This window comes from Streptacidiphilus melanogenes (assembly GCF_000787835.1).
Taxonomy (GTDB): Bacteria; Actinomycetota; Actinomycetes; order Streptomycetales; family Streptomycetaceae; genus Streptacidiphilus; species Streptacidiphilus melanogenes.
This window is the reverse complement of record NZ_BBPP01000015.1, coordinates 1-93,239: the sequence shown is the minus strand read 5'-3', so window position 1 is coordinate 93,239 and position 93,239 is coordinate 1. Positions and strand designations below refer to the sequence as shown.

Annotated in this window: 83 protein-coding genes and 1 pseudogene; 38 read left to right on the top strand and 46 right to left on the bottom strand. The window is 72.3% G+C overall.

All coding sequences use genetic code 11. The annotated features are described in order from the left end of the window. From TR49_RS18270 to TR49_RS18255, 4 genes are all read left to right on the top strand, one after another. Positions 1 to 818, top strand: an 818-nt coding sequence (locus TR49_RS18270) for an amino acid ABC transporter permease (protein WP_063770118.1), incomplete at its 5' end; no start/stop codon positions are given. Further along, on the top strand, positions 815 to 1,564 hold the full coding sequence (locus TR49_RS18265) for an amino acid ABC transporter ATP-binding protein (RefSeq protein ID WP_042382969.1): 750 nt from the start codon (positions 815 to 817) through the stop codon (positions 1,562 to 1,564). The genes TR49_RS18270 and TR49_RS18265, both read left to right, overlap by 4 nt. A 34-nt stretch (positions 1,565 to 1,598) precedes the next feature. Then, the gene (locus TR49_RS18260) at positions 1,599 to 2,591 is read left to right on the top strand and encodes a hypothetical protein (RefSeq protein ID WP_152627331.1); all 993 of its coding nucleotides are present in this window, start codon (positions 1,599 to 1,601) and stop codon (positions 2,589 to 2,591) included. An 18-nt stretch (positions 2,592 to 2,609) separates the two neighbouring features. Next, positions 2,610 to 3,221: a 3'-5' exonuclease gene (locus tag TR49_RS18255; protein WP_042382967.1), complete on the top strand. Its 612-nt coding sequence runs from the start codon at positions 2,610 to 2,612 to the stop codon at positions 3,219 to 3,221. 67 nt (positions 3,222 to 3,288) lie between these two features. On the opposite strand, the gene TR49_RS18250 is transcribed toward TR49_RS18255, so the two are convergent. Both TR49_RS18250 and TR49_RS18245 read right to left on the bottom strand, forming a co-directional pair. Beyond that, positions 3,289 to 4,014 (bottom strand): polysaccharide deacetylase family protein, encoded by a 726-nt coding sequence (locus tag TR49_RS18250; protein ID WP_042382966.1) that lies wholly within the window; start codon positions 4,012 to 4,014, stop codon positions 3,289 to 3,291. Continuing rightward, on the bottom strand, positions 4,011 to 5,204 hold the full coding sequence (locus TR49_RS18245) for an MGDG synthase family glycosyltransferase (protein WP_052434399.1): 1,194 nt from the start codon (positions 5,202 to 5,204) through the stop codon (positions 4,011 to 4,013). The genes TR49_RS18250 and TR49_RS18245 overlap by 4 nt, the downstream gene beginning before the upstream one ends. Positions 5,205 to 5,575: 371 nt before the next feature. On the opposite strand from TR49_RS18245, the gene TR49_RS18240 reads away from it, so the two are divergent. The 4 genes from TR49_RS18240 (at position 5,576) to TR49_RS18225 (ending at position 9,220) form a co-directional block, all read left to right on the top strand. After that, the gene (locus TR49_RS18240) at positions 5,576 to 6,154 is read left to right on the top strand and encodes a DUF5134 domain-containing protein (protein WP_042382965.1); all 579 of its coding nucleotides are present in this window, start codon (positions 5,576 to 5,578) and stop codon (positions 6,152 to 6,154) included. A 142-nt stretch (positions 6,155 to 6,296) separates the two neighbouring features. After that, complete coding sequence (locus tag TR49_RS18235; protein WP_174501584.1) at positions 6,297 to 7,235, top strand: M56 family metallopeptidase; 939 nt, start codon at positions 6,297 to 6,299, stop codon at positions 7,233 to 7,235. A 95-nt stretch (positions 7,236 to 7,330) separates the two neighbouring features. Continuing rightward, entirely contained in the window at positions 7,331 to 8,158 is an 828-nt protein-coding gene (locus TR49_RS18230) for an oxidoreductase (RefSeq protein WP_042382964.1), read from the top strand. Between the two features lie 156 nt (positions 8,159 to 8,314). Further along, a complete protein-coding gene (locus TR49_RS18225; protein WP_042382963.1) occupies positions 8,315 to 9,220 on the top strand; it encodes a DMT family transporter in 906 nt (301 codons plus the stop codon). Positions 9,221 to 9,379: 159 nt separating this feature from the next. On the opposite strand, the gene TR49_RS18220 is transcribed toward TR49_RS18225, so the two are convergent. Then, positions 9,380 to 9,856 carry an SAM-dependent methyltransferase gene (locus TR49_RS18220; protein ID WP_042382962.1) on the bottom strand — a complete coding sequence of 159 codons (477 nt, stop codon included), beginning with the start codon at positions 9,854 to 9,856 and terminating at the stop codon, positions 9,380 to 9,382. Positions 9,857 to 9,969: 113 nt separating this feature from the next. Between TR49_RS18220 and TR49_RS18215 the strand changes: the two genes are divergently transcribed. Further along, positions 9,970 to 10,605: a TetR/AcrR family transcriptional regulator gene (locus TR49_RS18215; RefSeq protein WP_042382961.1), complete on the top strand. Its 636-nt coding sequence runs from the start codon at positions 9,970 to 9,972 to the stop codon at positions 10,603 to 10,605. A 13-nt stretch (positions 10,606 to 10,618) separates the two neighbouring features. Here TR49_RS18215 and TR49_RS18210 read toward each other — a convergent pair whose 3' ends face one another. Next, the gene (locus TR49_RS18210; RefSeq protein ID WP_042382960.1) at positions 10,619 to 11,482 is read right to left on the bottom strand and encodes a Sco1979 family transcriptional regulator; all 864 of its coding nucleotides are present in this window, start codon (positions 11,480 to 11,482) and stop codon (positions 10,619 to 10,621) included. A 344-nt stretch (positions 11,483 to 11,826) separates the two neighbouring features. On the opposite strand from TR49_RS18210, the gene TR49_RS18205 reads away from it, so the two are divergent. Next, a complete protein-coding gene (locus TR49_RS18205; RefSeq protein WP_042382959.1) occupies positions 11,827 to 12,351 on the top strand; it encodes an ATP-binding protein in 525 nt (174 codons plus the stop codon). Between the two features lie 130 nt (positions 12,352 to 12,481). On the opposite strand, the gene TR49_RS18200 is transcribed toward TR49_RS18205, so the two are convergent. After that, on the bottom strand, positions 12,482 to 12,718 hold the full coding sequence (locus TR49_RS18200) for a DUF397 domain-containing protein (RefSeq protein WP_042382958.1): 237 nt from the start codon (positions 12,716 to 12,718) through the stop codon (positions 12,482 to 12,484). A 385-nt stretch (positions 12,719 to 13,103) separates the two neighbouring features. On the opposite strand from TR49_RS18200, the gene TR49_RS18195 reads away from it, so the two are divergent. Further along, positions 13,104 to 13,949 carry a sirohydrochlorin chelatase gene (locus TR49_RS18195; protein ID WP_042382957.1) on the top strand — a complete coding sequence of 282 codons (846 nt, stop codon included), beginning with the start codon at positions 13,104 to 13,106 and terminating at the stop codon, positions 13,947 to 13,949. On the opposite strand, the gene TR49_RS40065 is transcribed toward TR49_RS18195, so the two are convergent. The 10 genes from TR49_RS40065 to TR49_RS18145 form a co-directional block, all read right to left on the bottom strand. Further along, complete coding sequence (locus tag TR49_RS40065) at positions 13,910 to 14,638, bottom strand: hypothetical protein (protein WP_052434397.1); 729 nt, start codon at positions 14,636 to 14,638, stop codon at positions 13,910 to 13,912. The two genes, TR49_RS18195 and TR49_RS40065, sit on opposite strands and share 40 nt — an antisense overlap. Beyond that, a complete protein-coding gene (locus tag TR49_RS18185) occupies positions 14,635 to 15,660 on the bottom strand; it encodes a LacI family DNA-binding transcriptional regulator (RefSeq protein WP_152627330.1) in 1,026 nt (341 codons plus the stop codon). The genes TR49_RS40065 and TR49_RS18185 overlap by 4 nt, the downstream gene beginning before the upstream one ends. Positions 15,661 to 15,671: 11 nt before the next feature. Beyond that, positions 15,672 to 16,889, bottom strand: a complete 1,218-nt coding sequence (locus tag TR49_RS18180) for an MFS transporter (protein ID WP_052434395.1) — start codon at positions 16,887 to 16,889, stop codon at positions 15,672 to 15,674. Continuing rightward, complete coding sequence (locus tag TR49_RS18175; RefSeq protein WP_084724989.1) at positions 16,889 to 17,977, bottom strand: LacI family DNA-binding transcriptional regulator; 1,089 nt, start codon at positions 17,975 to 17,977, stop codon at positions 16,889 to 16,891. Before TR49_RS18175 ends, TR49_RS18180 begins: the two co-directional genes overlap by 1 nt. 1 nt (position 17,978) lies before the next feature. Further along, positions 17,979 to 19,694, bottom strand: coding sequence for a glycoside hydrolase family 13 protein (locus TR49_RS18170; protein ID WP_042382956.1), 1,716 nt, complete (start codon positions 19,692 to 19,694; stop codon positions 17,979 to 17,981). Positions 19,695 to 19,771: 77 nt separating this feature from the next. Next, complete coding sequence (locus TR49_RS18165; protein ID WP_042382955.1) at positions 19,772 to 20,722, bottom strand: sugar ABC transporter permease; 951 nt, start codon at positions 20,720 to 20,722, stop codon at positions 19,772 to 19,774. Next, a complete protein-coding gene (locus TR49_RS18160) occupies positions 20,719 to 21,723 on the bottom strand; it encodes a carbohydrate ABC transporter permease (RefSeq protein ID WP_042382954.1) in 1,005 nt (334 codons plus the stop codon). Before TR49_RS18160 ends, TR49_RS18165 begins: the two co-directional genes overlap by 4 nt. A gap of 121 nt (positions 21,724 to 21,844) precedes the next feature. Next, positions 21,845 to 23,134 (bottom strand): extracellular solute-binding protein, encoded by a 1,290-nt coding sequence (locus TR49_RS18155; RefSeq protein WP_042382953.1) that lies wholly within the window; start codon positions 23,132 to 23,134, stop codon positions 21,845 to 21,847. 226 nt (positions 23,135 to 23,360) lie between these two features. After that, entirely contained in the window at positions 23,361 to 26,198 is a 2,838-nt protein-coding gene (locus TR49_RS18150; protein ID WP_042382952.1) for an FAD-binding and (Fe-S)-binding domain-containing protein, read from the bottom strand. 530 nt (positions 26,199 to 26,728) lie between these two features. Then, positions 26,729 to 27,415 (bottom strand): hypothetical protein, encoded by a 687-nt coding sequence (locus TR49_RS18145; RefSeq protein WP_042382951.1) that lies wholly within the window; start codon positions 27,413 to 27,415, stop codon positions 26,729 to 26,731. A gap of 265 nt (positions 27,416 to 27,680) precedes the next feature. On the opposite strand from TR49_RS18145, the gene TR49_RS18140 reads away from it, so the two are divergent. Then, complete coding sequence (locus tag TR49_RS18140) at positions 27,681 to 29,441, top strand: hypothetical protein (protein ID WP_052434394.1); 1,761 nt, start codon at positions 27,681 to 27,683, stop codon at positions 29,439 to 29,441. A 63-nt stretch (positions 29,442 to 29,504) separates the two neighbouring features. Here the strand turns inward: TR49_RS18140 and TR49_RS18135 are convergent, their stop codons facing one another. The 6 genes from TR49_RS18135 to TR49_RS18110 form a co-directional block, all read right to left on the bottom strand. Beyond that, on the bottom strand, positions 29,505 to 30,083 hold the full coding sequence (locus tag TR49_RS18135; RefSeq protein ID WP_042382950.1) for a GTP-binding protein: 579 nt from the start codon (positions 30,081 to 30,083) through the stop codon (positions 29,505 to 29,507). Positions 30,084 to 30,153: 70 nt separating this feature from the next. Further along, a complete protein-coding gene (locus TR49_RS18130; protein WP_042382949.1) occupies positions 30,154 to 30,891 on the bottom strand; it encodes a bestrophin-like domain in 738 nt (245 codons plus the stop codon). Next, positions 30,892 to 31,203, bottom strand: a complete 312-nt coding sequence (locus TR49_RS18125; protein WP_042382948.1) for a hypothetical protein — start codon at positions 31,201 to 31,203, stop codon at positions 30,892 to 30,894. Positions 31,204 to 31,385: 182 nt separating this feature from the next. Further along, entirely contained in the window at positions 31,386 to 31,829 is a 444-nt protein-coding gene (locus TR49_RS18120; RefSeq protein ID WP_042382947.1) for a DUF742 domain-containing protein, read from the bottom strand. Between the two features lie 5 nt (positions 31,830 to 31,834). Then, positions 31,835 to 32,242 carry a roadblock/LC7 domain-containing protein gene (locus TR49_RS18115; RefSeq protein ID WP_042368463.1) on the bottom strand — a complete coding sequence of 136 codons (408 nt, stop codon included), beginning with the start codon at positions 32,240 to 32,242 and terminating at the stop codon, positions 31,835 to 31,837. Then, entirely contained in the window at positions 32,239 to 34,917 is a 2,679-nt protein-coding gene (locus TR49_RS18110; protein WP_052434393.1) for a sensor histidine kinase, read from the bottom strand. Before TR49_RS18110 ends, TR49_RS18115 begins: the two co-directional genes overlap by 4 nt. Before the next feature lie 325 nt (positions 34,918 to 35,242). On the opposite strand from TR49_RS18110, the gene TR49_RS18105 reads away from it, so the two are divergent. Next, on the top strand, positions 35,243 to 37,099 hold the full coding sequence (locus tag TR49_RS18105; RefSeq protein WP_042382946.1) for an AMP-dependent synthetase/ligase: 1,857 nt from the start codon (positions 35,243 to 35,245) through the stop codon (positions 37,097 to 37,099). Here TR49_RS18105 and TR49_RS18100 read toward each other — a convergent pair. Beyond that, the gene (locus TR49_RS18100; protein WP_052434392.1) at positions 37,089 to 37,514 is read right to left on the bottom strand and encodes a VOC family protein; all 426 of its coding nucleotides are present in this window, start codon (positions 37,512 to 37,514) and stop codon (positions 37,089 to 37,091) included. The genes TR49_RS18105 and TR49_RS18100 overlap by 11 nt on opposite strands. A gap of 10 nt (positions 37,515 to 37,524) precedes the next feature. After that, on the bottom strand, positions 37,525 to 38,331 hold the full coding sequence (locus tag TR49_RS18095) for an SGNH/GDSL hydrolase family protein (RefSeq protein WP_042382945.1): 807 nt from the start codon (positions 38,329 to 38,331) through the stop codon (positions 37,525 to 37,527). Positions 38,332 to 38,711: 380 nt separating this feature from the next. Between TR49_RS18095 and TR49_RS18090 the strand changes: the two genes are divergently transcribed. Beyond that, entirely contained in the window at positions 38,712 to 39,896 is a 1,185-nt protein-coding gene (locus tag TR49_RS18090) for a beta-ketoacyl-[acyl-carrier-protein] synthase family protein (protein ID WP_042382944.1), read from the top strand. 46 nt (positions 39,897 to 39,942) lie between these two features. On the opposite strand, the gene TR49_RS18085 is transcribed toward TR49_RS18090, so the two are convergent. The 3 genes from TR49_RS18085 to TR49_RS18075 form a co-directional block, all read right to left on the bottom strand. Beyond that, a complete protein-coding gene (locus TR49_RS18085) occupies positions 39,943 to 42,054 on the bottom strand; it encodes an ATP-binding SpoIIE family protein phosphatase (protein ID WP_042382942.1) in 2,112 nt (703 codons plus the stop codon). A gap of 133 nt (positions 42,055 to 42,187) precedes the next feature. Beyond that, positions 42,188 to 42,604, bottom strand: a complete 417-nt coding sequence (locus tag TR49_RS18080; RefSeq protein WP_042382941.1) for a secondary thiamine-phosphate synthase enzyme YjbQ — start codon at positions 42,602 to 42,604, stop codon at positions 42,188 to 42,190. Positions 42,605 to 42,639: 35 nt separating this feature from the next. Further along, the gene (locus TR49_RS18075) at positions 42,640 to 43,008 is read right to left on the bottom strand and encodes a BlaI/MecI/CopY family transcriptional regulator (protein WP_042382939.1); all 369 of its coding nucleotides are present in this window, start codon (positions 43,006 to 43,008) and stop codon (positions 42,640 to 42,642) included. 123 nt (positions 43,009 to 43,131) lie between these two features. Here TR49_RS18075 and TR49_RS18070 point away from each other — a divergent pair, with 123 nt between their 5' ends. Beyond that, the gene (locus TR49_RS18070) at positions 43,132 to 43,788 is read left to right on the top strand and encodes a DedA family protein (protein ID WP_042382938.1); all 657 of its coding nucleotides are present in this window, start codon (positions 43,132 to 43,134) and stop codon (positions 43,786 to 43,788) included. Positions 43,789 to 43,805: 17 nt separating this feature from the next. Further along, positions 43,806 to 44,423: a phosphatase PAP2 family protein gene (locus TR49_RS18065; RefSeq protein WP_042383021.1), complete on the top strand. Its 618-nt coding sequence runs from the start codon at positions 43,806 to 43,808 to the stop codon at positions 44,421 to 44,423. Positions 44,424 to 44,442: 19 nt separating this feature from the next. Here the strand turns inward: TR49_RS18065 and TR49_RS18060 are convergent, their stop codons facing one another. Further along, on the bottom strand, positions 44,443 to 45,075 hold the full coding sequence (locus TR49_RS18060) for an MBL fold metallo-hydrolase (protein ID WP_042382937.1): 633 nt from the start codon (positions 45,073 to 45,075) through the stop codon (positions 44,443 to 44,445). 59 nt (positions 45,076 to 45,134) lie between these two features. On the opposite strand from TR49_RS18060, the gene TR49_RS18055 reads away from it, so the two are divergent. Next, the gene (locus TR49_RS18055; RefSeq protein WP_084724986.1) at positions 45,135 to 45,626 is read left to right on the top strand and encodes a GNAT family N-acetyltransferase; all 492 of its coding nucleotides are present in this window, start codon (positions 45,135 to 45,137) and stop codon (positions 45,624 to 45,626) included. Positions 45,627 to 45,641: 15 nt separating this feature from the next. Here TR49_RS18055 and TR49_RS18050 read toward each other — a convergent pair whose 3' ends face one another. From TR49_RS18050 to TR49_RS18035, 4 genes are all read right to left on the bottom strand, one after another. Further along, entirely contained in the window at positions 45,642 to 46,256 is a 615-nt protein-coding gene (locus tag TR49_RS18050) for a DUF1707 SHOCT-like domain-containing protein (RefSeq protein ID WP_236653419.1), read from the bottom strand. Between the two features lie 193 nt (positions 46,257 to 46,449). Continuing rightward, positions 46,450 to 47,550 carry an ROK family glucokinase gene (locus TR49_RS18045; protein WP_236653418.1) on the bottom strand — a complete coding sequence of 367 codons (1,101 nt, stop codon included), beginning with the start codon at positions 47,548 to 47,550 and terminating at the stop codon, positions 46,450 to 46,452. Between the two features lie 95 nt (positions 47,551 to 47,645). Further along, entirely contained in the window at positions 47,646 to 49,211 is a 1,566-nt protein-coding gene (locus tag TR49_RS18040) for a PucR family transcriptional regulator (protein WP_042382935.1), read from the bottom strand. A gap of 238 nt (positions 49,212 to 49,449) precedes the next feature. After that, positions 49,450 to 51,477 (bottom strand): M3 family metallopeptidase, encoded by a 2,028-nt coding sequence (locus TR49_RS18035; RefSeq protein ID WP_042382933.1) that lies wholly within the window; start codon positions 51,475 to 51,477, stop codon positions 49,450 to 49,452. 257 nt (positions 51,478 to 51,734) lie between these two features. Here TR49_RS18035 and TR49_RS18030 point away from each other — a divergent pair, with 257 nt between their 5' ends. The 6 genes from TR49_RS18030 (at position 51,735) to TR49_RS18005 (ending at position 59,974) form a co-directional block, all read left to right on the top strand. Next, positions 51,735 to 52,640: an FAD binding domain-containing protein gene (locus TR49_RS18030; RefSeq protein WP_042382932.1), complete on the top strand. Its 906-nt coding sequence runs from the start codon at positions 51,735 to 51,737 to the stop codon at positions 52,638 to 52,640. Next, positions 52,637 to 53,125: a (2Fe-2S)-binding protein gene (locus TR49_RS18025; RefSeq protein ID WP_042382931.1), complete on the top strand. Its 489-nt coding sequence runs from the start codon at positions 52,637 to 52,639 to the stop codon at positions 53,123 to 53,125. The genes TR49_RS18030 and TR49_RS18025 overlap by 4 nt, the downstream gene beginning before the upstream one ends. After that, complete coding sequence (gene pucD / locus TR49_RS18020) at positions 53,122 to 55,479, top strand: xanthine dehydrogenase subunit D (RefSeq protein WP_439654109.1); 2,358 nt, start codon at positions 53,122 to 53,124, stop codon at positions 55,477 to 55,479. Before TR49_RS18025 ends, pucD begins: the two co-directional genes overlap by 4 nt. Positions 55,480 to 55,746: 267 nt before the next feature. Then, positions 55,747 to 57,222 carry an NCS2 family permease gene (locus TR49_RS18015; RefSeq protein ID WP_042382930.1) on the top strand — a complete coding sequence of 492 codons (1,476 nt, stop codon included), beginning with the start codon at positions 55,747 to 55,749 and terminating at the stop codon, positions 57,220 to 57,222. A 75-nt stretch (positions 57,223 to 57,297) separates the two neighbouring features. Continuing rightward, positions 57,298 to 58,458 carry an XdhC family protein gene (locus TR49_RS18010; RefSeq protein ID WP_042382928.1) on the top strand — a complete coding sequence of 387 codons (1,161 nt, stop codon included), beginning with the start codon at positions 57,298 to 57,300 and terminating at the stop codon, positions 58,456 to 58,458. A 112-nt stretch (positions 58,459 to 58,570) separates the two neighbouring features. After that, positions 58,571 to 59,974 carry a sugar porter family MFS transporter gene (locus TR49_RS18005; protein ID WP_042382927.1) on the top strand — a complete coding sequence of 468 codons (1,404 nt, stop codon included), beginning with the start codon at positions 58,571 to 58,573 and terminating at the stop codon, positions 59,972 to 59,974. 7 nt (positions 59,975 to 59,981) lie between these two features. Here TR49_RS18005 and TR49_RS18000 read toward each other — a convergent pair whose 3' ends face one another. Next, positions 59,982 to 60,686: a DUF4232 domain-containing protein gene (locus TR49_RS18000; protein ID WP_042382925.1), complete on the bottom strand. Its 705-nt coding sequence runs from the start codon at positions 60,684 to 60,686 to the stop codon at positions 59,982 to 59,984. A gap of 183 nt (positions 60,687 to 60,869) precedes the next feature. Between TR49_RS18000 and TR49_RS17995 the strand changes: the two genes are divergently transcribed. Beyond that, a complete protein-coding gene (locus tag TR49_RS17995; protein ID WP_052434391.1) occupies positions 60,870 to 62,546 on the top strand; it encodes a peptide-N4-asparagine amidase in 1,677 nt (558 codons plus the stop codon). Positions 62,547 to 62,718: 172 nt separating this feature from the next. On the opposite strand, the gene TR49_RS17990 is transcribed toward TR49_RS17995, so the two are convergent. The 10 genes and pseudogenes from TR49_RS17990 to TR49_RS17945 form a co-directional block, all read right to left on the bottom strand. Beyond that, positions 62,719 to 64,245, bottom strand: a complete 1,527-nt coding sequence (locus tag TR49_RS17990) for a glycoside hydrolase family 3 protein (protein ID WP_042382924.1) — start codon at positions 64,243 to 64,245, stop codon at positions 62,719 to 62,721. 123 nt (positions 64,246 to 64,368) lie between these two features. Then, positions 64,369 to 65,118, bottom strand: a complete 750-nt coding sequence (locus TR49_RS17985; protein WP_042382923.1) for an IclR family transcriptional regulator — start codon at positions 65,116 to 65,118, stop codon at positions 64,369 to 64,371. Between the two features lie 85 nt (positions 65,119 to 65,203). Then, on the bottom strand, positions 65,204 to 65,992 hold the full coding sequence (locus TR49_RS17980; RefSeq protein ID WP_042382921.1) for a VOC family protein: 789 nt from the start codon (positions 65,990 to 65,992) through the stop codon (positions 65,204 to 65,206). A gap of 234 nt (positions 65,993 to 66,226) precedes the next feature. Further along, complete coding sequence (locus TR49_RS17975) at positions 66,227 to 67,684, bottom strand: catalase (protein WP_042382920.1); 1,458 nt, start codon at positions 67,682 to 67,684, stop codon at positions 66,227 to 66,229. A 418-nt stretch (positions 67,685 to 68,102) separates the two neighbouring features. After that, positions 68,103 to 69,128 (bottom strand): annotated as a pseudogene (alc, locus tag TR49_RS17970) (allantoicase); the annotation flags it as partial. Further along, positions 69,125 to 70,459, bottom strand: a complete 1,335-nt coding sequence (gene allB, locus TR49_RS17965; RefSeq protein ID WP_236653417.1) for an allantoinase AllB — start codon at positions 70,457 to 70,459, stop codon at positions 69,125 to 69,127. The pseudogene alc and the gene allB, both read right to left, overlap by 4 nt. Positions 70,460 to 70,584: 125 nt before the next feature. Continuing rightward, entirely contained in the window at positions 70,585 to 71,754 is a 1,170-nt protein-coding gene (locus tag TR49_RS17960) for a glycerate kinase (RefSeq protein ID WP_152627329.1), read from the bottom strand. A gap of 85 nt (positions 71,755 to 71,839) precedes the next feature. Next, positions 71,840 to 73,618, bottom strand: a complete 1,779-nt coding sequence (gcl, locus tag TR49_RS17955; protein WP_042382917.1) for a glyoxylate carboligase — start codon at positions 73,616 to 73,618, stop codon at positions 71,840 to 71,842. Positions 73,619 to 73,620: 2 nt separating this feature from the next. Next, positions 73,621 to 74,514, bottom strand: a complete 894-nt coding sequence (locus TR49_RS17950) for a 2-hydroxy-3-oxopropionate reductase (protein ID WP_042382916.1) — start codon at positions 74,512 to 74,514, stop codon at positions 73,621 to 73,623. 44 nt (positions 74,515 to 74,558) lie between these two features. After that, entirely contained in the window at positions 74,559 to 75,410 is an 852-nt protein-coding gene (locus TR49_RS17945; RefSeq protein WP_042382915.1) for a TIM barrel protein, read from the bottom strand. Between the two features lie 120 nt (positions 75,411 to 75,530). Here TR49_RS17945 and TR49_RS17940 point away from each other — a divergent pair, with 120 nt between their 5' ends. From TR49_RS17940 to TR49_RS17910, 7 genes are all read left to right on the top strand, one after another. Beyond that, on the top strand, positions 75,531 to 75,797 hold the full coding sequence (locus TR49_RS17940; protein ID WP_084724983.1) for a thiamine-binding protein: 267 nt from the start codon (positions 75,531 to 75,533) through the stop codon (positions 75,795 to 75,797). Beyond that, complete coding sequence (locus TR49_RS17935; protein WP_042382913.1) at positions 75,794 to 76,174, top strand: helix-turn-helix domain-containing protein; 381 nt, start codon at positions 75,794 to 75,796, stop codon at positions 76,172 to 76,174. The genes TR49_RS17940 and TR49_RS17935 overlap by 4 nt, the downstream gene beginning before the upstream one ends. Before the next feature lie 80 nt (positions 76,175 to 76,254). Beyond that, complete coding sequence (gene uraD, locus TR49_RS17930; RefSeq protein ID WP_042382912.1) at positions 76,255 to 76,770, top strand: 2-oxo-4-hydroxy-4-carboxy-5-ureidoimidazoline decarboxylase; 516 nt, start codon at positions 76,255 to 76,257, stop codon at positions 76,768 to 76,770. Between the two features lie 54 nt (positions 76,771 to 76,824). Next, positions 76,825 to 77,139 (top strand): hydroxyisourate hydrolase, encoded by a 315-nt coding sequence (gene uraH / locus TR49_RS17925; protein WP_236653416.1) that lies wholly within the window; start codon positions 76,825 to 76,827, stop codon positions 77,137 to 77,139. Between the two features lie 3 nt (positions 77,140 to 77,142). After that, complete coding sequence (gene pucL, locus TR49_RS17920) at positions 77,143 to 78,057, top strand: factor-independent urate hydroxylase (RefSeq protein WP_042382909.1); 915 nt, start codon at positions 77,143 to 77,145, stop codon at positions 78,055 to 78,057. 105 nt (positions 78,058 to 78,162) lie between these two features. Then, complete coding sequence (locus tag TR49_RS17915; RefSeq protein WP_042382908.1) at positions 78,163 to 79,542, top strand: 8-oxoguanine deaminase; 1,380 nt, start codon at positions 78,163 to 78,165, stop codon at positions 79,540 to 79,542. Between the two features lie 198 nt (positions 79,543 to 79,740). After that, the gene (locus TR49_RS17910) at positions 79,741 to 80,694 is read left to right on the top strand and encodes a quinone oxidoreductase family protein (protein ID WP_042382906.1); all 954 of its coding nucleotides are present in this window, start codon (positions 79,741 to 79,743) and stop codon (positions 80,692 to 80,694) included. A 211-nt stretch (positions 80,695 to 80,905) separates the two neighbouring features. On the opposite strand, the gene TR49_RS17905 is transcribed toward TR49_RS17910, so the two are convergent. After that, the gene (locus TR49_RS17905; protein ID WP_052434389.1) at positions 80,906 to 81,883 is read right to left on the bottom strand and encodes a hypothetical protein; all 978 of its coding nucleotides are present in this window, start codon (positions 81,881 to 81,883) and stop codon (positions 80,906 to 80,908) included. A gap of 242 nt (positions 81,884 to 82,125) precedes the next feature. Further along, a complete protein-coding gene (gene aceB, locus TR49_RS17900; RefSeq protein ID WP_042382905.1) occupies positions 82,126 to 83,748 on the bottom strand; it encodes a malate synthase A in 1,623 nt (540 codons plus the stop codon). Positions 83,749 to 83,894: 146 nt separating this feature from the next. Here aceB and TR49_RS17895 point away from each other — a divergent pair, with 146 nt between their 5' ends. Beyond that, positions 83,895 to 84,713 carry an IclR family transcriptional regulator gene (locus TR49_RS17895; protein ID WP_042382904.1) on the top strand — a complete coding sequence of 273 codons (819 nt, stop codon included), beginning with the start codon at positions 83,895 to 83,897 and terminating at the stop codon, positions 84,711 to 84,713. Positions 84,714 to 84,786: 73 nt separating this feature from the next. Here the strand turns inward: TR49_RS17895 and TR49_RS17890 are convergent, their stop codons facing one another. After that, entirely contained in the window at positions 84,787 to 85,362 is a 576-nt protein-coding gene (locus TR49_RS17890) for a nucleotidyltransferase family protein (protein ID WP_042382903.1), read from the bottom strand. Positions 85,363 to 85,492: 130 nt separating this feature from the next. Between TR49_RS17890 and moaA the strand changes: the two genes are divergently transcribed. The 4 genes from moaA (at position 85,493) to TR49_RS17870 (ending at position 89,486) form a co-directional block, all read left to right on the top strand. After that, on the top strand, positions 85,493 to 86,503 hold the full coding sequence (gene moaA / locus TR49_RS17885; protein WP_042382902.1) for a GTP 3',8-cyclase MoaA: 1,011 nt from the start codon (positions 85,493 to 85,495) through the stop codon (positions 86,501 to 86,503). A gap of 177 nt (positions 86,504 to 86,680) precedes the next feature. After that, positions 86,681 to 87,481 (top strand): hypothetical protein, encoded by an 801-nt coding sequence (locus tag TR49_RS43915; RefSeq protein ID WP_042382901.1) that lies wholly within the window; start codon positions 86,681 to 86,683, stop codon positions 87,479 to 87,481. A 90-nt stretch (positions 87,482 to 87,571) separates the two neighbouring features. Further along, positions 87,572 to 88,345, top strand: a complete 774-nt coding sequence (locus TR49_RS17875) for a hypothetical protein (RefSeq protein WP_439654108.1) — start codon at positions 87,572 to 87,574, stop codon at positions 88,343 to 88,345. 145 nt (positions 88,346 to 88,490) lie between these two features. After that, the gene (locus TR49_RS17870; protein WP_042382900.1) at positions 88,491 to 89,486 is read left to right on the top strand and encodes a DUF2637 domain-containing protein; all 996 of its coding nucleotides are present in this window, start codon (positions 88,491 to 88,493) and stop codon (positions 89,484 to 89,486) included. A 25-nt stretch (positions 89,487 to 89,511) separates the two neighbouring features. Here TR49_RS17870 and TR49_RS17865 read toward each other — a convergent pair whose 3' ends face one another. Continuing rightward, complete coding sequence (locus TR49_RS17865) at positions 89,512 to 91,707, bottom strand: SpoIIE family protein phosphatase (protein ID WP_052434388.1); 2,196 nt, start codon at positions 91,705 to 91,707, stop codon at positions 89,512 to 89,514. Positions 91,708 to 92,001: 294 nt separating this feature from the next. Between TR49_RS17865 and galE the strand changes: the two genes are divergently transcribed. Both galE and TR49_RS42890 read left to right on the top strand, forming a co-directional pair. Further along, positions 92,002 to 93,003: a UDP-glucose 4-epimerase GalE gene (galE, locus tag TR49_RS17860; RefSeq protein WP_042382899.1), complete on the top strand. Its 1,002-nt coding sequence runs from the start codon at positions 92,002 to 92,004 to the stop codon at positions 93,001 to 93,003. Between the two features lie 164 nt (positions 93,004 to 93,167). Then, positions 93,168 to 93,239: urease subunit gamma (locus TR49_RS42890; RefSeq protein WP_174501585.1), on the top strand; the 72-nt coding region annotated here is incomplete at its 3' end.

Genomic DNA, 93,239 nt, shown 5'->3' with positions numbered 1-93,239 from the left:
CCCGGGGAGCCTACCGCCGTTCCCGGACCCGGCGCTCGGCGCTGATCGCCACGGCGAGCACGGCCGCCGTGGCGGCGGTGCTGTTCTTCGTCGTCACCGGCTCCCCCGGCTGGCCGGTCACCCGGAAGACGTTCTTCAGCGCGCACTACGCCGGGGAGATCGTCGGCCCGGCCCTGCGGGGTCTCGAGCTGAACCTGGAGCTGCTGCTGGTCTGCGGGGTCTCGGCCCTGGCGCTGGCTCTGCTGCTGGCCTGGCTCCGCACCCTGCGCGGACCGGTGTTCCTGCCGGTGCGGATGCTGACGGCGGCCTATGTGGACTTCTTCCGCGGCATGCCGTTGATCGTGCTGCTGCTGATCATCGTGTTCGGGGTACCCGGCCTCCAGCTGACGGGCGTCACCAACGACCCGATCATCCTGGGTGGCGCCGCCCTGACGATCAACTACTCCGCCTACATGGCCGAGGACTTCCGGGTCGGCATCGAGTCCGTGCACCCGAGTCAGCGGGCCGCCGCCCGCGCGATCGGCCTCACCCACGGTCAGACCATGCGGTTCGTGGTGCTGCCCCAGGCGATCCGCCGCGTGGTGCCCGCCCTGATCAACGATCTCGTCTCGCTCCAGAAGGACACGGGCCTCGTCTACATCGGCGGTGCCATCGACGCGGTCGCCGCCGCCCACATCCAGGCCGCAGCGAGCTTCAACTACACCTCGTACGTGGTCGTCGGCCTGATGTTCGTCCTGCTCACCGTGCCGGTCACCCGGTACGCCGACTGGCTGACCCGGCGGATGGACCGTCAGCGCACCCAGGGAGGGACCGTATGACCGCGCCCGTCCTCCGCTTCGAGTCGGTCCGCAAGGCCTTCGGCGAGCAGGTCATCCTCGACGACGTGAGCCTTTCGGTGCCCGAACACTCCGTCACCGTGCTGATCGGCGCCTCCGGTTCGGGCAAGTCCACGCTGCTGCGCTGCGCCAACCTGCTCGAGGAGATCGACGACGGCGCGATCTGGCTCGACGGCGAGGACGTCACCGACCCCCGCGTCGACGCGGACTCCGTCCGGCGCCGGATCGGCGTCGTCTTCCAGGCGTACAACCTCTTCCCGCACCTGAACGTGCTGGACAACATCACCCTCGGCCCGCGTCGGGTCCACGGCGTCCCGCGCGCCGAGGCCGAGCGGCGGGCGATGGAGCTGCTGGACCGGCTCGGGCTCGCCGCCAAGGCGAAGGAGTACCCCGACCGGCTCTCCGGCGGCCAGCAGCAGCGCGTCGCGCTGGTCCGCGCGATCGTCTCCGAGCCGCGCGTGCTGCTGCTCGACGAGATCACCGCGGCGCTGGACCCGGAGCTGGTGACCGAGGTCCTCGCCGTCGTCCGCGACCTCAAGGAGCAGGGCCGCACCATGGTGCTCGCCACCCACGAGATGGCGTTCGCGCGCGACGTCGCCGACCAGGTCTGCTTCCTGGCCGACGGTGTCATCCTTGAGCGGGGCACCTCGGCGCAGGTCTTCGGCGATCCGCAGCACGAGCGCACGCGGCGGTTCCTGAGCCGGCTCAGCGAGGCCGGTCGACTCTGACCTGTTCGGATCCGTTGGGGGGACAGTGGTCACGGTGGGGGACGTGTGGGCGCGCGGGCGCGCCTCCATGGAGCAGCGGTACCCGAAGCTGCCACGACGGCTGCCGCCGACGCTGCTGACCGTGCTGGGGGCCGTCGCCCTCGCCTGGGGCGCCGGGCGGGAGACGCCGGCCGGGGTCGTCGTCGGGATGTCCTTCCTCCCGTTGTGGGTGCTCGCCGCCGGCTGGCGCGTCTGGCGCGCGCCCGAGGACGGGCTCCCGCAGCTGATGTGCTGGCGGAGCCGACAGCGCCGGGTCTTCGGGCGCCTCGCCGTGTCGATGCTCATGGGTGCGGGCGTCTGCATGATGCTGCTCGGCTACGCGTACGAGAAGGACTGGCCCGGCGTCCAGCACACGTGGGCGCAGACAGCCTTCTGGCTGGCGGTTCTCTCCCCGGTGCCGGTGCTGCTCGACCCGCTGGTGTGGCGCGCGTGGACCCGCCCCTTCCGCGGCGCGGTGCGCTCGGCACGGGCCCTGATGCTCCTTCAGGAGCCGAACCGGTTCAGCAAGGTCTCCTCCCGCCGCCGCCCGGAGTGGGGCTTCGACCCCGACCGGGGGTTCTGCGGCCGCCCGGTCCCGGTCAGCCACGGCGAGGCGCCGCAGCGGCTGAGCAGGCCGCGCACCTGCTGGGGCAAGCGCCGGGACGGGACGCCGGTCGCCCTCTCCTGGGACGGCGGGGCGGCGCTGGTCATCGGGGCCGAGGGCGCGCCGACCACCGTGTCGATCCCCATCGACGAGGTCGCCGAGCTGGTGTGCGTGTCCGAGTCCGGCCCGCGCCAGAGCATCGACGAGGTCCTGGTCCTCGACCGCACCGGTCGCCGCCTGGCCAGCCTGCGTCGCGGCACCCTCGGCATCACGGACCTCTCGCGTCTCGCCGCGGACGCGGGCGTGCCCTTCGCCGACTACGAGCTGGGCTACGCCGAGGGCGCGAGCATCCTCACCTGGCGCCTGTTCCCGCGGGCGAAAAACCATCAGCGCATCGCCGGCTGAGCGGCTACCGTCCCCCGCATGGACGAGGGCCCGAAGCTGCTGAACGTCGTCGACGTCGAGGCGACCTGCTGGGACGGCGAGCCGCCGCCCGGCGAGGTCAACGAGATCATCGAGATCGGCCTCACCGTCGTCGACCTCGTCCGCGGCGAGCGGCTGGCCAAGCACCGCCTGCTGGTGCGACCGGAGCGGTCGCGGGTGAGCGCGTTCTGCACGGAGCTCACCGGGCTGACGCAGGAGGAGGTCGACGGCGGGCTCTCCTTCGCGGAGGCGTGCCGGTGGCTGGCCAAGGAGCAGGCGGCCGGTGCGCGGCCGTGGGCGAGCTGGGGCGACTACGACCGTCACCAGTTCACCCGCCAGTGCGGGGCGACGGGCGTCGCCTGTCCGTTCGGCTCACGCCACACCAACGCGAAGGCGGTCTTCACCGAGGCCAACGGACTGCGCAAACGCCCGGGCATGGCCCAGGCCCTGACCCTCGCCGGGCTCCCCCTGGAAGGTCGCCACCACTCCGGCGCGGACGACTCCTGGAACATCGCCGCGCTGATCCTCACGGACGGGATGCTTCACCGAGTCCGCTCCGTTGCACCCCCTCCGGGGCGCGAGGAACTGCGCGACAAGCCACCCACCGGGTAGAGCTCCGAACGCCCAGGGCCCTCCGCACAGGGTGGTTGCTCGCGCCCACGCGGCGGAGCCGCACAGGTCAGATCCCGTGCTCGCCGACCGGGCCGACGGACCAGCCCTGCTCCTCGCAGTGGTCCAGCAGGCGCGGCAGCGCCGCGAGGGTGGCGGTCCAGGAGGCGGGGGCCGAGGTGCAGTCCGAGTCGTGGAGGAGGATCGTGCCGCCACCGCGCAGGTTGCGGGTCACCGTCTGGTAGACGGACGTGCCCGTCGCGCCCGCGCGCCAGTCCGCGCCCCAGGAGGTCCACAGGATCGGCGTCATGCCGAGGCTGCGGGCGCTGGTCAGCGCGGCCGTGGTGGCGATGCCGTACGGGGGGCGGTACCAGCGGGGGGCGACGCCCGTCGCCTCCACCACGAGATCGCGGGCGCGGGTGAGGTCGTCGCGGGTGGCGCGCGGCGTGCGGACCACCATCGGACGGTGCAGGTAGCCGTGGACGGCGATCTCGTGGCCGGCGGCGACGATCTCCTTGCCCAGGCCAGGGTCGCGCTCCAGCATGAAACCGAGCAGGAAGAAGGTGGCCTTGACCTCGCGCTTCTCCAGCAGCCGCAGGAAGCGCGGGGTGGAGATCGGGTCGGGGCCGTCGTCGAAGCTCAGCGCGATGTGGTTCTCGGCGCCCTGGCCGCCGTACTGCGGGAAGAGCTTGGTGCGCAGCGGCTCCAACGGCTGGATCGAGGTGAGCGCCGGGGCGGCGTGGGCCAGGGCCAGGCCGCCCGCGATCCCAGCGGCCGTCTTGACGACGCGGTTCATCGCGCGTTCTCCATCTCCATCGAGTCCATCGCCGGGCCCAGCGGGAGCACCACGGCGGGCGCCGACTCGACCATGTGGCCGAGACCCGCGCTCTCCAGCAGCAGGGCCACCGGGTCGACGCCCCAGGGGGCGGGGACCGCGGACGCGGAGCGCACGGCCCGGTCCAGCAGCGGGGCCAGCTCGGCGTGGCTGCGCGCCCAGGGGGCGACGCCGGCCTTGTCGAGCGCGGCCGCGTTGGTCAGGCCGTGGCCGGGGATGGAGCGGTAGGTGACCACGGGGATGCCGGAGGCGACGGCCTCCAGCACGGTGATGCCACCCGCATTCTGGACCAGCACGTCGGCCGCGTGCATCAGGCTCGGCATGTCGTCCACCCAGCCGAGCGCGGTGACCCCTGCGGCCTCCAGGCGCTTGCGCAGCGCCTCGTTGCGGCCGCAGACGACGACGCAGGTGAAGCGGGGGTCCGCCGCCTCGACGTCGGCGACGGTGTGCTCCAGCTCGCCCGCGCCCCAGGAGCCGCCGACGAGCAGGGCGATCTTCGCGTCGTGCGGCAGGCCCCAGCGCTGCCGCGCGGCGGCGCGGGACGCCTTGCTGACCGGGCGGAACCGGCGGTCGACCAGCGGCGTGACCACGTGCACGTCGTGGCAGTCGGCCGCCTCGGCCTGCTCGGCGGGGACGGTGTGCACGGCCACGTGCGAGTCCACGTGCGGGGAGGCCCACAGACGGTGCACCGAGAAGTCGGTCAGGTAGGTGTGCACCCGCTGGCTCACCTTGCCGCTCTTGCGCAGCCGGCCGAGGACCTGGCTGGCGAGCGGGTAGGTGGAGACGACGATCGCGGTGTCGTCCTTCACGGCCCGCCGCATGGCCCGGCCGGCGAGCCAGGTGAACAGGGCAGCCTGGCCGCTCATCATCCGGGGGTTGTCGAGGCCGCCGTAGAGCAGCTTCCAGGTCCACGGGGCCCGCTCGAGCATGGTGTGGTAGGTGCCCACGAAGATCTTGCCGCTGCCGCCGGGCAGCAGGTCGAGGAAGTCGTGCCGGTCGACGTCGAGCCCGGCCTCCAGGAGGCGGACCTCCAGCTCCTTGGCCACCGCGTCGTGCCCCGCTCCGACGCTCGCCGAGACGATCACGGCACGCGGGGTGCCGCGCCCGGGTGCGGTGCGGCGCTGCAGCGGAAGTCGGATCAGTCGGCCCATGGTGTCGGCGGTCCCCGTCGTTTCGGTGGCGCGTCGACGCGGCGTCGGCCCCGATGGTGGCGGCGGCGCTGCGGCGACACAAGCGGACGGTTCCACGCTATTGACCGCAACCGCGCCGGGAGAGCGCCCGCAGGATGAACTACCGACCCCTCATCCGTAGTCGCGTCGGGTACGCGCAAGCCTCACGTACTCCAAATGGAGTATGCGGCGTCTCGGGGTCGGTCCTGGGAAGGAGGCGAGCCGCACCGAACGTCCGCTTCTGCGCCTTTGCGCCCCCGGAGCGCCCTGTCCCGCGCCGGTGACACGGCGTCACAGTGACGGGCGTCGGTACTGCCGCGAGCTGGAGCGCGACGGAGAGAGCGGGGGCGCGGATGGGCGGTGCTCAGGTGATCGCGTGGCTGCTGGTGCTGCTCTGCGGAGGCGCCGGGTCCTACTGCGCCGTCCGGCTCTGCGTACGGCACGCCGCACCGCCCGCGCACCGCGCGGCGGACGCCACCGAGGCCGTGATGGGCCTGGGCATGGCGGTGATGGCGGCCGGTCTGACGACCCCTACGGGTGTGGGGGTGGCCGTCTACGGGTCGGCGGCGCTCGCCTCGCTCGTGCTCGGCGCGCTCGCGACGGGGCACCGCGCGCACCACCTCTACCACCTGGTCGGGCACGGCGCGATGGTCTACATGACGGTCGTGACGGCCGCAGCGCCGCACGGGATGGCGCGCATGGGCGGCATGGACGGGATGGGCGGGACGCCCGTACGCGGCATCCCGCTGCTGACCGGAGTGCTGCTGCTGGCGTGCGTCGCCGTGTCCGTGACGGCCGGGTTGCGGCTGATCGCGCCGGCGGCCGGACCGGCTCTCGGAGCCACGCGGCCGCTCTGGCGCGCGCCGGCGCTGCCGGACGCCTGCCGGATCGTCATGGGCCTCTCGATGGCCGTCATGCTGGCTCTGATGTGACCTGGTCGGCGGGCCTTTCGGCCGTCGAATCGTGTCCTGCGTCACTGCTGCCGCAAAGCGATTCCGCTGTGCCCGGCAAGGGCATAGGTTGAGGCCGCACGCACTCTGCGTGCGTCCCGTCCTGCCTTGAGGAGCCGCAGCGGTGGGAGCCTTGCCCGGACTCGTCGCGCTCGGCGCGGTGCTGGCCCTGCTCGGCCCGCGCGCACTGGCGCGCGCCCGATGGACGGTCCGGGAGCCCGTGGTCGCCCTGTGGGCGTGGCAGTGCACAGTCGTCGCCGTCCTGCTGTGCTGCGGCTGCGCGCTGGTCCTCGCGGTCGCGGCCGCCTGGCCCGACGTCAGGTCGCTGGTCTTCGCGGGCGCTCCGGCAGGTGTCGAGGCGGCGTACGGCTTCCCCTCGGCCCGCCCGTGGGCGGTCGCGGCGGCGTTCGTCTTCGCCCTCGGCGCCGTCCGTACGGTGCTGGCGCTGGCCTACGAACTCGCCGGCGCCCGCGCGGTCCGCCGCCGCCAGCGCCGACAGCTGGCCCGGCAGGCGCCGGACCTCCATCCCGAGCTGCGGCCGAGGACCGGCACCGAGCCGTCCGAGCAGCTGGTGGTGCTGGAGAGCGCGGAGCCGCGCGCCTGGGCGCTGCCCGGCCCGGTGCCGCGCATGGTCGTCACGACGGGTGCGCTGCAGCGTCTCAGCGACCGCGAGCTCGCCGCGCTGCTCGCGCACGAGCGCGGGCACGTCCGCGCCCGCCACCACTGGCTGCTGAGCGCGGCGGAGGCGCTGGCCGCGGGCTTCCCCGCGGTGCGGCTCTTCGCCCAGTTCCTCGACGAGGTGGGCCGGCTGGTCGAGCTCGCGGCGGACGACTCCGCGGCACGTCGGCACGGCCGGCTGGCGACGGCGATCGCCCTGGTCGAGCTGAACCCGGAGAGCACCTGCACGCACCCGCTGGCGCAGATACCCACCCGCGTCGACCGGCTGCTGGCGAGCGCGCCCCGGCTGGCCGTCTGGCAGCGGCTCGCGCTGACCCTGGCCGCGCTGGCGCTGCCGCTGGCCCCCGTCCTGCTGTCGCTGACCCCGGGCCTGACGGCCCTGTAGGCACGCGGTCGGCCTCGTTCCCCGTGTTCCCGTCACGCCCACGCTCTCGTTCGGGCACGATCGACGACGAGTCGTCGGATGCGTGAGGAGTCGGGATGGACAGGGTGTGGCTGATCACCGGGGCCAACAGCGGGTTCGGGCGTGCCTTCACCGAGGCGGCGGTCGGCGCGGGTGACACCGTCGTGGCCACGGCGCGGCGTCCGGAGGCGCTGGCGGACCTGGTCGCCGCGCACCCCGACCGGGTGGAGGCGCTGCGGTTGGACGTCACCGAGCGTGGCGCCGGGGCGTCCGTCGTGGACGAGGTGGCGGCCCGTCACGGCCGGATCGACGTGCTGGTCAACAATGCCGGCCGCACCCATGTGGGCGCGGCCGAGGAGACCACGGACGAGGAGCTGCGCGATCTGTTCGACCTGCACTTCTTCGGCCCGGCTGAGCTGGTCCGAGCCGTGCTCCCGCACATGCGCGCCCGGCGCTCCGGCGCGATCGTCCAGCTGAGCAGCATGGGCGGCCAGATCTCCTTCGCCGGATTCTCCGCGTACAGCGCGACCAAGTTCGCCCTGGAGGGCTTCTCCGAGGCGCTGGCGGCCGAGGTGGGGCCGCTGGGCATCAAGGTCCTCGTCGTCGAGCCGGGCGCGTTCCGCACGGGCCTGCTGGGCAACGCGAGCATGAGCGCCGAGCTCGACGACTACCGCGCGACGGCGGGCGCCACTCGGGCCATGGTCGACGGCGGCTCCGGCACCCAGCCGGGTGATCCCGCGAAGGCAGCTGCCGCCGTCCTCGCCGCCCTGGCCGCTGCGCGGACACCCCTGCACCTCCCCCTCGGTGACGACGCGGTGGACGCCGTCACGGCCCACCTGGACTCCGTCCGCGCGGAGCTCGCCGCCTGGGAGAAGACCGCGCGGGCGACGGCCTTCGAGGGCTAGCGACAGCCGGGACGCAAGGGGAGGACGCGGCGCGCCCGCGCGCTGCACCCTCCCCGTTCGCCTTCGGCGTCTCCGAGGCCATTCCCAGCAACGCGCGCTACGCTTCGAGCGAGGGGCCACTGCTGACGGCTCGTGACTCTCTGTGGGGGCTTCCCCGTGACGGTGTTTCTTCTCGGCGTAGGCGCGGCCTGTCTGCTCGGGCTGGGGTTCGTCCTGCAGCAGCATGCGGCCCAGCGCGCGCCGCGCGAGCAGCTGCTGTCGTACCGGCTGCTGCTCGGGCTGATGCGGTCACGCGAATGGCTGCTCGGGATCGCCCTGATGATCTGCGGCCAGGTACTCAGCGCGCTGGCGCTCAACGCCGGTCGGATCTCCCTGGTCGAGCCGCTGCTGGCGACGAACCTGCTGTTCGCGATGGCCCTCGCCCGGCGGATCACCCGGCAGACCCTCGGCGCATCGGGCTGGGGCGGCGTGCTGCTGCTCGCGGCGGGGGTGACGGTGTTCATCCTCAGCGGCGCGCCCACCGGCGGCGGGACGGAGAAGGGCGCGCTGAGACACTGGCTGGTCTTCGGGATCGTCGCGGGGCTGGCCCTGCTCCTGGTGTCCCTCGCCAAGCGCCTGCCCCTGGTCCGGGAGGCGACCCTGCTCGCCCTCGCCGCCGGCCTGCTCTACGGCCTCCAGGACGCGCTGACGCGCACCGCGGGCCTGCGCCTGGACAACGGCGGCGTCGTGTTCCTGCTGCGCAGCTGGCAGCCGTACGCGGTGCTGCTGATCGGCGTCGTCGGGTTGATCCTCGTGCAGAGCGCGTTCGAGTCCGCCCCGCTGAAGATGTCCCTGCCGGCGCTGACGGCCGCCCAGCCGCTGGCGGGCATCGCCTGTGGCGTCGGCTTCCTGGGCGACCGCCTCGTCCTCACCCCGGCAGCGCTGGCGGGCGAGGCCTTCGGCCTGGCCTGCATCGTCCTCGGGGTCGTCGTCATCGGCCGCCATCCCGCCCTCCCGGACGCCTGCCTGGAGGCGATGCGCCGACAGGCGGCCGAGGAGCGGGAGATGACCGGCACGAGGTGACGGGCACGGCCTGACCGGCCAGGTGCGACCCCGGCCGAGCGGCGGGCCGCCCGACGGAGCGGCCGCCGGGGCACCGTGGGCCGAGGCAGCGCGGGAGGAGCTCCCCGAGCCCCCGCGGGCTGCCTCGGCAAGTGAGCCCGAGTCAGCCGCCTGCCCTGCCTACAGGTAGTACTCCCCCATCAGCTCGGTCGCCCACGCGGGCTGGCGGGTGCCGCCGCGCGGGCCGAACTCGTCCATCCAGGGCTTGAGGTCGAGCACGGGGGTGCCGTCGATCGCGTCGAGGCCGCGGACGGTCAGGTCGAGGCCGTCGACCTTGACGATTTCGCAGCGGGAGACGCCGAGGCGGTTGGGGCGGTTCTTGCCGCGCTGGGCGAAGATGCCGACCAGGGGCCAGTCCTCGCGGCCGCGTGGGTGGCGGGCGCCGGTCTCGGTCTTCGAGTCCGGGACGAGGTGGAACAGGAAGACGACCTCCAGGTGCGAGAAGTCGGCGAGACCCGCGAGCGCCTCCGGGCCGTACTGGGCGGCGTCGAGGCGGATCACCGCCTCGACCGAGCCCCAGTGGTCGTCGCGGACCTCGTCCCGGCCCCCGACGACATGGCCGATCGGGGTCAGCGGAAGGGTCGGTTCGCTGCTCATACGCACTGCTCCGAACGGGGGTGGAAAGGAGCGGCCGCACAGGCCCCCCGTGCCCGCGAACCGCATGTGACCCGCGCGTATATTGACGCCAGGCCAATGAGCGCGGGAGCACCATGTCACCACGGCGTGCGGCAGTCAACGAAGTCATGCGGGCCCGGTCCCGCGAGCGCATCATGCAGGCGGCCGTGGAGCTCGTGGACCGGCGCGGCTTCACCAAGGTGACCCTCGGTGACATCGCGGAGCGTGCCGGTGTGGCGCGCGGTCTGGTGTCCTACTACTTCCCCGGCAAGCGGTTCCTGCTGCAGACGGCGATGCACCGGCACATGCACCTGACCCTGGCCGCCGCCCTGCGGCCGCTGGACGATCCGGCGAACCCGCACTACTCCCAGGACCCGGACCTCTGGCTGGCCACCGCGATCGACGCGGTCACCGGTCTGGCCGTGGACCGGCCGACGCTGATGCGCACGCACCTGGCGCTGATCCTGGCGCCGCTGGACGGCGTCTTCGTCCAGGACGAGGAGCAGCAGGAGCTCGGCCGACTGCTGCAGGAGGTGCTGCGGCGGCGCGGCTCCGCCGATCCCGGAGCCGAGCACGCAGTGCTGCGCAGCGCGTTGATGGGCGCGTGCATCGGCATGCTGCTGCCGGGCGCGGAGGCGCCCCCGGAGCTGATCCGCGCGGATCTCTTCGCCCGCTACGGACTCGACACCGCGCTGGGCCCCCGCGCGCCCCACGTACCCGCCGAGGGCTGACGTTGAGGCCGGCTCAGGCCTCCTTGAGCAGACCCGACAGCAGGTCGACCGTCTGCTCGGGGGTGAGGCTGTCGACGCTGAGCCGCTCCATCACCTGGATGTAGGCGTCGACGTCGTCGCGCTTGTCGAGGTACAGCGCACTGGTGAGCTGCTCCAGGTAGACGACGTCGGGCAGGTCCTGCTCGGGGAAGCGCAGGATCGAGAAGGCGCCCGTCTCGGCGGCGTGGCCGCCGAAGCGGAACGGCATCACCTGAAGCACGATGTTGGGCAGCTCGGAGACCTCGATCAGGTGCTGGACCTGAGCGCGCATCACGTCCCGGCCGCCGATGGGGCGGCGCAGCGCCGCCTCGTCGATGACGGCCCACAGGCGTGGGCCGGTGCCCTCGGTGATCATGCGCTGACGGCGCATCCGGAGGTCGACGCGGTGCTCGATCTCCTCGCTCGCCATGTGAGGGCGGTTCAGGCCCATGATGGAGCGGGCGTAGTCGGCGGTCTGCAGCAGGCCGGGGATGAACTGCACCTCGTAGGTGCGGATCAGGGCCGCGGACTCCTCCAGGCCGACGTAGGTCTGGAACCAGTTGGGCATGGCGTCGCTGAAGCTGTGCCACCAGCCGTTCTGGTTCGCCTCGCGTACCAGCGTGAGGAGTTGGCCGCGCTCGGACTCGTCGACTCCGTACAGACTGAGCAGATCCACGACGTCCCGCTCCTTGAAGCTGACGCGCCCCAACTCCATGCGGCTGATCTTCGACTCGGAAGCCCTGATCGTGTAGCCGGCGTCCTCTCGGGAGATGCCCTTCGCCTCTCGCAGGCGGCGAAGCTGGGAGCCGAGGAGGATGCGGCGGACCATCGAACCGCCCCCCGGCTGAACCGTGGTCATTCCGTCGAACCTCCACCCGCTGGCTACAGGGGCCAGTCTGCCACTGTCCGGCACTGTCCGGGCGCGCATCGTGCCCGGTTGTTCACACGTCGGTCAAGATTGGCGCGAGGACATCCCCCGTCCATCGCGCTGTGCAATCACATGATGACACTCTGCACGGGAATCTGCACGTGCATCTGCAAGCAATGCGAATGCACGTGAATCCACTCTTGCATCTGACGTATGCGAAGAGGACCATGGTGCACGTGCACCTGCACGCCCCGAGGCAATCCGCCGAGAACGCCGAGATTCCGCCCCGAACGCCGACAGCGCACGGGGCCGCGCCCGCATGGGAGGAGCTCTTCATGGGCCTGAGCCCGGCGGTGGCAGCGGACCGTGAGTCGATCGTGAGCTGTGCACTGGCACCGCGTCACGAGTCGGTCCGCACGGCACGCGAGTTCACCCGGCTGACGCTCAACCGCTGGGAGCTCGGCGAGCTCTTCGACGACGTCGCCCTGGTGGCAAGCGAGTTGGTGACGAACGCACTGCGTTACGGCCTGCCCTCGGTGGTACCCGAGCAGCGCGGCTCCTGGCCGCGGCGCGGCGCGACGAGCCCGATCGGCGACCGGATGGACGCCGCGGCCGACGTCGCCGTCGCCGAACTCCCGGCGCCGCTGATCCGGTTGAGCCTGGTCCGCAGCGAGCCGCAGGTGGTCTGCGCGGTGAGCGACCCAAGCGAGCGCGGCCCCGTCCCGCGCGAGGCCGACTGGATAGCGGAGTCCGGGCGCGGACTGCATCTGGTCGAGTCCTTCAGCCAGTCCTGGGGCTGGCACCCGATCGCGGTGGGCAAGGTCGTCTGGGCGGTCTTCGAACTCCGCACCCGCGCCTGACCGCGCATGCGGGACGAGAGCGACGAAAGGCGGCAGCCATGAAGAGTTCGATGACCATGAAGAGATAGCGGACGAGGAAAAGGCCCAGGAGCGCGCTCCCGGGCCTTCCTCACAGGTGCACCACAGCAGCTCACTCGGCCAGGTGATCGAACTCCCCGGCCTTGACCCCGTGGAGCAGGGCCACGATCTCCGCCTTGGTGTAGATCAGCGCTGGACCATCGGGGAAGCGGGAGTTGCGCACCGCGACGTCCCCGTCGGCCAGCCGCGCCATCTCGACGCAGTTGCCCTGCGAGTTGCTCATACGAGCCTTCTGCCAGACCACTCCCTCAAGTTCCGTGGCGGCGATGCCGTTGTGGATGCGACGCATAGGTATCTCCCCGGATCGTGCGAGCGGTGCACCATGCAGCGGTCTCACTGCCGGTGATGATATCGCCAGTGCACGTGCACGTGCAGGTGCTTATGCGTGTGCACATGCGTTTACATGAGGTGACAGATTCCTTTACAGCGCAGGGAGTTGACCGCCCGAAACGGGCAAATCCGGGCGGACTGTTGTCGCTCTCGGCAACCGGTGCGCTTCGGCGTGCCAAAAACAGCGCCCATGATCGACAGCATGGAACTCCCCCGTGACGCACAGTCAGTAATCATGTGCTGCTTCCATCTATGTGACGCTGCTCACGCCCATACGGTTCAAACGGCCTGTATAAGGCCACCCGCCTCCCTTCAGGCGAACGGATGACCTACGATCGTCCCCCATGAGCACTGCCGCGACTCCCAGCACGCCGCTGCCCGTCCGTACGCCCAGCGCCCCCGCCAAGGGACGCCACCGCCGCCCCGAGCGCCCTGAGCTGCCCGAGGGCGCGCCCGCGCTGCTGCTTGCGGTCCCCGCACAGCCCTCCACCGAGGCCCGGCAGCTGGCCGAGGAGATCGCCACGCTGATCCGGCTCGAGCAGCCGGGCATCGAGGTCTCCCCCGCGTACCTGACGGCGGGCGAAGAGGACGGCCCCTACACCTGTGTCGGCCTCACAGACGCGCTGACGGCCGCGGTGGAGGCCGGAACGTCCCCGGTGGTCGTTCCCCTCTCCCCCGGCCCCTCCACGGAGCTGGACGCGGTGCTGGCGGCCTTCGAGACCGTGAAGCCGACGGACACCCTCGGCCCGCACCCGCTGCTCGCCGAGGCCGTCCACGTGCGGCTCAGCGAGGCCGGCCTCGCGCGCGCGGACCGCGCGCGCCTGTTCGCCATCAACACCTCCGCCGACGGCATCGTCCTGGCCGGCACCGGCGGCCCCGAGGCGCTGGAGCTGGCCGAGGTCACCGCGGTCCTCCTCGCCGCCCGCCTCGCCGTCCCGGTCGTCGCGGCCTCCCTGGACTCCGCGGAGTCCGTCGCCGCGGCGGTCGCCCACCTCCGCGACACCGGCTGCACCCAGCCCGCGCTGGCGCCCTACCTGCTGGGCCCCGAGGTCTCCGGCGACGCCCTCAAGGCCGTCGCCGAGGCCATCGACTGCGCGTCGGCGGAGCCGATCGGCGCGTACGCGTCCGTCGCGCGCCTCGCCCTCGGCCTCTACCTCCGCGCCCTCGGCATCGACGCCGAAGGCCTGTAAGGCCTCGCAGCACTGACGCAGGGAGTTGCAGACCGGTCTCCGACCACCGGCAACTCCCTGTCGTTCAGCACGAGTTCCGCCATCCATCCGAGACGGCGAAAGCACGCGTAGGCCTCGGAGCGCCGCGACTCCCGGCCCAACCGCGCCACCGTCTCACGAAGCCGCGGCAGAGCGCCCCACAGCAGGACCGCCCGTCCGGCGTCCAGGACGCCGCACGCGCCGAGGTAGCCGGAAACGCAGCCTGCGACCGTTGCGTCCAGGTGGACCAGATCCGCCTTCTCCGCCGCCGGCATGGAAGGGAACGGGCCCGCGTGGGCCGCCCACAGTCTCCGCACCTCGCCGAGCATCGCCTCGTGGCCCTCCGGCCCGGGCCAGCGGTACCCGCGATGCCGGAGCCACTGCACCGCCGTGGGCGAGCGCCGATGCCGCCCGCGCTTCTCCTCACGCCGTAGGACAGCGAACACCGCGTCCTCGGCGATCCACGCCGCCCTGCTGAGCTCCAGCCGCTCCAGCGCCCGCAGCAGCGCGCCCTCGTCCCTGCGGAGGTCTCCCGCGGTCTCCAGGAAGGCCCAGGTCGCCCGGTAGCCCATGGGGCGGTAGCAGGTCACCGCGCAACGCAGGGCCGTGTGACGCCACGCCAGGGGCAACCCGGGGTCGCGGACGCGGCGGGCTTCGGCGGAGAAGCTCACTGGTTGGGGTTGAGCGCGCCCGTCGAGCCGCGGACGACGAGTTCGGGTTGGAAGACGAACTCGCCCCGTTGGGCCGGGTTGCCGCCGATCTCCTCCAGGAGGACGTTGACCGCGGCGGCGCCCATCGCCTCGACGGGCTGGCGGATGGTGGTGAGCGGCGGGTCGGCGAAGGCGATGAGCGGGGAGTCGTCGAAGCCCACCACCGAGATGTCCCGGGGAACGGAGAGGCCACGTGCACGCGCCCCGCGGATCGCACCGAAGGCCATCAGGTCGCTGCCGCACACGATCGCCGTGCAGCCCTTGTCCAGCAGCACGTTCGCCGCGGCCTGGCCGCCCTCCACGGTGAACAGGGAGTGCTGGATGAGATCCCGGCTCTGCGCCTCCGAGAGGCCGAGGACCTCGCCCAGCGCGGTCACGAAGCCCTCCTCCTTCCGCAGCACCGGGACGAAGCGGGAGGGGCCGACGGCGAGGCCGATGCGCTCGTGGCCGAGCCCGGCCAGGTGCCGTACCGCCATCCACATCGCGGCACGGTCGTCGGGGCTGATGAACGGCGCGGCGACCTTCTCGCTGTAGCCGTTGATCATCACGAAGGGGACGCCCTGGCCCTGCAGCCTGTCGTAGCGGGCCGTGTCGGCCGTGGTGTCGGCGTGCAGGCCGGAGACGAAGACGATGCCGGTGACGCCGCGTTCGACGAGCATCTCGACGAGCTCGTCCTCGGTCGAGCCGCCGGGCGTCTGCGTGCAGAGCACGGGCGTGTACCCGTAGCGGGTCAGCACCTGCTCGATGACCTGGGCCAGCGCCGGGAAGATGGGGTTGCTGAGCTCGGGCGTGATCAGCCCGATCAGCCCGGCGCTGCGCTGGCGCAGACGCGTGGGGCGCTCGTAGCCGAGCACGTCGAGGGCGGCGAGGACCGACTGCCGGGTCGCCGCCGCCACTCCGGGCTTTCCGTTCAGCACACGGGAGACGGTGGCCTCACTGACCCCTGCCTGCGCCGCGATGTCCGCCAACCGCGCTGTGTTCACGGCACCGAAGCCTATTGCACGGACAACCGTTCGCCTGCTGTTTCGTCGACCGAGAAGGGGACGGATCGGCGCGGGAGCCGCGCCGAGAGCGCCAGCGCGACGAGCGCGGCCACGGCCGGGACGTGGTAGCCGGTGCCGGCGGGGGCGTGGTCGACCAGCCAGCCGCCCGCCGCGGTGCCGCCCGAGATGCCGACCAGCAGGCCGGTGGTGGTCCAGGTGAAGCCCTCCGTGAGGCGCTCGGCGGGGACGAGTTCGGCGACCAGGCCCATGCTGGTGGACATGGTGGGGGCCGTCGCGAAGCCCGCGACCAGCAGCGTCGCGGCGACCTGCCACAGCCCGTCGGCGAGCGGCAGCGGGGCGAGCGTCACCGCCATCGCGGCGAGCGCCCAGCGCAGCCGGAAGACCGCCGGTCCGCGCGGCTTCCACAGACCGAGCAGGACCCCGGAGAGCGCCGAGCCGAGCGCGTAGCAGGCCAGCACCGCACCTGCCGCGGCCTTGTGGCCGTGGGCCTGGGCGAAGCCGATGGTGGTGATCTCCATGGTGCCGAAGACCGCGCCGGTCGCCGTCAGCATCAGCACGAGCGCCGCGACGCCCGGCGAGCGCAGCGCGCTGCGTCCCAAGGACGTGGCGGCGTGCCCGGCCGGGGGCGGCTCGGTGCGGCGCTGGGTGGCCAGGGCGAGGACGCCCACCAGGGAGACCAGACCGGCCGTCAGGTAGCCGGCCAGGGCGGAGACGCCCGTCGCGAGCGCCGTCGCGGCCAGCGGGCCGAGCACGAAACAGAGTTCGTCGACGACGCCCTCGTAGGCGTAGGCGGTGTGCAGCACCGCCTCGTCACCGCGGTGCAGGAACGCCCAGCGGGCGCGTGCCAGCGAGCCGGTGTTGGGGCCGAGGCCGCTGACCGCGCAGGCGAGCAGGTAGACCCAGGTGAGCGCGTGCAGCTCCAGCGCCGCGAGGACGCCGAGTGCGCCCAGCGTGGCCAGCAGGACCGCCGGGACGGCGACGCGGGTCTGGCCGTGGCGGTCCACCATCCGGGCCTGCCAGGGCCCGGCGAGGGCGACGGTGACCAGCGCCGCCGCGCCGCCCAGACCCGCCAGGCTGTAGGAGCCGTGCAGCGAGGTGACCAGCAGGGTCGCGGCCAGCGAGGCCATCCCGGAGGGGAACCGCGCCACGAGCACGGCCAGCGTGAAGCCGGCCGCGCCGCGCGGCGCGAACAGGGCACGGTAGGACATCAACGGCCGCCGGACGAGGGACCGGCCCCCGTCGAGCCGCGCACGACCAGTTCGGGCTGGAAGACGAACTCCGCGCGGTGCGCGGGCGTTCCGCTGATCTCCTCCAGCAGCGCGTCCACCGCCGCCTGGCCCATCGCCTCGACGGGCTTGCGGATGGTGGTGAGCGGCGGGTCGGCGAAGGCGATGAGCGGGGAGTCGTCGAAGCCGACCACGGAGACGTCGCCGGGCACCTCCAGCCCGCGCTGCCTGGCCGCGCGGATGACGCCGAAGGCCATCAGGTCGCTGCCGCACACGATCGCGGTGCAGCCCTTGTCCAACAGGCGCGCCCCGGCGGCGTGCCCGCCCTCGACGGTGAACAGCGAGTGCTGCACCAGATCCCGGACGGCCTCCTCCGAGAGGCCGAGCAGCTCCTGCGCGGCCTCGGTGAAGCCGGTGAGCTTCCGCGCCACGGGCACGAAGCGGGTCGGACCGACGGCCAACCCGACCTTCTCGTGGCCGAGTTCGGCGAGGTGCCGGATCGCCATCCACATCGCCGCCCGGTCGTCGGGCGAGACGAAGGAGGCGTCGATGCGCTCACTGAAGCCGTCGATCAGCACGAACGGCACGCCGCGGCCCGCGAGCCGGGCGTAGCGCTCGTGGTCGGCGCTGGTGTCGGCGTGCAGGCCGGAGACGAAGACGATGCCGGTGACGCCGCGCTCGACCAGCAGGTCGACGAGCTCGTCCTCGGTCGAGCCGCCGGGCGTCTGCGTGCACAGCACGGGCGTGTAGCCGTGCCGGGTCAGCACCTGCTCGATGACCTGGGCGAGGGCCGGGAAGATGGGGTTGCTGAGCTCCGGGGTGATCAGCCCGATCAGCCCGGCGCTGCGCTGGCGCAGCTTGACCGGCCGGTCGTAGCCGAGCACGTCCAGGGCGGCCAGCACGGTCTGCCGGGTGGTGCCGGAGACGCCCGCCTTGCCGTTGAGCACGCGCGAGACGGTCGCCTCGCTGACACCGGCCTGGACGGCGATGTCCGCCAGCCGGGCCGGCGCCTGCTGGAGGACCGGCGGGGGCCCGGCCTGCGGCCGACCACCCTGTGCGGGAAGGGTCATCTCAGAGGGACCACCAGACGGTCGTGTCGGCCGGGACCACCGTCTCCTCGCCCTCCCGGACCGGCTCCTCGCCCGAGGTGAGCAGCAACCGCCCAGGCACGGGCAGCGCCAGCCGGACGGGCGAGGAGCCGGTGTTGGCCACGCAGACGAAGGCACCGTCCGCATGGGTCCGGCGGAAGGCCAGCGCCCCGGCGGGAGCGTCCAGCCACTCGACGCCGTCACCCGCGCCCAGCGCCGGGTGCGCGGCCCGGATCGCCAGTGCGGAGCGGTACAGCTCCAGCGTCGAGGTCGGGTCGCCGGACTGCACCTCGACGCTGAGCTCGGCCCACTCGGCCGGCTGCGGCAGCCAGCTCGGGCCGCCCGAGGCGGGGCCGAAGCCGTAGGGCGCCTCGGCGCCGGACCACGGGATCGGCACGCGGCAGCCGTCACGGAAGCCGTCCTGGCCGCTGGCGCGGAGGAAGGACGGGTCCTGGCGCACCTCGTCGGGCAGGTCGGTGACGTCCGGCAGGCCCAGCTCCTCGCCCTGATAGACGTAGGCGGAGCCGGGCAGGGCCAGCATGAGCACGGTGGCGGCACGGGCGCGGCGCAGGCCGAGCTCGCGGTCCCCGGGGGTGCGGATCTGAGTGGCGTCGGTCGGCGGGTTGGCGAACCGGGTGGCGTGCCGCGTCACGTCGTGGTTGGAGAGCACCCAGGTGGCGGGGGCGCCGACGGGGCGCATCGCCTCCAGCGTCAGGTCGACCACCTCACGCAGCTTCTCGGCGGCCCACGGGGTGGCCAGATACTGGAAGTTGAAGGCCTGGTGCAGCTCGTCGGGGCGGACGTAGTTGGCGGTGCGGGCCACCGTCGGGGTCCACGCCTCGGCGACGAAGATGCGCTCGCCCGGGTACTCGTCCAGGATGGGCCGCCAGGAGCGGTAGATCTCGTGGACGCCGTCCTGGTCGAAGAAGGGCATGGTGTCGTTGCCGAGCAGCTTCAGCTGGTCGTGCATGCCGAGGTCGGGCAGGCCCTTGGCCTTGACCAGGCCGTGGGCGACGTCGATCCGGAAGCCGTCGACGCCGAGGTCCAGCCAGAAGCGCAGGATGGAGCGGAACTCGTCGGCGACGGCCGGGTGGTCCCAGTCGAAGTCCGGCTGCTCGGGCGCGAACAGGTGCAGGTACCACTCCCCGGGCGTGCCGTCCGGCTCGGTGATCCGCGTCCAGGCCGGGCCGCCGAAGATGGACTCCCAGTCGTTGGGCGGCAGTTCGCCGTTCTCGCCCTTGCCCGCGCGGAAGTGGAACCGCTTGCGCAGCGCCGAGCCGGGGCCCTCGCGCAGCGCCTGCTGGAACCACTCGTGCTGGTCCGAGCAGTGGTTGGGCACCAGGTCGAAGATCACCCGCAGGCCCAGCGCGTGCGCGTCCTCGATCAGCCGTGCGGCGTCGCCGAGTTGGCCGAACATCGGGTCCACGCGGCGGTAGTCGGAGACGTCGTAGCCGGCGTCGGCCTGCGGGGAGGCGTAGAACGGGGAGAGCCAGACCGCGTCCACCCCCAGGTCCCGCAGGTAGGGCAGGCGCGAGCGGATGCCCGCGAGGTCGCCCATGCCGTCGCCGTTCGCGTCGGCGAAGCTGCGCGGGTAGACCTGGTAGATCACCGCGTCACGCCACCAACCGGTTCTCTGCGGCGCGGGCTCGCCTCCACCACTACGGGCGGACTGGGCCGGAACGACGAGATGCTGGGTCATGGGATCCCTTGGGTGCGAGAGCTGCGGGAGAAGTGACTGGTGGTCAGATTACGGGCGGGGCCGGAGGACCGGCTCGATCAGCCCTTGGTCCCGCCGGAGGTGAGGCCGGTCACCAGGTGCTTCTGGACCAGGTAGAAGAAGGCGGCGGCCGGGATGGCGATCAGCACGCCCGTCGCGGCCAGGTAGTTCCACTGCGAGTTGTACTGGCTGACGAACTGCTGCAGGCCCACGGCGAGGGTGAACTTGTCCGGCGAGAGCAGGAAGTAGGACGCGAAGGCGACCTCGCCCCAGGCGGTGAGGAAGGTGTAGAACGCCGCCACCGCCAGGCCCGGCCGGGCCAGCGGCAGGATCAGCCGCCAGAAGGTGCCGAAGGGGCTCAGCCCGTCGATGCGTCCGGCCTCGTCGATCTCCACCGGGATCGTGTCGAAGTAGCCCTTGAGCAGCCAGGCGCAGTACGGCACGGCCGTGGTGCAGTAGACCAGGATCAGGCCGGGGTAGGTGTCGAGCAGCTTGGTGTTGGCGAGGATCTTGTACAGCGGCACGATCAGCACCGACACCGGGAACATCTGGGTCAGCAGGAAGGTGTACATCAGGCTGCCGCGACCCAGGAACCTGATCCGGGAGACGGCGTAGCCGGCGCTGGCGGCGACGAGCACGCCGACGACGGTGGTGCCGAGGGCGACGATGGTGGAGTTGCCGAGCCAGGTGAAGAAGTCGGTGTGGTTCAGCACGTGGTCGTAGTTGGAGAACGACGCGTGCGCGGCGATCCGCTGCGGGTGCTGGTAGTCGTACTCGCCGGGGCCGAGGGAGACGTAGGCGACCCAGGCCACCGGGAAGGCGGCGATGAAGGCCGCGACGGCGAGCACGGAGTGCAGTCCGACCGAGGCGAGCGGCCCGCGCCTGCCCCGGCCGCGGCTCTTCCTGGCGCTCCGGCTGTCCGGGGTGGTCCGGCCGTCCTTGGCGCTCCGGCTGTCCGAAGTGGTCCGGCCGTCCTTGGCGATCGTGCTGTCCGAAGTGGTCTGGCTCATGCCTGCGCTCCCTGCATGCGCCGGATCCAGCGCCGGTAGAACTCGGTGAAGACGATGAGGATGGACAGGCACAGCACGCCGACCGTCGCGGCGCCGGCGTAGTCCATCGGGTTCTGGCCGAAGAAGAGCCGGTACGAGTAGGTGACCAGGATCTGCACGCTGTCGCCGTTGGTCGAGCCGAACAGCAGGAAGATGACGTTGAACTGGTTGAAGGTCCAGATCACGCCGAGCAGGATCAGCGTGCTGCTGACCGGACGCAGGCCGGGCAGGGTGACGTGGCGGAACCGCTGCCAGGGGGTCGCGCCGTCCATCTCGGCCGCCTCGTAGAGCTCCGTGGGGATGGCCTGCAGGCCGCCCAGCATGGAGATCATCATGAACGGGACGCCGACCCAGACGTTGACGCCGATCGCGGCGATCTTCTGCCACAACGGGTCGCTCAGCCACTCGGGTTGGCCGAGGCCGAGGGCGCCGAGGAGGTGGTTGACGGCGCCGCCGTCGGAGAGCAGCAGCCGCCAGGAGAAGATGGTGACGAAGGTCGGCACCGCCCACGGCAGCACCAGCAGCACCCGGTAGAAGGTGCGGCCGCGCACCTGCCGGTTGAGCAGCACCGCGAGGCCGAGACCCAGCGACACGGTGATCGCCACACAGCTGACGGTCCAGATGATGGTCCACCAGAAGTGGGGCCAGAACTGGTTGTCGGGCCCGGAGAGGATGTCGACGTACTGCTTCAGCCCGACCCAGCTGAACGTGTCGGGGATCTTGTTGACCCCGATCGTGTGGCCGACGTTGAGGCTGGTCGCGTCGGTGAAGGTGTACATGATGCCGAGGACCAGCGGGTAGCCGACCAGGACACCGAGGATCACCACGACCGGGGCGCACATCGCCCAGGCGTACCAGAACTGGTCGTAGGAACGCCGGATCCGGCGCAGCGGGCCTGTGCGGCGCCGCGGCTCCTCGGACCGGCCTGGCGTGGCGGCTTCCGCCGGCGCGGCCACGGTCATGCTGACACCTCTTCGCACGTCACAAACGGGGCGAGTACATCTGGGAAGCTGTTGCTGGGGCCATGCGGGGCGGCCGGCCGACCGCCCCCACCCTCAAGGAGGCAGTCGGCCGGCACGGGGATCACTGCGCGGCGTAGTCCGGCAGCAGCTTCTGGGCCTGCACGGTGGTGTTGCTCATCGCCTGCTGGACGGTCTCCTGGCCGCTCAGCATCTTGGTGAGCTCGGTGCCGAACGGGCCGTACAGGTCGCTGTAGTGGGCGACGGGCTGACGCGGCACACCGGCGCTGAGGATGGCCTGGAAGTCGGCGATGCCCGGGTTGGACGTGACGGCCGAGGTGTAGGCGTCCTGGCGGGTCGGCAGCGTGTCGTTCTTGGTCGCGATGGTGACCTGCGACGCGGCGGAGGTCATGAAGGCGATGAACTTCTCCGAGGCGGCCTGGTGGGCGGCGTCCGAGCCCGCGTAGGCGACCAGGTTGTGGCCGCCGATCGGGGCACCGGCCTTGCCGGCGGAGCCGGCCGGGACGACCGCGACACCGAGGTTGGCCTTGTCGGCGAAGGCGGCGCCCTTGAAGACGTTGCTGGTCTCCCACGGGCCCTGGATGATCGAGGCGACCTTGCCGCTCTCGAAGGCGTCCATGATGTTGGTGTAGCCGTTGGGCGTGGTGTCGAGCTTGGACACGCCGGGGGCGGTCACCAGGGCCTTCAGGGTGTTCATGCCCTTGATCGCGGCGGCCGAGTTGAACTCCAGCTTCTTGCTCGACGCGTCCAGCATGTCGGTGCCCTCGCCGTACAGGAACGGCATGGCGTAGTACGAGGCCGGGTTGAAGGCGAAGCCGTCGACGCCGTCCTTCTGCTTGACCAGCGCGGCGTCGGCCTTCAGCTCGTCCCAGGTCTTCGGGGCGGCGGTGATGCCGGCCTTGGTGAAGAGGGCCTTGTTGTACATCAGGCCCAGGGTGTCGGTGACCTCGGGCATGCCGTAGAGCTTGCCCTGGTAGGTCGCCTGCTGGATCAGCTGCTGCTCGAAGGAGGACTTCTGGGCGGCGGCCGGGGTGCCGTCGAGCGGGGCCAGGAAGCCCTGCTGGGCGAAGCCGGCGAGCCAGCCCACGTCGGAGCGGAGCACGTCCGGCGCGCCCTTGCCGGCGGAGGCGGCGGCGGTGAACTTCGTCTGCGCATCGGCGAACGGCACGCTGACGTAGTTGACCTTGATGGTCGGGTTGGCCTGCTCGAACTGGGCGACCAGGGCCTTGTAGGTCGGAGCCTCGTTCGTGGCGTCCGAGGTGTCCCACCAGGTGATGGTGACCGGGCCGCTCGCGGCGGTGTTGCCGGAGGCAGACCCGCCGGAAGAACCGCAAGCGCTTGCAGAAACCGCTATCGCCGTCGCCAGAACGGCCGCCGCAATGCCACGACGCATCGTGCACTCCTTCAGGGGTGGGATGCCCAGAGCCGCACTGCCGCTGGGCTTGGGGAGGAACGTAACAGCGACGCAAGCGCACTGGAAAGTCCTTGCAGCAATTTTCTGCAAGACAGCGTGATCGTTACCTGCGCGTGTCTACCGTGTTGCGGCAAGACGACCACGGCCGCACGGCATGGGGGCGCCGCGCGGCCGGTCAGAGCCTTGTGGTGGTTACTGCAAGCCGCTACGAACGGTCGTTCCCGTCCTGTCCGCAAGGCCGCTCCCACACCTCGCGAAGCAACTGCGCGAGGTGCAAGGCCTTGCGGCCGTCGGCGAGCTGGGCGATCTGGGTGCGGCAGCTGAACCCGTCCGCCAGCACGCGGGCGCCCGGTTCGGCGCGCAGCGCCGGAAGCAGTACCCGCTCCGCCGACGCGACGGAGACCTCCTGGTGCCCGCGCTCGAACCCGAAGTTCCCGGCCAGGCCGCAGCAGGACGGCGGCAGCCGCCGCACGTCCAGCCCGGCCCGCGCGGCCACCCGCTCGTCGGCGCCGGTGCCGAGCACGGCGTGCTGGTGACAGTGCGTCTGCGCGAGCGCGTCACGCAGCTCGGCGCCCGCCTGCGGCATCCGGTCGAGCGGCGCCTCCTCGTCCAGGAACTCCGCGAACGTGCGCACGCGCGCCGCGAGTCGGGCGGCCTCCGGGTCGTCGGGCAGCAGCCGCGGCAGCTCCTCTCGCAGCGCCGCGGCGCAGCTCGGCTCCAGCACGACCACCGCAGGCTCGTCCGGCGTCCGCGCGAGCAGGCGCACGGTGCGGGTCATGGTCCGCCGGGCGACGTCGAGGCGACCGGTGCTGACGTAGGTCAGTCCACAGCAGACGGGACCTGGCGGCAGCAACGGCCGGAAGCCGAGCTGCGCCAGCACGGCCGCCCCCGCGTGCAGCACGTCGGGGTCGAGGTGGTTCCCGAAGGTGTCGGGCCAGAGCAGCACCGGCCGGCCGGTGCCGGGCGGCTCGTAGGAGCGGACGAACGACCGGGCCGGGACCGGCGGCAGCGGCCGCTCCGGGGCCGTTCCCGCCACGGCACGGGCCACGGCCGCGAGCGGTCGCGCGCGCAGCGCGAGGCGCGCCGCCCGGCCCGCGCCCGGGACCGCGTGCAGCAGGCGGAGCAGCCGCGGCAGACCGCCGAGCGCGTAGTGCACGCGCGGGCGCAGCCGACGACGGTAGTGCCGGTGCAGGAACACGGACTTGTACGTCGCCATGTCGACATGGACCGGGCAGTCGCTCGCGCAGCCCTTGCAGGACAGGCAGAGGTCCAGCGCGCCCAGCACCTCGCGCGAGCGCCAGCCGCCCGTGATCGGCCCCTCCCCCGTCACCGTGCCGCGCAGCATCTCGCCCAGCAGACGGGCCCGGCCGCGGGTCGAGTGCCGCTCGTCGCGGGTCGCCGCGTAGCTCGGGCACATCACGGCCGCCGGGTCGTCCGCGACGCAGGCCCCGACGCCGACGCAGCGGCGGGCCCCGTCGGCCAGCGGCAGCGCGCGCGGCAGGCCGGGCTGCCGCAGATCCGCGTCGATCGGACGCGGCTGCGTGAGGTTGCCCGGGTTGAGCAGGCCCGCCGGGTCGAAGAGGGCCTTGAAGCGGTCGAAGAGCGCGAGCACCTCCGGCGGGTACATCAGGCCCAGCAGCTCCGCGCGGGCCTGCCCGTCGCCGTGCTCTCCCGAGAGCGAGCCGCCGTGGCGCACCGCGAGCGTGGCCGCCTCGGTCAGGAAGCGCCGGAAGCGGCCGTCGGCCGGGGTGTCCAGCGGGAAGTCGAGCCGCAGATGCAGGCAGCCCTCGCCGAAGTGCCCGAACGGGGTGCCGTGCAGGCCGTGCTCGGCGGTCAGCGCGCGCAGCTCGCGCAGGTAGGGGGCGAGGCGCTGCGGCGGCACGGCGGAGTCCTCCCAGCCCGGCCACGCCTCCTGCCCGTCCGGCCCCCGCGTCGCGGTCCCCGCGGCGGCCTCGCGCACCCGCCACAGCGCCCGCTGCCCCGCCGCGTCGGCGACGACGGCCACGTCCGCGCCCTGCCCGCGCACGGCGCGCTCGACCGTGCGGGCATGGTCGCCCGCCGCTGCCTCCAGGAACAGCCACCCGCCGCCCTTCGGCAGCAGCGCACGCGCCGCAGCGGACCGGATCAGATCCGCGCCCATCCCCTCCGCGGTCAGCGGCTTGAGCGGCAGCAGCTCGACGACGGCCTCGGCCGCGGCCGTCTCGTCGGCGTACCCCGCGACCACCAGCTCCGTACGCACGGGGCGCGGGACGAGGTCGACGGTCGCCCCGAGCACGACGGCGCAGGTCCCCTCCGTACCGATCAGCGCCCGCACGAGGTCGAAGCCGCGCTCGGGCAGCAGCGCGTCGAGCGCGATGCCGGAGCCGCGGCGCGGCAGCGCGGGGAAGGCCTGACGCAGCGTCATGAGATGTGCGTCGGTGAGCTCGTGGAGCGCCCGGTAGAGCCCTCCGGCCCGGCCGGGCTCGCGCAGCAGCGCCTGCCGCTCGGCGGCCGTGCGCGGGCCGTGGACGGTGAGCTCGGTGCCGTCGGCCAGCAGCAGGTCGAGAGAGCGGACGTTGTCGGAGGTCCGCCCGTAGGCGACGGAGTGCGCCCCGCAGGAGTCGTTGCCGATCATGCCGCCGAAGGTGCACCGGCTGTGCGTGGACGGATCCGGTCCGAACCGCAGGCCGTGCGGCGCGGCGGCCCGCTGCAGCTCGTCCAGCACCGTCCCCGGCCGTACCCGCGCGGTCCGTTCGCGCGGGTCGATCGCGTCCTCGGCGAGCCCGCCGAGCCCGGCGCGGAAGTCCAGCACCAGCGCGCCAGGGCCGATCGCCTGCCCTCCGATACTGGTACCCGCCCCCCGGGCAACGACCGGCACGCCGTGCGCCCTCGCCAGCGCGACCGCGGCCCGCACGTCGTCCACCCCGGCGGGCTTCACCACCCCGAGCGGCACCTGCCGGTAGTTCGACGCGTCATACGCGTACACCCCGCGCTGCGCCGCCCCGAAGTCCACATCCCCTCGCAGGGCGCCCCGCAGTTCCTCTTCGAGCCTCCGGACAGCCACCTGATCATTCTGACCCACCCCGCCCCCCGCTGCGCGGGCCCGGCTGCGCGGGGGGCACCTCCGCTGCGCGGAGACCCCGAGGACCGACGCCTCCGGCCCGGACCGGGCACTCCGGCAGGCCGCTCGGCCGTAAGCCGGGACCGGGACCGGGGCCGGGCACTCCGGCAGGCCGCTCGGCCGGAGGCCGGAGGCCGGACCGGGCACCCCGGACGGCCACTCCACCGGAGGCCGGAGGCCGGGACCGGGGACCGGGACCGGGGACCCCGGACGGCCACTCCACCGGAGGCCCGGGCCGGGCATCCCGGACGGCCACTCGACCGGAGGCCGGTGCCGGACTCCTCGGCCCGATGTGGCGACCGTCCCGCCACGACGGCCTCGCCCGCTTGGGAGCTGACGCCGTGGGTTCCTCCCGACCCGGGCGCGGCCGGAGGTCGGGGCCGGACTCCTCGGCCCGATGTGGCGACCGTCCCGCCACGACGGCCTCGCCCGCTTGGGAACTGACGCCGTGGGTCGTTCCCGGCGTGGCGGGGTCAGTCCTCGACTGCTGCCGCGGCAGCTGCGTGGGTGGCGTCGCACGGGGTGAGGGCCGGGGCGGGCCAGGCGAGAAAACCGTTTCTGCCCTGGACGCCGAAGGCGCAGGCGCCGTTCACGCCTGCGGCGAGGTACTTGCCCGTGCCCAGGCCGCCGATGGCGTTGAGGTCCTGCGCCAGCTGGGCGCCGCCCTCCATGCCGTCCGGCACCGTGGGCGTGCTCGGGCAGCGCACGGACGTCGGGTTCGAGACCGCCGGGGGGCGCCAGTCGACCGCGTAGCAGCGGGCCACGTTGACCTCCTGGCGGCCGCCGAACGCGCCCGTGGTCGCGTGTGCGGTGATCTGGACCGTCAGCAGCATCCCCGCCGGGCCGCGGGAGTCGTCCCGCACCAGGACCGCGCCGAGCCCGCCGCCCACCTGGGCGAACCGCGCCTGCGCGGGCTCGCCGTCGGGGGCCAGCTGGCGCAGCGCCAGCACGAGCAGGTGGGCCCGGCCGTCCGCGGCCTGCGCCGCGCGCGCCGAGGACTGGGCCGCCGTCAGCCAGCCGACGGCCTGGCCGACGAAGGCGACCGCCGCGAACGCCGCCAGGGTGATGGCGAGGCCCAACAGGCGTCGCCACGTCGGCCCCGCCAGCCGCGTGGGCCGCAGCGGAACCACGTCCGGTCCGCCGATCACCGCGTCGCCCATATTCGTGCCGTCACCGCCTTCCGTGGTCTGCCGCGCTCCGTGCTGTGTTGCTCCCGTGAAGAACCATTGTGCGGGTAGCGCAGGGGGTTTGGCGCCGGGGGGTGGTATTCCGCCTTGTCCTGCCCGGCTTCTCCCCGAACCGCCGAGCGCGCACGCGCCGTTCGGCCAGGCGGGCGAACCGCGCGGGCCGCCTTGTCACTCGTTCGCGTAAGGCCGCCGTCACGGCCGGTCGGGCCGCGCACGGTCGGCTACGGTCGGCCTCGCCATGACGACTCGTGCCCTGACGGACCGCCTCGCGGACCGTTCCACGCCGGTGCGGTCGGCGGCGGTCCCGCCGACGCTCGCCCATCGCGTCCTCTCCCTCCTCGCCGTGGTCGCGCTGTTCCAAGGACTGCCGACCCTGCTGCGGGACGAGGCGGTCTCCCGCGTCTACCTCAGCGTCGGCTTCGGGCTGCTGTACGGCGCGCTGCTGGTGCTGGCCCTGCTGGTCGTCGTGGCCCGCGACGACCGCGGGATCCGTCGGCTGGACGCGCTGGTGCTCGTCGCCGCCGTCGCGCGGCTCGGGCTGCAGACGGCCTACGCGACCGGAACCCGCGTGCCGGTCTACCACGACGACGAGGCCGCGCTGGTGACCATGGCGGCGCGTGCCCTCGTCGCCGGAGGCCACGTCTACGGCGTCCACTTCACCGACACGCAACGGCTGTTCCACGTCGGCATGACACCGCTGATGAACGGCGGCACCGCGGACACCTTCGGATACCCGCCGCTGAGCGTGCTGTTGACCGCGCCGTTCACTGCGCACGGGCCGCTCCCGGCGCCGGCCTGGCTGCCGGTGACCGGCCTGTGGTGCCTGGGCGCGCTGGTCGCCGCGGCGGTGCTGATGTTCCGACTGCTGCCCGCGCCGCTGCGGCCCGGCGCGACGGTGCTGCTGTTCGCGATGAGCTGGACGTTCCTGTACGCCCGTGACGGCTACCCGGTGTTCCTGACACTGCCCTTCCTCGTGGTGGTGCTGGCGGACTGGAGCCGGATCGGCGCCGGAGGGCGGCTGGGCCGGGAGGGCGTCGTTTCGGCGTGCTGTCTCGGGGTCGCCGACGCCGCTCACCAACTCGCTTGGTTCCTCACGGTGTTCCTCCTGGTCGGTGTGGTGCTGCTGCGGCGCGGGGAGTTCGGCCGGCTGCGGCCCGCCATCGAGGTGACGGCCCGTTATGCCGCGCTGGCCGCCGGGGTGTTCCTGCTGCTGAACCTGCCCTTCGCCATGATCGACCGCCGCGCGTGGCTGCACGGGGTGCTGTCGGTGCTGACGCAGCACGCCGCGCCGCAGGGGCTCGGCCCGGTCGACATCAGCCTGTGGCTCACCTCCGGCAGCGGCGCCCTCGGCCTGTACTCGACCGCGGCGGCCGCCGCGCTGCTGGCCACCCTCGTGGCGCTGGTGCTCTGGCCGGCCCGGCTGGGGCCCGCACTTGCGCTGCTGCCCTGGCCCTCCTTCTTCCTCTCCACGCGCTCCACCGAGACGTACTTCGTGCTGCTGGCCCCGCTCTGGCTGGTCGGGACGGCCTGCAACGAGCGGGCCCTGTTCGCCACAGCGTGGGCCTGGCGGCCCGCGCCGCTGCGCCGCCGGGCGGTGCGCCTGGCCCTGCCGCCGCTGCTGGCGGTGCCCGCCCTGGTCCTGCTGCTGACGGCCGCCCTCACACCGTCGCCGCTGCGTCTGGCCGCCACCGCCTCCCGCCCGCACGGCAGGCACACGACCCGCCTCACCGGCCTCGACCGGATCACCGCGACCGTGCGCAACACCGGGACGGCGCCGCTCACGCCCGCCTTCGCCGTCAGCGTCAGCGCCTGGCCCGACACCGGCTGGCGGATCGTCTCCGGCCCGGCCGCCGTCCCGCCGCACGGCAGCGCCGTCTACGTGCTGCGCCGCGTCGGCGCCCCGCTGGCGCCCAACCCGGCCGGACGCACGCTGCTGACGATCCTGACCGACCGCCCGATGACGGTCACCAACGCGACGCTCAGGCTCTCGCCGGGCTGACCGCCTGACCGCCTGACCACCCGACCACACCGGCCGCACCGACCGCACCGGCTCACGCCGGGCTCAGCTGTAGACGGACTCCCGCTCGGTCAGCGCAAGTTCGACCACGTGCACCAGGACCTCCTTGACGGAGTCCCGCTCCCGTGCGTCGCAGAGCACGACCGGCACGTGCGCGCCGAGGTCGAGCGCGTCGCGCACCTGGTCCGCCGGGTAGTGCTGAGCGCCCTCGAAGCAGTTGACGGCGACGACGAAAGGGATGCCGCGCCGCTCGAAGTAGTCGACGGACGGGAAGCAGTCCTCCAGCCGCCGTGTGTCGGCGAGCACGACGGCGCCGAGGGCCCCCTGGGCCAGCTCGTCCCAGACGAACCAGAACCGGTCCTGGCCGGGCGTGCCGAAGAGGTAGACCGCCAGGCCCTCCCGGATGTCGATCCGGCCGAAGTCCATGGCGACGGTGGTGGTCGTCTTGCCCTCCACCCCGTGCGTGTCGTCGACGGGACGACCCGCCTCGCTCAGCCGTTCCTCCGTCCGCAAAGGCCGGATCTCGCTGACGGCTCCGACCAGCGTCGTCTTGCCCGCGCCGAAGCCGCCCGCAACAAGGATCTTGACGGCGACGAACGAGCCGTCCCCCTTCGTGCCACGCATCACGCGCGCATCATAGGCAATGCGGACCGGCGTGCGGAACCTCACCCCCCATGTCGCGCGCACCACGCCGCTACTTCGGCACCGTGCCCGCCAACTGCGTGAAGCGTTGCAGGGATTGTGTGTATGCCACCGGTGTCACGTGGACCGGGCCGGTGTACGGGTGGGTCATGTGCAGCACCATCCACACCCCGAAGCCGACCACCGCCCCGACCAGGCCCAGCGCCACCGCCTCGCGCCGGTGGAAGGTGAGGCCCGCGATCGGGGCGTAGAGCAGGACCAGCAGTCCGGTGCAGACCAGCGCGGGATACAGCGGCCACGGCATCGTCGCCCAGGAGTCGGCCAGGCGGACCTGCCGGCTCGTGTAGACGCCGCCCAGGTCGCTGAGCTCCTGCTCGCGGGCGGCCGAGGACGGTTCGGCCAGGACCTGGGCGCGCACTGCGTCGAGCCGCTCCCAGGACACCGGGCTGGCCTGGCCCTTGGCCATCGTGGGCCACTCGTCGTGGATCACCGAGGTCACGTAGGCGTGCAGCAGCGGGCGGGTGTGCGCGTCCGCGTCCGTGTAGGCGGCGTTGAGGGCGCGGGCCTCGTCGAGGGTGTGGCCCCGCGCGGTGTTGAGGTTGGACCAGGAGCCCGCGATGAGGAAGGCGGCGATGAGGACGAAGGAGGACAGGGACGCCGAGCCGAGGAAGGCGAGGGCGCTGCCGGAGAAGACTCCCTCGCGCGAGCGGGCGGTGCGGCCGAAGAGGGCGAGGACGAGCACCGCGAGGGCGAGGCCGACGATCGCGGCGAACAGGAAACCGAGGTCCACTCAGCGTCCCCTTCCGAAGAATTGGTGGAAGGCGCCGGTCCCGGCGGCGACCAGGGCGGGGATGGTGATGGCCACGTAGACGAAGGCGGCCTCGGGAGCGGCGGGCTGGGCGGCGACCTCGGGCGCGGGCAGCGGGCGCGGCACGGCCGTGGCGGCGTGCGTGTGGACGGCCGGGGCCGGTTGGACGTGCACGGGGGTGGGACGGGGCGCCGGCGGACGCAGCAGCGGGCGCGGGTGGGGGTGCGCGGGCGGGTGCGGGTGGACGTAGGCGCAGCGCAGCGCGGGCGGGAACGCCGGCGGCCTGGGCGGCATGTGCGGGCCTCCCGGTCGCACCGGCGGGACGGCCGGGACCGGGGGTGGCGGACAGATCCGTGGCTCCATGCCGCGAAGCTGCCCAGCGCGCCGCGGGCCAGCCCGCGGCGGCGTCCGATTGACCCCTCCGGGTGAGGCCCGGCCCCGATTCGACGAACAGGTGATCCGTGGGCGTGCGCGTGTCAGAGCGCGCGCAGGCCCCGGATCACCTCGCGCAGGATGTCGACGTGCGGCAGTTCCGCCGCCGGGACCGGCCGGGTCACCTCGATCAACTCGGCCTCGAACAGGTCGCCGAGGAGGATGCGGACCACCCCGAGCGGCAGGTCCAGATCGGCGGCGAGCTCGGCGACGGAGAGCGTGCGGACCCGCACCAGCTCCAGGATCGCCTCGTGCTCGGGGTCCTGGGCCTCCTCGTCCGCGCCGCCGGACTCCCGCGGCGCGGGGCTGATCTGGGTGACGAGATCGAACGCCTCGGAGACGGCGTGGCGGGTGCGCCCGCGGGTGAGGGTGTACGGGCGCACCAGCTGACCGAGCTCCGCCTCCTCGGCGTCGTGGTCGGCGAGGGCGTCGTCCGGCTCCTCCTCGAAACCGTCGGCGCCGTCGAAACCGTCCTGCTCCCCCGGCATCGGTCTCACCCCGCCGAGCCCCGCGGATCCGTGCCGAGGTGCTCGCCGACCCGGCGGACCAGCAGGGCCATCTCATAGGCGATCAGGCCGACGTCGGCGTCCGACTCACTGAGCACGGCGAGGCAGCTGCCGTCCCCGGCCGCGGTGACGAAGAGGAAGGCCTGGTCGAGCTCGACCATGGTCTGCCGGACGTCCCCGGCCTGGAAGTGGCGGCTGGCGCCCTTGGCGAGGCTGTGGAAGCCGGAGGCGACGGCCGCGAGGTGCTCGGTGTCCTCCCGGGCCAGCTCACCGGAGGCTCCGGTGGCCAGACCGTCGCTGGACAGCACCACGGCGTGCCGGATCGCGGGCACCCGCCGGACCATGTCGTCCAGAAGCCAGTTGAGGTCGCCGGACGGCTTCGTCGTGGCTGTCATCGGGTGGTTCCTTCCGCAGTCGGTTCTGTGTTCGCGCCAGTGTGGTCATCGGTGGGCGGGGCGGGCTGGGTGCGCCCGCGCTGGAGGCCCCGCTGGAACGAGGCGAAGGTCGCCCGCGCCTGCTCGGGCGTGCGCTCGGAGCGCGGCCCCTCCGGCTGTGCGGGGGCGTCCCCGCTGCGGCGCAGCTGCGGCGCGAGGTTCGCCTGCCGCACGCGGCGGGGCAGTGCGGGCGGAGTGCTTCCGGCCGCGCTGCCGTGGGCGGTCCGTTCCGGGTGGCCGACACGGCTGTCCTCGACGGCGGGCAGCAGTTCGACGGCGAGGTCCTCCTCGCTCAGCACCTCGGCGTCGATCACGTCCGTGCCGACGACCTGGTCCGCCGCGCTGAGGGCGCCGAGGCCGCCACCGTCGAGGACCTCGACGTTTAGCACCTCCTCGACCAGCACCTCGTCCGCCAGGACCTCCTGACGCACGGCCTGCAGGGCCGGGTTGGGCCGCCGCCGCGGCAGGCCGCCGCCGGTGGCCTCGTCGGGCGTGTGCGGGCGCGGTCCGCCCAGGCGGCCCGGGTAGGAGCGCGGGGTCGACGCGAGGCGGCTGCCCGAGGCGCGGCCGGTCTCGGGCGGTGCGTCGCGCAGTCCGCGGGTGAGCGACGCGGGCAGCGCGTACTCGCCCGAGGCGGTGCCGGACTCCGCGCCGGAGACGGACGCCGAACCGGTCCCGGCGGCGTCGCCGGGACGCGGCGCGGCCGGGGTCAGCAGCTCGTGGGGCAGCAGCACCACGGCGGTGGTGCCGCCGTACGGGGAGCGCCGCAGCGAGACGCGGATCTGGTGACGGGCGGCCAGGCGGCTGATGACGAACAGTCCGAGGCGGTCGGTGTCGCCGAGGTCGAAGTCGCCTCCGGTGGCGAGGCGGTCGTTGGCGGCGGACAGCGCCTCGTCGCCCATGCCGAGGCCGCGGTCGTCGATCTCCAGCACGAAGCCGTGCGCGACCTCCTCGCCGACGATCCGCACCTGGGTGTGCGGGGGCGAGAAGACGGTGGCGTTCTCGACCAGTTCGGCGAGCAGGTGGACCAGGTCCGAGACGGCGCCGCCGACGACGGCGACGGGCGGCATCCGGTGGACGCGCACGCGGGCGTAGTCCTCGATCTCGCCGACGCCGGCGCGGACCACGTCGAGGATGCGGACCGGCCGCCGCCAGGAGCGGCCGGGCGCCGAGCCGGAGAGGATGATCAGGCCCTCGGCGTGGCGGCGCATACGGGTGGTCAGGTGGTCGAGCCGGAACAGGTCCTCCAGCTCCTCCGGGTCCTCGGCGCGCCGCTCCATCTCGTCGAGGAGGGAAAGCTGGCGGTGCAGCAGCGCCTGGCTGCGGCGGGCGAGGTTGACGAAGACGGCGGAGACGCCGCGCCGCAGTTCGGCCTGTTCGACGGCGGCCTCGACGGCGGCGCGCTGGACGGCGTTGAACGCGCGGCCGAGCTGGGCCAGTTCGTCGGGCGCGGTCGGTCCGTGGCCGGGCTCGTCGGGAGCGGTGAGCGGCGGGGCCTCGACGGCCACGTCGACCTTCTCGCCCTCGCGCAGCCGTCGCATGACGGAGGGCAGGCGCACGCCGGCCAGGTCGAAGGCGCCGTTGCGCAGCTGGACCAGCTCGCGCACGAGGCGGCGGCCGATGCGCACCGAGATGAAGACGGTCGCGACGACCGCGAGCAGGCCGAGCGCGCCGGCGATGCCGTCGCGCCAGATGACGCCGAGGGCGTAGTCGCGCCCCTGCTGTCCGGCGACGGTGGCGGCCTGCTGGTCGATGTCGCTGAGCCGGTTCAGCACCCGGTCAGCGGTCTCGCGCCACTGCGCGTAGTTGAGCCGGCTGATGTGCTGGGACTCGCCGAGCTGCCCGGAGTAGTCCTCCAGGGCGTTGAGCTCGGAGTAGTCGGAGCTGTCGGCGAAGTCCTGGTAGAGCGAGGCCAGCTGCGCGGGCAGCTGGGTGATGTGGACGCGCAGCAGCAGCTGCTCGGTCGCGGAGGTGGAGAGCATCTCCTGGAACTGGACGGCGCTCAGGTCCGGCTGGAGGTGGGCGCCCTCCTCCAGGGCGTCCTCGCGGGAGATGTACTCGCGGGCGCGGACCAGCTCGACGAGGTTCTGGGCGGTGCGGGCGAGGTCGCCGGCGGGGATGTCGCTCAGGCCCAGGCGCAGGTCGAAGAAGGGGTCCTGGACGTTCGTGTACCAGACGTAGACGCTGAACCAGTCGAGGTAGTGCTGCTGGACGGCGGTGCGCTCCACCTTCAGGGCGTTCACCTGGTCGAGGATCGTCCGCACCGCGTCCTCGGACGGGGCGTTGAGGTCCTTGCGGTGCCCCGCGTCGGTGGCGTGCGCCTCGAAGACCGCGGCGGCCGCGTCCGTCCGCGCCTCCGCGGCCTGAAGGGGCGCCAGCACCGAGGCGGGCACGGTCCTGCCGCTGATCCTGGTCGCGGCGAAGGAGACCGCGGCGCACCGCTCGTCCTGGAGCGCCCGGGAGAGCGTGTCGGCGGGTGCGCCGTACCACTTGTAGTCGTCGACGACCTTGAGCAGGCCCCACACCTGGGTAGCGGAGACCGCCGAGGTGTAGGCCCAGAGACCGGTCAGCGCGATGAGCGGTACCAGGAGCAACGCGGTGATCTTCGCGCGGATGGATCTGCGGCGGAGTCGCATGGGTTCCTCTTGTGGGCCCGGCAGAAACGCCGCGACTCTACTACTTGCGCATGTACCAGTTCGAGCATCGGCCGCCTCATCGAACGCATATTTCGCCTGATCTTCGCCACACGTCGTCACATCTCGTGCACCAAACCAGAACAACTGGCACATATCTCGCGAAATCGCAGCGTGCGGTCGGTTTCTCCGCAACTTGCAGACGCTGGTCGCGCGCAGTGGAAGTCCGGTGAAGCAGCTGGACGCACTCTGGCCACTCTCTGTTTCCGAGAGGTAACTTTCGATCTCGGCCGCCCGCGCCTCGGGGGGCAGGGAGGGAAAAGACCACGTGCGCGAGTTCAGTGTTCCGGCGCTGGCGCGGTGCCCCAAGGCAGAGGGGCTGGCCGAGTCCGTCTACCGGACCGCTGAGGAGACGCCGCAGAAGCCCGTCCTGGCCAGGCGTCAGGGAGACGTCTGGACGGACGTGACCGCCGTCGACTTCCGCGACGAGGTGCTGGCCGTGGCCAAGGGCCTCCTCGCGCAGGGCATCCGCTTCGGCGACCGGGTCGCGATGATGTCCCGCACCCGCTACGAGTGGACCGTCCTGGACTACGCCCTGTGGTCGCTCGGCGCCCAGCCCGTGCCGGTCTACCCGACCTCCTCCGCGGAGCAGCTGCGCTGGATCCTCGCCGACACCCGGGCCGTCGCCTGCATCGTGGAGCACGAGGACCACGCCATGACCGTCGGCTCGGTCTGCGACACCCTCGATGACCTGCAGCACATCTGGCAGCTGGACTCGGGCGCGCTGGCGCAGCTGGCGATGGCCGGGCAGGGCATGCCGGACGAGTACGTGAACCAGCACCGGCAGGCCGTCGTCGCGGAGACCGTCGCGACCGTCATCTACACCTCCGGCACCACCGGCCGCCCCAAGGGCTGCGTGATCACCCACGGCAACTTCCTCGCCGAGTGCGACAACCTGCTGGCCCGCTACGACGACGTGTTCAGCGGACGCGGTGGCGAGCAGCCGGCGACCCTGCTCTTCCTGCCGCTGGCCCACGTCTTCGGGCGCATGATCCAGGTGACCGCGGTCCGCGGCGGGATCAAGCTCGGGCACGAGCCGAGCACCTCGCCGACCCAGCTGCTGCCCACCCTCGCGGCGTTCCGTCCGACGTTCCTGCTGGCCGTGCCGTACGTCTTCGAGAAGATGCTCCGAAGAGCCAGAGAGCGCGCCGAACGGGCCGGGCGCGCGTCCGCCTTCGAGAAGGCCTACCAGGTCGCGGTCCGCTACGCCGAGGCGCTGGAGCGTCAGGCCTTCGACGAGGGCCCGGGCCCCTCGGCCGCGCTGCGGATGCAGCACCAGCTCTACGAGTCCCTCGTCTACGGCAAGGTGCGCGCGGTCCTGGGCGGACGGCTGCGCTACGCCATGTCGGGCGGCTCGGCGATGAGCCGGGAACAGGCCCTGTTCTTCCGCGGCGCGGGCGTCACCGTGCTGGAGGGCTACGGCCTGACCGAGACCACGGCCGCCGCGACCGCCAACCCCCAGGAGAAGGTCCGCTTCGGCACCGTCGGGCAGCCCATCCCGGGCACCAGCGTGCTGATCGCCGAGGACGGCGAGATCTGGATCTCCGGCGGCCAGGTCTTCCAGGGGTACCTGCACGACACCGAGTCCACCGGCCGCACGCTGCGCGGCGGCTGGCTGGCCACCGGGGACCTGGGCCATCTGGACCGGCTGGGCTACCTGCACATCACCGGGCGCAAGAAGGAGATCCTGGTCACCAGCGGCGGCAAGAGCGTCTCGCCGGTGGTGCTGGAGGACCGCATCCGCACCCATCCCCTGGTGGCGCACTGCACGCTCGTCGGCGACGACCGGCCGTTCATCGCGGCGCTGATCACCCTCGATCCGGAGGCCGTCGAGCACTGGCTGCGCGTGCGCGGCCGCGCTCCGCTGAGCCCGATCGAGGCCGCGACGGACCCGGAGCTCCACGCCGAGCTGCAGCGCGCGGTGGTGACGGCCAACACGGCGGTCTCGCGCGCCGAGTCGGTCCGCGCGTTCCGCATCCTCGCGATCGAGTTCACCGAGCAGGCGGGCCTGCTGACGCCGTCGCTCAAGCTGCGCCGCCGGGCCATCGCGCGCGCCTGCGCGGCGGACATCGAGGCCCTCTACGCGGACGCGGCGGCGGCCCCGTCCGTCCAGCTCACGACGTGACCGGGCCGTCCGCCTGGTCCTCCTGCTCGTCCTGCTCGTCCTGCTCGTCGTAGACGAGCTCCAGCTCGAAGCCCTGACCGTCGACCAGGTGCAGCGCCTGTCCGGTGTCCACGCGCTCGGTCCAGCCGGCGGCCAGTGCCACGTCACGCAGGTCGGCGCTGCGGACCCGCCCGGGGGCCCGCAGCGCCAGGTGGTTGATCCCCGCCCGCATCCGGTCGTGGCCTCCGGGCCGCAGCGCAGGCGACTGCTCCATGACGACGTAGCTCCCGCCGGCCCGCCAGCTGCGGCCGTCCTGCCAGTGCTGGAACGGCTCGCAGCCCAGGGCGGTCAGCACCGGCCCCCACTGCCGTTCGGCGAGGGCCAGGTCGTCCGTCCACAACTCGACGTGGTGGACCAGCGGGAGATCAGCGGTCATGCACCCAGTATCAGGTGTGGGCGCTGAACACCGGGAGGTAGCCGCCCGACTGACCGGCGGAGGTGGGGTGGTAGGACTCGTCTATCGGCAGCGTGGTGCTGTGCAGCCACTGCGAGTCGGTGCAGATCTCGTGGCCGGAGAAGGCGCTGCGGACGTCGGCGAAGCTGAAGTTGCCGTACTTCGCGACCTCCTTGGCGGTGACCGAGGCCAGGTCGTCGGCCGCACCGTTGATCGCGGACCGGCTGGTGTCGCTGATCCCGAAGAGGCAGTCACCGGGGACCGCGTAGAGGTGGGGGTAGTCGAGCACCACCACGTGGGCGTTGGGCGCGTGGGAGCGGATCGCCGTGTAGACGGCGTCGAGCTTGGCGCCGAGCTGGGTGTTGATGAAGTTCTCGGCCGTGTTCACCGCGGACAGGCACGAGCTGGTGCCGTCCAGGACGCAGGTCTCCATCGTGGAGGAGAAGCCGGCGTCGTTGCCGCCGATGGTGATGCTGACCTCGGAGGTGCTGCTGCTCAGCGTGGAGAGCTGACCGCTGAGCACGTCCGCGGTGGTCGCACCGGAGCAGGCCTGGAAGCTGAAGCTGGAAGGCGCGTGCGCCTGCTGCCACAGGTAGGGGTAGGCGAGGGTGCTGCGCTCGCAAGAACCGCTGGAGGAGATGTAGCTGCCGCTGCCCACTCCGGAGGAGTAGGAGTCGCCGAGGGCGACGTAGCCGCCCGTCGACGCCTGCGCGGTGGGGGCCGCGGCGAGGGCGCCGGTGAGCAGGGCGCCGGCGGCGATCGCGCTTGCCAGGAGCCGTCTGGACGCGGGGCTGCGCATGGAACCTCCACTTGTGGTGGTGGTGCACGACTGGTCAGGGGTGGGGACAGGTCGACGCGCGTCGTCGAACTTTTTACCAGTCGGTAACACACCCGGGGAAGTGTTCATGCCAGCGTTTTGACAAGGTACGCCCTTTTGGCTGACGACTCCTGACAGATCGTCGGATGAACGGGAGTCAGCTGGGGATCCAGTGGCGCACGGTTCGCATGGGACCGGAGGACGTGGGCCGCATCACACTCATCGACGCCGTCCAAGTTGTCTACGTCACAGCGTATATGTCCATTTTGTGTGCATCCTCGAAGGGAATCGCGCTCCGAAGTGGCGCCCGTCGGCGCCCTCTTGGCCGCGACCCCATGTCCCCCCTGAAAAGGTGCACCAGCATGGCCGCTTACCTCTGCCCTCCTGCCGTCATCCACGGCGAGCACACCGTGGAGACCAGCCAGATCGTCGAGGAGGTGCGCGACCGGCATCCGCATGCGGCGTGGGAGCCGCGCATCGACGGCATCGCGGCGAGCACCGGCATCGAGGCCCGGGGCTGGATGCTGCCGCTGGAGGCGGCAGTCGCGCCGGGCAGCGGCGGCGGCCTCCAGGCGGTCGGCGTCGCCTCGGCCCAAGAGGCCTTGCAGCGCGACGGGTTCACCCAGCGGGAGGTGGACCGCGCCATCGCCGCACTCGAGGCGATACCCACGCCGCAGACCGTCCAGGAGCGCACCGCACCGGCCTGGGAGGCCGTGCGGTCCTACGGTGAGCGTGCGGCGCGCGGGGCCCTGCAGATCGCCGGACTGGACGCCGCGGACGTCGACTGCCTGATCACCAGTCACTCCACCACCCCGGCGCTGCCGGGTCTGGACGTCGCGCTGGCCAACAGCCTTCCGCTGCGCGACGACGCGATGCTGCTGCCGGCCACGCAGTGGGCGTGCATAGCGGGGACCCGTTCGCTGGCGCTGGCCGCGGACCTCGTGGCCGCCGATCCCGACCGGGTGGTCCTGGTCGTGATCTCGGAGGCACTGAGCACCACCTACCAGCCCGCGGACGACACGCTCGAGTCCCTGATCGTCCGGCTGCTGTTCGCGGACACCGCAGTCGCGGCGGTGGTCACCGGCCGTCAACGGGACGAGTCGGTGCTGCGCCTGGACTCCGCCTGGCACCACACGCTGCCCGGCACCCAGGACCTGCACCGCCTGGACACGCGGGAGGACGGCGCCCACTTCGTGATGGACCGGCGCGGGCCGCGCGCGGTCCAGGAGACGGTCACCGCGATGTGGGAGTGGCTGCGCGTCCGCTACCAGGACGACCCGGAGGCCTGGCACCCCGACGTGCTGCTGGCGCACCCCGGCGGGACCCGGGTGCTGGAGTACATGGAGCAGACGATGCCCGACGCCTGGCCGTCGGGACTGCTGGACCACAGCCGGGAGAGCTACACCAGCGGCAACCGCGGAGGCGCCGCGGTGTTCGACATCATGCGGCGGGCGCACGACGCCGGGCAGGCCCCGGGCAGTCGCGCCGTCCTGTACGCGGCCGCTCCGGGCCTCACCGCCACCGCCCTGGAAGGCGAGTGGCTGTAGCGCGGATCCGCGCGGCGGGCACGGGCTTCCCCGGTCCGCAGCCGCGTCACTTCGCGACCTCCGCCCAGACGACCTTGCCGGTGTCCGTCCAGCGCACCCCCCACCGGGTGGTGAGCCGGTGCACGATGCGCAGGCCGCGGCCGCTCTCGTCGAGGAGGCCGCCCCGGCTCAGCCGCGGTCTGCCGTTGCCGGTGTCGCCCACCTCGCACAGCAGGCCGTGACCGGTCCTGATCACCCGGACCGTGATCGGACCGCTGGCGTAGCGCACCGCGTTCGCGACCAGCTCGCTGACCAGCAGCAGCACGTCGTCCCGGGTGTCGTCCGCGGTGCCCCAGTGCCGCAGCAGCGCGGAGAGCCGCGCCCGGGCGGCGGCGGGGGCGTCGTTCCGGGCGGGCAACCGCCAGGTCGTGGTGTCCCCCTTGCGGTAGCCGATCATCCGCGCGAGCAGCAGGGTCACGTCGTCCCGCTGGCGCGCGGGCGCCACTGCGGAGACGACGCGGCGGGCGGCCTGCTGCAGGTCGTCCCAGGGGTGGACCGCGGACACGGCGTCCGCCAGCCGGCCGATGCCCTCGTCGATCGACACGGCCGGGTCCTCCACCAGGCCGTCCGTGTACAGCGCGAGCAGGGAGCCCGGGGGCGTGTCGAACGTGTGCACGCCGAACGGCTCCCGCAGCGCGAACTCGGCGCCGAGGCCGGGGTGAGGCCGGACCGCCAGCGGGCGGGTGCGCCCGTCCGGGAGGAGCAGCACCGGAGGGAGGTGGCCGGCACTGGACAGCGCCATCCGGTGGCTGACCGGGTCGTAGAGGGCGATGCAACAGGTGGATCCCAGGGCGCTGTAGCCGGCCGCCAGCCCGGACTCCGTGTCGTCCAGCAGCGTCACGGTCTCGTCCAGGCGCTCCAGCACCTCGTCGGGCGCCAGCCCCGCGGACAGCAGCGCCCGGGCCTCCATGCTGAGCTGGCCCATGGCGGCCGCGGCCCCCAGACCGTGCCCGACGACGTCGCCGACCACCAGTGCGGTGCGGCCGTCCGGCAGCGGAAAGCTGTTCACCCAGTCACCGCCGACGCCCGCGCTGTCGGGAGTGGCGGGCTGGTACACGCTGGCGATCTCGACGGTGTCGCCGCCCGTCCGGGGCAGCAGCCGGCGCTGCAGCGCCAGCACCTGCGTGTGCTCGCGCTGGTGCTGACGGGCCAGGTCGACGTGGTGGGCGGTCCTGGCCACCAGTTCCTGCAGGTCGAACAGCTCGCTGTCGCGGAACGGGAGGTCCGCCCGCCGCCAGACCTCCGCCACGCCCAGCACGACGGGCGGCTCGCCGTCCAGGACCAGCGGAATGCACGCCACGCCCGCCGACCGGTCACCGGGCACCAGGGCGCGCATCACCTGCGGACCGCCGAACACCCGCTCCACGGCCTCCCGGTCGGGTACGACGATGGCCTGCGGGGCGTCGTCCCGCCGGACCGCCTGGGCCAGCAGACGACTCGCGTCGCCGGGAAGGTCGTCGCCAGGGGTCACGTAGCCCTCGGGCCACGCCCGGTCCGGCACCAGGGCCGCCCGCCGCAGCCGGATGCGCCCCTCCCCCTGCCCGGTGATCCCCTCGCCCGTCCACACGGCGTAGTCGAGGTCGACCGCGGCCACGTCTCCCCAGGCCAGCAGGGACTGCGCCAGCGACTGCGCGGTCTCGCCGATGTCCAGGGAGGTGCCGATCGCGGTCTCGGCCGCGTACAGGTGCAATCTCGTGGCCATGGCGATCAGGGAGACGGTCAGCCCCTCCTGGGGCGCCGCGGCGGGCAGGACGCTCAACGAGACGACCAGCTCCGACCCGTCTCTCCGGCGCAGGCGCTGGATCCGGGCGACGTGCGCCTCACCGGTCTCCAGCACCTGGCGCAGCCGCCGGGTGACGGTCGGCACGTCCCCCGGGGGCAGAAGGTCGACGAAGGGACTCCCGACTCCGGCGTCCAGGCCCGCGAACACGGGGGCCTGAAGATTGCAGCGGGTGATCCTCAGCTCCCTGTCCAGACTGACCGCGCCGAGAATCTGATCGTGACGGCCGTCCCCCGGGTCCTCGGGCGCGTCCGCCCCGCCGCGTGAGAGGTTGCGCTCCAAGGCGCTGCTGACCAGGTCGAACGGCGAGGAGGACGAGGGAGAGGGTGTGGAGTCCATGCGGCTCCCTCAGCAGTCCCCGGCGCGGAGCCGGGGCGGTGTTCTGACCCGTGCGACGGGGCCCCGAAATGCCTGACCGCACATCCCATTCAATAACACCGGACGCCGCTTCGCGCCGTGGCTGTCGCAGCCGTCACATGAGGAAGCTCAGCCGCACGGTGCGCACGGGGTTGTCGACGTTGGTGTCGATCAGCACCACCGACTGCCAGGTGCCGAGCGCCATCCGCCCGTCCACCACCGGCAGGGTCGCGTGCGGGGCGACCAGCCCCGGCAGGACGTGGTCGCGGCCGTGGCCGGGCGAGCCGTGGCGGTGGCGCCAGCGGTCGTCGGCCGGGAGCAGTTCCCGCAGCGCGGCCAGCAGGTCGTCGTCGCTGCCGGCGCCGGTCTCGATCACGGCGATGCCCGCGGTAGCGTGCGGGACGAAGACGTTGAGCAGGCCGTCCGCGCCGGCGGCCACCTCGTCGAGGAAGGACCGGCAGCGGTCGGTGAGGTCGACGGCCGTCTCGCGGTGCCCGGTGGTCATTTGGAAGGTGCGGGTACTGAACGTCATGCGCCCATCTTCCACGGGAACGGCACCCTGACGGTTCAGCCGCCCAGGAGGCGGCGCAGGTGTTCCTCGTCCTCGTCGCTCAGGCCCGAGACGAAGCGCGCGAGCACGGCCTCGCGGTCCTGCTCCTTGTCGAGCTCGCTGCGCATCCGGCGCGCCGCGAGCCCCGGCGCGTCGGCGACCTCGCGCGCGGGCGCGTAGGCGAACGCGCGGCCGCTTCGCGTCCGCTGCACGACCCCCTTTTCGTGCAGTCGGGAGAGGATCGTGTTGACGGTGGTCCGGGCCAGCCCGCCACCCAGCGACCGCTGGATCTCGGCCGGGGTCATCGGGCCCGTGGCCGCCCACAGCACGGACAGGACGCCCGACTCCAGCTCACCCGGATGCCGCCGCTGCCCCTCGGTCGCCACCTGCGAGCCACCCTTCTGTCGTCTTCGTGATTCCGCTCTTCCATCCACTACAGTGACACAGAACGACTACACACATGTAGACGTTAAGCGATTCGCAGCCACTATCGCAGGAGGATCGAACCCATGGCCCCCGACCCCACGGGCGTGCACCAGCTCGCGGTGAACATCCTCGATGCGAACTCGCTGCTGGCCGCCTTCGGCGCACTCGGCATCCTGGTCGTGCTCTTCGCGGAGACCGGCCTGCTCGTCGGCTTCTTCCTGCCGGGCGACTCCCTGCTGTTCACCGCGGGCCTGCTCTGCACCACGAGCAAGAACGGCGTGCACCTGAACCTCGGCGCGGTGCTGGTCTGCGCCGCCGTCGGCGCGCTGCTCGGCGCCCAGGTCGGCTACCTGATCGGGCTCAAGGGCGGCAAGGCGCTGCTGACACGCACCAACAACAAGCACCTGCTCGCCGGAGCCGACCGGGCCGAGGAGATCCTCGCCAAGTACGGCTACGCCAAGGCCATCGTGCTCGCGCGCTTCATCCCCGTCGTGCGCACCGTCCTCAACCCGATGGCGGGCGCGCTCAACGTGCCGGTGAAGACGTTCACCCTGTGGCAGGTCGTCGGCGGCCTGCTCTGGTCCGTCGGCGTGACGATGGCGGGCTACGCGCTCGGCTCCAGCATCCCCGACATCGACAAGTACCTTCTGCCCATCATCGGCCTGATCGTCGTCGTCTCTGTCATCCCGATCGGCCTCGAACTGATGCGCTCCCGCAAGAGCAGCGCCTCCGCGGAGTGACCACCCCCTTGAACACCGTGAACGACCTCGCACTGGACGGGGCCCCCATCGACGGCGGCCTGTACACCTGGTTCACCCGTCAGGCGCAGAGCGCGCCGCACTGGCTGGACGACCTGGTCTCCTTCTACGCCACCCTGGGCCTGGGCGTCTTCGCCCTGCTGATGATCTGGGGCTGGTGGCAGGCCCGCCAGGCGCGCAGCGCCGCGGCGATGGCGACGGCGCTGGCCGTACCGGTCGCCGTCGTCCTCGCCTACGTGGTGAACGACCTCCTGAAGAGCGTCTTCACCGAGGTCCGACCATGCCAGGCCATCGCCCACACGGTCACCCTGCAGCCCTGCCCCGGCGTGGGCGACTGGTCCTTCCCGAGCAACCACTCCACGATCGCCGCAGCGTCGGCCGCGGCGCTGTGGATCCTCGACCGCAGGATCGGCATCGTCGCCTCGGTGCTGGCGCTGTTCATGGCCTTCTCGCGGGTCTGGGTGGGCGCGCACTACCCGCACGACGTGGTCGTCGGCCTCGTCGTCGGCGCCCTGGTCGCCGCCCCGGCGACCCTGGCCGCGCGCCGCTACGCGCCACCGCTGGTGGTGCGGCTGCAGAGCGGGATGCTGCGCCCGCTGCTGACAGCCGCCGACTGAGCTCCCGCCCGGACCTCGCTCAGAGGTCCACCGACGCCCCCGGCTCCAGACGCTCGTACGCCGTGCCGGGGGCGATCTCGTTCAGCGCGAAGGCCGCGCTGCCGAGCCCGATGTCGCTGAGCCCCGCGTCGTGCACGGCGAAGGCGCGCTTCGCGCCCACCGCGTTGACGTAGTCGACCACGTCGCCGAGCCTGGACCAGGGCGCGTGGACCGGCAGCAGCAGCGTGCCGACCGGCTGCTCCGGCACCGTCAGCGCGTCGCCGGGGTGGAAGATCCCCTCGACCAGGTAGCCGGTGTTGGCGACGATCGGCCAGTGCGGGTGGACCTGCGCGTGCCACTCGCCGTGCACCTGCACCTCGAACCCGGCGGCGGTGAAGGCGTCCCCGTTCCCGACCGCGGTCACCCGCCCGGCGCCGAGACCGCCGAACCGGGCGGCGAGGTCGCGGTTGGTCCAGATCCGCAGCCCCGGGTTGGCCTCCAGCGCACCGCGGATCGCCGCCTCGTCGCAGTGGTCCTGGTGCTCGTGCGTGATGAGGACGGCGTCGGCGCCGTCCATCGCCGTCGGGTCGCTGTAGCTGCCCGGGTCGATGACCAGGACGTGGCCGTCCCGTTCGAGTCGGACGCAGGCGTGGCCGAACTTGGTCAGCTTCATGGTCGTGAGGCTAGCCTGCTCGCAGTCTCCGTCCCCCCGAAACCTCCAGGAGCAGCACGGTGATCCGTCCCGCCCGGCCGGCCGATCTCGCGGCTGTCGCCGCGGTCTACGCCCACTACGTGCGGGAGACCGTCGTCACCTTCGACGAGGTGCCGCCCACGGAGGCCGACTGGCGTGCGAAGGCGGAGGACCTGGCGACACGCGGGCTGCCGTTCCTCGTCGCGGAGGCCGACGGCGAGATCGCCGGGTACGCCTACGTGAGCCACTACCGGCCCAAGCCCGCCTACCGGCACACGGGCGAGAACTCGATCTACCTCGCCCCCGGTCGCACCGGCCTGGGCCTGGGCAGCGCACTCCTGGACGCGCTGCTGACGGCCTGCGAGCCCACCGATCTGCGGCAGTTGGTGGCCGTGATCGCGGACTCCGGCAGCGACGCCTCCGCCGCGCTGCACCGGCGCTTCGGCTTCGAGCCGGCGGGACGGCTCAGGAGCGTGGGCTTCAAGCACGGCCGATGGATCGACACGGTCCTGATGCAGCGCGCCCTGGGCTGAGCCGGGCTCCCCGGCTCAGCGCCACTCCCGCCACGGGTACTTCGCGTCGCCGGCGCGGCGCACCCGGACCTGGCCGAAGACCGCTCGGCCGGTGATCCGCACCATCGGCCCGTCCGTCTGCGTCTCGTCCGTCCGGCTCGACAGGGCCCGCTTGGCGAAGAGGGCACTGCCCTCGTCGTAGACACGGACGTGCGGCGGCAGCACCAGCTCGATCAGGCCGCAGAACGCGTCCGCCTCGATCACCACCTCGCGCCGGGTGAAGACCGCGTGCCGCAGGTCGATCACGAGCTTCCCCCAGCGCGCCCGCACCACACTCGTCGGCGGCACGGGCCACTGCCCGCCCCGCCGCACCTTGCTGAACAGCGCGGTCACCGGCTGCGTGCTGGGCGGCGCAACGGGCTGCAGCTCGGTGGCCGAGACCGGCAGGTCCGCGGTGAGCGGGTGCAGCTCGGCCAACGTCCGCGCCCCATAGGCGGCTTCGAGCCGCTGCGCGTGCTCGTCGGGATCGATGTGCCCGGTCGCGAGCGCGTCGGCCAACACGGCGGCGACACGGTCACGGTCCCCGTCCCCCGCCCGCAGGGCGGGGCCCTGCCCATCGCTGGACACGGGAAGCGGTACGGGCTCGTTCACGACGACATGCTCCAGTCGATACGGCGGTGCCGGACAGTGACAACACGATATGTCGCGACTGTAGCGCGGTCAACGCGAATGCCGAAGATTCGCTCCCGCGCGCGGTTGCACCCCATGGGGGCGCGGGGAACTGCGCGACAGCCACCCGAGCAGATGGTCCGGGCGCGCAGGGCCATCGGCACAGGGTGGTTGCTCACCGTTCCAGTGGGGTCCACCACTGGGTGCGGCGGCGGCCGACGCCGGTGCGGGAGACGCGCTCCGCGCGTTCCACGCGGGCGCGCTTCACCGTGCGGAAGCGGCGGGCGCGGCCGCGGGCGAGGTCGGCTGCGCCGATGAGGCCGGCCGTGTTGCCGAGCTCGGCCTCGAAGATCTCCGCCTCCGGGCGGAACCCGCGGCCGGTGAGGTTGCGCCGGTACGCCTCGCGCGCGGGCGCGAGCAGCAGCTCGCCCGCCGCCGAGACGCCGCCGCCGATGACGAAGCGGCCGGGGTCCAGCGCCGCGGCGAGATTGGCCAGGCCGAGGCCGAGCCACTGGCCGATCTCCTGCAGCAGCTCGACCGCGCAGGGGTCGCCCTCCTGCGCGGCCTCCGTGACGAGCGGGCCGGTGATGGACGCGACGTCGCCCTCGACCCGGTCGAGCAGCGGCTGCGCGACCGGCGACTCCGCCGCCGCCAGCTCTCGGGCCTCGCGCACCAGCGCGTTGCCGGAGGAGTACTGCTCCCAGCAGCCGCGGTTGCCGCAGGGGCAGCGGTGGCCACCCGGCACCACGGTCATGTGGCCGAACTCGCCCGCCATGCCGTAGCGGCCGCGCTCCAGCCGGCCCCCGTGCACGATCGCCCCGCCGATGCCCGTGCCGAGGTTCACCATGACCAGGTGCTCCTCCCCCGCGCCCGCGCCGAAGCGCCACTCCGCCCAGGCGGCGGCGTTGGCGTCGTTCTCGACGATGACCGGGAGCCCCAGACGGTCGCTCAGCGCTTCCTGCAACGGCTCGTTGCGCCAGCTCAGGTGGGGGGCGAACAGGACGCGCGCCCGCTGGGCATCGACGAAGCCGGCCGCGCCGATGCCGACCGCGTGGACGTCGTGGCGGTCCGCGAGGGCCAGGACCAGCTCGGTGATGACGTCCTCGACGACCTTCGGGCTCTTGCTCTTGTGCGGCGTCTCGGTGCGCAGCTGCTCCAGGATGCGGCCCTCGCCGTCGACCACACCGGCGGCGATCTTCGTACCGCCGATGTCGATGCCGACCGTCGGCAGGCGCAGGGCCGTCCTGCGGACGTATTCGGCGTAATCGCTGCTCAACTCGCGTCCGATCCGTGTTCGCGCTACAGGTGCCGTCCATCCTGCCGCTTGGAGGGCGCCCGGCGCGATTCGGCCCGCGCGAACGGATCAGCGGCTCAGCTCAGTTCGAGCGCGAGGAAGAAGTCCACCCGGTCCTCCAGGCGGGAGAGGTCACGACCGGTCAGTTCCTCGATCCGCCCGATCCGGTACCGCAGCGTGTTGACGTGGACGTGCAGCGCGGCCGCGCAGCGGGTCCAGGAGCCGTCGTAGCGCAGGAACGCCTCCAGGGTGCGGACGAGGTCCGCCTGGTGCTCGAGGTCGTAGGCGATGACGCGGTCCAGCAGCCGGGAGCGGAAGGCGCGGCGCACCTCGTCCGGCACGGCCGCCAGCAGCAGCACGTGCGAGGCGAGTTCCTCGGGCCCGGCGACGCAGAGGCGGCCGAGTCGGGCCGTGGCGATGCGGCGCGCGTGCCGGGCCTCCTCCAGCGCGCCGCGCAGGCCGCCGACACCGTCGGCGGGAGCGCTGACGCCGACGGTGAGTCGGCCCTCCGGGCCGAGCCCGGCCTCGAGCGGCGCCAGCAGGTCGGCCAGGACCTCGGAGGCGGTCAGCTCGCCCTGCGGCTGCGGCAGCAGCACCACCGCCGCATCCGCGTCGTCGCCGACCAGCGCCCGGTCGTCCAGACCGGTCAGCGCCTCGGTGACGGCCTCGCGGGCCTCCCCGTCGGCGAGCGCCTGACCGGCGACGGAGACCACCACCCAGGTCTTCGGCAGGGGCAGTTCGGGCCCGCTGCTCATCGCGTGCGCGGCGTCGAGGGCGCGCTGCAGCTCGTCCGGCGCGGCGTCGCGCTGGAGCAGGGTGATCATCTCGTCGGCGAGCCTGGTGCGCAGCGTGCGGCCCTCGTCGCGGCGGACCCGCTCCGCGGAGACCAGGCCGGCGAGGTTCTCGGCGAGCTGGCGGCGCTTCGCGGTCCAGTCGGTGATGTCACCCTCGACGGCGAGCAGCCACTGGGCGAGCGGCGTCCCGCCGGGAACCGGTAGCAGCGAGAACTGACGCTCGCCCACCCGGGTGCGGCTGGCCGGCGTGCTGCGTCTGCGCTGCGACTCCAGGTGGGCGCGGACCAGCGCCTCCCGCTCGGCGGCGTCGAGCCCGTCGACCGGGCCGGCGACCAGCCGGGCGGTCGGGGTGAGCACCCAGCTCTCCAGGTCCACGTCCCCGCCGAGGAGCTGCAGCACGGCGTCGAGCCCGGCCCCGCTGGCGGCGGAGACGAGCATGCGGTGCCGCTCGACGAGCGCGGACAGGTCCGCAGCGCGGTCGGCGGAGACCTGCCGGTTGACGAACTCGGTGACGGCCCCGAAGGCGACGTCCTCGCCGACGGCGAAGAGCGGCATGCGGTGCCGCTCGCACGCATCGATCAGGTCCTGCGGCACGGGCCCGACCTCCGCCTCTCCGGCGGCGAGCCCGGCGGCGCCTCCCGAGGCCAGGTGGCGCACGAAACGCTCGGAGTCCTCGGGCTCGTAACGCCACAGCATCCCGGTGAGCACGAACTCCCCGCCGTGCAGGTACCGGCTCGGGTCCCGCAGGTCCGTCGTCATCACGCCGGTCACCACGCGGTCGAGCTCGTCGCTCCCGGCGAGCAGCCGCATCGGCGGTGCGGCGGGGGCCAGCAGCGCACCGATCCGCACGTCGGGTACCTCCGAAACTCGGCAAAAGGGGTGGGCTTCCGGGGAACGGTACCGGAAGCGTCAGGGGCGCGAGCAATCGAAGCGACCTGTCACTGCACTATCTCAAGGGGCGCGGTGAACTGCGCGAGCAACCACCCTGCGTGGATGGCCCTGCTCGCTGAGCGACCTGCCACTCAGGGTGGCCTGTCGCGCAGTTCCCCGCGCCCTGGCAGAGGGCAACGGCCCGTGAGAGCGAAACTCAGCCTTCGAGCCCGCGGCGGGCCAGGAGGGGCTGGATCTCCGGGGCGCGGCCGCGGAACGCGGCGAAGGCGGTGAGGGGGTCCGCGCTGCCGCCGGGGCTGAGCAGCGTGCGGCGGAAGATCTCGCCGCTCTCGCGGACCGGGCGGTCGGACTCCTTGAACCACTCCACCGTGTCCGCGTCCAGGACCTCGGACCAGATGTAGCCGTAGTAGCCCGCGGCGTAGTAGCCGCCCGCGAAGACGTGGGCGAAGTAGCCGGTGCGGTAGCGCGGCGGGATGGACGGGTGGGCCAGGCCGTACCGCTCCAGCGCCGCCGCCTCGAACGCGGCGGCGTCGCCCGCGCCCTCACCCTCGGGGGTGGTGTGCCAGGCCCAGTCCAGCAGCGTCGCAGCCAGCTGCTCGACGGTGCGGAAGCCCTCGCCGAAGTTCTGCGCCTCGCGGACCCGGGCGACCAGCTCGGGGGACATCGGCTCGCCGGTGTCGACGTGGCGGGCGTAGTTCTGCAGGACCTCGGGCCACTCCTGCCACATCTCGTTGACCTGCGAGGGGTACTCGATGAAGTCCCGCGGCACCTCCATGTACTGCGACGGGTACTTCACATCGGAGAAGAGGCCGTGCAGCGCGTGGCCGAACTCGTGGAACAGGGTGCGCACCTCGTCCCAGCTGAGCAGGGCCGGCTCGCCCGCCGGGGGCTTGGCGATGTTGAGGTTGTTGGTGACCACCGGCAGCTGGCCGAGCAGGTGCGACTGCTGGACGTACTCCGTCATCCACGCGCCGCCGCGCTTGGACTCGCGGGCGAAGAAGTCGCCGATGTACAGGCCGATCGGCCTGCCGTCGGCCTCGCGGACCTCGAAGACGCGCGCGTCCAGGTGGTGGGCGGTGAGGTCCTCCCGCGCGTGGAAGGTGAGGCCGTAGACCAGGCCCGCGGCGTGGAAGACGCCGCGGTGCAGGACGGACTCGAGCTCCAGGTAGGGGCGCATCTGCGCGCCGTCCACCTCGTAGCGCTCCTGGCGGACCCGCTCGGAGAGGTACTGCCAGTCCGCCGCCGCGACGCTCGGCACACCTGCGGACGCGGCAAGCGCCGCGCCCTCGCGGTCGGCGTTGGCGACGGCGGGGGCGACCAGGCGGCCGAGCATCGACTCGACGGCGTCGGTGGTGCCCGCCGTCTGGTCGGCGACCTCGTACGCGGCGTGCGAGGGGAAGCCGAGCAGCCGGGCGCGCTCGGCGCGCAGCTCCGCCATGCGGACGGCGAGCGGGCCGTTCTCGGCGAGGCCGCGGGCGAGGGAGGCGTCGAGCAGGCGGCTGCGGAGCGACGGATCGGTGAGCGAGGCCAGCTCGGTCTGGTTGGTGAAGCTCTTCAGGCTGAGTACGTACTTGCCGTCGTGGCCCAGCGCCTTGGCGTTCTCCGCGGCGGCGGCGACCTCGCCGTCCGGGAGGCCGTCCAGCTCCTCGGCAGTGTCGAGGACCAGGGCGGCGGCGCGGGTCGCGGCGAACAGGTTGGTCTCGAAGCTGGCGCCGAGGGAGGCCAGTTCGGCGTTGAGCTCGCGCAGGCGGGCCTGGCCGGGCTCGTCGAGGCGGGCGCCGCCGCGGACGAAGCGGGAGTGCCAGCGGTCCAGCAGACGCAGGTCGGCGTGGTCGAGGTCGAGCTCCTCGCGGCGCGCGTGCACGGCGTCGATGCGGGCGAAGAGAGCGGGGTCGAGCTGGATCGCGTCGGTGTGCGCGGCCAGGCGCGGGGTGATCTCGGTGTCGAGTTCACGCAGCGTGGGCGTGGAATCGGAGGAGACTTTGTTGAAGAACACCAGACTCACCCGGCGCAGCAGCTGACCGGTGCGCTCGAGGGCGACGAGGGTGTTCTCGAAGGTCGCAGCTTCGGGGTTCGCCGTGATGTCGTCGATCTCGGCGAGCTGCTCGGCCATGCCGGCCTCGAAGGCGGGCAGGTAGTGGGCCTCCTCGATCTCCGCGAACGGCGGGAGCTCGAAGGGGAGGGCACTGGGCTGCAGGAACGGGTTAGCCGTGGGCTCTGTCACGGGTCAGACACTACGACCAGGGGTGGCAGCCGCGCCCGCCCTGTTCGCGAGCGGAGAACAGCCCCGCGGGCTCCATCCGCAGTCCGCGTGCCGTTCGCCACCCGTTGGAGAAACGTACAGCCATCCGGGTGGGCTCGGCGGCGCAGCTCATGCCATCAGTGACTGACGGCACACCACCTGCGAATTGTGTACTGCTCACACCTCCCCTTGTACCTCCCCACGCATAGCTCGTCGTACCCACCGAAGGAGTCACCCGCATGGAGTTCCTGCGGCCCGCCACTTGGGACGAGGCACTCGCGGCGAAGGCCGAGCACCCGTCCGCACTGCCGATCTCCGGCGGCACGGACGTGATGGTCGAGCTCAACTTCGACCGTCACCGCCCGTCCGCCCTGTTGGACCTGAACCGGATCAGCGAGCTGACCGCATGGGAGTCCGGCCGTTTCGAGGGCCAGGAGGGCGAGGTGATCCGGCTCGGAGCCGCGGTCCCCTACGCCCGGATCACCCGCGAACTGAGCACCGAGCTGCCGGGCCTCTCCCTGGCCGGCAACACCGTCGGGTCCCCCCAGATCCGCAACCGCGGCAGCGTCGGCGGCAACCTGGGCGGCGCCTCGCCCGCCGGTGACGCCCACCCCGCGCTGCTCGCCGCCGGCCGTGACGTCCTCGTCGAGGCCGAGTCGGTACGCGGCACCCGGCTGATCCCGATCGACGAGTTCTACGTCGGCGTCAAGCGCAACAGCCTGGAACCGGACGAGCTGATCCGCGCCGTCCGCATCCCCGTCGCCGACGGCCCGCAGCAGTTCTCGAAGATCGGCACCCGCAACGCGATGGTCATCGCGGTGTGCGCCTTCGGCATCGCGCTGCACCCCAAGAACGGCACGGTCGGCACCGGCATCGGCTCGGCCGCCCCGACGCCGCGGCGCGCCGTGGAAGCCGAGGAGTTCATCGCGGGCGAGCTGGCCGACCGCGGCCTGTGGCAGTCCGGCGGCCTGATCGGCCCGGCCGCCATCCAGCGCTTCGGCGAACTGGTCGCCGCCGCCGCGTCCCCGATCGACGACGTCCGCGGGACCGCCGCCTACCGCCGCCACGCGCTGGCGGTCATGGCCCGGCGGACCCTGACCTGGACCTGGAACGAGTACACGCAGTCCCTGAGGAGCGCAGCATGAGGGTGACCTTCACCGCCAACGGCCGCGAGGTCGAGGCGGACGACGTCTGGGAGGGCGAGAGCCTCCTGTTCATGCTGCGCGAGCGTCTGGGCCTGCCGGGTTCCAAGAACGCGTGCGAGCAGGGCGAGTGCGGCAGTTGCACCGTCTACCTCGACGGGGCCCCGGTCTGCTCCTGTCTGGTCGCGGCCGGCCAGGTGCAGGACCGCGAGGTCCGCACCGTCGAGGGCCTGGCCGACCCGGAGGGCGGCCTGGACGACGTGCAGCAGGCCTTCGTCGACGCGGGCGCCGTGCAGTGCGGCTTCTGCACCCCGGGGCTGCTGGTGCAGTCCCACGACCTGCTGGAGCGCAACCCGCAGCCCAGCGACAACGACATCCGCGAGGCGCTCTCCGGCAACCTGTGCCGCTGCACCGGTTACGAGAAGATCATGGACGCCGTCCGTCTCGCCTCGGCCCGCAAGTGTTCGAGCTCGGAGGTGTCGCAGTGAGCACGATCCGCACCGAGAAGAACCTCCAGGGCATCACCACCGCCCATCCCGACGGCATCGGCGGCTCGCCGCTGCGCCCGGACGGCATCCTGAAGGTCAAGGGCGAGTTCGCCTACTCCTCCGACATGTGGCACGAGAACATGCTCTGGGGCATGGCGCTCCGTTCCCCGCACGCCCACGCCAAGATCGTCTCTGTGGACATCACCGAGGCGGTCAGGCACCCCGGCGTCGAGGCCGTGATGACCTACGAGGACATCCCGGGCTCCAAGTTCTACGGCCTGGAGATCAAGGACCAGCCGGCGCTGGCCATGGGCAAGATCCGCTACCACGGCGAGGCGATCGCCATCGTGGCCGCCGACCACCCGGAGACGGCCCGCCGCGCGCTCGCCAAGATCAAGGTCGAGTACGAGATCCTGCCGACCATCACCACCGAGGAGCAGTGCCTCGACCCGGAGACGTACGGGTACGTGCACGAGCCGGCCGAGTACAAGGGCCACGCCTCCGGCAACGTCGTCCACTCGCAGAAGGTGGTGTACGGCCAGGGCGTCACCGACGAGGTGCGCGCACTCGCCGACGTCGTCATCAAGGGCGACTACGTGGTCGGCATGCAGGACCAGGCGTTCCTCGGCCCGGAGTCCGGCCTGGCGGTGCCCGCCGAGGACGGCGGCGTCGACCTCTACATCGCCACCCAGTGGCTGCACGTGGACCGCGAGCAGATCGCGCCGGTGCTCGGGCTGCCGGAGAACAAGGTCCGGCTCACCCTCGCCGGTGTCGGCGGCGCCTTCGGCGGCCGCGAGGACCTGTCCATGCAGATCCACGCCTGCCTGCTGGCGCAGCGCACCGGAAAGCCTGTCAAGATCGTGTACTCCCGCGAGGAGTCCTTCTTCGGGCACGTGCACCGTCACCCGGCCAAGCTCAGCTACGAGCACGGCGCGACCCGCGACGGCAAGCTCGTCTACTGCGACGCCCGCATCGTGCTGGACGGCGGCGCCTACGCCTCCGCCTCCCCCGCGGTCGTCGGCAACGCGGCCTCGCTGGGCATGGGCCCCTACGAGGTGCCGAACGTCAACATGCTCGCGGTCGCGCTCTACTCCAACAACCCGTCCTGCGGCGCGATGCGCGGCTTCGGCGCGGTCCAGGCCTGCTTCGCCTACGAGGCGCAGATGGACAAGCTGGCCGCCGAGCTGAACATGGACCCGGTGGAGCTGCGTCAGATCAACGCGGTGGAGCAGGGCTCCATCATGCCGACCGGCCAGGAGATCGACGCCCCGGCCCCGGTCGCCGATCTGCTGCGCCGCGTCAAGGCACTGCCGCTGCCGCCTGCGCTGGACACCACGCACCTGGACGTCCGTGACATCCCCGGTGCGCTGTCCAACACCTCGCACGGCGAGGGCATCGTGCGCGGCGTCGGCTACGCGGTCGGCATCAAGAACGTCGGCTTCTCCGAGGGCTTCGACGACTACTCGACCGCCCGGGTCCGCCTGGAGGTCATCGGCGGTGAGCCGGTCGCCATGGTGCACACGGCCATGGCCGAGGTCGGCCAGGGCGGCGTCACCGTCCACGGCCAGATCGCCCGCACCGAGCTCGGCGTCGAGCAGGTCACCATCCACCCCGCCAACACCGAGGTGGGCTCGGCCGGTTCGACCTCCGCGTCGCGGCAGACGTACATGACCGGCGGCGCCGTCAAGCTGGCCTGCGAGGCGGTGCGCAACGAGCTGGTCGCCCTCGGCCGCAAGCGCTACGGCTGGGACTACAACGACCTGTCGCTGGTCGGCGGCAAGGTCGTCTCGGCCTCCGCCGGCGCGCTGGTCCCGATCGCGGACCTGCTCGGCGACAGCGCCATCGACCTGACCCGCGAGCACCACCACCGACCGACCGTCCCCTTCGACAAGGAGACCGGCCAGGGCTTCGGCCACGTCCAGTACACCTTCTGCGCCCACCGCGCCGTGGTGGACGTGGACGTGGAGCTGGGCCTGGTCAAGGTGGTCGAGCTGGCCGCCGCCCAGGACGTGGGCAAGGCCCTCAACCCGCTCTCCGTGGTCGGCCAGATCCAGGGCGGCTCCACCCAGGGGCTGGGCCTCGCGGTCATGGAGGAGATCGTCGTCAAGGACGGCAAGGTCAGGAACCCGTCCTTCACCGACTACCTGATCCCGACCATCCTGGACACCCCGCCCATGCCGGTGGAGGTCCTCGAACTCGCCGACGAGCACGCCCCCTACGGGCTGCGCGGCGTCGGCGAGGCGCCGACCCTCTCGTCCACCCCGGCCGTCGTCGCGGCCATCCGCCAGGCCACGGGTCTCGCGCTGAACCGGGTACCGGTCCGGCCGGAGCACCTGACGGGCACCGGGGAGTAACGGGACCTCACAGACCACCCCGGGGCGGGGACAGCCATGTCAGGTCTTCCCGCCCCCGCCCCGGGGTCATCCCAACGCACCAAAAAAGCACCACAGAAAGAAAACGATGTACCCCGCACCAGCCGGCACGACGCCTTCGCCGAGGCCCGTGACACACCGGCAGCACCATCAGTAAAGCGCGCCGCACCGTCCCCTGAATCCCCACCTAGCGGGTCACCCAGGCCGGCCGCCCCACCCCAACCCCCTTCGAAACTTGGGAGTGGAACCGTGACCCAGATCTCCACGGAACCCAGCGTCTCTCCGTCCGACCCCAACAGACCCACGCCGAAGCCGAAGAACGTCATCGACAGCTTCTTCAAGATCTCCGCCCGAGGATCCACCATCGCGGGCGAGGTCCGAGGTGGTCTGACCACCTTCATGGCGATGGCGTACATCCTGCTGCTGAACCCGATCATCCTGTCCGTTCCGGACGTGAACGGGCACCATCTCAGCCACGCGCAGGTCACCACCGCCACGGCCGTCGCCGCGGCGATCACGACCATCCTGCTCGGCGTCGTCGGCAACGCGCCGCTCGCCGCGGCAGCCGGTCTGAGCGTCTCGAACACCCTCGCCGCGGTGATGGTCCCTCATGTGACCTGGCCCCAGGCCATGGGACTCTGTGTCATCTACGGCGCCGCGATCGTGCTGCTGGTCGTCACCGGCCTGCGCGAGAAGATCATGAACGGCATCCCGATGGCGCTCAAGCACGCCATCACCATCGGGATCGGCCTGTTCATCGCGCTCATCGGCCTGGTCAACGCCGGCTTCGTGTCGCGCATCCCGGACGCCGCCCACACCGACACCCCGCTCCAGCTGGGCGTCAGCGACAACCTGCAGGGCTGGCCGGTGCTGATCTTCGCGATCACCCTGCTGACCATCTTCATCCTGCAGACCCGCAAGGTCCCGGGCGCGATCCTGATCGGCATCGTCGTCGGCACCGTGCTGTCGCTGATCCTCAACGCCGCGCTGAACATCCCCGACGCCACCTGGGGCATCTCGGTGCCGAAGTGGCCCGGGAACCCGGTCGCCTCACCGGACTTCGGGCTCTTCGGGCACATCGACCTGTTCGGCGCGTTCGGCAGCAAGGGCATGGGCGCGCTCAGCGCCGGGTTCGCCGTCTTCGCGCTGGTCCTGGCCGGCTTCTTCGACGCGATGGCGACCATCATCGGCATCGGCACCGAGGCCGGGCTGGCCGACGAGCAGGGCCGGATGCCCGGCCTGTCCAAGGCGCTGTTCGTCGACGGCACCGGCGGCATCATCGGCGGTGTGGCCGGAGCCTCCGGGCAGACGGTCTTCATCGAGTCGGCGACCGGCGTCGGCGAGGGCGCGCGCACCGGTTTCTCCAGCGTCGTGACCGGTCTGGTCTTCGCGGCGATGCTGTTCTTCACCCCGCTGGCCGGCATGGTGCCCGGCCAGGTCGCGGCGGCCGCGCTGGTCGTCATCGGCTCGATGATGCTGGCCCAGGCCCGCCACATCGAGTGGGCCGACCGCGAGGTGGCGATCCCCGCCTTCCTCACCATCGCCCTGATGCCGTTCACCTACTCGATCACCGCCGGCGTCGGCGCGGGCGTCATCGCCTACTGCGCCATCAAGGCCGGACGTGGCCGCTGGCGCGAGCCGGGCGTGCTGATGTGGGGTCTGACCGCGGTCTTCCTCGTTTACTTCGCACTTCATCCGATCAAGCTCTGGCTCGGGGTCCACTGAGCCGAGGCCGGGCCGCCCTCCACCCGGGGGCGGCCCGGCACCACCCGTAGCAACCCGTACGAAGGAGCGCCTCCCATGCAGGACATCGCCGAGCAGCTCGCCACCTGGCACGCCGCCGGTCGCCCCTTCGCCGTGGCCACCGTCGTCGCCGTGTCCGGGAGCGCCCCGCGCGACCCGGGCGCCGCACTGGCTGTGGACGCGGACGGCGAGGCCGTGGGATCCGTCTCCGGCGGCTGTGTCGAGGGCGCCGTCTACGAGCTGTGCCAGGAGGCGCTGGCGAGCGGCGAGCCGGTGCTGCACCGCTTCGGCTACAGCGACGAGGACGCCTTCGCGGTGGGCCTCACCTGCGGCGGGATCATCGACGTCTTCGTGCAGCCGGTCGTCCCGGGCGCGTCCGACGGCATGGACGCGGGCATCGCCTACGTCCATTCGGGCACGCCGGTGGCGCTGGTGCGCTGCGTCCGCGGTCCGGCCGACCTGCTCGGCCGGACCGTCGCCGTCACCGGCGACACCCACCACGGCAGCTTCTCCTCGCCGCTGCTCGAGGACGCCGCGGTCCGCCAGGCCCGCGCGATGCTCGACGCCGGCCGCACCGGCGGGCTCACGCTCGCGCTGGACGGCCGCCCGTGCGACCCCAACTCCGATGCGGCGGCGGTGTTCTTCGTCGAGTCCTACGCGCCCGCGCCGCGCATGATCGTCTTCGGGGCCATCGACTTCGCGGGCGCGGTGGCCCGGGTCGGCAAGTTCCTCGGCTACGAGGTGACGGTGTGCGACGCCCGTCCGGTCTTCGCCACCGAGCGCCGCTTCCCGGAGGCGGACCGCGTGGTCGTCCAGTGGCCGCACCGCTACCTCGACACCGAGGCGGCGGCCGGTCGCCTCGACGCGCGGACCGCGCTGTGCGTGCTGACCCATGACGCCAAGTTCGACATCCCGCTGCTGGAGCGCGCCCTGCGGATGCCGCTCGGCTTCGTCGGCGCGATGGGCTCGCGCCGCACCCACCACGAGCGGCTCGACCGCCTGCGTGAGGCGGGCCTGACCGAGGTGGAGCTGACACGGCTGCGCTCCCCTATCGGCCTGGACCTCGGCGCGCGCACCCCGGAGGAGACGGCCGTGGCCGTCGCCGCCGAGATCGTGGCGCACCGGCGCGGCGGCGGCTGCCTCCCGCTCAGCGCCCACGACGGCCCGATCCACCATGACCTGCGGTCGACGGCCGAGGAGCCACGTCGTATCGCTTGACTTCAATAACTGAAGACATACTGGCAAGGCTGACCCGCATTTCAGGCGGTTTTGACTTAACAACCTAAAGGCATATGGTCGGCACGTTGACCTTGTTCTTCAGGAGCGCAACGTGACCACCACTCTTGCGCCCGGGAAGGCCGCGCCGTCGGACAACCTGGGCCACGTCATCTTCATCACCGCCGCGGCCGCCATGGGCGGTTTCCTCTTCGGCTACGACAGCTCCGTGATCAACGGGGCGGTCACCGCGATCCAGCACCGGTACCACGTGGGCTCGGCCGAGCTGGCGCAGGTCGTGGCCGTCGCGCTGATCGGCAGCGCGATCGGCGCGGCGCTGGCCGGGCGGACGGCCGACCGGATCGGCCGGATCCGGGTGATGCAGATCGCCGCCGCCTTGTTCACGATCAGCGCCGTCGGCTCCGCGCTGCCGTTCTCGCTGTGGGACCTGGTGCTGTGGCGCACCCTGGGCGGCATCGGCATCGGCATGGCGTCGGTGATCGGCCCCGCCTACATCGCCGAGGTCGCCCCGCCCGCCTACCGGGGCCGGCTCGGCTCCTTCCAGCAGGCGGCGATCGTGGTCGGCATCGCGATCTCACAGCTCGTCAACTGGGGCATCCTGCAGGCCGCCCACGGCGACCAGCGCGGCCACCTGCTGGGCCTGGAGGCCTGGCAGGTCATGCTCGGCGTGATGGTGGTCCCGGCCGCGCTCTACGGCCTGCTGTCCTTCGCGATCCCTGAGTCCCCGCGCTTTTTGATCTCCGCCGGCCGGATCGACCGCGCCAAGGCCGTCATCGCCGAGGTCGAGGGCCCGGGCACGGACCTTGACGCGCGCGTCGCCCAGATCGACGCGGCCATGCGCAGCGAGCACCGGTCCACCTTCCGCGACCTGCTCGGCGGCCGATTCGGGCTGCTGCCGGTGGTGTGGGTCGGCATCGGGCTGTCGGTGTTCCAGCAGCTGGTCGGCATCAACGTGGCCTTCTACTACAGCTCCACGCTGTGGCAGTCGGTGGGCGTCGACCCCAGCTCGTCGTTCTTCTACTCGTTCACGACGTCGATCATCAACATCGTCGGCACCGTCGTGGCGATCGTGCTGGTCGACCGGATCGGCCGCAAGCCGCTGGCGCTGATCGGCTCCGTCGGCATGACCGTCGCCCTGGCGCTCGAGGCGTGGGCCTTCTCCTGGCTGCACGGCGGCACACTGCCGCACGCGCAGGGCGTGGTGGCGCTGGTCGCGGCGCACGCCTTCGTCTTCTTCTTCGCCATGTCCTGGGGCGTGGTGGTCTGGGTCATGCTCGGCGAGATGTTCCCGAACCGCATCCGCGCCGCCGCGCTGGGCGTCGCGGCGGCGGCCCAGTGGATCGCCAACTGGGCCATCACCGCGAGCTTCCCGAGCCTGTCGGGCTGGAACCTGACGGCCACGTACGTGATCTACGCGGCCTTCGCCCTGCTCTCGGTCCCGTTCGTGCTGCGCTTCGTCCCCGAGACCAAGGGCAAGACCCTGGAGGAGATGGGCTGACGGCAGGTCAGTCCTGCACGCCCGCGAAGGGGTCGACCGTCAGCTCGCCGCAGACGTTGAGGGTGCCGTTGTCGACGCCGCCGCTGACCGGCACCTTCACCTGCTGGGTGGTGTTCGGGAGGATGACCGCGACCTTCGAGCCGGTCACCGCGCACACCAGGCGGCCGGAGGCGGAGCCCTGGCTGTTCACGTCGCTGTAGAGCAGGTCGGCGGTGGCCGTGGCGCCCGCGGCGAGGGTCACCTGGTCGCTCTGGACGCCCTGGCGGCGCACCGCGTCGATCGGGGAGGACTTGCCCTGGTCGTCGGCGAGCCGCACGCCGGGGAAGCCGGTCAGGGTGCAGCTGTGGCCCGAGGTGTTGACCGCGTGGATGCTCGCCGTGGCCGGCTGCTGCTCGGAGGCGTGCGCGGTCGGGCCCTGCACGGTGAGCTTCACGTCGGCGACGGTGCAGTGCTTCGCCGCGGAGACGCTGGTGCCGCCCGTGGAACCGCCGTCGGCACCGCCGGTCGCACCGCCCGTGGTACCGCCGGAGGTCGCACCGGCGCCGGCGCCGGCGCTCGCTGCGGCCGTCGCGACGGCCGTCCCGCCGGAGGCGACCGGCGAGGCGGAGCCGGCCGCCGCGGACGAGGCGGCGGAGCTGCCGCAGGCGGTCAACGCGAGACCGGCCGTCAGGGCGGTCGCGGCGGTGACGATGAAGCGTGACGTGGTGCGCATGTGATTCCCCGATGTTCGTCAGTGTTCGTCACAGTTGTATCCCTCGAAGATCCACAACTTCGTGAGCCGCCTGTCACAGCCATGCCACAGACGACCGCACGCCGACGCCCTCTTGTGCCTCCCCGCGTAGGGGTGCCAGGGTCCTCCCGTACCACCCAGTCAAGATCGACGGGAGGGGAACCCATGCGCATGCGCGCCGCAGGCGTGCTCGGAACGGCGGCCCTGCTCTGTGCCGCCCTGCTCGGGACGGGGACGGCCCAGGCCGACCAGGGGCAGATCGAGACGAACTATCAGAACCCGGTCACCGCACTGCCCCCGGTGAGCCAGCCGGACACGCACCACTGCACCGTCACGGAGATGCAGTACGACTTCGGCAACACCATCTCCTCCCCCGCGTGGAGCGGGACGGTGACGCCGCCGGCCGACTGTCCCGGGCCGTGGAGCAAGGTCGTGCTGAACTGGTCCGGCAGCGTGCAGGGACGGCAGTACGACCGGCTCGCGGGGGTGTGGATCGGCGGCGCGGAGGTGCTGCGCACCAGCACGCCCGAGCCGACCCAGCAGGGCATCAGCTGGTCGCTGGAGAAGGACGTCAGCGCGTTCATCCCGTTGCTGCGCGAGCAGCAGCCGATCGCGGTCTCGCTCGGCAACGTGGTCAACTCCACCTACACCGGCGTCTACCACATGAAGCTGACGCTGACGTACTACCAGGCCGACCACCGCAACCCGCCCGCGCACACCGCCGACCAGGTGCTGCCGCTCTCCGCCTCGACCACCGACGCCGGCTGGACCTACCTGAACCCCGGCCAGTCGTCCTCGAAGACGGTCACCCTGCCGCGCAACCTCACCGGCGTGCGGATGGAGGTCTACGCCCGGGGCGGCGGCTGCGACGAGCAGTGGTTCGACTCGGTGCCGACGGACCTGGCGAACAAGTACCCCGACTACCTCTGCGGTGGCGGCTCCTACCGCGAGGTGCAGGTGTCCGTCGACGGTCGCCCCGCCGGGATCGCCCAGCCGTACCCCGTCGTCTACTCCGGCGGCATCGTGCCGACGCTGTGGCGGCCCATCCCGGCCGTGGACCAGTTCGTCACGCAGGCCTACGACCTGGACCTGACGCCCTTCGCCGGGCTGCTGGTGGACGGCAGGCCGCACACCTTCACGATCACCCCCTACGGCGCCGCCGACGGCTGGACCGTGGACAGCACGCTCTTCCTCGACACCGACCACCACGCCGCGCGGACCAGCGGCGCACTCACCGAGGACACCCTCTCGCTCAGCCCCTCCGTCACAACCACGGAGACACCCGGCGCGGGCGACCTGGTCGACGTCCGGGTCAGCGCGCACCGTTCGTGGACCACCTCGGGCTGGCTGGACACCTCCGCCGGACGCGTCCGCACCACGGTCACGCAGCAGGCGGGCTACCTCAACACCGACGCCGTCTCCAGCGGCGGGCAGAAGCAGGTGATGTCCCAGCGTGAGAACGGCACGACCGTCGTGACCACGACGCCGGAGCACGGGCGCGCAACGGCGGCGAGGCACAGCTGGGACTACCCGATCACCGTCGACTCCGACGTCCCGCTGTACACCGACGGCGACAACTACTCCCTGTCCGCCACCGTCCACCAGGGCCGCATCCTGACCGACAGCGTCGGCCAGGGCGGCCACTGGCGCACGGTCGGATTCAGCCGTGACCTCGTCGACGCCTCCGGCGTGCTCGCCCGCACGAACGGGGTCACCACGGCGGCCGACGGTCAGGACTCCGAGCACTTCACCGGCACCACCGACACCGGCGCCTGCTACGACCACCTGATCCGCGCCGACCACGGGTACGTGACCGAGGACCACGTCACCGACTGCCGCTGAGCCCGCAACCGCCTGCGGCCCCGCCGCACGACCCCTGACCACCCCGGGCTTCGGCGGAGACCCCCGCCGAAGCCCGGTCCCACGCGGTCGCCCGTCTGCCGGGCCCGGGTGTCCCACCACGCGTCCCGGCAAGGGCGCGTCCCCCACCACGTCCGACCCAAGCCCCGGTCGGCTAGGCCGGCCGCCGCGCGAGGAGTGCCTCCGCGGCGGCCACGCCCGAGGCGGTGGTCGCCCCGTGGGTGACGATGTGGACCGCACCCGGCCGCTCCGCGCCGGGCAACCCCATCTCCACCACGATCGCGTCCTCCCGGGCGCGGACCAGCCGGGCGAGTGCGCAGCCCATCCAGTCGTGCCGGGAGGCGTCGCGGACCACCACGACGAGCGGCCGGCCGACGGCCGGCTTCAGCACCAGTTCGTCCAGCACCCCTGCGTCGGGGGTGAGTTGCGAGGCGTGCACGCGGACGAAGGTGGTTCCGGGCATGCGTTCGCGCAGCGGGGCGGCGACGCCCCAGGGCGTCTCCTTGCCGATCGCCAGATTGGTCGTCGGGACCAGCTCGGCCACGTGCGGGGCGGCCGGGATCGGCAGCGACCGGTCCACCGCGCCGCTGAGGCGGATCGCGCGTCGGGCCGCGGCGAAGCCGATGTCGCCGCGGATCGCGTCGGTGGGCACGGCCTGCCCCAGACCGGTGGACCAGGCCGCGAACCCGCGAACCCGGTCGGCCGCCCCGCGCAGCCGCTCCTCGCTCAACTCCCCGGCGGCGACCGCCTCCAGCAGCGTGCCCGCCAGCAGGTCGACCATCCCCGCGTCGGCGCGCTCGCCGCCGGTGCAGACGGCGTCGCAGCCTGCGGCGATCGCCGCCACCGCGGCGCCGCCGATGCCGTAGCGGTCGGCGACGGCGCCCATCTCGATCGCGTCGGTGACCACCAGCCCGTCGAAGCCGAGCTCGCCGCGGAGCAGGTCCGTGACGATCGCCCGGCTGAGCGTCGCCGGATGCTCTGCGTCGTAGGCGGGGACGAGCAGATGCCCCGTCATGACCACCCGCACGCCCGCCTCCAGCGCCGCGCGGAAGGGCGGCAGGGCGGTCGCGGCGATCTCCGCCACGGACGCCTCGTAGCTGGGCAGCCCGAGGTGGGAGTCGACGGCGGTGTCGCCGTGCCCGGGGAAGTGCTTGGCGCAGGCGGCCACGCCCGAAGCCTGGAGCCCGCGGATCCAGGCGGCCGTGTGGCGGGCGACCAGGTCCGGCCCGGCCCCGAAGGAGCGGACGCCGATGACAGGGTTGCGGGGGTTGGAGTTGACGTCGGCGCTGGGCGCGTAGTCGAGGCTCACCCCGGCCGCGTGCAGCTCTCGGCCGATGTCGCGGGCGACGGACTCGGTGAGCTCCAGGTCGTCGACGGCCCCGAGCGCGAAGTTGCCGGGACGGGTGGAGCCGGTCCAGGACTCCAGGCGGGTCACGTCGCCCGCCTCCTCGTCGATCGCGATGATCAGTTCGGGGTTCTCCGCGCGCAGCCCGGCCGCGAGCCGGGCGACCTGCTCGGGCGTGGCGATGTTCCGGGCGAAGAGCACCACGGATGACAGTCCGTCACCGATGGCCCGCAGCACCCAGTCCGGCGCCACGGTCCCGGCGAATCCCGGCTGGAGCACGGAGAGGGCGAGACGCCGCAGCTCCTGGCTGGTCCGGACGTGGCGGCTGGGACTCATCGACAGGCCCTCCCCCGGTCGCGCCGACGGCATGGCGCACCCACTCGAATTGGTACGGACCAATGGATATTGGCGTAGACCAATCTGGGGTGTCAAGAGTGCGCCGAGAGTGCCCGAAAGGCCTCAGACCGTGAGCGCGAGCAGCACCGGCGCGGCCTTCGCCGCCATCGTCTCCGCCGTCTCCTTGAGGCGGTACGCCTCCTCGACCGGGAGGGAGAAGGCGAGGCAGCCGACCGTCGTGCCGGCCGTCACCGGGACGGCGGCGCAGACCGTGCCGATCGCGTACTCCTGCAGGTCCAGCATCGGGACCGTGGTCGGGTGCCGGTCCAGGCGCTGGAGCAGCGCGCCGGTGTCGACGTCGGTGCGGGAGGTGAAGCGGGCCGCCGGATGACGGGCGAGGTGGTCACGGCGGGCGTCGTGGTCGAGCTGCGCCAGCAGGCACTTGCCGATCGCGCTCGCGTGCCCGGTGGCGCGGAAGTCGACCCACTCGTGGACGCTCGGCGTCAGCGGGCCGTCCACCACGGCCTGCACCGTCACCTCGCCGTCGGCGTAGCGGCTGAAGTACACCGCCGCACCCAGCTCGTCGCGGAGCGACGCCATCTTGGCGACCAGGCGGGACTGCACCAGCTGCTCCCGGTTGGCCTGCCCCAGCATCGCGAGCGCGCCGCCCAGGACATACGCGCCGTCCTCAAGCCGCTCCAGGTATCCCTCGCGCACGAGCGAACGCAGCAGACGCCGGGCGTGGTCGGCCGGGAGCTTGACCTCCTCGGCCAGCTCGTCCGCCCTGGCGCCGAAGCCGCGTCGGTCGACGGCCTCGAGCAGTCGCAGGGCACGTTCCACGGAGCTCCGGGGGTTGTGGTTCCGCGCAGCCATGCCCACCAGACTAGCCGTCAGCCGGCCTGGTGAGCATGGGTTACGCAGTGTTCGAGCGGCGTCCGAGGACGCCCGCGCGGGGGTGTCAGGACGGCTGCTCCGCCAGCTTGAGCACGCAGAACACCGCTCCCCACGGGTCCTGGATACCCGCCATCCGCCCCGGCGGAATATCCATCGGCGGGACGACGACGGTAGCCCCGCGCTTGACGGCTGCATCGACCGTCGCATCGGTGTCGTCGACGGCGAACCACGCCATCCAGTGCGGCGGCACCTGGGCCGGGAAGTTGTCGGCCATGTCCTGCAGACCGCCGACCGTCCGGCCCCCGGCCTCCAGGCCGAAGTAGCCCGGCATCTGCTCGGCCGGTTCGGCCTTCAGGCCCAGGGCCGCCTGGTAGAACGCGGCGGCGGCCGGCACGTCGCGGGTGTTGCACTCGTTCCAGGTCAGCGCGCCGGGCTCGTTGACGGCCACCGCGCCGAAGAACTCCTTGTGGCCCCAGACCCCGAAGACCGCGCCGGTCGGGTCCGAGGCGACGAACATCCGGCCGAGGTTGCCGACGTCCATCGGCTCGAACAGGACGGTGCCGTGCGCGTCCTTGACCTTCTTGGCCGTCGCGTCGGCGTCGTCGCTGGCCAGGTAGGTGGTCCAGACGTGCGGCGGCTCGGGCTGCCCCTCGGGGGCCATCGCCGGGCCGATGCCGCAGACCGCACGGCCGCCCAGCTCCATGACGGCGTAGCCGCCGAACTCGGCCGGGCCCGGCACGCCCGCCCAGCCGAAAACGTCCTTGTAGAAGTCCAGCGCGGCCTGCTGGTCCTTGGCCATCAGGTCGACCCAACACGGGGTGCCCGGTGCGTAGGGCTTGGTGGTCGTGGACATGCCTCTCCTCCGAAGCGTGACCCCCCTTCGCCGCACACTCTTCTACCAACGCGCGCGTGCCGCCACCGGAACCGGTGGCGGCACGCGCGGAGGGTGACGCGAGCTGCGAAGGGAGTCAGCTCTCGTCGGCGTTGCGGACGGCTGGGCCTTCTGCGCCGCTCCGCCTCGGCTCCGTTACCGGCGGGCGCCCCTCCTCCATGCGGCGGAGCCGCGTGGTGTCCGGGCGTCCACCCTTCACTCCGCCTCGGCCCGCAGCGCCTTGACGGCGGCCTCGAGGCGCTTGCCGTAGTCGGCGTCCGCGGCGTGGAAGAACGGCAGGACGCGCTCGACCACGTCGTCACGGGTGACCGAGCCGAGGGAGCCGGCCAGGTTGGCGACCAGGCGCTCCTTCTCGGCGTCCGACATCAGCCGGTAGAGCTCACCGGCCTGGAAGAAGTCGTCGTCCTTGGCGTGCTGGGCGGCGCTGTGCGTGCCGGTCCAGCCGGAGACGGCCGTCGGGGCGGACAGCGCGGCGTCCGTCTGACGCGGGCCGTCGTAGGAGTTCGGCTCGTAGTTCTTGGCCCGGCCGCCGGCGTTGACCGCGCCGTAGCCGTCGCGGCCGTAGTTGTCCGCCTCGGTCGCCTTCGGCGCGTTGATCGCCAGCTGGGTGTGGTTGACGCCCAGGCGGTAGCGGTGCGCGTCGGCGTAGGCGAACAGACGGCCCTGGAGCATCTTGTCCGGGGACGGGCCGATGCCGGGCACGAAGTTGTTCGGCGAGAAGGCGGCCTGCTCGACCTCGGCGAAGACGTTCTCCGGGTTGCGGTTGAGCACCAGGCGGCCGACGCGCTGCAGCGGGTGGTCGGCGTGCGGCCAGACCTTGGTCAGGTCGAACGGGTTGAACCTGTAGTCGGCGGCCTCGGCGACCGGCATCAGCTGCACGTAGACGGTCCAGCTCGGGAAGATGCCACGCTCGATGGCCTGGTGCAGGTCGCGCTGGTGGCTGTCCGGGTCCTGGCCCGCCAGCTCGGCGGCCTGACCGGCGTCCAGGCAGCGGATGCCCTGGTTGGTCTTGAAGTGGTACTTCACCCAGTAGGCGGAGCCGTCCTCGGCCACCCACTGGTACGTGTGGGAGCCGTAGCCGTTCATGTGGCGGTAGGAGGCCGGGATGCCGCGGTCGCCGAAGAGCCAGGTGATCTGGTGCAGCGACTCGGGCGAGTAGGACCAGTAGTCCCACACGTTGTCGGCCTCGCCCGTGCCGGTGAACGGGTCGCGCTTCTGCGAGTGGATGAAGTCCGGGAACTTGATCGGGTCCTTGATGAAGAACACCGGGGTGTTGTTGCCGACGAGGTCGTAGTTGCCCTCCTCGGTGTAGAACTTCACCGCGAAGCCGCGCGGGTCGCGCACCGCGTCGGCCGCACCGAGGTTGCCGGCCACGGTCGAGAAGCGCAGGAACAGGTCGGTGCGCTTGCCGACGGTGTTCAGGAACGCCGCCCGGGTGAAGGGGGTGACGTCGTCGGTCACCTCGAAGTAGCCGTGCGCGCCGGAGCCGCGGGCGTGGACGATGCGCTCCGGGATGCGCTCGCGGTTGAACCGGGCAAGCTTCTCGATCAGCTGCTGGTCCTGGATCAGCAGCGGACCGCCGATGCCGGCCTGTGCGGAGTTCTGGTTGTCGGCGACGGGCGCGCCGGACTCGGTGGTCAGGATTTTCGACATGGAGGTACCTCGGAACGGCGCAGAGCGCTGGTGACGGGTCAAGGGGACGTTGCACTACCTAGGGGCGCGAGGCGGAGTTGATGTGCGGCTCCGCCGCAGCTGCGCGCTCAGCCACACATCGAGGTGGCGGGCCGAACGCACAGCACCATCCGCACGCCGGTGGTGTTTGAAGGGCGACCGCTGGGAGGAGGGCCGTCGGCGGGCGTCAGACTCCCAGCAGCCGCCAGATCGCGGCCCGGCGACGCGAGCTCTCCGCGCCGTCGGGGGTGTCGGCCGGTACGAGCGCGGCCTCGGCGGTACGGACGGCCGCGCCGTCCGCCAGCGGGCGGGCGGCCGTCAGCGTGCGCGCCTCACCCACCGTCAGGCCCGCGTCGGTGAGCGCCTGTTCGGCCTCGAAGGCCGGCAGCAGGTTCAGCCAGCGCAGCGCGTGCGCGGCGCGGCCGGCCTCGGTCAGGCGGCCGGTGAGCCGCAGCCGGGCGATGCCGCCGTCCGGGTAGACGTCCAGGCGGGCCGCGGTGACCGGCTCGCTCGGGGCGACCCGGACGCGGTGGCGGGTGTCGGGCTGGAGCCGGGTGCGCGGCAGCAGCGCGATCCACTCGCCGGTCGCGGCGGAGCGGCCCGAGACGGACGCCCAGCCGGGGCAGTTGGCGACGAAGTGGGTGGTGTCGATCTCGACGGCCAGCACCTCGCCCTCGCCGACCAGGTCGAGCTCGACCCAGTCGTTGTCCTTGTTGCGGCGGCGCCGCGTCTCCCAGCCCTCACCCATCACGGCCGCCCGGCCCAGGGAATTGAGGTTGTGCGGGGAGGAGAAGTACCGGTCGGAAGCCCCGGTGGCGACGCCGCCGAACTCCTGGGCGGCCAGGTCGAAGGTGAGGCCGTCCAGGTCGCGCGGATCGGCGACGACCTCGCCGTGCACGCGCAGACGGGCGACTCCGCCGTCCGGCCATATGTTGAGACGTACGTGGGTGAAGCGCTGCTCCACGTCGACGGCGAACTCGTGCGCGGTGTCGCCCTTGAGGGGCGTGCGCGGCACAATCTCGGTCCACTCCGCGGCTTCGACCTCCTCCGGCGAGGGGTTGCCGGGGACGGACGCGGCCTCGACCGAGCCGGTCTCGGGGTAGTTGCCGGTGAAGTGCGCGGTGTCGACGATGACGCCCCGGATGACACCGGGCACGCCCAGGCGCACGATGGCCCAGTCGTGGTCGTCGTCGGTCGGGTGCGGCTCCTCGGCGCCCGCCCCACGACGGCGACGGGTCTCCCAGCCGTCCATGATCTGGCCCTTGTGGCCGAAGGTGTGCGGCCGGAACTCGGCTGGCTTGGCGACGAGCAGGTTCTCCTTCTCAGCGAACAGCTCGTCGTTGGCGGCGATCACGCCCGCACCCAGCGACCGGGCGGCGAGGTTGACCAACTCGGTGAAGGCGGCGGGCTTCTGGCTGTCGGTCACTTCTCTCCTCGGGTCAGCAGTCGGCCGTTCGGGGTGCCGTCCACGTCCACCGGCTCACCGCGGAGCCAGGTGGTGCGGACGACGCCGGAAAGCGAGCGGCCTGCGTAAGGGGTCACGGGGTGGCGGTGGTGCAGCCCGGACGGGTCCACGGTGAACGCGGCGTCCGGGTCGAAGGCCACCAGGTCGGCGTCCATGCCTGCGGCGATGGCGCCCTTGGTCGCGAGGCCCACGAGCGCGGCGGGCCCGGCGGACATCCAGCGGACGACGTCGGAAAGGCTGTGGCCGCGGTGGCGGGCCTCGGTCCAGATGGCCGGCAGGCCGAGCTGCAGCGAGGCGATCCCGCCCCAGGCGGCGGCGAAGTCGCCGTCCCCGCCGAGGCTCGGCAGGTGCTTGAGCTCCGGCGTGGAGGGCGAGTGGTCGGAGACGACCGCGATGAACTCGCCTGCGGCGAGCGCCTCCCAGAGCAGGTCGCGGTTGGCCTCGCTGCGGATCGGGGGGCAGCACTTGAACGCGGTGTCACCGGAGGGGACCTGCTCGGCGGCCAGCGTCAGGTAGTGGGGGCAGGTCTCGGCCGTCACCCGCACGCCGGCGGCGCGGGCCTCGCGCAGCAGGGGCAGCACGGCGGCGGAGGAGACGTGCAGGATGTGGACGCGCGCGCCCGTGCGGCGCGCGATCTCCAGCAGTCCGGCGACGGCGACGGCCTCGGCGTCGTCGGGCCGGGAGGCGAGGAAGTCGGCGTAGGCGGGGCCGGGCGTGTGCGGGGCCTCGTCCAGGATCCGGGGGTCCTCGGCGTGGATGATCGAAAGGGCCCCCATCCGGGCCTGCTCGGTGAGGGCTTCCTCGAGCTGCTCGCGGTTCAGGTGCGGGAACTCGTCGACGCCGGAGGGGGCGAGGAAGCTCTTGAAGCCGAAGACGCCCGCTTCGTGGAGCTCGGCGAGGTCGCCGGTGTTGCCCGGGATCGCGCCGCCCCACAGGCCGGTGTCGACGAAGAGCCGGCCCTCGGCGACCTTGCGCTTGGCCTCCAGGCCCACGACCGTCGTGGTCGGCGGGATGGAGTTGAGCGGCATGTCGACGATGGTGGTCACACCGCCTGCCGCAGCGGCGCGGGTGGCGGTGGCGAAGCCCTCCCACTCGGTGCGGCCCGGCTCGTTCACGTGGACGTGGGAGTCGACCAGGCCGGGCAGGAGCGTGAGCTCGCCGAGGTCGACGAGCTCGCCCTCGCCCTCGCCGTAGGCCAGGACCTCGACGATCCGCCCCTCGCTCACGACCACGTCGGCGGCTCGCTCACCGTCCGGGAGGACGGCGCGTCGGGAACGGAACACCTTGGTCAACTCGGGCCTCCTGATCGGGCTGCCGTGAGATTAGGCTTCGCTTCAACAAAACGTCAACGGTTTCTTTCAACTACTTGTTGAAGCGATGCCCAGCGGCGAAATCGGTTGAACGTACGAAGAAAGCTTCACTCCGCGCCGAGGAACATGCGCGCGAGCCGCTCCCCAGCCAACTCGGCCAGTTCCCCGGCGCGGGTGATGCTGTCGCCGTCCGGGCCGGCCAGCTCGACGAGCGAGAGCGCGGCGACGAACCCCGCGGCGCGCCACTGCGCCTCGCTCAGCTCCAGCAGGCCCGACACCGCCGCGACCGGGACGCCATGCCCGGCCGCCGCGTCGGCGACTCCGGCGGGCGCCTTGCCGTGCAGGGTCTGCACGTCAAGGCAGCCTTCGCCGGTCACGACCAGACGGGCTCCCCGCACCGCCTGGTCGAAACCCAGAAGTTCCAGCAGCAACGCGATCCCCGGCCGCAGCGTGGCGCCCAGCAGCGCCATCGCCCCGAAGCCCAGACCGCCGGCCGCACCCGCGCCCGGCGTCTCGCGCAGGTCGCTGCCCGTCAGGGCGGCGACATGGTCGGCCCAGTGGGCCAGGGCCGCGTCCAGCTCGGCCACGTCCTCGGGCGTCGCGCCCTTCTGCGGCCCGTAGACCGCGGGCGCGCCGCGCTCGCCCAGCAGCGGGTTGTCGACGTCGCTCGCGACGACGACCTCCACACCGCTGAGGGTGTCCGCGAGGGGACCCGGGTCGATCGACGCCAGCCGTGCCAGCGCCGCGCCCCCGGACGGCAGCTCCGCGCCGTCCGCGTCCAGCAGCCGCAGGCCCAGTGCCTGGACCATCCCCGCGCCACCGTCCGTGCAGGCCACTCCCCCGAGGCCGAGCACCAGCTTGCGGCAGCCCAGTTCGAGCGCCTTGCGGATCAGCTCACCGGTGCCGTGGCTGGAGGCGGTCAGCGGCGCCTTGACGCCGCCCGGCAGCAGCTGCAGGCCGCTGGCCTGGGCCGCCTCGACGACCGCCGTCTCCCCCTGCACGGCCAGCACCGCCGCGACCGGCTCGCCGGTCGGACCGGCGACCTTGACGGGCACCGCACGGAAGCCCGCGGCCACGGCCGCGGCCACCGTCCCCTCGCCGCCGTCGGCGACGGGCAGGGCCCGGACCTCGACGCCCGGCACGGCACGCCGCACCCCGGCCGCGATACGGTCCGCGGCCTCCGCGGCGGTGAGACTGCCCTTGAACTTGTCGGGCGCGATCACCACATGACCTCGGTGCTGGGACATGAACAATCGAGCCTCGCCTTCGTTCTCCATGGAATGCCTCCCGGCGACGCGGGCACGACCGGATAGGATCACGCCGCCGGGAGGAGACTATGCACCCGCTTCGGGCGGGTCTGCCCTACGCGCCCAGCAGGGCGGTGGGGGCGTCGCCGGGCTCGGTCGCGAGCTCCTCGAACTCGTTGACCTTGTCGATGTCGGCCGCGGCCATGGAGACGTTGGTGACGCGCTCCAGGATGACCTCGACGATGACCGGCACCTTGAACTCGGCGGCCAGCTTCTTGGCCTGCTCCAGGGCGCCCGCGATCTCGCCGGGCTCGAACACCCGGATCGCCTTGCAGCCCAGGCCCTCGGCGACCTTGACGTGGTCCACGCCGTAGCCGCCCACCTCGGGGGCGTTGATGTTGTCGAACGAGAGCTGGACGCAGAAGTCCATGTCGAAGGCGCGCTGCGCCTGGCGGATCAGCCCGAGGTAGGCGTTGTTCACGACCACGTGGACGTAGCCGATGTTGAACTGCGCCCCGACCGCCAGCTCCTCGATCATGAACTGGAAGTCGTAGTCACCCGAGAGCGCGACGACGGTCTCGTCCGGCACCGCGGTGGCGACACCGAGCGCGGCCGGCACGGTCCAGCCCAGCGGGCCCGCCTGGCCGGCGTTGATCCAGTGCCGGTCCTTGTAGACGTGCAGCAGCTGCGCGGCCTGGATCTGCGAGAGGCCGATGGTGGTGACGTAGCGGACGTCGCGCCCGAACGCCTTGTTCATCTCCTCGTACACACGCTGCGGCTTGACCGGCACGTTGTCGAAGTGCGTCTTGCGCAGCAGCGTGGCCTTGCGCTCCTGGCAGGAGGCGGCCCAGGCGCTGTAATCCTTGAGCGTCTGCGCGGCCCTGCGCTCACGCGCCACCTCGACGAAGAGCTGCAGGGCGGCCCTGGCGTCGGAGACGATGCCGTAGTCGGGGGCGAAGGTGCGCCCGATCTGGGTCGGCTCGATGTCGACGTGGACGAACTTACGGCCGGCCGTGTAGACGTCGGTGTTGTTGCCGGTGTGGCGGTTGGCCCACCGGTTGCCGATGCCGAGGACGAAGTCCGACTCCAGCAGCGTCGCGTTGCCGTAGCGGTGCGAGGTCTGCAGGCCGACCATGCCCGCGGTGAGCGGGTGGTCGTCCGGGATGGTGCCCCAGCCCATCAGGGTCGGAACGACCGGGACGCCGGTCAGCTCGGCGAACTCGACCAGCAGGTCGGCAGCGTCCGCGTTGATGACACCGCCGCCGGAGACGATGAGCGGACGCTCGGAGGCCTGGAGCAGGTCCAGGGCCTTCTCCACCTGGGCACGGGTCGCGGACGGCTTGTAGACCGGCAGCGGCTCGTAGGTGTCGATGTCGAACTCGATCTCGGCCATCTGGACGTCGATCGGCAGGTCGATCAGGACCGGGCCGGGACGGCCGGAGCGCATCAGGTGGAAGGCCTGCTGGAAGGCGCCGGGCACCTGGGCCGGCTCCAGCACGGTGACGGCCATCTTCGTCAGCGGCTTCGCGATGGACGCGATGTCGACCGCCTGGAAGTCCTCCTTGTGCAGCTTGGCCACCGGCGCCTGGCCGGTGATGCACAGGATCGGGATCGAGTCGGCCTGGGCCGAGTAGAGCCCGGTGATCATGTCCGTCCCGGCCGGGCCGGAGGTGCCGATGCAGACACCGATGTTGCCGGCCTTGGCGCGGGTGTAGCCCTCGGCCATGTGGGACGCGCCCTCGACGTGGCGGGCCAGCGTGTGGTGCAGGCCGCCGCGCTTGCGGATCGCGGAGTAGAAGGGGTTGATCGCGGCGCCGGGCAGGCCGAACAGGTTGGTGACGCCCTCGCGCTTGAGGATCTCGACGGCTGCTTCAGCCGCGGTCATGCGGGCCATGGTCAGGAGACCTTTCCGGACAGGCGCTCCAGGTTGCGCAGCAGGGCGGAGTGGTCCAGCCCGCCGTCACCGGCGTTGCGCATGGCGGTGATGAAGTCCGCGACCAGCGCGGCGGTGGGCAGCGGGACCTCGACGGCACGCGCGGCGGACAGCAGGTTGCCCATGTCCTTGTGGTGCAGGTCGAGGCGGAAGCCCGGCGCGAAGTCGCGCCGCAGGAAGTTGTTCTTCTTGCGGGTCAGCACGGTGGAACCGGCCAGACCGCCGTTGAGCACGTCGAGCGCGACCTCCAGGTCGACTCCGGACTTCTCCAGGAAGACCACGGCCTCGGCGCACGCCTGGATGTTGACGGCGACGATCAACTGGTTGGCGACCTTGACGGTCTGGCCGGAGCCGGACGGGCCGACCAGGGCCACCGTGGTGCCCAGCGCCTTCAGGACGGGCTCGGCCTCGTCGAAGTCGGCCCGCTCGCCACCGACCATGATCGACAGCACGCCCTCGATGGCACCGGCCTCACCACCGGAGACGGGCGCGTCGATGGAACGCAGGCCCTTCTCCTTGGCGGCGGCGGCCACACGCTGCGAGATCTGCGGCGTCACCGAGCTCATGTCGACGAGCAGCGCACCGGCGGGGGCGTTGTCGAGCACGCCGCCCTCACCGAAGTAAACCGCCTCGACCTGCGGGTCGGCCGGCACCATCGTGATGACGATCTCGGCGTCCTTGACCGCCTCGGCGATCGACGACGCGCCCTTGCCGCCCTCGGCGACCAGCTTGTCGATCGGGGCCTGGACCAGGTTGTAACCGGTGACGGCGTGCCCGGCCTTGACCAGGTTGGCGGCCATCGGGCTGCCCATGATGCCGAGCCCGATGAAGGCGATACGGCGGGGGGTCGTGCTCATTGGAGTTCTCCTCCGTGGGAAGTTTCGTGGGAGTCGGAGAGCGCTCAGCGCTTGCTGGCCCGCAGCGCGGCAGGCAGCCACTCGAAGGAGTCGGCCGAGGCGACCCCGGCGACGGGCTTGTACTCGAGGCCGATGTAGCCTTCGTAGCCGACGGCCTCCAACTGGCCGAGAAGCGCCGGGAAGTCCAGCTCGCCCGAACCAGGGAAGTTGCGCGCCGGCGCGTCGGCAACCTGTACGTGCCCGATCCGGTCCGCGTACTCCGCAATGACCGCGGCAAGATCCTCGCCGTTCCGCGCCAGGTGGTAGAGGTCGCAGAGGAACTTCGTGTTCCCAAGGCCGGTGGTCGCGTTGACCGCGTCCACCACCGCCACCGCGTCCTTCGAACTGAGCAGCCCGTACTGCGGCGCCTCCGGCGCGTTCAGCGCCTCGACCAGCAGCACCGCGCCGATGCCCTGCGCGGCCTGCGCGGCGAGCGCGAGGTTCTCCAGCGCGAGCGCGTCCTGCTCGGCGACCGGCACGTCCTCGACACGGTTGCCGTACAGGGCGTTCAGCGCCTTGCAGCCGAGCGACTCGGCCAGGCCGACCGCCACCGCGATGTTGTCGCGGAACCGCTGCGAGTCGGCGGGACGCGACAGCAGGCCCTTGTCGCCGCCGGCCATGTTGCCGGCGTCGAAGTTGAGGCCCGTCAGCTGCACGCCGGAGTCGACGAACGCCGCACGCAGCGCGTCGAGATCGGCCTGCGCCGGGGTGGGGCCGTCGAGGGTCCACCACAGCTCCGCGGCGTCGAAGCCCGCGGCCTTCGCGGCCGCCGGGCGCTCCACCAGCGGAAGCTCGGTGAAGAGGATCGAGAGGTTCACGGTCCAGCGCTGGTTCAGCCAGCTCTGCGCGGCGGTCATGCCATCACCTTGTTCCACATTGCGGAAGATGTTTTCTGCGTGATGAAACTATGGCACGTCGCTTCAACAGTTTGTCAAGCACCTCTCGGATCCTGGCCGTTCCCCGGATACGCTTCGGACGTGCGATTGAAGGTGGAGTTCACAACCGAGCCGTTCGAACTGGACGGCTTCCCGGAGCATGCGCGCACCGCGCGCCGCGTGGTCGACGAGGCCGGGCTCAGTGTCGACGTGGGGCCGTTCGGCACCACAGCCGAGGGCGAGGCCGAGCCGACGCTCTCGGCCATCGACCGACTGGTCCGCGAGACCCTGGCGCACGGCGCCACTCGGATCTCACTCCAGGTCAGCGTCCTGGAGGGCGCCGAGGACGAAGGGGAGGGAGCGGGATGAGCGACGAGCAGCACCCGCTGGCCATAGCCATCAAGCCGCTGCTCGACGCCGTCGGCGCCAGCGCGGTGAGCCTGGACGAGGCCCTGCCGAACGACGTCACGCTCGAATGGGACGGCGCGCCGGCCGTGGCGGTGCGCCTGCCCGGCTTGGAGAGCGCGCTCGACCGGCTGCTGAACGAGGTCCGTCGGCAGTTCGGCGGCGCCGAACTGACCACACTGGACCGCGCCGACAAGCAGCGCGTGGTCGCCCTGCTGGAGGAACGCGGGGCGTTCACCATCCGCCACGGCGTCGAGAACGTCGCCGCGGCGCTCGGCGTCAGCCGGTTCACCGTCTACAACTACCTCAACCGCCAGCAGGCGGCGGGAAAGCAAAGCTGACGACAGCTTTCAACAAAGTGTTGACGATCGGGGTCGGCGGATCTACTTTTCTCGTGGCACCTCACTTTCGGAGGTCACGAGTGACCCAACCCGCCACCCCGACGGACATCGCCCTCGACCGCGTCAACGCGATCGACGGCGAGGTGCTGGACGCGCTCCTGACGGAGATCTGCTCCAGCCACACCTGGGCGACGCTCGTGCGTCTCGCCCGCCCCTACCGCGACCGGGACGCCTTCCACGCCGCCAACGCGAGCGCGATGGAGGCCCTCTCCACAGCGGACCTGAACGACGCGATGGCCGGCCACGCCCGGATCGGCACCCCCAAGCCGGGCGACGCCACCTCCCAGCGCGAACAGGCCGGTGTCCACGGCGCCGACGAGGCGCTGCTGGCCGACCTGGCCGCCGCGAACGCCTCCTACGAGGAGAAGTTCGGCCACGTCTTCCTGATCTGCGCCACCGGGCGCACCGCCGGGACCATGCTGGCGGCCCTGCGCGAGCGCCACCCGAACGACGCCACCACCGAGCGGGAGATCGTCCGGGGCGAGCTCCGCAAGATCAACGACATCCGCATCGACCGCCTGCTCGACGAGAGCTGACGAGCCGACGGCACCGTGCGCACGCTGCGACACGAAACCCGCGTGAGGACTTTCATGACCTCCATCTCCACCCATGTGCTGGACACCAGCCTCGGCAAGCCCGCCGCGGGCATCCCGGTCGAGCTGGCCCAGCAGGTCGCCGGCGAGTGGAAGGCCCTCGGGGTCTCCGCCACCGACGCCGACGGGCGCTGCAAGGACCTGCCGGTCCCGGACCTGGCCGCGGGCACCGTGCTCCGGCTCCGCTTCACCACCAACGGGGCCTTCTTCCCCGAGGTCGCCATCGTCTTCGACGTCGACCCGGCCCAGGCCCATTACCACGTACCCCTGCTGCTCAACCCGTTCGGGTACTCCGTCTACCGAGGGAGCTAGACCATGGCCCACCAGCTCGGCCAGAACCAGTACGGCAAGGCGGAGAACCGCGTCGTACGGATCACCCGCAACGGCAACCGCCACGAGATCCGGGACCTCAACGTCTCCGTCGCCCTCTCCGGCGACCTCGACGACGTTCACCTGACCGGCTCGAACGCGCACTGCCTGCCGACGGACACCACCAAGAACACCGTCTTCGCCTACGCGAAGAAGTTCGGCATCCAGTCTCCCGAGAACTTCGGCATCCTGCTCGCCCGCCACTTCGTCGACGACACCCCGCCGATCCACCGCGCCCGCATCAGGGTCGAGGAGTACGTCTGGGACCGGATCGAGATCCCGGACAACAAGGCCCGCTTCATCGGCTCCGAGGAGATCGGCCACTCCTTCGTCCGCCGCGGCACCGAGGTCCGCACCTCCGAGATCGTCTATGACGGCACGAACGTGCAGGTCATCTCGGGCCTGAAGGACCTGGTCGTGATGAACTCGACCAACTCGGAGTTCTGGGGCTACATCAAGGACGAGTACACCACCCTCAAGGAGGCGTACGACCGCATCCTGGCCACCCAGGTCACCGCCCGCTGGAAGTTCGGCTTCACCGGCGCCGAGGGTGAGCAGGAGCCCAACTGGGACCGCTCCTACCAGCAGGTCCGCCGCCACATGCTGGAGGCCTTCGCCGAGACCTACTCCTACTCGCTGCAGCAGACCCTCTACGCGATGGGCACCCGCGTGCTCAACAACCGCGCCGAGGTGGACGAGGTCCGCCTGGAGCTGCCGAACAAGCACCACTTCCTGGTGGATCTGGAGCCGTTCGGTCTGGAGAACGACAACGAGGTCTACTACGCTGCAGACCGGATGTACGGTCTCATCGAGGGCACCGTGCACCGCGAGGGCGTGACTCCGGTCATCCCCGTGGCGTAACGCCTGCATAACCGAGCTCGACCCCAGGGATTCTCTCCGCCGTCCCGCCCTGGGCCGCACCAGACGGCGGTACTTCACAAAGTCCGCTGTCGAGGAGCACGAGCTATGGCACCCGAAGCAACCCCCGTCGAGCGCATCGTCATCGAGAACGCGGCGATCGCGACGGTCGACGCCCTGGACACCGAGTACCGGCGCGGCCACGTCGTCATCGCCGGCAACGTGATCGAGTCCGTGGGCGAGGGCCCGGCCCCGATGTGGCTGGACAACGTGGCGCGGCGGATCAACGCCGAGGGCCACCTGGTGACCCCGGGCCTGGTCAACACGCACCACCACTTCTACCAGTGGATCACCCGCGGCCTGGCGCAGGACGACATCCTGTTCGACTGGCTGGTCGCGCTCTACCCGACCTGGTCGCGGATCGACGACAAGCTGGTGCACGCCGCCTCCCAGGGCTCGGCGGCCGCGCTGCTGAAGTCCGGCTGTACCACCGCCTCGGACCACCACTACGTGTTCCCCCAGGGTGGCGGCGACATCCTCGGCGCCTCCATCGAGGCCGTCTCCGAGCTCGGCATGCGCTTCACCGCGCTGCGCGGCTCGATGTCCCGGGGCAAGAGCGACGGCGGCCTGCCGCCGGACCACGCGGTGGAGAAGACCGAGGACATCCTCCTCGCCTCCGAGGCTGCGGTCGACCGCTGGCACGACGGCTCCTTCGGCTCGATGCTGCACGTCGCCATCGCCCCGTGCTCGCCGTTCTCGGTGACCACGGAGCTGATGAAGGAGGCCGCCGAGCTGGCCCGCCGCAAGGGCGTGCGCCTGCACACCCACGGCTCGGAGACGGCCGAGGAGGAGCAGTTCTGCAAGGAGCTGTTCGGCATGGGCCCGACCGACTACTTCGAGTCGGTGGGCTGGCTGGGCGAGGACGTGTGGATGGCGCACTGCGTCCACATGAACGACTCCGACATCCGCAAGTTCGCGGAGACCGGGACCGGCGTGGCCCACTGCCCGTCCTCCAACGCCCGCCTCGCCGCGGGCATCGCCCGGGTGCCGGACATGATGGCGGCCGGCGTGCCGGTCGGCCTCGGCGTGGACGGCACCGCCTCCAACGAGTCCGGTGAGCTCGGCACCGAGCTGCGCAACGCGCTGCTGATCAACCGGCTCCACGGCCGCCCCGACGCGCTGACCGCGCGTCAGGCGCTGCGCCTGGGCACCATGGGCGGCGCCCGGGTGCTGGGCCGTCAGGCCGAGATCGGCTCAGTGGAGGTCGGCAAGCTCGCCGACCTCGCGCTGTGGAAGGTCGACGGCATCATGCACTCCTCCATCGCCGACCCGGTCGCGGCGCTGGTGATGGGCGCACTGCCGCCGCTGTCGCTGCTGCTGGTCAACGGCCGCCCGGTGGTCGAGCAGGGCCGGCTGACCACGGTGAACGAGGACCGCATCGCCAAGGCGTGCGCGGACGCGGCCAAGGAGCTCGCCTCGCGCGGCTGACGCGCCGGTTCGACCGACTGACTCCGGGCACGCACTGGGACGGTGTGCTGCCCGGACTCCCCGGCTCGTTCGCGCGCCGAGGGGGCTGAGGCCCCGGACCCACGGCGAGGGTCCGGGGCTTCGGTGTTTCCTTTCGGCATACTGGACGGTATGTTGTGCGCAATACGTACTACCGGTGAGTAGCTAGGAGTCGCGCGCATGAAGGCGATCCAGATCACGGAGTTCGGCGGGCCCGAGGTGCTGCGCCCGGCCGAGGTCCCCGAGCCCGTCCCGCAGCCCGGCCAGCTGTTGGTCGACGTCGACGGCGCCGGCGTCAACTACGCCGACACCCACGCCGTCGAGGACTCCTACCTGTCCCGCTCCTCGCTCCCGATGATCCCGGGCGGCGAGGTCGTCGGCCGCACGCCGGACGGCCGCCGGGTGGTCGCGCTCACCGCGACCGGCGGTTACGCCGAACGTGCCTGCGCCTGGGAGCCGATGGCGACCGACGTCCCCGACGAGGTCTCCGACGCGGCCGCGCTGGCGCTGGTCGTCCAGGGCCTCACCGCGTGGAACCTGCTGCGGACGTCGGCGCGGATCGCGCCCGGCGAGTCCGTCGTGGTGCACGCCGCGGCGGGCGGCACCGGCTCGCTGGCCGTCCAGCTCGCGCGCCGCTTCGGCGCGGGCCGCGTCATCGCGACGGCGTCGACCAAGGAGAAGCGCGAGCTCGCGCTCTCGCTCGGCGCGGACGAGGCGATCGACGCGGAGGCGGAGGGTCTGAAGGACCGCCTCGTCGAGGCGAACGGCGGCAAGAAGGTCGACATCGTCCTGGAGATGACCGGCGGCCCCGTCTTCGACGCGTCGCTCGCAGCGCTGGCCCCCTTCGGGCGCCTGGTCACCTACGGCATGGCCTCCCGCCAGGAGCCGTCGCCGCTGGCCGCGGCGAAGCTCATGGGCCACTCCACCTCCGTCGTCGGCTTCTGGCTGATGCACGCGCTGGGCCGTCCCGACCTCCACGCCGAGCCGATGCGCGAACTCCTGCAGCTGGTCGCCACCGGCGAGCTCACCCCGCAGCTCGGCGGCACCTACCCCCTGAACGAGGCCCGCACCGTCCACGAGGCGCTCCGCGCCCGCAGGACCACCGGCAAGCTGGTGCTGGACCCCAAGAGCTAGGTGCCACTCCCGAGGGGCGCGGGGCTCGTGCCGATATGCGGCTCCGCCGCGCGGGCGCGAGCCGGCTCGGGGGCGCTCCCGACTGTCGTTGCAGGGGGCGCGAGGAACCGCGCGGGCAACCACCCCGTGCGGATGGCCCTGCGCGTTGAGGACCATCCGCATGCCAGTGGCTTGTCGCGCAGTTCCTCGCGCCCCCGGTCGTGCGACTACCTCAGTGCTGGTTCGTCGCGCTCGTGTAGGAGACCACGCAGTTGCCCGCGCCGCCGCCGTAGTTGTTGCTCCAGAGCGACTGCACGGCGAAGTTCGCGCCGTTCAGGCTGATGATCGCGGATGCGCCCTGCCCGCTGGAGATCCAGGCGCACTTGTCGCCCGTCTCCGCGCCCGTGCTGTCCACCCAGCCGCTGCTCGGCGCCGGGTCGGTGATCGTCTCGGCGTACTCGTGGCCGCCGACGATCGTGACACCCTCCGTCGCGGCGTTGACGCCGCTGGAGCCCGTGGCGACGAAGCTCGCGCCGCAGCTCGTGCCCGCGTCGCTGACGTACGGCATGTTGGTGTACGGCAGGTCCGCGCCGTTGCTCGCGGTGGTGTGGTCGTGCCACGCGCAGTACTGCGTCTTGAAGCCGGAGGGCACCACGCCGTGGGCCGCGTCCACGATGATCTGGACGTTGTCGCCGGAGACGCCGAAGTGCGAGGCCGCCTTCTTGGCCTCGGCGGCGATCTGCGAGTCGCTGGGCTTGGTCGGGGCCTTGGCCGAGCTGTCCAGCCAGGTGCCGCCGACCGGGTTCGACGCGGGGTGTCCGACGTGGGTGCCGGAGGTGCCGCACTGGGTGGTGCCGACCGCGACGCCCTGGCAGTACTGGGTCTGCGAGGTGAAGAACGTGTCGCCGCTGCCGTAGGCGTGCTGGAAGAAGCTCAGCTGCAGCGCGGCCTCGCCCGACGGGTCGTTGGTGACGGTGGAGCCGGTACCCCACTGGTTGCCCCAGTAGACGACGTAGATCTTGGGGGCGGTCACGATGTTGCCGCCGCCGTAGGCGAGGTTGTTGCCCGAGGCCGCGGGGGCCTTCTTCGCGGCGGAGTGCGGGCTCATGTGGTGGGGGGCGAGCTCGCTGGCTCCGGCGGGGGCCGCGGCGATGAGCGCGCCGGTGGCGAGCGCCGCGGCGCAGCCGGCGACGAGGGCGGAACGAAGCACGGTGGTGCCCTTCTCGACGAGGAACGGGAGGGCTGTGCGGTTGCCGCCGGCCGGACGGCAGTAGTGCCACCACGCGAAGTGTTGTTGCCTGCTGATGCGCGACGCTAGTTGAAGTGACGTCAGGCGTTCAAGACGGCGTCACCGAATGCAGAGCAAACTCTGAAGACGTGCCAAGCGGCGCCTCACGCAGGACCTCCCCAGGTTTGCGTGAGACGCCGCTGTCGGTCTCCGGGTGCCGCGCCCTACAGCAGCGCGTAACCCGGAAGTGTGAGGAAGTCGACGAACTCGTCGGCCAGGGCCACCTCTTCGAAGAGCTGGGCTGCCTCGTCCCAGCGGCCCGCGGACTGCTTCATGTCCGCCAGCTCGGTCGCGACGATCTCGCGGACCAGCGCGGCGGTGACCTTCTCGCCGGTGTCCGCCAGCACGACCGCGTTGTTGACCCACTGCCAGACCTGCGAGCGGGAGATCTCGGCGGTGGCGACGTCCTCCATCATGTTGAAGATCGCCACCGCGCCGAAGCCGCGCAGCCACGCCTCGATGTAGCGCAGACCCACCTGGACGGCGTTCTGCAGACCGGCGCGGGTGCAGCTGCCGCCCGCGGAGGCGACGTCGAGGAGTTGCTCGCCGGTCACGTCGTTCGTCGGCACGACCTGCTTCTGGTTCGGCGCCTCCCCGAGGACTGCGTCGAACGAGGTCCGGCAGACCGGGACCAGGTCCGGGTGCGCGACCCAGGAGCCGTCGAAGCCGTCCCCGGCCTCGCGGTCCTTGTCCGCGCGGACCTTCTCCAGCGCCGCGGCGTTGACCTCGGGGTCACGGCGCGAGGGGATGAACGCCGCCATGCCGCCGATCGCGTGGGCGCCGCGGCGGTGGCAGGTGTTGACCAGCAGCCTGGTGTACGCGCGCATGAAGGGGGCCGTCATCGTGACGCTGTTGCGGTCCGGCAGGACGTACTTCTCGCCGCCGTCGCGGAAGTTCTTGACGATCGAGAAGAGGTAGTCCCAGCGGCCCGCGTTCAGGCCTGCGGCGTGCTCGCGCAGCTCGTAGAGGATCTCCTCCATCTCGAACGCGGCGGTGATCGTCTCGATCAGCACGGTCGCCCGGATCGTGCCGCGCGGGATGCCGAGGGCCTCCTGGGCGTGGACGAAGACGTCGTTCCAGAGACGGGTCTCCAGGTGGCTCTCGGTCTTCGGGAGGTAGAAGTAGGGACCGGAGTTGGGGTCCTGCTCGCCGCGGGCGAGCAGCGTCGCCGCGTTGCGGAACAAGTACAGGCCGAAGTCGACGAACGCGCCGGCCACCGGCTCGCCGTCGACGCGCAGGTGCGCCTCGTCCAGGTGCCAGCCGCGCGGGCGGACCACGATGGTGGCGAGCTCGGCGTCGGGCCCCAGCTTGTACTCCTTGCCTTCCGGCGAGGTGAAGTCGATCGTGCGGGACAGCGCGGCGGTGAGGTTGAGCTGACCCTCGATCAGGTTGCGCCAGCTGGGCGCGGTGGCGTCCTCGAAGTCCGCGAGCCAGACCTTGGCGCCGGAGTTGAGCGCGTTGATGGTCATCTTGCGGTCGGTCGGGCCGGTGATCTCGACGCGGCGGTCGTTCAGCGCCCGCGGCGCGGGAGCGACCTGCCACTCGGAGATGCGGATCTCGGCGGTCTCGGGGAGGAAGTCCAGCCTCCCGGTGCGCGCGATCTCGGCGCGGCGCTCCTTGCGGCGTGCGAGCAGCTCGTTGCGGCGGGCACCGAAGCGTCGGTGCAGGTCGGCGACGAAGGCGAGTGCGGCCGGAGTCAGCACCTCGTCCCCGCGGTCCACCACCGGCCCGACGATCTCGACCCCGGTGGGAAGCGGCTTGCTCCCGGTTTCCTGCACTGCACCCATGGAACCCTCGTCAGATCAGAAGATGCGGATGATCGAAGCGCACTGTGCGGCGCGCCTCGCTTCTGTAAGGTGGAGGCTAGTTTCCGCGATACAGAAATTCAACACTTTGTTGAGTTGGCTTGCCGGACCCTGCCAGGAAGGCTGTTGTGGTGACGTCATCCCTCTCGTCCGATCCCCGCTCCGGGGCCGCGGGCACGGACCGCGCCGGCGGAGTGCAGTCGGTCGAGCGCGCCTTCCAGCTCCTGGAGGCGCTCGCCGAGGCAGGCGGCGTCAGCACGCTGAGCGATCTGGCCATCGCCTCGGGGCTTCCCATGCCGACCATTCACCGCCTCGTCCGCACGCTCGTGCAGCAGGGTTACGTCCGTCAGGACACCGCTCGACGCTACACCCTGGGCCCGCGCCTGATCAGGCTCGGCGAGACGGCGGGTCGCCTGCTGGGCAGCTGGGCCCGCCCGTTCCTCGCCGAACTGATGGAGGCGACGGGCGAGACGGCGAACCTCGCGGTGCTGGAGGCGGGCGAGGTCGTCTACGTCGGCCAGGTGCCCTCCCGGCACTCGATGCGGATGTTCACCGAGGTCGGACGCAGGGTACAGCCGCACTGCACCGCCGTCGGCAAGGTGTTGCTGGCCCAACTCCCGCCCGTGGAGGCGCTTGCCACCCTCGGCAACGGCCCGCTGCCCGCGCACACCGTCCACACCGTCACCTCCCCCGGCGAGCTGCTGCCGCAGTTCGAGACCGCCCGGGAGGTCGGCTACGCGGTGGACGACCAGGAGCAGGAGATCGGCGTCCGCTGCATCGCCGTCGTCGTCCCCGGCGCGCCCACCCCCACCGCCCTGTCGATCTCCGGTCCGGAAGCCCGCCTGCGGACCCTGGAGGCCCGCACCGGCACCCGCGCGCTCATCCCGCAGATGCAGGACATCGCGGAGCGCCTGGGCACGGCACTGGCGTCCTCCGCGACGGAGTAGTCACGGGCTCGGGACCCGCGGGACCCGGGCACGGCAGTCCTGGCGTGGGCACTCCCCGCGCTTTCCCCACGCCCTACGGGGCCTGCAACCGGGCCAACTGCTCGGGGGTGTCCACGTCCTCGGGCGAGGCCACGTCCCCGCACTCCACCAGGTGCAGCTCCGCCGCGTGCGCGCGCAGCAGCGCCCGCGCGCCCGCGTCGCCGACCGCGTCCTCGCGGGCCTCGGCGAAGAAGCGCGAAGCGATCAGCACCGGGTGTCCGCGTTCGCCGTCGTAGCTCGCGGCCGCGAGCTCCGCGCCGCAGGCGAGGACGCGCGCGACGGCCTCGGGGGTGACGCCGGGCGTGTCCACCAGGCCGATGAGGGCCGCGTCGGCCACCAGGCCGGTCAGGCCCGCGCGGAGCGAGGACCCCATGCCGGTCTCCCAGTCGGGGTTCAGCACGACGTCCGCGTCGTCCAGGTCCGCGGTGGCCAGCACCCGCGCGGCCTCGGCCCCCAGAACGACCCGCACCCGCGTGCATCCGCCCGCGCGCAGCACGCCGAGCGCGTGCTCCACCATCGGCCGTCCCCCGTAGGGCAGCAGGGCCTTCGGGCGGTTTCCCATGCGGCGTCCGCCGCCGGCGGCCAGCAGCAGGCCGATCACCTCGTCCACGGTCCCAGCATGGCGCGCACCGCACCCCGCCGTACTTGGAGAATCACACAAGCCTGCCGTGCGGGCCTGCGGCGTTCACCGGGGCTTCACCCGCTGGACCGGTCGACCCCGGGCCCGTTGTACTGGGCCGATGCAGCAACGTCCACCGCATCCCCGCCCGCTCCTGGACCGCTTCGGCCGGGTCCACACGGACCTGCGGGTCTCGCTGACCGACCGCTGCAACCTGCGCTGTACGTACTGCATGCCGGCCGAGGGGCTCGACTGGCTGCCGAAGCAGGACCTGCTCGACGACGGCGAACTGCTCCGCCTGGTCCGCATCGCGACCACCCGTCTCGGCATCCGGTCGCTCCGCCTGACCGGCGGCGAGCCGCTGCTGCGGCGGGGGCTGGCGGACCTGATCGCCGCCTTCTCCACGCTCCCTGACGCGCCGGAGCTCTCGCTGACCACCAACGGCATCGGTCTGGCCCGCCAGGCCGACGCGCTCCGCGTGGCGGGGCTGCACCGGGTCAACGTCAGCCTGGACACGCTGCGCCGCGACCGCTTCCAGGCGATCACCCGCCGCGACCGGCTCACGGACGTCCTCGCCGGCCTCGCCGCCGCCAAGGCCGCCGGGCTCGCGCCGGTCAAGGTCAACGCCGTGCCCGTGCGCGGCGTCAACGACGACGAGATCAGCGACCTCGCGATCTGGGCCGTCGAGCACGGCTACGCCCTGCGCTTCATCGAGTCGATGCCGCTGGACGCCCAGGGAGCCTGGGACCGCGCCCGGATGGTCACCGCCGAGGAGATCCTGGCCGCCCTCGGCACGGTCTTCACCCTGCACCCCGTCCCCCGCGAGGGCAACGCGCCCGCCGAGCAGTGGCGGATCGACGGCGGCGAGGCCACCGTCGGCGTGATCGCCAGCGTCACCCGCCCCTTCTGCGGCGGCTGCGACCGCGTCCGGCTCACCGCCGACGGGCAGTTGCGCAACTGCCTCTTCGCCACGGACGAGTCCGATCTGCGCGCGCTGCTGCGCGACGGCGCGGACGACGACCGGATCGAGGCGGCCTGGCGGGCCTGCATCGCGGGCAAGGGCCCAGGTCACGCGATCGACAGCGCGGACTTCCGGCGTCCCGCACGGCCGATGTCGGCCATCGGCGGCTGACGCCGAGGGCGTCCCTTCGGGCTACGCCTTCCCCAACTGTGGCGCGGATGGGCATTCCGCTCGCGGACCGGATCGGGAAGCATGGAACCGCGAGCGCGCCCGCGGCGTAGTCTCATAAACAACGTCCCGCTCTGTCGCGTCTCGAGTCACGGTCTCGGAAGGAACGGACGGTCCCTCATGCCAGGTTCACCCAAGCCCGTCCGCTGCCCCAGCTGCAGGCGGGAGCACGCGTACGAGCCGCCGGTGTTCCCGTGCCCGTGCGGGGCGGCTCTGAAGATCCCGCTGCTGCAGGGCGGCGTGCCGGTGCAGGTGCGGTTCCGCTCCTGGGAGGACTCCTGGCTGAGCATGCGCTGCCCCTCCTGCGGGCGCTCCGAGCAGTGGCCGCAGCCCGAGTTCACCTGTGCCTGCGGGGCGACGGTGCGGCTGCCCGTCGACACCAGCGGTCGCCCGCGCCAGGTCGGCCCCGTCGCTGCGCCGGCGCCGGTGCAGCCCGTGCAGCCGGTGCGTCCGGTCACCCCCGGGCCGGTGCCGCCGGCCCCCGCGCCGGTCACGTCCGCACGGCCGGTGCAGCCGCCGCGTGCCCTCGCCCGCAAGCCGTTCCTGCCCCACCCGGTCCGCACCTCGGACGACGCGGTGCTGGCCGCCGCCCGCTACCTGGAGTGGCTCGGCTTCGGCGAGCTGGAGGTCTCCGACTCCCAGGACCGCGAGGGCGTCTGCCTGCTCGGCCCGACGATCGTCGCCCAGGTGGACACCTGGACCGAGCCCGCCGACCTGCGCGCCGTCGAGTGCCTCTGGCTCAACACCCTTCACGGTGACGAGCTGGTCCCGGCCATGTTCACCCTCGCGGGTTATTCGCTCGAGGCCCGCAACCGGGCGGACCAGCTGCTGGTGGCCCTCTTCGAGCTTGATCTGACGGGCATGCCGCAGGCAGTCAACACCGCCGCACGGGAGTTGGTCCGTAACTCCTCGCGTCCATGATCTGGCGCGGGTCGCGGCCCGCGTGTTGAATGACCGTCACCGAGGGCGGACCAACGGCGGCCGACAGCGGTCGCAGTGAGGGGCGATGGCGTGTCCTTGTCCGAGCAGCAGCGGTCCCGTGCGTCGGAGTCCTCCGTGGCGGCTCACATCCCCGAGCAGCGGACGCCCGACGCCGGACAGATCTGGCTGCTGCGGTCCCGCGGCTGCTGGCAGACCGCGGCGGAGCTCCTGGACGGCCACCCCGGCTCCGCGGTGGAACGGGCCGAACTGCTCATCGAGGCGGCGTTCTTCACCGGGGACGGCTGGGACGACGCGGAGACGGCGCTGCGCGCCGCCGAGGCCGTCGTCCGCGACAACCACGAACGCGCGGCGACGGCCTGCGCGCGCGGCTTTCTCGCTTACTGCGCCACGGTGTCCAAGGTCCACGACCGCCTCGACGAGGCGCAGGCGGCGCTGGGGCGCGCCTCCGCGCTGCTCGCCCCCGAGGACCCGGCCCGTCCCCTCCTCGACTTCCGCCGCGGCCTCATCGCCCACGCCCTGCTCGGCGACGCGACCGCGGCGCGCGCCGCGTACCGGCGTGCGCACGCCGGGGCCGAGCAGCAGCAGGACGCCCACCTGCTCTCCTACACCTGGCGCCACCTGGCCGCTATCGCCCAGGAGGACGGCAACGTCGCCGGTGCGCGCCACGGCTACGCCGAGTCCCTGCGCCTGCGCGAGGAGACCGGCTTCGCCGTCGGCCTCGCCCCCGCCCTCGCCGCCCTCGCGGACGTCTCCCCTGCCGCCGAAGCCACCCAACTCCGCGCCGAGGCCCGCCGCCTGACCCGCGCCTTCTCCGGCACCCCGGTCTGGCTCACGTTCGACTGAGCCTCCGACCGGGAGGTGCTCGCGCCCCCAGCGGTGGCGCATTCACCCGTTCTGGTGTATGTGTCCCAAATCCACATGATCGTCTCTCCTGCTCCGTCAGGATGGTCCCGCCCTGCGCGGCTTGCCAGGGTGGGAGGAGACGGCGATGAGGCTGAGCGACGGTGCTCTCGGGTGGGTTCTGACGCTCACCGCGTTGCTGCTGGTGGTGGTCGTGCTGCTGGTCGTGCTGCGGGCCCGGGCGGGGCGTCCGCAGGGGACGGACACCTGGGAGCGGAGCGAGGAGCGGCGCAGGCGCAAGGAGACCGTGTACGGGTCGGCCTCCTATGTGCTGCTGTTCTGCTGCGCGGCCGTCGCGGCCGCGCTCTCCTTCCACGGCCTGGTCGGCTTCGGCCTGCAGAACCTCGGCCTGAGCGGGGGGTGGGAGTACCTCGTGCCGTTCGGGCTCGACGGCGCGGCCATGTTCTGCTCGGTGCTCGCCGTGCGCGAGGCCAGCCACGGTGACGCCGCGCTCGGGTCCCGCAGTCTCGTCTGGATGTTCGCGGCCGCGTCCGCCTGGTTCAACTGGGTGCACGCGCCGCGCGGCATCGACCACAGCGGCGCGCCGCAGTTCTTCGCCGGGATGTCCCTCTCCGCGGCGATCCTCTTCGACCGCGCGCTCAAGCAGACCCGCAAGGCTGCCCTGCGCGAGCAGGGCCTCGTGCCGCGGCCGCTGCCGCAGATCCGCGTGGTGCGGTGGCTGCGCGCGCCGCGCGAGACGTATGCCGCCTGGTCGTTGATGCTGCTGGAGAACGTCCGCAGCCTCGACGAGGCCGTGGACGAGGTGCGCGAGGAGCGCCGCGCGCGGATCCGGCGGCGGGAGGCCGAGCGGCCGCAGCTGCGCGCGCTGGGCGGCGGCCGCCGCATGCCGCAGCTGCCGCGCTCCGGCGGATCCCCTGGTTCCGCGGGTTCCGCGCGGGAGGAGATGGGCTCCGGGGAGCCCGCCATAGAGGCCGCCCGGAACGCCGACGAACCCCGCCCCGCGAGGCGGGTCTTCGACCTGACGGCCGAGGACGACACCGTCACGATGCCGGCGGTCCCGCGCGCGAGCGCCTGGGACTCGCTCGAGCAGAAGCTCAAAGACCTCGAGAAGCTCTACGGCTGAGCCGCAGCCACTTCGACGACAGGGCCTACGCCGCGAGTTCGCCGTGGCAGACGAGCTCGAACCACATGCGCTTGCCGGTCCCGTTCGGCTCGACGCCCCAGGCGTCGCTCATCGCCTCGACGAGCATCAGCCCGCGTCCGGAGGAGGCCTGCTCGCCGGGGGTGCGCCGCTTGGGCCACTGGTCGGAGTCGTCCGCGACCTCGATCCGCAGCCGTGCCTGGCCGCCCTCGGGATCGCGCGAGAGCCGCGCGGTCAGCATCGCGTCGCGATCGGTGTGCACGAGCGCGTTGGTGACCAGCTCCGAGGCCAGCAGCTCGACGGTGTCGGAGAGTTCGCCGACGCCCCAGCGGCGCACCGCGTCCCGCAGCTCCGCGCGGACCTCGGCGATGCGCGCCAGATCCGCCTGGCCGATCCGGCGGCGCAGGTGCTCGCGCGGACGGGAAGCTGACAGCCCCTCCCAGCGGAGCAGCAGCAGCGCCACGTCGTCGTCGCGCTCCGCGCTGTCCGCGGCGGACCGGGCGATCTTGTCGGCGAGCGAGGAGAGCTCGACGTCCTTGCAGCCGCCGACCACGCGTCGCAGCCGCTCCATGCCCTCGTCGATGCCGATCCGGCGGGTCTCCACCAGGCCGTCCGTGCACAGCAGCAGCACGTCGCCCGGGTCGAGGGTGAACCGGCTGACCGGGTAGCTCTGCTCCGGGTCGACGCCGAGCGGCAGGCCGCCGTCGACGTGATGGACGGCCGTGCTGCCGTCCGCACGGCGGATCAGCGGGTTGAGATGGCCGGCCCGGACGGCGTAGACCGCGCCGTAGTCCACGTTGACCTCGGCGTAGAGGCAGGTGGCGAAGTGGCCGGTGTCCAGGTCGGCGAGGAAGCGCGCGGCGCGGGTCATCACCGCGGCCGGCGGGTGGCCCTCCGCCGCGTAGGCGCGCAGCGCGATCCGAAGCTGGCCCATGACGCCGGCGGCGTGCACGTCGTGGCCCTGCACGTCGCCGATGACGACGCCGACGTGGCCGTTCGGCAGCGGGACGACGTCGTACCAGTCGCCGCCGATCTGCAGGCCGGTGCCGGCGGGCAGGTAGCGGGCGACGGCGTCGAAGCCCGGGACGGGCGGGACGCGGCGCGGCAGCAGCACCCGCTGCAGGCCGGCGGCCAGCTCGTGCTCGGCGTCGTGGAGCCGGGCGCGGGCCAGTGACTGGCCGACCAGCCCGCCGAGGGTGCTGAGCAGGGTCCGCTCCTCGTAGTCGAGGGCGCGGTCCTCGTCGAAGCTGACCAGGCAGACGCCCAGCGGCCGCCCGCTGGCGACCAGCGGCAGGAACGCCCAGGCGTGCTTGGGGTGCCCGACGACCTGCGGCCAGGCCATCGGGAACCGCTGCCGGTACTCCTCCTGGCTGGCCAGGAAGACGGGCGTGCGGGTGCGCAGCGCGAGCGCGGCGGGGTGGTCGGCGTCCAGCGGCACGTGGTCGTGCGGCGGGCGCGAGCCGCCGCCGTAGCCGGAGGAGGCGAGGATCTGGATCCGCCCGCTCTCCAGCACGGCGAGGACCAGTCCGTCCGGCGGGATGCCGGGCAGCGGCAGCTCGGTGAAGACGCGGGCGACGTCGGCGGTGGTCACCGCCTCCGAGAGGCCCTTGGCGGCCTCGCGGATGAACAGGGTCCGCTCCTCGCGCACGGACGCGGCCTGGTCGGCGCGGCGGCGCTTGTGCAGCTCGACGGTGGCGTCCCAGACGAAGCCGATCATGTGGGTCGGGCGGCCGTTCCCATCGGCCAGCACCCGGCCGCGGAAGCGGACGGCGTGCATCTCCCCGCCAGGAAAGACGGTGCGGTAGTAGGCGCCGCACTGGCCCAGCTCGGCGACGGCCCGCTCGACGCGGCGCCTGACCACCGGCGCGTCCTCGGGGTGCAGCAGCGCGAGGAACTCCTCCGAGTTGATCGACGCCTGCCGCGCCGGGCTCTCCGCCAGCTCGGCGGTGACCGCGGCCACGGCGGCCGCCGTCTGCAGCCCACAGACCGGCACACGCTCGCCTGCCTGCAGGCCGAGCTCCTCGAGTCCGAGGATGGCCAGGGCCCGTTGGTCGCAGACGATGCGGTCGGCGCGGATGTCCCAGTGCCAGGAACCGATCCCGTTCGCCGCTGCCGCCGACTCCAGCCAGTCCGGTGTCTGGTTCTGCTGCGGCGGGCGGTGCGCGGGGCTCGGGATCCGGGGCGGCTGCGTCCTAGGCGCCATCGTTCTCCTGCCCTGCAAAGAGGCCGCGCCTGGTGTGCGCGGCTTGTGCTACTCACCCATTGTCCCAGCTCCGAGCTGGAACGGAGGATCTTGGGGGGTATATCCGGACTTCATCCTGTCGGATGATGCGCCCTGCGGCAATGCCGAGGCGGGTCCCGATGCGTCACGACATACCGACCATCCGGTCACCGGAACATCTCTCCCCGATCACGGAACCATCACGAGACGCCGAACGTCGGGCTTTCCGAGGGCGTCGTCGCCGACGCCCGTCCACCTACGGAGGGGAACGACAACGTGAAGGTCCTGATCACCGGCGGAGCGGGTTTCATCGGCAGCACGGTCGCCTCGGCCTGCCTGGACGCCGGGATCACACCGGTCCTGCTCGACAACCTGGTGACCGGCCGCGCCGAGTTCACCGAGGGGCGGGTGTTCTACGAGGGCGACATCTCCGACGGTGATCTCATCGACCGGATCTTCGAGGAACATCCCGAGATCAGCGCCACGATCCACTGTGCCGCGCTGATCGTCGTGCCGGACTCCGTCGCCCAGCCGCTGCGGTACTACCGCGTCAACGTCGCCAAGACGATCGCGCTCACCGAGCACCTGCTGCGCAACGGCTGCGACCGCCTGCTCTTCAGCTCCTCCGCCTCGATCTACACCGCGGGCGAGGACTTCTCGGTGGACGAGGAGTCCGCGCTCGACCCGCTCTCCCCCTACGCCCGCACCAAGATGGTCACCGAGCTGGTGTTCAAGGACGCCGCCCAGGCGACCCCGCTGCGGGTCCTGTCGCTGCGCTACTTCAACCCCATCGGCGCGGATCCGGAGCTGCGGACCGGCCTGCAGGTGGCGCTGCCCTCGCACGCGCTCGGCAAGCTGATCCACGCGCGCGCCAACAGCCTGCCCTTCCAGATCACCGGCACCGACTGGCCGACCCGCGACGGCAGCGGCATCCGCGACTACGTGCACGTCTGGGACCTCGCCCAGGCCCATGTCGCCGCCGTGCAGCGCTTCGACGAGGTGCTGCCGATGGACGGGCCGAACTGCTACGAGGTGATCAACCTGGGCACCGGGCAGGGGACCACGGTCCGTGAGCTGATCAAGGCCTTCGAGACGGTCACCGGCACGGCGCTCCCGGTGGAGGTGGCGCCGCCGCGCCCGGGCGACAGCGCGGGCGCGTTCACCCGCACCGGGAAGGCCGAGCGGCTGCTGGGCTGGCGTCCGGAGCTCTCGCTCGAGCAGGGCATCGCCGACACGCTGGCCTGGTTCGCCCACCGCGAGGCGGTGCTGGGGGTGTAGGCACCTCGGGGCCCCTTCGGGCCCGATCTCTTCGCAGGGGCATCCGTCCGGCTCATCCGGGCGGGTGCCCCTGCGCGTGTTCCCGGGGCTTGGGCTGGACAGGCGGCCCATGTCGGGGTTCAATGCGAGGGACGTTTGAACGGCGTTCTAAACTGCGAGGCACCGTGCGATTGACTCCGACTGAACGGGACCGGCTGCTGTTGTTCTCAGCGGCGGAGCTGGCACGCGCGCGGCGT

What these genes read in the sequence shown, in the direction of transcription:
- TR49_RS18080 (WP_042382941.1), bottom strand. Translation starts at nt 42,604, where the DNA reads ATGACGTTCAGTACCCGCACCTTCCAAATGACCACCGGGCACCGCGAG.
- TR49_RS17945 (WP_042382915.1), bottom strand. Translation starts at nt 75,410, where the DNA reads ATGACCGCCGCGCAGAGCTGGCTGAACCAGCGCTGGACCGTGAACCTC.
- TR49_RS18160 (WP_042382954.1), bottom strand. Translation starts at nt 21,723, where the DNA reads ATGACCGTGGCCGCGCCGGCGGAAGCCGCCACGCCAGGCCGGTCCGAG.
- TR49_RS17865 (WP_052434388.1), bottom strand. Translation starts at nt 91,707, where the DNA reads ATGGCGCCTAGGACGCAGCCGCCCCGGATCCCGAGCCCCGCGCACCGC.
- TR49_RS43915 (WP_042382901.1), top strand. Translation starts at nt 86,681, where the DNA reads ATGCCAGGTTCACCCAAGCCCGTCCGCTGCCCCAGCTGCAGGCGGGAG.
- TR49_RS17990 (WP_042382924.1), bottom strand. Translation starts at nt 64,245, where the DNA reads ATGAGTCCCAGCCGCCACGTCCGGACCAGCCAGGAGCTGCGGCGTCTC.
- TR49_RS18205 (WP_042382959.1), top strand. Translation starts at nt 11,827, where the DNA reads ATGGGCCTGAGCCCGGCGGTGGCAGCGGACCGTGAGTCGATCGTGAGC.
- TR49_RS18200 (WP_042382958.1), bottom strand. Translation starts at nt 12,718, where the DNA reads ATGCGTCGCATCCACAACGGCATCGCCGCCACGGAACTTGAGGGAGTG.
- TR49_RS18125 (WP_042382948.1), bottom strand. Translation starts at nt 31,203, where the DNA reads ATGCCGCCCAGGCCGCCGGCGTTCCCGCCCGCGCTGCGCTGCGCCTAC.
- TR49_RS17950 (WP_042382916.1), bottom strand. Translation starts at nt 74,514, where the DNA reads ATGAGCACGACCCCCCGCCGTATCGCCTTCATCGGGCTCGGCATCATG.
- TR49_RS18250 (WP_042382966.1), bottom strand. Translation starts at nt 4,014, where the DNA reads ATGAACCGCGTCGTCAAGACGGCCGCTGGGATCGCGGGCGGCCTGGCC.
- TR49_RS17910 (WP_042382906.1), top strand. Translation starts at nt 79,741, where the DNA reads ATGAAGGCGATCCAGATCACGGAGTTCGGCGGGCCCGAGGTGCTGCGC.
- TR49_RS17995 (WP_052434391.1), top strand. Translation starts at nt 60,870, where the DNA reads ATGCGCATGCGCGCCGCAGGCGTGCTCGGAACGGCGGCCCTGCTCTGT.
- TR49_RS18140 (WP_052434394.1), top strand. Translation starts at nt 27,681, where the DNA reads ATGACGACTCGTGCCCTGACGGACCGCCTCGCGGACCGTTCCACGCCG.
- TR49_RS18120 (WP_042382947.1), bottom strand. Translation starts at nt 31,829, where the DNA reads ATGCCGGGGGAGCAGGACGGTTTCGACGGCGCCGACGGTTTCGAGGAG.
- TR49_RS18095 (WP_042382945.1), bottom strand. Translation starts at nt 38,331, where the DNA reads ATGCGCAGCCCCGCGTCCAGACGGCTCCTGGCAAGCGCGATCGCCGCC.
- TR49_RS17980 (WP_042382921.1), bottom strand. Translation starts at nt 65,992, where the DNA reads ATGTCCACGACCACCAAGCCCTACGCACCGGGCACCCCGTGTTGGGTC.
- uraH (WP_236653416.1), top strand. Translation starts at nt 76,825, where the DNA reads ATGACCTCCATCTCCACCCATGTGCTGGACACCAGCCTCGGCAAGCCC.
- TR49_RS18025 (WP_042382931.1), top strand. Translation starts at nt 52,637, where the DNA reads ATGAGGGTGACCTTCACCGCCAACGGCCGCGAGGTCGAGGCGGACGAC.
- TR49_RS18030 (WP_042382932.1), top strand. Translation starts at nt 51,735, where the DNA reads ATGGAGTTCCTGCGGCCCGCCACTTGGGACGAGGCACTCGCGGCGAAG.
- TR49_RS18060 (WP_042382937.1), bottom strand. Translation starts at nt 45,075, where the DNA reads ATGAAGCTGACCAAGTTCGGCCACGCCTGCGTCCGACTCGAACGGGAC.
- TR49_RS17985 (WP_042382923.1), bottom strand. Translation starts at nt 65,118, where the DNA reads ATGGCTGCGCGGAACCACAACCCCCGGAGCTCCGTGGAACGTGCCCTG.
- TR49_RS17935 (WP_042382913.1), top strand. Translation starts at nt 75,794, where the DNA reads ATGAGCGACGAGCAGCACCCGCTGGCCATAGCCATCAAGCCGCTGCTC.
- TR49_RS18090 (WP_042382944.1), top strand. Translation starts at nt 38,712, where the DNA reads ATGGCCGCTTACCTCTGCCCTCCTGCCGTCATCCACGGCGAGCACACC.
- TR49_RS18240 (WP_042382965.1), top strand. Translation starts at nt 5,576, where the DNA reads ATGGGCGGTGCTCAGGTGATCGCGTGGCTGCTGGTGCTGCTCTGCGGA.
- gcl (WP_042382917.1), bottom strand. Translation starts at nt 73,618, where the DNA reads ATGGCCCGCATGACCGCGGCTGAAGCAGCCGTCGAGATCCTCAAGCGC.
- TR49_RS18135 (WP_042382950.1), bottom strand. Translation starts at nt 30,083, where the DNA reads ATGCGTGGCACGAAGGGGGACGGCTCGTTCGTCGCCGTCAAGATCCTT.
- TR49_RS18220 (WP_042382962.1), bottom strand. Translation starts at nt 9,856, where the DNA reads ATGAGCAGCGAACCGACCCTTCCGCTGACCCCGATCGGCCATGTCGTC.
- TR49_RS18265 (WP_042382969.1), top strand. Translation starts at nt 815, where the DNA reads ATGACCGCGCCCGTCCTCCGCTTCGAGTCGGTCCGCAAGGCCTTCGGC.
- TR49_RS18215 (WP_042382961.1), top strand. Translation starts at nt 9,970, where the DNA reads ATGTCACCACGGCGTGCGGCAGTCAACGAAGTCATGCGGGCCCGGTCC.
- TR49_RS18070 (WP_042382938.1), top strand. Translation starts at nt 43,132, where the DNA reads ATGGCCCCCGACCCCACGGGCGTGCACCAGCTCGCGGTGAACATCCTC.
- TR49_RS18000 (WP_042382925.1), bottom strand. Translation starts at nt 60,686, where the DNA reads ATGCGCACCACGTCACGCTTCATCGTCACCGCCGCGACCGCCCTGACG.
- TR49_RS18010 (WP_042382928.1), top strand. Translation starts at nt 57,298, where the DNA reads ATGCAGGACATCGCCGAGCAGCTCGCCACCTGGCACGCCGCCGGTCGC.
- TR49_RS17915 (WP_042382908.1), top strand. Translation starts at nt 78,163, where the DNA reads ATGGCACCCGAAGCAACCCCCGTCGAGCGCATCGTCATCGAGAACGCG.
- TR49_RS18115 (WP_042368463.1), bottom strand. Translation starts at nt 32,242, where the DNA reads ATGACAGCCACGACGAAGCCGTCCGGCGACCTCAACTGGCTTCTGGAC.
- TR49_RS18175 (WP_084724989.1), bottom strand. Translation starts at nt 17,977, where the DNA reads ATGACCCTTCCCGCACAGGGTGGTCGGCCGCAGGCCGGGCCCCCGCCG.
- TR49_RS18100 (WP_052434392.1), bottom strand. Translation starts at nt 37,514, where the DNA reads ATGACCGCTGATCTCCCGCTGGTCCACCACGTCGAGTTGTGGACGGAC.
- TR49_RS18210 (WP_042382960.1), bottom strand. Translation starts at nt 11,482, where the DNA reads ATGACCACGGTTCAGCCGGGGGGCGGTTCGATGGTCCGCCGCATCCTC.
- TR49_RS18230 (WP_042382964.1), top strand. Translation starts at nt 7,331, where the DNA reads ATGGACAGGGTGTGGCTGATCACCGGGGCCAACAGCGGGTTCGGGCGT.
- TR49_RS18085 (WP_042382942.1), bottom strand. Translation starts at nt 42,054, where the DNA reads ATGGACTCCACACCCTCTCCCTCGTCCTCCTCGCCGTTCGACCTGGTC.
- TR49_RS18110 (WP_052434393.1), bottom strand. Translation starts at nt 34,917, where the DNA reads ATGCGACTCCGCCGCAGATCCATCCGCGCGAAGATCACCGCGTTGCTC.
- TR49_RS18155 (WP_042382953.1), bottom strand. Translation starts at nt 23,134, where the DNA reads ATGCGTCGTGGCATTGCGGCGGCCGTTCTGGCGACGGCGATAGCGGTT.
- TR49_RS18245 (WP_052434399.1), bottom strand. Translation starts at nt 5,204, where the DNA reads ATGGGCCGACTGATCCGACTTCCGCTGCAGCGCCGCACCGCACCCGGG.
- TR49_RS17870 (WP_042382900.1), top strand. Translation starts at nt 88,491, where the DNA reads ATGAGGCTGAGCGACGGTGCTCTCGGGTGGGTTCTGACGCTCACCGCG.
- moaA (WP_042382902.1), top strand. Translation starts at nt 85,493, where the DNA reads ATGCAGCAACGTCCACCGCATCCCCGCCCGCTCCTGGACCGCTTCGGC.
- TR49_RS18145 (WP_042382951.1), bottom strand. Translation starts at nt 27,415, where the DNA reads ATGGGCGACGCGGTGATCGGCGGACCGGACGTGGTTCCGCTGCGGCCC.
- TR49_RS18170 (WP_042382956.1), bottom strand. Translation starts at nt 19,694, where the DNA reads ATGACCCAGCATCTCGTCGTTCCGGCCCAGTCCGCCCGTAGTGGTGGA.
- pucL (WP_042382909.1), top strand. Translation starts at nt 77,143, where the DNA reads ATGGCCCACCAGCTCGGCCAGAACCAGTACGGCAAGGCGGAGAACCGC.
- TR49_RS18165 (WP_042382955.1), bottom strand. Translation starts at nt 20,722, where the DNA reads ATGAGCCAGACCACTTCGGACAGCACGATCGCCAAGGACGGCCGGACC.
- TR49_RS17975 (WP_042382920.1), bottom strand. Translation starts at nt 67,684, where the DNA reads ATGTCGAAAATCCTGACCACCGAGTCCGGCGCGCCCGTCGCCGACAAC.
- TR49_RS18195 (WP_042382957.1), top strand. Translation starts at nt 13,104, where the DNA reads ATGAGCACTGCCGCGACTCCCAGCACGCCGCTGCCCGTCCGTACGCCC.
- TR49_RS18180 (WP_052434395.1), bottom strand. Translation starts at nt 16,889, where the DNA reads ATGTCCTACCGTGCCCTGTTCGCGCCGCGCGGCGCGGCCGGCTTCACG.
- TR49_RS18255 (WP_042382967.1), top strand. Translation starts at nt 2,610, where the DNA reads ATGGACGAGGGCCCGAAGCTGCTGAACGTCGTCGACGTCGAGGCGACC.
- aceB (WP_042382905.1), bottom strand. Translation starts at nt 83,748, where the DNA reads ATGGGTGCAGTGCAGGAAACCGGGAGCAAGCCGCTTCCCACCGGGGTC.
- TR49_RS17960 (WP_152627329.1), bottom strand. Translation starts at nt 71,754, where the DNA reads ATGGAGAACGAAGGCGAGGCTCGATTGTTCATGTCCCAGCACCGAGGT.